Genomic DNA, 115,343 nt, shown 5'->3' with positions numbered 1-115,343 from the left:
AGCGGCAGAGGTTTCAGCGCAACTGCTTGCGTCGCCGGCACGTCCGGTTTCGCGCCCACGGGGAATACCCGGACCAACTGTGATATCTCCGTACACTCGCCCGCGGAGGCGTTGGGACTGGGGGCCGGACTGTTGATGATCTTCTCGATGTAGCGGGGGCTGTCCGGTTCCAGGCTCAGCCCGCTGAAGGTCTCCGATCGATTCCAGAACGGGTTGACGACCCTGAGCGTGAGCGTATCGGCTGTGAGCGTGACCTCGACCTGCGTCCGGTTGTTGTAGGCATAGGGGGTGGAGCGGATGCGGATCGAGGGTCGCCCGTCGGAATCCTTCAACACTCCTTCGGCCACCGTGTAGTTGTAGCCCATCGACCAGGCCTTCCGTACGGTCCCGCTCCAGTCCTTGACGCCGCGCCGGTCGTCGCGATGTGAGAGCATCCGGTCGCCTCGCTGCACCACGGCACGCAGGTACTTCGGGTCGCCGGTCGCCTCGTACATATCCACGATGGCGTTGAGAGTCGCGGCTTCGCCCCAGGCGAGCTGACTGGCATCCCTGTTCGCGAACCAGGGGTCTTTCCCGAGTTGGGCCAGCAGTTCGTCAGCCTTCTCGCGGGTGATGGAGACTGCACCGAACGCGGATGCGGAAATCAGCAGCAGCAGAATCGACAGGAGTGTACGCATGGCCCATTGTAGTACGCGGACCCCGCGGGGTCAACGGCATGATCTCGCGCCTTTCGCTCGACGGGTTGCAGTAGGTGGCATAATCGCCTATACTGTGCGGGGTCAGTTCTGTCATTCTGAGCGAGGCGGAGAGTCCGTCATGCCGGATTCTTCGCTTCGCTCAAAACGACATGTTCGACCATTGCGATCATCCACTCGTATCGTCGCAGGGTGACCATAGACCGAGGAGGTTCACATTGAAGACTTACAAGATAGCCGTTATCGGCGGCGACGGCACCGGACCAGAGGTAGTCCGCGAAGGACTGAAGGTACTGGCGGCGGCATCGAAGGCCACCGGATTCCAGTATGAGACGACGGACTACGACTGGGGCGGCGATCGATATCTCAAGACAGGCAACGTCCTGCCTGACGACGCGGCGGATCAGATGCGCCAGTATGACGCGATCTACCTTGGCGCGATCGGACATCCCGACGTGAAGCCGGGCATCCTGGAGAAGGGCATTCTCCTGAAGCTGAGATTCGATCTCGATCAGTATATCAACCTCCGCCCCGTAAAGCTCTACCCGGGCGTCGAGACCCCGCTCAGGGACAAGGGTCCGGCGGAGATCGACTACGTGGTCGTCCGCGAGAACACCGAGGGGCTCTACACCGGCGCGGGCGGCGTCCTCAAGAAGGGCACGCCGGACGAGGTCGCGGTCCAGGAGTCGATCAACACCCGCAAGGGCGTCGAGCGCTGCCTTCGATACGCGTTCGAGTACTGCCGGAAGCGGAATCGGAAGAAGATGCTCACCCTCTGCGGCAAGACGAACGTCCTCACCTGGGCGTTCGACCTGTGGGAGCGCGCGTTCTACGAGGTCGCGAAGGACTACCCCGACATCAAGACCGACTACGCGCACGTGGACGCTACCACGATGTGGATGGTCAAGAACCCGGAGTGGTTCGACGTCATCGTGACGGACAACATGTTCGGCGACATCATTACCGACCTGGGCGCGATGACTCAGGGCGGCATGGGGATCGCGGCGGGCGGAAACATCAACCCCGAGGGCGTCTCGATGTTCGAGCCGATCGGCGGGTCCGCGCCGAAGTACACGGGCATGAACGTGATCAACCCGATGGCGGCGATCGGCGCGCTCCAGATGATGCTGGAGACGCTCGGCGAGCAGAAGGCCGCCGACATCGTCGACAAGGCGATCGCGAAGATGACCGGCGAGAAGATGAAGTCAATGTCCGCCGGCAAAATGGGCTACTCGACCACCGAGGTCGGCGACATGGTCGCCCAGTTCGTGATGGAGATGGCGTAGTTCGAACCACCGATGAGCGCGGATGGACGCAGACGATACAGAGGCTCTGGGAGTAGATGCTTTCAGGGCCTCTTGTTTGCCATTGAGGAGGGCTCAGGCGAAGAGGAACATGATCGAACTCAGACGGATACGAACCGACGAGTGGGAGGTGTTCAAGTCGCTTCGCCTGGCAGCGTTGGAGCAGGACGGGGAGCAGTTCGGCCAGTCGTGTGCGGAAGTCAGCCTGCTCAGTGACGAGAAGTGGCAGGAATACACCGCCAGGGCCGCCGAGTCGGACGAGTTCTACGTGATACTCGCCTTCGATCAGACGAGACCGGTGGGCATGTCCGCATGTATCCGGCCTGACGACTTCGGGAAGATCATCATGGTGTGGGTCGATCCGCAATACCGAGGGAGCGGCATCGGCCGGCTTCTCGTGGAGAAGACCATGGCGGAGGCGGGCGCCCCGAGTTACAGGCTAACCGTCGTTGAAGGGAACACCCCGGCGATCAGGACGTATGAGCGGCTCGGCTTCACCCCGACGGGTTTTGCCTACAGAAACAGCAAGGGCCTCAGAGAAATGGAGATGGTTCTATGAAACCGATTCGGTATGACGATTACTACTGGCGAACCGAGCTGGTGACCCTTCGCGCTGTCGAAGAGGGCGATTGGGAGCTCGGATACTACAACCGGTTCGATACGCCCGCGCGCCGTCTCCTCCAGCATGAGGTGGAACTGCCGCCGACAGAAGCGGAAGCCAGGGCATTCTCCGAGCGCTTCGCCGCTTTCGCGCCCGAGGATGGCCGCATCATGTTCACACTCCTGAACAACGACGGCGAAGTAATCGGGGGCGTCAACCTCAACAGCATAGACGAGAAGAACGGCACGTTCAGCATAGGGATGCAGATCGACCGGGATCACCGGGGCAAGGGTTACGGTACATCGGCGATGGGGCTACTGCTCAGGTACGCCTTCTTCGAGCGGAGGCTGAACAAGTACTACGGACACGTCCTGGAGGGAAACATCGCATCGGCCAGGATGCTGGAGAAGCTCGGCTGCCGACAGGAGGGCAGACGCACGCAGATGGTCTATACTGATGGGCGGTACTTCGATGAGATCCTGTACGGCCTGACGAGGGATGAGTTCGAAGCTAATGAAGCGGCCGTCGGAGGCGACAACGGATGAGAGGGCGTACAGGATAAACGCGACCTCAGCGCCAACAGGTTCACTATGAAGACACTGATGCTCGTGACGCTCTGGTCGTTGGTGCTGATGCTCCGTGCGGTCGCCGCCCCACCCCCGTTCAGGGTGGGAATCGAGATGCCCGTGCAACTTCCTGTGACGCAAGCGGTCGAGGATGCCCTGCGAGAGATGGGGATCGGCTACGTCAACTACAGCGTCAGTACGTCCGCCCACGCCGGCGACCTCCCCGCAAACCAAATCAACGAGGCGATGCTCGGCCTCTGCCGACGCCTGAACCTCGACTTCTCCATCTCATGCCATGCGATTGACCCGCCGGATGAATGCGTCAGAGCGGCCGTCGAGAGCGGCAAGTCTCGATTCCGCGGGGTCCTCTTCAATGAACTGGAGCACTGCCGCCTGATGTGGAACTACAGCCCCGTTCCGCTGGCCGATTCCGGCAAGTTCGAGACTCTCGACCAAGCATACGTCGAGACCCTGGATGCCTACAAAGCGCTGCGAACCCGTTTCGCCGGGATGGGGTCGCCCGTGACCGCGACGCACGTCTGGCCGGTGATGCATCATCTCGCGGGAGAGGCCGGGTTCACCGTCTGCCCGAAGATCTGCAAGGAGTCATACTCGTCCGTCAGCCTCGCAATAGGGATGGGCGCGGCAAAGCAGTACGGGACGGGGCTTTGGGCAGACTGCGATCTCTGGTTCTGGGGGCTCATCCCGGGGCACGGCCCGGAGGAGCTGAAGAGCAACCTGCTTCAGGCCTACTGGCTCGGCGTCGATCTTCTGTACGTCGAGGGCGCCGGCCACAATCTCAAGCCCGCCGGCAGACAGGGCACACCCTTCTCCCTTGTCAATCAGGTCTCGAACGAAACCTTCCAGCTTACTCAGCACGGGGAATCGCTCCGGTGGTTCTGCAGAGAGTATCTCCCGGCTCACCCCCGGACCTGGACATTTCGCGATGTGAGGCCAAGCATCGCGATCGTGCGTTTCGAGGATACCTGCCACGGCCAGCGGTTCACCGCCGATTTCGAGGACAGGCTATACGGGTCGCCACACCTGAGAAGCACCCCCGACACCGAGGCATGGCTGGCACTATGGAACCTGCTCACATTCGGCAAGACCGGGCGCGATGGTCTCTCGCACTTCAAGTCATATATCGCCCCGTCCGGATACCAGTGGCGGAGCGACAAGGCCGAGTTCCAATCCTACACAACCGCTCCCGTGATGGCAGACCAGCATCGGTTCTTCGTGCCGCTGAACGGCGTCGTGGTCTACGATCACAAGGCCGGGTACGATCTGCTCAAGGGAGTCCCGCTCCTCTTCCTCACAGGAACGCGGGTCAGTGAGCCGACGATGGACGCGATCCGGCGATGCGTGAAGGAGGGCGCGGTGTGCGTAGCTTGGGGTCCGCTCGCGAAGAAGCACGGCTTCCCCGAGTGGGATTCGGGAGTCAGTATCATCCCCAAGGGCAAGGGCAAGTTCGTGCTCACCGACGACTTCCAGGTTCGGGAGGTCTATCAGCAGGTCGTCGGACTCCTCGGCCGTCCCGACGAGATCAGATACCGGTTCGGCGGCTCGGAGGTGATCCTCCGCCGCGTGACGGACAATGAAGTGAAGGTGGAGGTGACCGAGAAATGAGCAGATTCCCCATCGCATGCCAGACGATCACGTGGGGCGACGAGCAGAGCACGTTCTTTCCGAAGGTGTTCGATGAGGTGAAGGCCGCCGGGTACGCCGGAGTCGAGATCGGGTTTCGGCACATCCGGCAGCACCCCCCTGCCGGCGTCAAGAAGATGCTCGACGATCGCGGACTCGTGCTCGCGGCCCTTCACATCGGGGGCAACCTCTTCGATGCGACGCAAGCCGATCAGGAACGCACGGCCCTCGAGCTCGCATTCGAGTATCTCGATGCAATGCAGACGGAGTTCCTCATGTACTCCGGACTGAGGTTTCATGATGAGGAGCAGTTCGCCCGCGACTTCATGGCTCTAAACACAGCAGCCGAGAAGTGCCATGAGACCGGCAGACGGCTACTCTACCACAACCACAACTGGGAGTTCGAGCGCGGCGGAGAGGTAATAGCCGCTCTCACCTCGAAGGGCAACCGACACCTCGGCTTCTGCCCGGACATCGGCTGGGTGATGAAGGGTCGCCGGAGGATCATCGGCTTCATGAACGAGGTCAAGGGGCGCATCGGGGCGATCCACTTCAAGGATTTTGCGACCGACGGCCCGGGTTGCGATACAGTCGTCCTCGGTACAGGAGTCGCTCCGCTCGTCGAGGCAGCCGAATGGGTCAAGCAAAACACGGACGGCATGTGGGTGATCGCCGAACAGGACAACGCCGATCTCCCGGCGGCCGAGGCCGCATCCAGGAACGCGGCGTTCCTCAAGAGCCTGTTCTAGGGGCCGCGGCTCTGTCCCGGCCCGACAAGATGCAGGGGGGGTTCAGGTCGGTGAGACCGCTAGCCCCGACGGTCGAGTACGAGCAGGACCTACAAGTAGGAGCACGAGATGGAACTGAGGGTTTGCATAGTCGGCTGCGGCGATATGGGGGGCAACCATGCCAACTGCTGGAAGCGCAGGGACGATTCGCAGATCGTCGCGGTCTGTGACCTGATCGAGGAGCGCCGCATGAAGATGGCAGAGAACACCGGCGCAACCCCCTACCTCGACTACCGGGACGCGATCATGCACGAGGGAATCAATGCCGTCTCGGTATGCATCCCCGTCTGCGACCACTCCAAGGTCTCCGTCTTCGCCGCAGAAAACGGCCGGCACGTGCTCTGCGAGAAACCGATCGCGCTGACCGTCGAGCAGGCCGACACGATGATCGAGGCGGCTCGGCGGAACAGCGTGGTCCTCTCGACCTCGTTCCAGTGCAGAGGATTTGCCCGGCATGTCAGGACTCGGGAACTGATTCGTGAGGGGTGCTTCGGCGGGCCTCTCATCGCACGGTTCACCGACATCCGGGAGGTCCGGCCCAAGCTGGCCATGCATCGGCAATCGGAGAACGGCGGCCCGGTGATCGACATGGCAGGGCACTACTTCGACCTGATGCGCTGGCTGACCGGCTGCGAACCGGTCAGGGCCTTCGCGCGCGGTCACATCTTCGGTCGAGGGAAGCCGAGCCTTGCGTCGGTAGAGGACTTCGCCATTGACGCCGCGGACATAACGGTCGAGATGACCGGCGGCCACGTGCTGAACGTGCTGGTGAACTGGGGGATGCCCGAGGGGTTCGGCTCGCTGGGCGAGGAACTGATCGTCGGCCCGGCGCTCTCGATCCAGACCGTCGGCGGGAAGGTCATCATGAAGACCCGCTCTGAGACGGAGTCCTGGGAGGCGTCCGAAGGGAACCCGCCGGGATCATCGGTTCGAATCAACGACTTCGCGGAGGCGATCCATGAGGGCCGCCGACCCGAGGTCACTGGCGAAGACGGCCGAATCGCGCTCAGCGTCAGCCTCGCCGCACTCCGATCAATCGAGACCGGCGAGATCGTTTGTCTGTAATCCAGGAGAGTTTCAGCAGTGTCTTCCACCAGCAAGCCAATCACCGCGGCCATCGTCGGGGCTGGGCATCGAAGCGTGTGCTACGGCCGATACGGGCTCGCGCATCCGGACGAACTGAAGGTCGTCGCCGTCGCCGAGCCAAACGAGTTCCGCCGGAAGCAGACGGCCAAGGAGTTCGGCATCCCGGACGGCATGTGCTTCGGGTCGGCCGAAGAACTCGCGAATCGGCCCCGACTCGCTAATGCCGCGATCAACGGCACCATGGACCGGGATCACATCCCGACCTCGCTCCCGCTGCTGGAGAAGGGCTACGACCTGCTCCTCGAAAAGCCGATCGCGCCGAGTGCGGCGGAGGTCCTGCAGCTCAGGGACACGGCTCGGAAGTACGGCAACAAGGTCATGATCTGCCACGTCCTGCGCTACGCCCCGTTCTACGCGGCGGTGAGGCAGAGGGTCGCGGACGGAGAGATCGGCCAACTGCTGAGCGTCCAGACCCAGGAGAACGTCAGCTATCACCACATGGCGGTCGGATTCGTGCGTGGCAAGTGGAGCCGCGAGAGCGAGAGCACGTCGATGCTGATGTCTAAGTGCTGCCACGACATGGACATCCTGACCTGGATGATGAGCGGAGTCGCTCCGAAAGCCGTCAGCAGCTTCGGCAGCCGGATGTACTTCCGCCCGGAGAACGCGCCCGCGGGCTCCGGAACCCGCTGCCTCATGGACTGCGCGATCGAAACGGACTGCCCATACTCGGCCAGGAAGCACTACATCGAGCAGGGACTCTGGGGATTCTACGCCTGGCAGCCGGTCGAGCACCTCGGACTCGATACAGAGGGGAAGCTGCAGTCGCTCGCCGAGGACAACCCCTACGGGCGCTGTGTCTGGGCCTGCGACAACGATGTCGTCGATCATCAGTCGGTGATAGTGGAGTTCGCCGACGGGTGCACGGCCTCGCACAACATGGTCGGCGGTACATCTAGACCGTGCAGAAGCATCCACCTGATTGGCACTGAGGGCGAAATCCAGGGCGTGATGGACGAGGGAACGTTCGTCGTGCGCCACCCCGATGCCCGGGCGGGCCACGAGTACTCCGAGGCGCGGATCGAACTCGATGTCAGGGGCGACGGCCACGGCGGCGGCGATCATCGGCTGGTCGCGGACTTCGTGCGCGCGCTTCGAGGCGAGCCGGCGTCGATCTCGACCACGAGCCTCGAGGATTCGGTCTACGGGCATCTGATCGGGTTCGCCGCCGACCGATCCAGGGTCGAGCATGTAGTGGTGCCGATCGACGGGTAGAGTTACCTGCCGACGAGCAGCACCCAGTCGGCTTCGCTTGGGGTTCGCAGTCTCACGGGCGCGGCAGTGACCCTCCCGACCGGGGCAAACTCCCCGGTGGACGGGTTGAACCATCGGATGACCGTCGTGCGCCTCAGGTACTGAACGTTGAGTTCGATCTCGAGGCCCTGCGGCAGGTAGATGACGGCAAGATCCCCGCTGTCGCTGCGGGCCGAGCCGATGAACCGTCGTGGATCGGAAGGCTTATTGGCGACCAGCGATGGGTCGGGGCGAAGCGTCCACCACTTTATAGAGCCGAAGAGCTTCGCGAGGTGCTTCACCGACTCCGCACCCTCGCTCTTGACCGCCTGTTCCCAGGGGACAGCGACTCCGGTATTGGGGTGAGCCGTCGGCACCTGAGGCTTGTCGGTCCAGAACCAGATGCCGTGGTGACCGTAAGTGACCCCGGCGGTCGGCGATATGAGCAGACTGCGGTAGAGCGCCGTCCGGACCGCACGGGCGTCGAAAGGTTGCTTCGTCCCATACGCAAGTATCGTCTCGTAGTTCGGCTCGAGGTTGATCACCGGGAGCACGGGCGACTTGTCCCAATCGGTCGCGGGAGGACCCTGGACGAGCCACCTGATCGCGCCTTCAGAATCGCCGTGGCCGCTCTGGTAACCGATGAATGAATACCAGGCCTCGCGGCGGAACTCGTCCGCCACCCACGATTGACCACCAGGGTGCATTGTAACCGGACGCGCCGGCTTGTCGCCGAAGACCGCACGGCCGATCCTACGCCATCTCTCCGCCCGATCGCCAGTGTACGGCCCGTCGCCTCCGAGCATCCAGACTACGTTGTACGCGCCCCACCTTGCCACGATGTAGTTCGAGAGGCGGATCGCATCGGCCTCGCTCAGCCTCTGTCCCAGTTCCTCTTTGCTCACCGCCCAGAGGATTACAGGCGCGGCCGCCATGCCGTGTTCGTTGATCGCTGCTACCTTCGCATCGAGGCGCTTGAAGAAATCGGGGTTGATACGGACGTCGCTCGAGCCCGTGAAGGCCGTGTCTCCGTGCTCATCCTTGTCGAACGAACGCCATGGCGTCGAGAGGAACTGCACGGTGGTGAAGCCCTGTTCCTTGCGAATAGAGAGATACTTCTCCCAGTCCTGGGGACGGGCCTTGAGGACCCCGTTCCATGCGGTGTCCGCGAGCCAGAAGAAGGGAGTCCCGTCCGAGTGGACCAGGTATCGTCGGTCGGACGAGAGCTTGAGCGGGCCGTGCTTCAGGAGCGTGCTCTTCCCCCTGTAAAGCGCGCAGTCGAATGTGCCGGTACGGGCGTGAAGGCCCGCATTAGTCACGTCGGAGCAGTTCGACTTCCAACGCCACTTGCCAATCTCCGTCGGGCTGAACCGCACTTTCCAGACGTCACCGCCGTCCCAGAAAGCAGCGACTGAGGAACGCAGTCCGGAGGGCGAGGTGAAATCTATGGAAACCGCGACGTCAGCGGAAGGATTGGAGTACTCGCGACCGCTCTGAAGGGATGTCTCGAAAACACCGTTCAGGGAAACCGCGGCGCTGGAGGCTGCACAAACAGCCCCGCAGAGCACAATGGAGAGCAGGATGTTGTTCATTGCACACCGCCAGAGAGCTGTGACGCCAGTCTTAGGGTTTAGTATGGCACTAGCAGCGTGCATTGTCAAACCCCCGGTCTTTCGCTTGCGCGAGGATATGCGTCGGTCTATAATCGTACAATCTGCTACCGATGGAGACACGTCATGGCGGACGAATCCGACGAGTTCATCAACGTGCTGGAAACGCGCGATGAAGGCAGGGTTGCTCTCGCGAAGTCGCTTCTCTCGGGAGCGGGCATCGAGTTCATGGTCTGCAATGTCTTCCCGCAGGACATCCTCGGCTACGGGCGGATCGGCTATAACCCAGCGCTGGGCCTAATGCAGGTGAAGGTTCGAGCTGAGGATGCGGATGCGGCCCGACACATCATCGGCGATCTCGCGGGGGAACGACCGCGCCCGTACTCACGGACCGTCCGATTGCTCGTCTGGGTGTTCCTGATTATCGTACCGCTAGTCGGTTTCCTTGCGATACTGATCAGCGACATGATCCGCTGAGGACTAATCGAACGAACAGATGTACTCCGTGATATCGTCCACTTCGACGTCGAACGAGGAATCCCCCGGCACAGCAAACTCGCTCCCGGCAGGGTACCGGGTCCACAACTCGTCCCCTGCTATTCGTGCCACGCACTCGCCCGCGATGATCTCCATCCTCTCCGGCGCGGCGGTGTTGAACGTGTATCGGCCCGGATAGATGATCCCGAGGGTCTTTCTGCTTCCGTCATGGAAGACGATCGAATGGCTCACGACACCTCCGTCGAAGTACACGTTCGCCTTGGCCGTCACGGTGACGTTCTCGAACTGGATGTTGTCCATCGAAATGCTCTCCTGGGTGCTTGAGTACAAGTAGTTTCGAGGGGCATGGCCCGCATTCCTGCCGCACTCGCCGCAGGACAAGTGCAGAATACCGTGGTATAATCGTGACAACGGGGGATCACGATATGAACCAAGATGCGGGAGAGCCGATCAAGATCATGGAGACTCGCGATCATGGACTCGTCGCGACGGCAAAGTCGCTGCTCGACGGGGCGGGGATCGAGTACACGGTCACGAACGAGTTCAGCCAGAACGTGATGGTTGCAGGACAACTGAGCGCGATGGAGATTATCGTCAAGCCAAAGGATGCCGGCGCGGCGCAGTTCATCCTCCGAGGCCTGATGCGCACAGATGAGACGAGACAGGATGACGGCGCGCCCCCACAGGACCAGCCGTTCGGCCTCCGCCTGCTCATCGCGCTGGGGATCGTGGCGATCCCGATCATCCTGGCGATCCTCTACGCGCTTCAGAACTAGGCTCTACTGCACGGTCTCGACTCGATAGACTGCGCGGAGGTCATGGATATCGCCGTACAGCGGCTCGACGATGCCGTTGCGGTGGTTAAGACGAGTTCCGCCGCGCTTCAGTTCGATTCCAGAGGGCTCGAGCAGCCGATACCGGATCTTCCCATCCCAGAGTGAGAAAGTGACCGAGTCCCTTGCGAGGGCGATCTTCGTCTCCTCCATGCCGTCGGTGACGAGCATCGGGTAGTACACTCGCATCGCCTTCAGGTCGCCCGCCATCTCATCTTCCACGGTGACGCCGCCGTGCTCAACGGTGATCGTCTCCGTGATGCGGGCCGCACCGTCGAAGTCGCCGGTATAGGTTACGCGGAATCGAACTCTGTCATGGTTTTCATCCAACACCTCTACACTTGGCGGCGTTTCGGTATCGTATTCCGCCAGCCGATGCCAACGACCCGATGCGTCCTGCCAGGCCGGTCCGGTGCAGAGCGGCTCACCCTCGGGCAGAAACTCCTTCTTCTTCGAGTCCCATCTCTGCACCGTGCCGTCGGACGGGCCGAGCTGCGGGTTCGATCCCCTCAGGTGGACGCGGATCAGGCCGGTGGGATTGTAGCGGAGGTCGCCCTGGGTGTTGTATTGCACGTAGTTGCCTCCTGCGTTGGCGAAGATCATGTGGAACTGATCGGTGACCGGGACCACATAGCCGCCGACATCGGCCGGGCACGGCCTCTCGGGGATCGAGTCGTCCGCATAGAGATAGGCCGCGGCGAGGAACCAGCAGGCGAGCAGGTTGTACTGCGACTGGGCAGAGTAGCGCTCGTAGCCGTGGTGCGCCTCAATCGGGAAGCGGTTCTTGACGACGTAACCAGTCCCGTTCGGCTTCAGCCACCGCATGATGCTCATAGTCGCCAGGTGCGCAGCACGCTTGAACGCGCCGGCCTCTTGCATCCGTCCGTTGCGAGCGTACTGGGCGGCGTAGGTCTCGTGGGTCACGACCGCCGACGCCTCGTTCCAGATGTGCTGGGCGCTCCGGCCGCCGGTCGGGATCTCGCCGAACGGTGAGAGCATGAAGAGCGCGGTCCAGGCGCCCCTCCAGAGCGACTCCCTGAACGGGCGGTACGACGCGCCCACGTAGCCCTCCAAGAGGATGCTGGAGAAGTTCTGCCGAGTGAACTCGTCGTAGGCGAGAGGCGGGTCCTCCGAGGCGTCGAGATACATGCCGTGCGGGGTCATGTACTGGACGTGGTGCGCGAGGTGCGTCTCAAAGAACTCGGCATCGGACTTGATCCCCTTCCTGGCGCGCAGGTACTCGCCCGCAAGCGCGACGACGTTGTGGTTGTAGCACTTCGTCTTGCGCTTGAGGTTGTCCGGGTAGAGCTTGTACGGGTCGAGGTCGCCGATCTTGCGCTTCCATTCTCTGACCCGGTCGGATGAGGCGGCATCCTCAAAGAGGTCAAGGGCAAGCATCACCGGTTGTATGAAGAACTCGCCATGGGCGTGGGCCTCGTATCTGTGCATGTCATCCACCGAGTGGTCCATCGCCCTGAGGCCGCTCTCCAGGAGCTTCCGGTCGGTGTTGAAGCCGGTCGCATGGAGGAGCGCCACCGAGAGGGCGTAACACGGCGTCGAGTACTGCCACTCGATCTTCTCGATCGGGTCGACGATCGCGCCGGTTTCGTCTTGGCACTTGCGGAAGAAACCGACCTCGCCGGCGATGATGCGCAGGTAGTCACGGCTGGCGATCCCGCTGTCCTCGAAGCCGGCGAACTCCTTCTGTCGCCGGAGGAAGGCCGATATCTTCGCGTCGAGCGGATGGCCGATGTCACTCCGAAGCGCGCACGGCGGGAGGATGTCGGCTGTCGGGCGACGCACCGAGTCGGCCGACGCGGCGAGACACGTGACGACGATCAGGAAAGCAACAGCCGTGCCGCATCCAGGCATTTTTCTCACTCTCTTTCCCAGGAACCCAGTACTACTGCCCCCGGTTTCTCAGAACAGAGCCTAGAAACGCCGGCAACACGCTCTCCATATCCTCTTGCACGATATGAGCCGGATAGTTCTCCACCTGTTCCCCCAAGGTTTCTGAGTACTGCATCAGTATTGTGGAGATCCTCTCTCGCAATACCCTGTCGGGGTCATTGGGCCATACAACGTCAGCGCAGACAAACAAGTAGAAGGCAACCGAGGGCCAATGGTGCGCCTTCACGGCCTCCATCTCGTGCACGCGCTTGTAGATCGGATGATCGTTGGCACCTATGCTCAGATCGAATGACACGTCATTCTTCCCCCTATGAATGTGTGACTACTTGCCGACTAGGAACGAATACTCTCCAGACCCTACTTCGAACCGCACCCACCCTCCAGCATCGGAAGCCGCATGGATCCCGGGCGTGCCGGGGACGAGCTTGCCCTTCCGCCAGACCGGCGTCCTGCCGATCCGCACCTCGGGATCCGCGATCCCGACCTTCGGGACCCAGACGGAGGCATGGGAGTTTGCCGGGATCGTCACATCGAGCGTCAGGCCGTCCTTCGAGCGCTTCCAGTGGGAGGCTACCGGCCCGCGGACCGTGTTGATCTCCGCCTTCGCCTCATTCAGGTCGCCGACGACGAACGGCTTGATGTCGAACCGCTCGAAACCGCCGACCATATCGTCCGGCTTGATCCCCGCCAAGGCACGGTAGAACCAGCCGTCCACGAAGCCGAACGCCGGGTGGTTGGCCGAGTTCATACCGTTGCCGGTCGCCTTCACCCAGAGTTCCCAGACGGTGGTCGCGCCGTTAGCGATCATGTAGCCCCAGCCGGGATAGTCCTTCTGCGTCACGATCGTGTATGCCACATCGGCGTGCCCCTCCTGGCAGAGGACCTCGAGCAGGTAGCGCGCGCCTAGGAATCCGGTGCTGAGGTGACCCTTGCGGTTGACCTCTATATCGTTCACCAGGTTCTGCACGACCGCATCATGCCTGTCGGCCGGGACGATCCCGAGGTAGAGCGGCCAGGCGTTGGAGTACTGGCTGCCGTTGCCGTAGTTGTTCGTCTCCGCGTTGAAGAACTTCGCATGGAACGCCTCGGCGATGCGCCTGCAGAGACGATCGTAGACCCGGACATCCTCTGGGTGCCCGAGTATCTCCGCCATTCGCGCGGTGAGCCACGAGCAGCGGTAGAAGCCGCCGGTCGAGATCAGGTCCCTCGGCGTCTCGACAACACCGACCCAGTCGCCGTAGTTGTTCCTGCTGATGATATGCCCGTCGCCTGCCTCCCGTTCGAGCATGTCCACGTAACGCTTGAGCCCATCGTAGTGCCTGGCCAGAAGCTGACGGTCCCCCGTGTGGCGGTACATATCCCATGTAACGAAGTGGTACGCGGAAGCCCACATCGGGTCGCCGGGATTCGACCCCCAGACGTGCGGGACGGTATCAGGGATACGGCCGTCGTCGCCCTGGGCGTCCTGCATGTCCTGCAGCCACTTCGTGTACGCCGGCGCGACATCGAAGTTGTACAGACCCATGTCGGCGGTCATGTGTCCGTCAGCCATCCAGCCTTGACGCTCGTCGCGCTGGGGGCAGTCGGTCGGGATGCTGTGCCAGTTGGTGCGGTATCCCCACCACGAATTGCTGTGGATCCGGTTGATCAGCGGATTCGAGCACTCGAAGCCGCCGTGCGCAGTGAAACTCGTGTTCACCACGCGCCCCTTGATCGTGTCGAGGTCCGGCTTGCCCGGGAAGCCCTCGATCTGCACATATCTGAAGCCGTGGTAGGTGAACCTTGGCTCCCAGGTCTCGGTCCCCTGCCCCTTCAGGATGTACTTGTCTGTCGCACGCGCGCTCCGGAGGTTCTCCTGGTTCGCTGTGCCATCGTCATAGAGCCACTCCGCGTGTTTCATCGTGACCTCAGTCCCCGCAGGACCGGATACCTTGAGCCGGCACCAACCCGAGAAGTTCTGGCCGAAGTCGTAGACCCAGGTACCCTCCCTGGGGCTCGTGACGCTCTTCGGCTTCATGGTCTCGGTCACGCGGATCGGCTGGATCATCTGCGCCGACAGGGTGTGTGTCGGCGTGGTTGAGAGCAGAACCTCCTGCCAGCCGGAGTCATCGAAGCCGGGCATATCCCATCCGACCTGCTCCGCGCGCGCATCGTATGTCTCACCGTGGTACAGCGAGTTTTCAAGGATCGGCCCCTCGCTCCGCTTCCAATAGGAGTCCGTTGTTACCCTGGTCCGGGTACCATCCTTGAACTCCACGTTCATCTGCAGGAGTAGCCTCGGCGACTCCTTGAACCATCCACTGCCCAACATCGCCCCGACGGCATTACGCCCGGTCTTGAGCATGTCGGTCACGTCGTATGTGCTGTAGAGCACCCGTTTGCTGAAACCGGTGTAGGCCGGATCGAGCACGTGATCGCCGACCTTCTGCCCGTTGAGATGAAGCTCGTAGTATCCCAGACCGGTCACGTACGCTCTCGCGCGCTTGACCGGCTTACCGAGGTCGAACTCATGGCGAAACATGGGAGCTGACGACAGAGGCTTCACCGAGTGAAGTTGGCCGTCCGTGAGCTGCGTCCTGTTCCAGCCGTGCTCCTCGACGCTGTCGAGCGAACTTACGGCGGCACTGCGGGAGACTGTCCGGCCGGAGCCGTCCAGAACGTCCATCTCGGCGAACGCGAGCAGGAAGTCTCCGTCGAAGCGCCTGTAGAGAGTGGTGGCGGTCAGGCGCACGTACCTGGCATCGACGGCGGGGAAGTCCAGCTTCACCGTCTCTTCCTTAGGATTCGGCTGGTCGCCGTCCGTCCTATCCACCAATACGGTCGGGGTCTTGAACTCCGGATCGTCCGACGCCTCTATCCTGTAGCGAACCGGGAAGCCGAAGCCCGGCGCGTCCTCCTGCCAGTTGTACGGCCTCGCCGGGTAGAGCGATACGCCGGCGATCGTCCGCCGCGCGCCCAGATCGATCTGCACCCACTTGGCAGAGCCGGCGCTCCTGGCAAGACTCGAATGGTAGCCATTGCCGCCCATAGGCACAGTCAGCCACTCGCCCTGCCATTCCCCCGGTTCGAGAAGCGCAGTCTCGAACCAGGCCACGTCGGACCACTTGCTCCCCACGCCTGCCGCATCCCAGACCTTGACTCGCCAGTAGTAGCGCGTGCTGCTCGACAGCCTGATTCCCTGCAGGGGCACGTTCACACTCTCGGAGGAAGATACGCGTCCGCTGGACCAGACGTTCGACTTGCCGAGGGCAGACGGGGTCTCCGCAACCTGGATCTCATAGGCGGTCTGCCGGCAGGCTCGTCCTTCCTGAACGAAGTGCCACGCGACTCGAGGCTCAGGAGTGTCGATGCCGAGGGGGTTCGCCAGATACTCCGTCCTCAGGAGCTCAGCAGAAGGTTTCGACTGTGATCCACAGGCCGAGGACATCAGCATAGATACGCAGAGCAGGATGATGGCTCTATTGGGCATTTCGGGGCTTGTTCTCCTTGTGCATTACCTGGCAAAACGATCTGCGCTCGCCGCATGTAGTGTTCCTGAGAGCAGGTGCGAATCCCTCTGTCAGGCGCCCTGCAATCCAACCCGGTAGTTCTACCAGTTTCCTGGGATCGGCTTGACCCGATCAGCGTCGTATGTTACCATGGATTAGCCTCTTTCCCCCCGAATGGCAGTCCGGCAAAGGAAGTGACAATCAGCAATGCGCAAGACCCTCACCACACTCCTCGTCGTGCTGATCGCTCTGGTTGTACAATCGTTGGTACTCGCGGCCACCGAGATCATCGTTGATAATCCCTCCGCGGTATTCGTCGGAAGCTGGCAGACTGGCACATCGTCCTCGGACAAATACGGCGCTGACTACAGGTTCGCCGGTCAGAACACGACCACCCTCAAGACGGCTACGTACACGCCGGCCATTCCGACCGATGGCGTGTGGGGCGTCTACACGTGGTACCCGCAGGGCTCGGGCAGGCCCATCAACGCTCAGTACATCATACATGCGTCTACCGGCGACACCACCCTCTACGTGAACCAGCAGACTAACGGCGGGAAATGGAGTTTCCTCGCAAACTGCTCATTTGCCGCCGGGACGGACGGCTACGCGAGGATCACCAACTACGGAACGGACACAACAAAGGTCGTCATGGCGGACGCCATTCGGTTCTACTCCGAAGCGGGTTCCGGCGACACCGATCCGCCGGTCATGAGCGGGATAGGCACATCACCCGGCGAAACCTCAGCGATGACGACCTGGACGACAAACGAGCCGGCCACCTCTCAGGTGGAGTACGGCCCGACGACGTCCTACGGCACGCTCAGCAGCTTTGACAATTCGCTCGTTGTCAATCATACCGTCAGTCTCTCGGGGCTGACTCCGCAAACTCTCTACCACTACCGGGTCAGATCGGTGGACGCCGCCGGCAACCCGAGCTTATCGGGCGACCTGACATTCACCACCACGGCCAGCGAGCCGCCAGTGATCTCTCAGCTCTCAGCAGTGCCGGCGTTCAACTCGGCTGCGGTGTCATGGGTCACCAACGAGCCGGCGACCTCGCAGGTAGAATACGGTCTTACAGCATCTTACGGCAATGAGACGGCCAAGAACTCGGGACTCGTTCAGAACCACAGCGTAACGGTGGCAGGACTCTCGCCCTTGACGACGTACCACTACCGGGTGAAGTCGGAAGACGCGCTCGGTAACGCGGTGGTATCCGATGACGGCTCTTTCACTACGACAGCCCCGATCGCCGGGGAGTTCAGAGGAATCTGGGTCGACACCTGGCACCAGGGCATCCTGAGCGCAGCGCAGGTGACGACTCTCGTGAACACGGTCGGCGGCGCCAACTACAACGCGATCATCCCCGAGGTTCGGAAGTGCGGCGACGCATACTACAACTCGGCATACGAGCCGCGCGCGACCAACATCGTCGGCTCGACGTTCGATCCACTCGCGGACCTGATTGCCAAGGCACATGCCGCGGGCGTGGAGGTCCATCCCTGGATCGTCACCTACCGCATCTGGAACACCTCATGGGGAGCCGCACCGGCGAACCATGTCTGGACGCTGCATCCCGAGTGGGCACTGACGAGCAGTTCGGGAGCTACCTCGGAGAGCGGGTACTACAACCTAGATCCAGGGGTTCCCGGCGCGCAGGACTACATCTGCGATCTCGTCATGGACATCGTCGGCAAGTACGACATCGACGGATTCGAGTTCGACTACATCCGCTATCCCGGAACCGAGTGGGGCTATAACCCCATCACGGTACAGCGGTTCACCGACGAATTCGGTTTTGCCCCGCCGACATCGTCGTCAGACCCCAACTGGGACGCCTGGTGCGACTATCGGCGACAGCAGGTGACCGATCTGGTGAAGAAGTGCTATCTGAACATTCTGGCTAGCAAGCCTCACGTCAACGTGGCCATCGACTCCGTAGCCTGGATGGGCGGAGACCCTCATACCGATTATGAGTCCACTCAGCAGTACAGCGGAGTCTTCCAGGACGCAAGGAGATGGATGCAGGAGCACGTTGTGGACTCCAACAGGCTTATGAACTACAAGCGCGAACACGATACGGCGCAGGCACTCGACTACGATCTATTGACGGACTGGCTTGCCATTCAGCAGGATGACACGGGCAGAACGGGCATGGAGGGACAGGCCAACTATCTCAACTCCATAACAAACAGCGTTCACCAGATGCAGGTTGCGCGGGAGGTGGGACTCGGACTCGTCAACTACAGCTATGCAGTCACGAACAAGGATGCCGAGCCGGCTGCCAACTTCTTCAGCGGTATCCAGACAAACTTGTTCACGACCAAGGTGCCGACGCCGGACATGCCCTGGAAGACCGCCCCCACGACCGGCATCATCTTCGGCAATGTGACGGATGCCTCGCACCCGAAGGATCCGATCTATCAGGACTGGATATACAAAGCCGATGTTTCCGTGAACGGCCCAGTGACCCGGAGCACGACGACGGATGCGACCGGCACCTATGGGTTCCTCGATCTCCCCGTCGGGACATACAGCGTAACGGTGTCCAAGTCGCGCTTCGCTCCCCAGGTCATCACGGGTGTGACTATCACTGCCGGACAAGTCGCGAAGAGAGATGCGGCACTCGGTCAAGCGACTACCGTGACCTCACCCGCTGGCGTGGTAGTCGACGGCTGGAGTCTGCTGAGCCTTCCGGTTCAGCCGGAGGACCCCAGCCCTGCCGCGGTATTCAGTGGGATAGATATCGACGGCAAGCTCTACAAGTGGCATAACTCGACCCAGGGACTCGGCATCTACGACTCATGGAGTCCGGAAGCGTTCGGCGATGTGGACATCGAGAACGGCTACTGGCTCGAGTCAGCATCGGCCGGGACGGTCTCGTACCAGGGCATCCCGAGCAGCGCCACGACCCACGACATCGTGCTCCCGACGGGCGGCTGGGCGATCATCGGCTGCCCGTTCACGGTGGACAAGCAGTGGCCGAACACTACGGCAAAGCACGGCGCGGCGACTGCATCGATCTTCGACGCGTCGCACACCTACAGCTGGCTGAGCTCGACCGGCTACTGGTGGGACGCGTCGGTTCAGGGCCTGATGGAGATCGGCCTTCCCGAGGACTTCGCTCCTTGGGAGACCCTCCAACCGTGGCATGGGTACTGGGTCCAGACCTATGTGGACGACGTGACTCTCACCCTGCAGTAGGCCCGGACAATACTCGAGACAACGACATATGCGTCGAGGAGATGACTGCCATGCGGCCACAACTGATTCGGGGATTCATGGTGCTGATCTCTGTGCTATGCGCGTCGAGAGTCGCCGCCGAGTCGGAGATCATCATTGACAACCCGAACGCGGAGGTCGTCGGCGCGTGGACCACAGGCACGGTCACACTGACGAAATACGGCGACGACTACTACTACTGCTCCCAGAGCCTTACCGGCACGAACAGCGCCACGTACCTGCCGTACATCCCGGTTGCGGCGAGTGATTGGAGCATCTACGCCTGGTATCCGGCGGGATCGAACCGGCCGACTCAGGCCCGGTACATCATTCATACGACTTCAGGCGACAACACGGTCTATGTCAACCAGCAGATCAACGGCCAGCAGTGGTTCTGCATCGGCACCTACGCAGTGGACTCAGGTGTGGGGAACTGGGTGCGCATCACCAATCAGGGCCCTGAGACCGACAAGGTCGTAATGGCGGACGCGGTGCGCTTCTACTCCCCGACGACTTCGTCAGAGCCGGACACGAGTCCGCCGATCATCTCCTCCGTCACCTCGAGGCCTGAACCCACCCGCGCGACAGTTACCTGGACCACCGATGAACCGGCGACCTCCCAGGTGGAGTTCGGCGACAGCGTTTCATACGGCAGCGAGACACCGAAGCAGACGGCGCTGGTTCTGGACCACTCTGTGACCATCACGGGGCTGTCTTTCCCGACGACCTACCATTTCCGCGTGAAGTCCGAGGACCTGTACGACAACGCAGCGGCCTCGGCCGATCTCACCTTCACCGCCTCGAGCGAGATCCCACAGACGCCGGCATTCCGCTCGGCGTGGGCCGATGGATGGAGCCCCGGTTTTCGGAGCGCGGCCGAAGTCACTGAGCTGGTAGACACACTCCATCAGGCGAACTACAACGTCGTCATCCCCGAGGTACGCAAGTGCGGGGACGCGTTCTACGACTCGGCGTATGAGAACAGGGCGACCGCGATTACCGATCCCCTTCCTTTCGACCCGCTCGCGGAAATGATCACGAAGGCCCACGCGGTAGGGATGGAAGTCCACGCGTGGCTGGTCGCATATCGAATCGCGAACAGCTCGGCCACAAACGCGCCGCCGGTGTACTACGAGCATCCCGAGTGGCTCACGCGAGACTCGTCGGGCGCGTACCTGAACAAGGACTTCTACCTCCTCGATCAGGGCGTGCCCGGGGTGCAGGACTACGTCTGCAAGATTGTGCTGGACATCGCGAGCAAGTACGACGTGGACGGCGTCAACTTCGACTACATCCGCTACCAGGGCAACACATGGGGCTACAATGAGATCACAAGACAGCGCTTCTACGACGAATACGGTTTCTGGCCGCCGAACTCGAGCAGTGAGACCGGCTGGACCACCTGGTGCGACTACCGCCGCCAACAGGTGACCGACCTCGTGAAGAAATGCTATCTCGAAGTGATGGCGCTCAAACCGCACGTAAAGATGACTGCGGACACGATAACAGGAGGTTCTGTCACGGACTTCACGATCTCATCCCCTTACTCCTCCGTCCTGCAGGACTGGCACAAGTGGATGGAAGACCATATCCTCGACGCGTCGATCCCCATGGACTACAGAGACGATTCGGTACCGGCGGAGGCGAAGGCCTTCCGCGACTGGGCGCAGTTCTCGGTGGACAGCCGATACGGTCGGCACTCTTACGTCGGCATGTCGACCTACAGGAACACGATCGGCAACAGCATCGGGCAGATCTACGCAGCTATGAGCATGGGCGCAGACGGCGTTTCGACGTACAACTACTCCAACGACACCAAGGACGGCCTGCCATCGACGGAACTGTTCAGCGCTGTCGGGTCCAGCATCTACACCTCGCCCGTGCCGACTCCCGACATGCCGTGGAAGACAGCGCCAACGACCGGCATCATCTTCGGCACCGTGACCGACGCGTCGCACCCGAACGATCCCATCTACCGCGACTGGGTCTACAAGGCAACGGTCACTGCCATTGGTCCGGTCACCAGGACTACTCTCACGGATGCCACCGGAACCTACGGGTTCATCGATCTCCCGCCCGGCGCATACGTGATCACCTGCTCGAAGGCCGGCTTCCCGACCCGAACCTACGGCGATCAGCGGATCGAAGCGGGAGACGTGCTGCGAGAGAACTTCGAACTCGGTTACACGACTGCCTCATCGTCCGACGTGGCGGTGAACGGCTGGAGCCTGTTCAGCCTGCCGCTCGAACCCGTGAATCCCGATCCCGCCTCCGTCCTGGACGGCGTCAACATCGACGGTAGGCTCTACCGTTGGGACAATCCGACTCAGGGATTGAGCATATATGACTCGTGGAGTCCGGAGCAGTTCGGCAACCTAGACACGAAGAGCGGCTACTGGCTGCAGTCGAGTTCTGCTGGTACAATAAGCTATCAGGCTCGAGCAGGCGCTCCGGCCACCAGCGATATCCATCTGCAGTCCGCGGGATGGGCGATCATCGGCTGCCCGTTCCCGACCGATAAGCAGTGGCCGAACGTCTTGGTCAGGCATGGATCGGAGACGGTGCCGATCGGCTCGGCGGGATCGAACGCGTGGATGGACACCGGCGGGTATTGGTGGGATGCGGCGAATCAGGGGTTGATGGATATCGGTTTGCCGGAGAACTTCGCTTCATGCGAGACCCTGCAGCCATGGCACGGGTATTGGGTCCGAACATACCTCGACGATCTGACCATGATACTTAGATAACCTAAGGAGAGAGTGCGGTTGCGCATCGAATCGAAGTTCTTTGGCGTGTCACCGAAGGTACTGCCCGTCGGGCGCACGTCGGTGGTGACGTTTCGGCCGCTGTATGACCATGTTCGGTTCACACATGGATCGCAGCACCAAGTGGCGATCATCCCCACCGAGGGCATTGCCGGACAGACGACCTGGGGAGAGATACCCCGGCAGGCAGCAACACCCGTCGGCGGCGCAATATCGGTACCGATCACGCCCTTCAGCGAACAGGAATATACCGTCCTGATCGAGCGGATCGATGACCGCAAACCGAAGCTGATTGCTGAGTTCCGGCTTTGTGCCGTAGACGAAGACCTCTTCCGCTGCAGGCCGTGGAAAGGCGACTTGCACGTTCACACGCACCACTCCGACGGCAAGGAGTCGCCCGCTTATGTTGCTGGCAAGTACCGCAGGGCGGGGTTCGACTTCATGGCGGTCACGGACCATCGCAAGTACGCTCCATCCCTGGATGCAATACAGGCATACGATGGCGTCCCGATTGATTTGGGGATCTACCCCGGCGAGGAGGTCCATCCGCCGGATAATCCGGTCCACATCGTGAACTTCGGCGGACGGTTCAGCATCAACGAGCTGTTCGACACCGACGAGTATCGCTCCGAGGTGGGCGCCATCGAGAAGGAGCGCGGCGTGCCATATCAGTACGCCTCATGCGTCTGGTGCTTCGACAAGATCCGCGAGGCGGACGGACTCGGCATCTTCTGCCACCCGTATTGGATCACGCAGCATCGGTACGATGTGCCGCTCCATCTGACCGACATGATCTTCGCTAGGCAGCCCTACGACGCCTTCGAGATCATCGGCGGGTTCTTCAGAGGCGAGTATGAGTCTAACAAGCTGCAGGTCGCCCGCTATGAGGAGGAACGTGCACAAGGGAAACGCATCCCTATCGTCGGGTCGAGCGACTCCCACGGCACGGAGCAGTCCGACCTCTTCGGCTGGTACTACACGATCGTATTCTCTCCGACACCCGATCTGCCCGACATCATCGGCGGGATCAAGGGACTTAACTCGGTCGCTGTCGAAGCTATTACAGGCGAATCGCCCCGCGCGTTCGGTCCGTTCCGGCTCGTGAAGTGCGTGCAGTACCTGCTGCGCGAGGTCTTTCCCATCCACGACGAACTCTGCGTGGAGGAGGGGCGTTTGATGCTGGCTCACGCCGCCGGAGACTTGGACGCAACCGAGATGCTGGGCAGGCTTCAGGGGCGCGTCCGGCGGCTGTACGATGATATCTGGGGCGTCAAATGACGCTCACCGCCGTCATCATCCTCTGTATCTCAGCCACTGTACACGCCGCGTGGAACTTTGTCGGAAAGAAGGGCAACTGCTCGCCCGCTTCGTTCCTGCTGGCAACGATCCTCGGGTGCGCATGCCTCTCACCGGTAGCGATCCTCAGTCCGGGGATCGTGGCCGCCTTCTCGCCCGAGGTGTGGGCGCTCCTGGTGATCACAGGTTTCTTCCAGGCCATCTACTACGTGGGACTTGCGGGCGCGTATCGGACCGGCGACATGTCCATCGCCTACCCGCTCGCGCGATCGGCCCCGGTGCTGATGGTCGCGGGCATCAACCTCCTCATCGGCCGGGGACACGAGCTGACTCTCCTCTCCGTAGTGGGCATGATGCTCATCGCTACCGGTGGACTGGTTCTTCCCATACGGAGCATGAGCGAGTGGAAGCCGCGGGACCTGCTGCACCTCTCCGGGCTGATGGCGATGGTAGCTGCGATCGGCACATGCGGCTATTCGATGGTGGACGACCATGCTCTCAGGATTCTGCGCTCGATGTCGGATATCTCCGCGGGGAGAACGATGCTTACCCTCAACTACGCGCTCATCGAGGGACTCTCCGCGACGTTCTGGCTTGTAGTCTTCGTCCTGACCACCAGGAGCGGCCGGGCATCATTCGCAGACACGGTCAGATTCCAGGCGCGCGACTCCCTGCTCGCGGGCATCGGCATCTACCTCGCCTACTCGATGGTACTGATCGCGATGGGTTTCGTCGCGAACGTGAGCTACGTGGTCGCGTTCCGGCAGTTGAGCATTCCGTTGGGCGCCATGTTCGGAGTCCTGCTGCTGAAGGAGCCGCACTATCCGGCGAAGATGCTCGGCGTCGCGGCGATGTTCGTCGGCCTGGTGCTAGTGGCGGTCGGCTAGTCGGCTGCTCGGCGGATGAGAGCCTTCACCCGCGGGTACTGCTTGACGAGCGCCCTGCCCTTCTCCTCACCCAGGACGCTCACGGCAGTCGAGAGGCCGTCGGACAGCATGCCGGTCGGGGCGATGATCGTCACCGCGATGCGGTCGGTCAGCCCGAGGCCGGTCCGCGGATCGACGATATGGGAGTACCGCTTTCCACCGATCTCCACGAACTGCTCAGTATCGCCGGATGATGAGACGGCGAGATTCGACAACACTAATCGCCGATCTGAATCAGGTCCTACAATGATCTCCCAGCCAGACTTGCCGGGCGGAGAGCCACTGGCCACAATGTCGCCGCCCATCTCGACGAGCGCGCTCGTGATACCGTGCTCCTTGAGAACGCGGACTGCCTCTTCGCACGCATATCCCTTGGCGATGCCACCGAGATCGAGTTGCATCCCCGGGGTTTCCAGCCGGACCGTTCTGGCCTTCGGATCGATGATCACCTTCCGCCAGCCGACCAGCTCCCGACCGGCGTCGATCTCCGACTGCTCAGGAAGCTTGCCCGACTTGCGTGCCGTCCTCCAGAGCTTGACGAGCAGGCCGACGGTGATGTCGAAAGCACCGTCCGAGCGGCGGGAGAGGTCCTGCGACTTGCGGAGGATGTAGTACAACTCGGGGCTGACTCGAACCGGCTGGGGGGAGAGCCGATTGATCTCACTGTCCAGGCGGTAGTCGCTCATGACTTGTTCGAGGCAGGCGATCCGATCGAACGCGGCCCGTGCGGCATCCAGGGCATGCTGCTCATCAGGCGCATACATGACGATCCGAGCCCGAACGCCCATCGCCATCTCGGAGTACTCGAAGCGTTGAGGGGCGGAGTCAACCGCTGAGGCCAGGATCAGCATCACGAGAAGCGCGCGCGCTATCAACAAGCTATCCCTTGTAGGTTCGTGCCGCCTCCAGCACAACCTGCGGATCGTCCGATGCAAACGAGTCAATCCCCAGGTCCATCAGCCGGTGGTAGACCGCCACATCCGCGACTCTCCACGGGAGCGACTGGAAGACGATCCCCCGTGACTTGATCTCCGCGCAGGCGTCACGCAGGAATGGCGACGACGGGCTGAACGGCTCGTCCGCGCTGAGGTCGTCAATCAGGTTCACGTGTATCTGAAGCTGCGTGATGGACTTGAACTCCACAGCCCTCAGCTCCTGAAGCCGCTCGCGCAGACGTTCCTCTGTGCCACCCATCCAGAGCAGGGTCTCGCTCTCCGGAGCAAGCTCTTTCCACTCGACGTGATGCGCGTAGACAGTGGATGCGAGTATCGTCTGACCGATGATGCCGTGCTGTCGCGCAAGTGACGCCAGATCAGAGAGCGACAGATCCTTGAAGTCGAGAATGAGCTGACAACCTGGACGCTCCCGCAGCGCTTCGAAGACATCTGTGATCTTCGGTATCCGCTGTCCCGCGAACTCCGGTCCCTTGTACGAGCCGACATCGAGTCCGCGAATCTGTTCCCAGGTGAAGTTCCCAATGCTGAGTTCGCGCATCTCCGCGGGGGCTCCAGGCGCTAACCTGGTGAAGTCGTTATCGTGGAAGGCAACCAGCACGCCGTCCTTTGTCACACGGACGTCGGCTTCAGGAATGAATCCCATCTCCCAGCCGAGCTTGAACGACTCCAGCGTGTTTTCCGGGCCCAGGTTGCCCGCTCCCCTGTGCGACTGAATAATCATGTCCCCCCGCCTGTGCTAATGACTCACAGACTGCTGGGGAGGGAGTTGAACTCCCTCCCCAGCATCCACTACTGCTCACTGTCTGCCCTTCACTTCTCGCTACACCCTCTTCCACTGGTCGCGCAGGAATCTAACGCACTTCGGAATCTCGACGTCACGGTCGCCGATGACTCCGCACTCAAAGCTGCAGAAGTCCTGGTAGCCGATCATCTTAAGACCCCTGAAGCCGTTGGTGTAGTCGCGCTCGTCCTGACCGGGAAGGTTGCGCTTGATCGAGGCCAGGTGCACATGATGGAGATAGTTCTCGGCGGAGATGAACGCGCCCATGTCGCTCGTCTCCTCTATGTACATGTGGTAGAAGTCCCCCATAGCGCACACGCCCGGATGGTTCGCATCGCGGCAGATCGAGGCCGCGTCCGCGAGCATTCGGACGAGCCACGTCTCATTGCGATTCAACGGCTCGAGCAGCACCCGCGTACCGCACTTGACGGCGTATTCCCCCAGCTCAGGAAGCTGATCGAGCAGGACCTTGCGCGCGTCAACATGGTTCAGCTTCGTCTGGCCGTTGAACGCCGGGACGAAGATCAGGCCGGTCGAGCCGAGTTCGCCGGCGGCGATCAGGATGTCCTTCATCGAGGACACGCACGTTCGCCGAACGGACTCGTCATCGCTCGAAAGGGCTCCGTCGAACCCGGCGCAGATCGCGCTGACAGTCACCCTCGAGTTCGCGAGCGCGGCCTTGATCTCCGGCACCCGCTCTGCAAGGCCTCGTCCGCCGAGTTCGAGGCCCTCTATCCCCCACTTGTCCATCTTTGCAAGACGCTCGGGCAGGCTTTCGCCGGGGATGATCCGCTCCTGGCTGGATATGCGGAGCTTAGCAGAAGGTTTCCTCTCCTTGGCTGCACCGGCCGGCAGTCCGGACGAGAGCGCAACTCCCCCTAGCGTACCTGTGATAAGCAGTTCGCGACGGCTCATTTTCATGATCTACTCCTTGGAAACGTAGGAGGGATTCTGCGTCGGCGAATGACGGCGCTAATCCCGAAGTCGGGGTTACCGGACGAAAAGCCCGTCCGGCAACCCCCTCCTACACAGACAGAACTAGATGAACGGCGTCTTGCCGGGAACAGCCACCGGCGGCACCGCAATCGGCCCGAACTCCAGGTTCACCGGCATCAGATTCTCCTGTGAGTTCAGCGCCTGCTCCCAGGTGATCTCCTGCCCTGTATACGCCGACATTCGGCCCATGATGGCGGTGAGCACGCTCTCAGCGATCCGCTTGGCCTCGTTCAGCGGCCTGCCGGCGCGAATGCTCGCTATGAGATCTGCGTGCTCCTGGACCCCCGCGCTGGGACTGGGGCCGTCGTACTTCCATTTGGTCTCGCCGTCGATCCACCCGGCGCAGTTCGACGTACCCTTTGTGCCGACAACTCGCTCGGAGACGTTAGTGGCGCATCCGTCGATCTGGCGGCACATGCTCATCAGACGCGCGCCCTTGTCGTAGAAGTACTCGACGGCGAAATGATCAAATATGTGCCCGTAAGCCGGATCGGTTCGAACCTGGCGCCCTCCCATACCTACGCATTTGACCGGATGGTCTCCGACCGCCCAGTTGATAACGTCAATGTTGTGCACGTGCTGCTCACAGATATGATCCCCCGAGAGCCATGTGAAGTACAGCCAGTTGCGAATCTGCCACTCCATGTCCGTCCATTCGGGCTTGCGCCCGTGATTCCACAGCCCGCCCTGGCTCCAGTAGCACTGCGCGGCCACGATATCCCCGATTGCCCCACCATGGATTCGTTTCATCGTCTCGACGTAGGGGAACTGGTGTCGGCGCTGAGTGCCGGCCACGATGCCGAGCTTCTTCGCTCGGGCCAGCATTCCGTACTTGATCACTTTGCGAACACCGGGCGCATCGACCGCGACCGGCTTCTCCATGAAGACGTGCTTGCCGGCCTTGACGGCGGCCTCGAAGTGTGTCGGCCGGAAGCCAGGCGGGGTGGCCAGAATCACCATATCCACGCCGCTGTCGATGACCTTCTGATAGGCACTGAAGCCAGTGAAGCACCGCTCACGGCTGAGATCGACCTTGTCCTTGAGGTTCGCGTCACCGGTGAGACCATTGTAGCAGCCATCAAGCCGATCCTGAAAGAGGTCTCCCAGCGCGTAAATCTTGACGCCTTGGGAGCTTGCAATGCAGTCACGGGCGGCACCCGATCCTCGTCCGCCGCAGCCGATCACCCCGACCTTGATGACGTCCGATCCGGCGGCCCATGCTCCCTGACCGATCGGAAGCGCGCCCGCCGTCAGAAGCGCCGCCGAAGCGACCGACGACTTGAGGAAATCCCTGCGAGATACTACCTTGTCTTGTCTCTCCATCTACCTATCCTTTCGCAAACGGTTTTCAGATCTCGGCTCTCAGTTATCGGTCTGCAGGTCCCGCTCCGCGAACGGACAACCGACGACCGAGTACTCATAGCTAGACAAACGGTGTCTTCCCGGGAATCGCCACCGGCGCCGTTGGAAGTGAACCGAACTCGAGCTTCTCCGGGAGGAGGTTCTCTTGTGAGTTCATCGCCTGATCCCAGGTTATCTCCTGACCGGTATATGCCGACATGCGGCCCATGATGGCGGTCAGGCTGCTCTCCGCGATCTGCCGGGCCTCGTTCAGAGGTCTGCCCTCGCGGATACTGTTGATGAGATCGGTATGCTCCTGAACGTACGGGCTCGGAACGTCGCCATCGAACTTCCATTCGTTGGCACCCTGGATGAGCCCGCAGCAGTTCGAAGAACCCTTCGTGCCGACGACTCGCTCCGACACGTTGTTCGCGCAACCGTCTGTCTGCCTGCACATACTCATCATGCGGATACCTTCAGGGTACTCGTACTCCACCGTGAAGTGATCGTATATGTGCCCGTAAGCCGGGTCTGTGCGGACCTGTCGTCCACCCAGAGCCAGGCACCTCACCGGATGACCCCGCAGCACCCAGTTCATCACATCAAGGTTGTGGACGTGCTGCTCGACGATATGATCGCCGGAGAGCCACGTGAAGTAGAGCCAGTTCCTGCACTGCCACTCCATATCGGTCCACTCCGGCTTCCGACCGTGATTCCACAGCTCACCGGTGTTGTAGTAACACTGCGCGGACAGGATGTCGCCCACGGCTCCCTCGTGAATCCGCTTTACCGTAGCAACGTAGTTCGCTTGGTGGCGCTTGATCGTGCCGGTGACTACTCCGAGCTTCTTCTTCGCAGCCAGCTCGCCGGCTTGCAGGATGGCCCTGACTCCCGGCGCATCGACCGCGACTGGCTTCTCCATGAACACGTGTTTGCCGGCCTCGACAGCAGCCTTGAAGTGCGCGGGTCGGAATCCCGGCGGTGTGGCCAGGATCACCATGTCAACGCCGCTCTCGATCACGCCCTTGTAGTTGTCGAACCCTGTGAAGCAACGGTTCGGGGCAACATCAACATTTGCCTTGAGTTCGTCGTTGCCCTTGAGCCTCTCGAGGCAGCTCTCCAACCGATCGCCAAAGGCATCCCCCAGCGCGACGATCTTGATACCGGGGGCGCTACGTATCGCGTCGCCCGCTGCGCCCGTGCCTCGCCCTCCGCATCCGATCAGTCCGACCTTGATCTCGTCTGAGCCCGCCGCAAAGACCCCACTCACGGACGACAAGCTTGCCGCCCCCAGAACCGCCGCCGATGCAGCGGAGGTCTTCAGGAAGTCCCCGCGCGACAAAATTGAATCATTCTCTGCCATATCAACATCCTTTCGCATTTGCGATCGATACATGACGAACACAGAAGGCTTCCAGCACTTGGGAACCGGCCTTCCGCGCTTCCGGACACATACTGCAGCCGGTTGCACCGGAGAGGCTACTGCTCACAGATCACGCGGAAACCTACGAACTGCGCGTCGGAGAGCCACCATCTGCTCTTGGGGTCCTGCGGGTCATTTGCGGACCAGGAAGGCTCTTGATACCTCCTCTTCGAGGGAACCGTATCCTTCGCGAAGTCTTCGAAACTCCCTCCACACACTACCGGCTTCCCATCGAGTCCGACGCACCACTCGGCGACGTTCCCAAGCATATCGAAGATTCCCCACGCATTCGGTTTCTTCTTCCCCACAGGTTGGGTCTTTTCCTGCCAGAACCAGGCGTACTGGGCGAGTTCCTTCTCACCCGGCAGAGGCTTGCAGGCCGTGCAGGCATACTCCCACTCAGCTTCGGTCGGCAAGCGATACTTCTTGCCCGTCTTGAGCGACAGCCACTTGCAGTACTGTTCAGCGCCGTAGTACGACATGTTGATCGCCGGATACCCCTTGTGACCGTAACCTCGATCCGCCGCGCCGTAGGGTTTGCTGGGATGAGACACCGCATCCGAGCCGCCGGGCGCGGGCGATTGCGGCTCGTCGAACTTGAAGACGAACACATCGTACTCGTCCCAGGTCACCTCGGTCCTGCCGACGTAGAGCGGCTTGATCTTGACCTTCTTCGTCGCGCCTTCCTTCGCAGGGTCCGCCACGGCTATTACACCAGCCGGAATCGGGATCATGTCGAACTTCACGAGGGTGCCGGATATCTGCTCTGAGAACGGAGCGGGTTTCTTCGGCGGGGTCGGCTGGACTGTCTCGGAAGCGGCGGAGAGCGAGGAGATAACAAGAACGGTCAGTGCGGCGATATGGCTCAATCTGAGTGTCATGATGCCTCCAGAGATGCGCGGTCTGAGCGCGTCTGCACACGTATTCATACGCTGGAAACGGTTGGATTGTTGCCTTCCGAATGCTTCCATTATGCCAGAACGAGCTCCCAGAGGCAAGGGGCTCAGGCTTTGATTCCGCTCATCACTATGCCCTTGATGAAGTACCTCTGCGCGGCGATGAACAGGATTATGCACGGAGTGATGTGAATCAGCGATGCGGCCATCAAGAGCTCCAACTGACCACCGTACATGTCCTGGAACATTCGCAGTCCGATCGAGACGGTGTACTTATCCATAGTGTGAAGATAGATCAGCGGCCCCATGAACTCGTCCCAGTGACTGATGAACGAGAAGATCACGACGGTCGTGAGGGCCGGCTTCGAGAGCGGCAGGATGATGCGCCACCATATGCCGAAGTACGAGCAGCCGTCAATCATCGCCGCCTCATCAAGGTCGCGAGGGATTGTCATGAAGAACTGGCGCAGCAGGAAGATGGTGAACGCCCCTCCGCCGAAGTAGGCAGGCACGATGAGCGGGGCGAAGGTATCCACCAGCCGGAACTCACGCCAGATCAGGAACGTCGGGATCATCGTCACCTGGCCGGGAAGCATCATTGTTCCCAGAAGCAAGTAGAACAGTGCCGTCCGGCCCCTGAAGTCGAACCGCGCGAACCCGTATGCGACGAGCGAGGCGGAGAAGAGTTGGCCGACAAGGCACATCAACGTGACGAAGACGGTGTTTCTCAGGAACCGAAAGAACGGCAGGACGGTCCACGCCTGTGCGAAGTTCTCCCACATGATCGGTTTCGGTATCCACTCGACCGGTACGGCATAGACCTGCGCTGGAGCCTTCAGCGCAGTGCTGACGGTCCACAGGAACGGGATGCTGACGATCGCGGCGCCGACGATCAGAAGCACATATGTGAATGCTTTTCCAGCGAGTCTACTTGTCGGCATCTTCTCTCCGCGGTATCGCCAACACTGAGTGCGAGCAGGGGTAGGATTTCACTTGGCATCTCCCTCGTAGTGAACCCATTTCGTCGAGTGCCTGAACTGGATCAGCGTGAACGTAAAGAGAATGACGAACAGCACCCAGGCGAGCGCGGCTGCGTAGCCCATGTGGAACTGCTCGAAAGCGTGCCGGTAGAGATAGAGCACGTAGAACAGCGTGGCATTGTTCGGTCCACCGCCCGTCATGACGTACGCCGCCGTAAAGACCTGGAACGCGCCGATGACGCCGAGCACCATGTTGAAGAAGATCGTCGGCGTCAGGAGCGGAAGCGTCACGTGCCGGAACTGAGCAATGGCCCCAGCCCCGTCGATCCGCGCGGCCTCGTAGAACTCATCCGCGATGCCCTGGAGCCCTGCCAGGAAGATGATCATCCTCCCGCCGCCGATCCCCCAGAGGCTCATTATGATGAACGCCGGAAGCGCCCACTCACTGGACTGAAGCCACCCGGGCGGGTTCGCGATCATCGGACGAAACGCCACGCCGATCCCATCGGCGCCGAACGTGGGCATCGGTACGTTCATCGTCAGGAAGTTGTTCAGGATGCCGCACTCGGGGTGAAAGACCCACATCCAGACCAGAGCCGACGCCACTGCCGGCGTCAACGCCGGGAGGTAGAACAGCGTCCTGAAGATCGCGACTCCTCTCACTTTCTGATTGAGCAGCACGGCCAGGAGCAGGGAGCCCGTCAGTCCCATCGGCACGGAGAACAGGACGTAGAGCGCAGTGTTGGTCAGCGACTTGAAGAAGACCTCCTGCTCGCTGCCGAGGAACATACGGTTATAGTTGCCCAGACCGACGAAGGCCACCCGCTGAAGGTCGTACTTGCAGAAGCTGAGCACCAGCGACGCGAGCATCGGGCCGCCCGTGAAGATGACGAACCCTAGAAGCCAAGGGCAGATGAACAGGAACCCCCAGAAGGAAGCACGATGAGTTAGCGGCTTGCGGTTGATCATGTCGGTGCCAAATCCGAGACTCGAAATCCGAAGCACGGAACATAAGTCAATGAGGCAGAAAGGCAAGCGGCAAACTCGTCTACATCATTTCCGCTTCTTGGACATTCGAATCCGTATCGAACTTCGAGCCTCGAGTTTCGTGCCTTCCCCTCACCAGTCTTCTTCATTCAGCGCCCGCTCAATTCTCGGTTTCATGAAGGCAACCGCTTCCTTGGCGTCGAGTTCGCCGGTCCACATCCGGCTCAGGCCGACATTCAGCTCGGTCGTCCACTGAATGAACTTCTCGTTGATCGGCGGGCGCTTCCCGTAATCCATCTCGCCACGGAAAACGTCGGTGTGGTAAGGCGGCGTGTACGCCTTCAGGTATTCGGGATCGTCGTAGACGCTCCTATGGGTCGTGATCCAGCGGCGGAGCTTTCCGCAGATGAACATCTCTGACTTCGCCGATGTCACGTACTTGATGAACTCGTATGCCTCGCGGGGATGCTTGCACTCGACGTAGGTGGTCATCACATTGCCCTTGAGCGGTGTGAACCGCCCGGCGGGACCCGCGGGGACCGGGGCGATATCCCACCTGAAACCCTTCGCGTTCTTCAGAATGACCGGCGTCTGACCCGACCAGCCGAAGTACATGGCGACGCGGCCGGAGTTGAAGTTGAACGCCGACATCGCACCCTCGGCGGGCGTCGGGTTGACGCGCCACTTCCAGCGGAGGTCCTTCATGAACTGGAGCGCGCGGATAGACTCCGGCGAGTCGAGGACGCAGCGCTTGTAGTCCGGGCTGACCAGTTCGCCGCCGAACGACCAGATGACGGTCCAGTGATGCGGCATCAGAGTGCCGTACTGGATGGTCCGGCCGTTCGCATCCCGCTTCGTGAGCTTCTTCGCGGCGTCGAGGTACTCGGTCCAGGTCCACTTGCCGGACTTGTACTGCTCATAGGGATCGGGGATGCCTGCGTCGTCGAAAAGGGTCTTGTTGTAGTAGAGTATCTGGCCGCCGAACGCGATGTTCAGCCCATAGAGCTTGCCGTCGTAGGAGCACTCGTCAATCGCCTGCGGGAAGAAATCGTTGATGTCAAACGTCGGGTCGTTCTTGTAGAACTCGTCTATCGGCCGGAAGTAGCCTTTGCGGACGAGCGCCGGGAAGTAGTGCAGCTCGACCTTCATGACGTCGGGCGCGGTCCGACTGGCGAGCATGATCTGCTGCTTCTGATGGTAGGCTGAGTCCGGCACAGCGAACAGCTTCACCTTGATGCTCGGGTTCTGCTTCTCGAACTCGTCGATGATCTGCTGCTCGACCTTGAGGTGCTGGGCGTTCCCCCATGCCATGTAGGTGATGGTGACTGGCCCCTTCTCACGGCGCGCGCATCCACTCAGGAGTACGGCTAGAACGACAGCAATCAGAAGATGGATTCGTGCGCGGGTCAACTTACCCTCTGGCGGAAACTGGACGCCGGATACTCGATTCCGGGCGCCGGATTCCGGATTTCGGACTGCCCCTTGCGAGGACGTGAGGAAGTATTACTCACCGCCCGAGCCTTTTCCTTCGTATGTCTCCTGCCGCTGCTCTTTCGAGTTGATCGGCTCGAAGCGCACTGACTCGGGACTCGGCAGCCGGTCCAGCCTGCCGACGCTCGCACTCCGCGATCAGATAGTTGGCTGGCGGTATCTCTGAGAGGACCCCGCCGGCGACTCGTCCTACTCGTAGATGCCGTACTTCCAAGCCGCGTCGTAGCAGGCGACGATGTTCGCGGGCGGGACGTTCGACTGGACGTTGTGGATCTGGTTGAAGACGAACCCGCCGCCGGGCGCGAAGATCTCGATGCGCTCCCTGACGTGCCGGTCGATCTCCTCCGGAGTCGCGTTCGGAAGCACCGACTGGGTGTCGCATCCCCCACCCCAGAACGTCAGCTTGTCGCCGAACTCCTGCTTCAGGCGGCGAGGGTCCATCCCAGCGGCGGAGGTCTGGACCGGGTTGAGAGCCTCGACCCCCTCATCCACCAGGTCGCCCATGATGTCGTAGCACGACCCGCATGCGTGGAGGAAGACGTGCACGTCCGATTGCTCGCGGATGTAGTGGTATTGGACCGCGTGCCGGGGCTTCACGACCCGCCGATAGAGGTCGGGCGAGAGCATGGTCGCAGTCTGCGTGCCGAGATCGTCGCCCATCTGGATGAGCTGGACGTACGGCCCGATCGCCCGCAGGTAGATGCGCAGGTCCTCCATATAGACCTCCACCATCTTGTCGAGCGCGTACTCGACGAGTGGCGTGTTGAGCGCCATCTCCATCATGAACCGCTCCCATCCGAAGGCGTTCTGACCGCCCTCCAGGATGTTTCCGCCGAAGCCGAACATGATCGCATAGTCGGTGTTCTCATAGAGCCACTTCGTCCGCTCGATGAGCGCCGTCAGGCTCTTCGGATCGGCGGGCCGTACATCCAGTAAGCGATCTACGTCCGCGAGAGTCACCGCCTCCGCGAGCGGATTGTGGCACGGCTCGAAGTAGAGGCATCCCTCCGGCATGCGCTGGATCGCGTTGCCCATGGCATTCCGGATCACTAGGCCGCCCTCGACCGGCTCCGGGCTGAACCAGACGGGCACCTTCGCCGGTGAGCCGTCGGGGAGTGTCCAGTCCTTCCACTCCTGCGGGAAGCGCCCGAGCATGTTGAGCGTGTCGAGCACGTCGACGTGGAAACGGTCGAGGACCGGCTGCTCGGGGAGCGCGAGCTGCTGCATGGTATCGTAGACGCGGGTCTCGCCGCCGGTGATGCCGAGGTGTGCCTTCAGCTTGTTGTACGCGATCGCCATGATGCCTGTCGAGCGCATCCCGCCAAAATCAATCGGCACGCGGTCAGGCTCCTTGTGGGCGAGGGTGGTGAGTATGCGTTCACGTGAGGTCATGGGCTATCATCCTTTCCCAAATGGTCGGACGGGTCAGACCTGTCGGACGCCGAAGAACCTCTGCACATCCTCTATCCGCACCGTCACCGGGCACTGGGGGAGGAAGCGGATGAACTCCCGGCCGTAAGGCTTCTTCACCAAGCGCGAGTCGAGGATCGCGACGACACCGCGGTCGGTCTTCGTGCGGATGAGGCGTCCGAAGCCCTGCTTCAACCGGATCTGCGCCTGAGGCATCGAGTAGTCGCGGAACCAATCTCCCCCTGATGCGGTGATAGCGTCGGTGCGCGCCTTGTTTACCGGGCTATCCGGCACGGCGAACGGGAGCTTGTCTATCACGACGATGCTGAGCGCCTCACCCCGGATGTCCACGCCCTCCCAGAAGCTGTGTACGCCAAACAGACAGGCCTGTTCCTGCTCCAGGAACGCCTGAACCAGCGCCTCGTTGGACATGTCACCCTGTTTCATCGTCGTATACGGCAGGCGACCGAAGAGCACGTCGTAGACGGCATTCATCATGCGGTACGAGGTGAAGAGCAGGAACGCCCGCCCGCCGGACGCCTTCACGAGTTCCTCGATCTCACCGGCGACAGCCTCGGTATAGTACGAGTTCTCGGAAGGGAAGTCCAGGTGCCTCGGGACGTAGAGCATGCACTGCGTCTGGAAGTCGAACGGCGAGTCCTGTGCGGCCTCGACGCACTCAGGCACACCGAGACGTCCGCGGAGGTAGCTGAACGTCCCGGAGTTGGTGAGCGTCGCCGAAGTCAGGACGACGCTGTCAATCTCCTTCCACAGGGTCCGGCGCAGGATGTCTGCGACCGATAGCGGGGAGTATCGCAGGAAGCAGAGCTGGGTCTTGCCGTTCGTCCGCTCGCCCCATTTGAAGTACCCTGCCTCGGTGCCGAAGAAGAGCGTGGTCATCTCCTCCTTGAGCCGCATCGCCATCCGGCGCAGGCCTGAGAGCCGGTCCTCGAGTTCGGGCTTGCCCGTCGTGTCCTGCTCCGATAACTCACGGTTGAGTCCGTCGAGCATCGCGCACATCATCTTCACGGTCTCTTCGACCTGCGACGCGGTATTTCCCCGGCAGACCTCGTGCAGAAAGAACTCCTGCTTGGGGCTGTGGGCGAATGTCTCGAATAGCGCGGAGTTCATCTCGTCGAGCATCTGAATCCTGCCGGCATCAAGGCCGATCCCCTTTACGCGACGAATCCTCCTGAGCAGGCTGGGAACCCGGAAACTCCCACACTCGATGCCGAACGCCTTCGTCGCGACATCCTCCAGGTGGTGTGCCTCGTCGAAGATCACGGCATCGTAGCTCGGCAGTACGCCGGAGTTCGGGTCCGAGATCCGAATGGCCAGGTCGGAGAAGAACAGCGAGTGGTTGGTAACGACGATGTCGGCGTCCTGCGCCTCACGTCGCATCCTGTAGTAGAAGCACTTGCCGACGAAGCGGCACTGCTGGTTGTGGCAGGTATCCTGGTTCGAGCAGATGTCCGACCAGTCCGAGAAGCTGAAATCGAGTTCGGCCACATCGCCGGTATCGGTCTCGTTCGCCCACTTCTGAAGCTTCGGCAGATTCGGGTCGCCGATCAGAGATAGCTGGCCCAGTTCGGCGTCGAGGTTGTTCAGACAGAGGTAGTTGCCCCTGCCCTTTGCGACGACAGCCCTGAACTTGCGGTCGGGGAAGACGCTGTGCAGAAACGGAATGTCCTTGGTGAGGAGCTGGCTCTGAAGATAGATCGTATGCGTCGAGACGATCACTTTTTTGCCGGAGAGGGCATACTCGATAGCAGGGAGCAGATAGGCCATGCTCTTGCCGACGCCGGTTCCAGCCTCGGCAAGGCAGTGGCGCTTCGAGCCGAGGGCGCGGGCTATAGCGAGCGCCACCTCGATCTGCTGCGGCCGGAACTCGTACCCCGGCATCTGTTCGGCAATCTGTCCGCGAGGGCCAAGCGCCCGTTCCAGGTCCATCCGACATCCTCGAACAAGTGTTCTGACCGCATCATTATACGGAAACAGGCGATCCGGCGCAAGGAATAAGCCCCGAAGCGAGCGCTCCGGGGCCTGCCATCCAGACGTATTCGGGTCTGCGACCCGGGTTAGTCTCCTGTATTGCCAAACTGCCGATCCACATAGACGGCTCCGTCCATGAACGCCCAAGCTAGGCGACCGCGATCCGGACAGAGCACCCGCATGACATTCTCAGTCTTGCCGGGCCTCAGATTCGCCGGGGTCGGCGGTACGACATGAAGAACGTTCGCTATGACAGCCACGCCATTCCTCTGCGACAGGGACTGAAGACTGGAATACAGGTTCTCGGCAGCAGATTTCGCCGCCGAACCGGTATACAGGCTCATCGCATCGCTCGATCTCCCGTTCGAGTTTTCCGTCGGTATGAAGACGAGTTTCGAAAGCGGCCTATTCTTCACCCGGTAGCGAATCAGCAGAGTAACGGGCGCAGGATAAACGCTGGAACTGCTGATGCCCGGGACTGCGATATGCACCGGGCTCTGCCCGCGAACATCGCCGGCCCAGACCGCCCCGCGAAGATCACCGTCATCCAATCCGAAGTTATCGGGCGGAAGCACGTAGACCGTACAGGCAATCCTATCAACCTTGTTCTCGATCTCGGGCAACGCCTTGTTGTTGATCTCAAGCACCACTTCGTAGTAGACGCTACCCGGGCCGAACTCCCTGGCTTCGAGCGAGACCCACAGTTTGTTGCCCCAAGTCCTTCGAGACAGCCACTCTTCCTTGTCATTGACCCGTTCGGTCCAAGCGAAGTTCAGCTGGCCCAAGACGCTCAGCAACGGATTCTTCCCGTCCACGACACTCGAGATGCTTAGCGCCATGACGGCCAGTACCGCCCCCGCAGCCGCAATCGCGACTGCGCGGACCGGGATGAGGCGACGGAACAGCAAGTCCCTGGCAGCACCGGCGAAGCCGTATCCAGCAGGCTTCCTCTGCTCATGCTGAAGTCGGGCCGCCCTCATCACCACGTCGTGGCGGAAACTCGAGGGAGGCTGGACCTCGGGCAGTGCACCGATCGCATCCCAGGTTTTCAGAAACGACTTGAGATCCGTCCTGCAGGCACGGCACTGATCGATGTGTGATCGCACGGTGACGGTCAAAGCGTAGTCTATACTGCCTTCCACATACTCCGAGAACAACTCTCTTGCTCTTTCACACTTCATGGAAAGCCCACTCCCTACTACCAGGATAGCGCCATCGCAAGCGCGGCACTTGCGCACACATCTGAATCCCTGCAACCGAACATGCGGTGAACTCCAGACAGTCTACATTGTGTTCGACGGCACTGGAGGTCGAGAAGTTCCCGCACCGGTCTCAATCGTTATCATGCACTGGATCTGTTGAGGCCCATACCTGCAACCGATCGCAGTCAGTACTCCGGGCCCGAGTACCTTGTGCAAGTCCATCTGCCATCCTCGAACAAGCGTTCTGAAGCTGCTGTCATGCGGGCGAGCTTAGGGCACGCGCAAGGCTCGGTGGGGCACAAATGCAGGAGCCCCGGAAGCGATTCCGGGGCTCTCTAATATCACACGCAATTCGCCCGATCTGGCGGCTACTCCGCCTCGACTCGAAACTCCTTGTCAACATACACCGCACCGTCTATCACCGCCCACGTCAGGTCGAGCGGGGTCAGCATCGTGCGCAGAACATCCTCAGTGGTCCCAGAGATGATACTCATGGGGGTCGGCTGTTTATGCAGAGTCCCGTTGGCGATGATCGCCAGACCCTTGCTCTGCGATACGCCCTGGAGCACGGCATAGAGATCGTTCTGCATCGGTCTGATCACCGGCCCAGTGAAACTCACGAAGGGGTCAGTGCATCCAGCAGGCGAACTGTCGGTCGGGACGAACACTATCTTCGCAAAGCTGATCTTCTCGAACCGATAGTTGATCAGCAGAGTTACCGGCATCGGATCGCCCTTGGAGTTGCTGATGCCCGGGACCGCAACGTGAACCGGACTGCTGCCCAGCACATTGCCCGACCAGACCGGGGCGCGCTGATCGGCAGACGCCACACCGAACCTGCCGGGAGGAAGAACGTAGACATCAGCCGCTATCCGGTTTGTGACCCGCCGCACAAGAGCTTTGTTGTTGATCTCCAGAACCAGTTCGTAGTAACTTCTGCCTTCGCCCAGATCCGTAGACCTTATGGAAGCCCACAGCGCGTTGCTGAGAATCTTCCGGGACTGCCATTCTTCCTTCGCGTATCTCTGCTCAGCCCCAGCAGGGAGGAGCGGCGAGAACCCGGATATCCTGCGGTTGTTCTCGTCAAGAAGCGGGGCGATGCGCGGGACCAGGTTTATCAGCACGGCTGCCAGAACGGCACCCGCAGCCGCAACCGCCAAGGCCCTGGTGGGAAGGAGCCTGCCGATTGAATAGTTCCAGTCAAGCCCGAACAGGCCGCGCCGCTGCTCCGACCTCCGCTCGTGCTGAAGTCGGGCAGCTCTCATGACTACATCGTGGCGGAAACTCGCGGGGGGTTCGATTTCCGGCAGGGCGGACATTGCGTCCCAGGTGCACTGAAAGGCGCGCAGATCCTCTCTGCACACATCGCACTGGTCCACATGAGTTCGTACGGTGGCAGTCAGAGCGTAGTCTATGCTGCCCTCCAGATACTCCGAAAACAACTCTCTGGCTCTCTCGCACTTCATGGAAATCCCTCTTCCCACCTGACGCATCGCCGTTGAAACCGTGGCAGGAAAAACGCAGCTGCATTCGGACCTGTTGACGGCGGATGCCGCCATCCTACACGTTTTCTTTCCACTTGCTTCGACGGCGCTAAAGGTCGAAAAGTTCCAGCACCGGCCCAAGTTTCTCCCTGAGCGAAAGCCTGGCTCGATTGAGCCGCGACTTGACGGTACCGATAGGCAACCCCATTATCTCGGCGATATCCTCGTACGATCTCCCCTGGGTATGATATAAGAGAACCATGGCCCGTTGATAATCAGGAAGCTGCTGGATCAGGGCATTCAGCGCTTCAGCACGCTCCATCTGCTCCAGTAGCTGCTCCGGGCCCGGCGACGAGTCTTCGATCTGGCGGGTCACCGTGCTTTCTTCCAGATCAATGTACTCGTCCAGGGGAACATTCAAGTGCGCTTTCGACCTTTTCCGCTCGTCCAGGTAGAGATTGGTCACGACGCGGAAGAGCCAAGTTGAAAAGTTGGCATCACCTCTGAATGTGTTTATGGAATTGAAGACCTTGACGAAGGCCTCGGAAGATATGTCGTTCGCATCGTCATAGTTGCCGGTCAGGCGGTAGGCGAAGCTGTACACCTGCTTCTCGTACAAGCGCACGAGTTCGTCGAAGGCGGACAGATCGCCCTGCTTGCACCTCTGGATTATCGCGCTTTCGTCTCGACGCACGTTCCTGACGTCCCCACGCGTCTGCACGAAGCCGCTTCTCAGTTCCTCGGCCCCATCCACGTCCGACCTCGGTTCCCCGACTCGTGGCCCGTGCGATTTGTGCCGGCAAGCGTCCCGACATGATGGGCGCCAACGCCTTACACAGTTTCCGCACGAGGCTTTCGGATTCCTTCCGACTGTGCGGAAGGACCCTCACTCTTCGGAGCCACGGTCAACCAGGTTGTGCCGAACGCCGGACTCGATCTCCGGAACCGGTCTCAGGAACTCATCTATTATTGCATCGAGGCGATTGCGACTCTCGGCCTCAAACCGAAAGGTGATCGCCGGTTCCGTCACGGAAGGTCTTGCGAGCGCCCAGCCTCCATTGAACTCGATTCTGACGCCGTCGAGTTTCGATACTCGCTCGGCGGGGAAGGCCGACGCGATGCGCTTGATCAGATCTTCCCGGTTGCCTGCGAACGACACCCTGATGTCCGGGGTGTTCTCGTAAGCCGGCACCTCATCGGCCAGGTCGGAGAGCGACCTGCCGGTGCGGGCCAGCATATTGGCCATCAGAAGCGCGGAGTAGATGCCGTCATCTCCTCCGCCGAGGTCTCGATAGAAGTAGTGGCCGCTGATCTCTGCGCCGAACAGCGCATTTTCTGAGATCATTCGGGCTCTGATGAAGGTGTGTCCGGACCGCTCGGCGAGAGGGATACCTCCGGCTTCGGCCACTGCTTCGGGAACGATGGATGAACACTTGAGATCGTAGACCACTTTCTCCCCGCGGTGAGCGGTGAGGAGGCTGCGGGCCATTATCACGATGGCCTTGTCGCCAGGAAGGAACCGGCCCCGGTCATCTACGAACGCAACGCGATCGCCGTCTCCGTCGAATGCAACTCCAACATCGGCTTTCGCACTACGAACGGTCCGGATCAAGCCGTCCAGGTTGCCCGGGTCGGCTGAGTTCGGATTCCGATTAGGAAAGATGCCATCAGGAGTGCAGTATAGCTCTTCGATATGGAATCCGAAACGCCGGAACAGATCCGGGGCCAGTTCCGAATTGCAGCCATTGCCACAGTCTATAACGATCTTGACAAGGTGCGCTTGCTGCTCCGCAGGGAGCACAGATGATATGAAACGCCGATATTCAGGTATGATTTCCAGAGCGCGTATGCTGCCCTGACCCTCACGGAACGCTCCCCGTTCGGCAAGGTCCCCCACCCTTCTCAGTTCATCTTCCGTGATCGGAAGCGGCCCCAGGACTATCTTGAGACCGTTGAACTCCGCAGGGTTGTGGGAGGCCGTCACCATCACTCCGGGCTCCAATCCGAGGCACCGCCTCGCGAAATAGAACACTGGAGTTGGGACTATTCCGATGTCAAGGACCTCTGCACCGCTCTCCACAAGGCCTTGCGAAACCTTCGCTTTGAGCGACGGAGTGCTCCTGCGAACGTCTCCACCTACTATGACGGACTTGCCTGCCAGTATTGTTCCCAGCGCGCGGCCAATTCTGTAGACAATCTCATCCGTCAGATCGTTGCCGTATACTCCCCGAATGTCGCAGGCCTTGAAGATGCCCATATCGCTCCCAGCCCATTATAGCATCGCAGGTGTTGCTCCACACCCTGTCCGATGTGCGGGTTTTGACGGCAAGGCGGCCACAGCAGACGGTCTGCGCGCAGGCCGCTGCAGTACCGAGGCGCAGAAGAACACAAAAAGAGAAGCCCCCACCCTTGGTGGAGGCTTCTCTTATACCAGCATCGCTTCGCGAATTATCGTCTGCGTCTGACTGCGAAACCGACCAGACCCAGGCCGCTCATAAGAGCAAGCAGGCTGGACGGCTCAGGGATCGGCGTGTAATCGTAGGTCACGCTGGCAGATGCGGATGCCAGTGTCTGGAACTGCAGAAGCAGGTTCCCGGCACCATAACCCGTCGAGGCGCCCTGTGCCTTGACCGGCAGGTTGATTAACCCCAGGCCGGTAAACAGGGCTTTGTCGGCGGCGGTCGAGGTCGTCGCCGAATCCGAGTCGTTCGCATTCAGGTTGTTGTAGGTCTTTCCTGACGTGCCACCGAAGTCAATCGTCCCGTCGAATGCCGTGACATTGTCGGTGGTTGACGCCAGCGGTATGGTTACAACCAGAGTGCTCAGATCCGGGCGCTGGAGAGTCAGCATTGCCGAGAGGTCCATGCCCACCGTCGCGGGGCTCGCGTCCATGCTCTCGAACTTGGCATTTCCCTCAACATGACCATTCAGGGTGAAACTGATGCTGTTCAGAGTGCCCAGAGAGGGATCGAACATCTGAAGGCCGATGCTGTTCGCCCAGTTAGTCGTGCTCAGTCCGATTGCATACGGACCGTATGACACTGTGGCCGCAGTCGCGCCGGTCGCGACCAATGCCACAAGCGCCAAAGCGATAAGAGCGTACTTCATACTTGTCCCCTTTCCTTTCCTAGATCTGTGCTTCCGGCTCATAACGGCACAGATTCATGGCAGAAGACTGGCGGCTGCTGAGACCATAGGCATACCTCCCGCACAACGGAGAGTACTGCGAGGAACTCGCCGGTCCCTGTCCCCAACTCGCCTCTCAACTTGCGCGAACAAGACATGAGGCGTATTCATGGTCCGATGACCAGGGAGACGAAACCTACCTTTTACGATTATAACACAAGAAGCCCGGATGTCAACCAAAACCGCAAAAACCGGTAATATTACCGGCTTTCCGGACGTGGCCAAGTAGAAGGAGAGGCGACCTCGGCTCGGTCTCAACCGGACAGGAACGTCGTTTCGCCATCCCAGGATTCGCCCGGAAACAGACTCGGCCGAGTCTCGATGGCGCCAGTCTCGACGCAGACCATTCGCAGATACTCGTCGTCGCCGAAGTCGGGCATGCGCCGGGACTTGGCGATCCAGGGATTCCAGACTACCACGTCCGGCATATTCCGCTTCTCGACGACGATCGTCCGGCCGCCGCATTCGTCCTCGACACGGAGGAGATCCGGGGCGTCGATGTACACCCTGTCGGTTTCCTGGTCGAACAGGACGGTATCCCGGTCCTCGACTGCGGACACATCGTCCAGCAACGAATCCGTGTAAGTGACACCACGAAGGCCGACGACGGCAGTCCTGCCGATATCAGCGACGCGGAAGTACGTGTGAAGCGCCGTCTGGAAGTCGAAGGGTTGGTCACCGGTATTTGTCACGCGCACTCCGACTGCGAGCACATTCGCGTCAAGCAGGACATTCATTCTTAGGACATACCGATGCGGCCAGATCGCGAGCGACACGTCGGTCTCGTTCATCTTCAACTCGACGGATACGACGCCGCTATCGAGCAGTTCGGTGCTGAGTAGTTGCCAAGCCGAAGTGCGGGCGAACCCGTGCTGCGGGAGCGGGCCTCTTCCTCCGAACTGCGGGAAGATGACCGGGATGCCTCCGCGGATTGGCTTGTCTTCGGCCCAATGGGACTCACGACTGAGAAACAGGAGTTCCTCGCCAGCGCGGTTCTTCCAGGAAGCGATGTGCGCACCGTGGAGATAGACCTCCGCGCTCGACCCGGATGCGTGGGTCAGCATGACCATCGGCAGACCGCCGTTCCCGGCGGAGATTCGTACGGACCCGGGGATGCCGAGTTCACCATTGAGATGCTTGGTCATTGTGTGATACCTCCGGATCCTGTCAGCCGGACTCCGCTTCTTCCTGTGCCCAGTTTCGAGCGCCTCTGATCGCCTTGTAGAGCCCAAGAACCTTGACAGCGAGTTCCTTGTGCCGCTTGAGGACGCCCTCCTGCTTGGACGCGACGTGGCGCACATCTTCGGCAAGCTGGTTCAGGAGGTCGGCGTACCTCCGCACGTCCTCGGGATGATTGTGCAGGAGCATCTTGATCTCCTCGGCGGCGTTCGATGCCATTTTCCAGGACGGGCCCTGCGGGATCTGCGCGCAGACGGCGATGACATCAACCAGGAACTGCCGGTACTCCTCCTCCCGCTTCTGCATCCGCGAGACCATGTAGAGCGCGTGATCGAGCAGTTGGTCGAACATATGCGGATCTGCCTCGACCGACTCGGGGTGGTCCTTCAGCGTGCCCTTGATGAAATCGACGCACCCACAGACGTCGCGGAACTTGGTGACGCCCTCCTCGGCCGCGGCATCGGACGAGACGAGCTGCATCCCACGGTAGGTCTCCTCGTAGCGCGCCTTGGGAAGCTCGATCACCCCGCCGTCCTCGAACATGATCAGAGGCGGCTCGTGGTGCCCGCGCTTCTCGATGTGCGCGGCGCCTTTGTCGACCATCTCGATGACCTTCTCGACGTGCGGCGACGGCGGAAGCCATCGCTTGTTGACGTCCAGGATCTCTTCGGGCGTTCGATCTGACATGACTGGCCTCCCTAAGGTCGTCTCACCGTGATTTCACGGAGGAGGATCGCTTTTCGAAGCTGACCATCGGACGTCTGATGCTTGAAGTGCGAGTAGGCGATCAGGAAGCTGTCCGGGCCGGTGGCGAGCAGGCTGGTGTAGCCGCATGTGTCGGCGCTGACGTTGTCGGACGTGACCGGCACCAAGTCAAACGGGTCGGTCCATTGCTGACCATTCCCGTCGGTGCAGAAGCGCACTTGGACGCCAGGGCGGCCGGATGCAAGCACAAGTACGCCGTTGTCGAGGCGCAGGAGCTTCGGGAGGACGCCGTTCGGAGCGAACGCTTTGGGCTTCGACCAGGTCTTGCCCATGTCCTTCGAGCGGCTGGAGTACATCGGGCCGATGCCTGCGCCGTCGGTCGTGCGCATGACGCAGAGGAGCGATCCGTCGGCCAGGATCTCGAAAGTCGGCTCCGTGAATCCGCCTCGCTTGTCCCCGACCGGATCGGCCTTCGGGTCCGGCTGGTACAGTATGCGTCCCTGGAGCTTCCAACTGCGCCCATCGTCGGTCGATCGATAGAAGAAGACGTTGCCCTTCGGATCGATCGTGCCGTCGCCGAGCAGACGGTAGCCGGGATAGATGCCGGCGAGAATCGATCCGTCGGATGCCAGGTGCAGATCGCCCCACCAGATGATCGGGAAGACGTCCCGGAGGCTGTATCTAAGCGACTGTGGATCGTCCACAACGGCATGCTCGGTGAACGCGTTCTCCACGCCCTTCTTCAGACGCCGGATGCGGATCGTCTGGAGCTTCGCTGGGAGGTCGGTCACGCGGTACATGACGTGCTTCTGGTTGCCGTAGTTACTGCTCAGCACGCCGACCGGCTCCGGAAGATGGAGATCGGCGACCTTGTACGGCTTCGGGGTCAGGACGCCAATGCGGTCGCCGTTCGGGAGGAGCAGGCCCGATACGCCCCACTTGCCAGTGTGCGGCGTCCAGGTCTTGCCCCGATCGTGCGAGGTCATCATGGGGCGTGGAGTGCCGTAGCTCTCGGCGGCATCGGGGGCGGCACTGTAGGTGAGGCAGAGCGTGCCGTCCGCCCACTCGCCGATGGAGGGAAACTGGTACCATCCCCAGCCGTACTCCTTGTCGGCGACCGCGATGACCTGCGGCTCGGCGAAGTCCGCCTTCACTGAAGGCTTGCCCTTGTACTCGGTCGAAAGTGCGCCGTATGCCTCGATCTTCTTCTCGTTCATAGTCGCCTCCGAGTTGCAGTCGGATTCCATGAGGCCCGCGATGATAACGGCCAATAGCGCGATCGACCACGCACATCGACTGTTGGCGAACAACGGGTGTTCCATAAGGTAAGAATAGCAGTGACGGCTACCGATGGTCAAGCAGGCGTCAATCAGCGGAGGGCTTCGTCATCTGCTGCAAGAGTTCGAGCCAGGCGACCATGACCGTATTGCCCCAGGAACCGGACTTGCGACATTCTTCGATCGTCTTGCCCCAGTAGAAGCCGATCCACCCAGCGGCATGGCCCTCGGACTTGGTGAGAAACTCCTGAAGCTCCATGACTGAGCAGTGCATCGGGAAGGTCTCCTCGATGACCACCGGCTTGCCGATGTCGAACGCCTTCAGGATGTCGAGCGACTCATGAAGCTTGGTGCTCTCGGGATAGATGTGGACGCTGAGGAAGTCGACCTCGGGAGCCACGGTCTTCGGTGCGAAACCGGACTCGGGATCGTCGCCCGGTTTGCAGGGGAGCAGACCGACGGTGATGAGGTGTCGCTTGTCATGCTTGCGGATAGCGGAGACCATGACCTTCAGCCACTCGCGCGAGATGTCGGTCCGCGGCCGATCGCGCCGGTCGAGGGAGATGAACTGGACGTAGTAGTAGACCTCGGCGAATGCCGCTCCGAGCCAGTCCTCACGGCGACCCGATGGAACGACAGGCTCGTTCATTATGTCGTAGCAGAAGACACCGGGGTGATCAGCGCACTTCTTCGCGACGGCCTCCCAGAAGACGGCCTGAGCGCGCCACCGGTCCTTCTCGGAGAGGCCGTCGTACCAGTCGGGGATGTGCTCCTTCTTGTAGCACGCGAGACCGGTGATGTCGAGGTACAGTCCGAGGCTCTCGGCATCAGACACCAAGAGTTCGAGCCGATCGAGCGCCTTCTCATTCGCCTTGTCGGGACTCAGCATGAACCGCCCGAACTGCAGGTGGATGCGGACGACGTTCGCGCCGAGCGTCTTCATCTCGGCGAGGTCTTCATGTACGGTAGGCCACTCGGTGTCCCAGTAGTCCTCCAGCAGCCGGCCGCTATCATCGCGGTCGTAGTTGAAACCGCGCGGGACGAACGGCTTCCCCGAAGATGCCAGAACGAACGACTTCCCGTCTCTGCCGATCTTGATCAACTCCATCTGTTTGCACTCCGCGCCACCGACGAGGAGCACGAAAAACGCTACGACCGCAACTCCGAGTCTCATCAGGTCTTCTCGACCTTCCGGAGTTCCCGAACCGTGCCCTTCTTCGCCGGGCAGTGGATCCGGTAGACGGTCGAGTCATCGTCCTCCCAGGAGGGGACGCCCATCGCGACGCGCCAAGTGTAGAGATCGAGAACGTGGAGCAGCGCGTGGCATACTCCCTCAGGACGCTTGTAGGGATGCTCGTAGTGGAACACGTCGCCGAACTGGTAGTGGCACTTCTCGTTCTTCTCGACCATCCTGATTTCCATGGGGCCGAGGTCGCTCCATGTCATGTCTCCGGGATTCATCCTATGCTCCTGTGGGCGACTGACCGCTGCCGGCCGCCTCGATCTGCTTCCAGAGCGAGACCGCGAACGGCATCATCTGGCCGCGGGGAAAGCGCTTCTGAAGCTGGGCGAGACACGCGCCGGCGTACTCCCTATGCTTGTAGACCGCCCAATAGCAGTAGGCCATCCGATAGAGCGCATTCTCGGCCTCCATCTCTGTCGGGCGCGTGTCCGTTATCAGCTTGTAGACGTTGATGGCCATGTCGTGCTCGCACGACTGCTCGAACTGCCCGGCGAGCCGAAGCAGATGAACGGACTGATAGATGCTCGGATCGCCCCGGAGGTCCATCAGATAGCTGTAGACGAGGTAACGATCCTTCAGGACTAGAGAGGAACCCAATCGGGCGATGGCATCTGCAACGACCTGCTGCTTCCCCTGACGCATCGCCACTACGATGGCCGCCCGCAGCACATCTGTGTTGTCCGGCTCAGCCTCCAGCATGCTCTGAAGCGCGTCGAAGGGCATGTTTGCAAGGTCCTTCATGTCAGCGTGAACGGCTCTCGCCTCGGAAACCTCCTCCGTATCGCGCCTAACGCGCATGAGAGCGCAGAGCAGCACACCCGCGATTCCTCCGCCGACGTGGGCGAAGCTCGCCACTCCGCCGCTCACGTGCTCCACCCCGCCGAGCAAACCGCTCCACAGGTCGAGCAGTATGTAGGCGGTGATGACCCAGTGGGCCGACACCTCGAAGACACCGTGCCAGAACCACCATATCCAGTAGAAGACACAGACTTTGCTCCACGGGAAGGCGAACCAGTAGGCACCCGCGATTCCCATGATGCATGCCGACGCGCCGATGATCGGTTGGTTCTGGCCGTTGAACGCGACATCCAGCAGCGTCTGAGAGAGATCGCCGACGAGACCTGTGGCCGCATAGACCGCGACGAACTTCGCCAAGCCGAGCCGATCCTCGACCGCCGGTCCGAATACCCAGAGGAACCACATGTTTCCGAGCAGATGGAGCAGATCGGCGTGGAGAAACGAACTCGACATGAAGTTGACGAACGGGGCCGCCCATAGATGGAAAGCATACCGCACTACGACCTCCTCGCGGATGACCAGGAAGTACCGGCTGGTCATCGCGAAGACGATGACGTTCGCGGAGATGATGCCAAGCGTGACGTACGGAAAGCGCTTCGGCGGGTTCTTCACGCGGTACGGGAGCAACATTCGGATACCTCGGGACGAACTGCTACCTGCGATACATACGTTCGTCGGCAGATACCGGACTATCCTGCAGAGACTGCGCGCAAGATGAGCACAGGCCGCCTACGGAGGAGTCGCGCTCCATCGAGCCTTGTATATGCGCTCGCCGGGGAGCGTGATGGTGCCGGATGGGTTGAGAAGATGGATGTCATCGGACCACCAGTTGCCACCCTCGGCCTGGACGTACGCCAGTCGGCCGGTGTCGGGACTGAGGTCGAGGCTCTTAATCGAGTAGGCCTTGAGAAGCAGATCGTGCGGCCTGATCCCGTGCGTCTCCGTGTCGAAGAGGAAGCAGCGCGACCAGGCGCTGACGGAGAGCATTGACGTGCCGGGGACCGGGTAGAGATCGTGCCCACCGCCCTCGGGAAGCGGATGTGTGCCGGAGAGCTCGAGCTGTGGAGCATCCGAATACCAGCCCCTGAGCCGGTACGACCTGATCTCCTTGTCCCCCAGCGCCCAGAGCGTGCGACGGGCTCGATCCCACACGACGCCGTGAGCAGATACCAGATCGGCCGTACAAATGATCTTCGCCGGCGACTTGCCGTCGAGCACGACCAGCTCGGAGGACGTCGAGGCGGCGACGACGATCCGCCCGTTGGGAACGATGTCCGCCGAGTGCGCATATGGAACGACCGCGCAGAACTCGCATTTGCCTGAGGCACGATCCACAAGCGCTACGCCGCCGCCGGAACTCGTGATCAGTATCTTCCGCCCGCCGCGGACCGGCTTGCAGTCGGCGGTGCTGCCAAACCGCTTCCGCGCATCCTCAGGAATCTCGGGGTGATCGGCGGCCCTCCACGTCCAGAGCTTCTTCGGCGGCGAGTCGGTGGAGGAGGTGTCGAAGATGTAGACCTCGCTCCCGCCGCAGACGATCAGCTCCGAGGGCGTGGCGTGAGCGATGCCCGCGCCGAGAAGGAGACTAAACAGGACGGTGATGGATGTTCGGATCACGACTCCCCCCAAGTGCGAACGACTAGATCAGTATATCATAGACGAGAACATGGATTGTCACGAGGACGACATGATGGTAAACTCGGATTCAGGTGAGCGACCATGACCGAGTTCCTGGGAGAGAAGATCGAGGTCGAGAAGAGCGAGAGTTCGCCGACGCCGGTGAGCTTCGTCTGGCAGGGCGAAACGTTCCACGTCGTCGAGCTGCTCAAGGAGTGGGCGGACACGGGATACGGCACGGCCCGCGAGAAGAGCCGGACGTGGTTCACGCGCCGACACCGCAGGTACTTCGTCGTCCGATGCGCCGAGGGAGGAGAATTCGAGATGTATCTCGACTACGCGGACCGGCGGACACCTCAGTGGTGGCTCGTATCGAAACGATAGCCGTCCCCGACAGAAGAACGCTACGGCGACTTCCAGATCGTGACGTTGTCCTTGTCCGATGTGCGGACATACGGCGCGCCGTCACCGCCGATCCGCATGCTCGCCGCCGGATTCCCGTTCGGGTGAGCGATCGCCAGCGTCGGGTCCGTACCGTAGAGCAGCAGGCCGATCTGTGTCTTCTGCTGACCGTTCTGGAGTAGCAGCGACAGATCGGTATCGTCGGTGAACCCCAGGAACGCGGCCATCTTGCTCTTGTGATCCTGGAGAATGAGGCTCGGCCGATCGCCGGCCGCGGCCATCTCCGCGAGGGACTTGCCGCCGGCGTCAGTCATCTGCAGAAGCGCACCGCCCTCCGTCAGCGAGTAGGATGCGCGCGGCTTACCGGCTGTGTCCCAGAGCGAGAGCACGGGAAGCGAGTCCTCCATATCCAGGGCCATACGCGCCCCTTCATCCTTGGCATCCTTGAGGATCAGAAGCGGCTCGTCATCGGACATCGCGAGCGTGCCGCGCATCTTGCCAGCCGCGTCCCTCACAGTCACCGACGGGGCGTTGCCGGAATCCACGCGCAGGTCTGCCCGGATCGTGCCTTTGGAGTCGAGAAGGCCGATCCCATAGCCATCGCCCATAGCCCCGACGGTCACTCGCGCCTTGCCCTCGGCATCGAGAACCTCGATCAGGCCGTCAGAGTCCACGAGCACTTTGGTCTTGCCTTCTCCGTCCAGGAGCTTCAGCACGGTCGCACCGTCGTCGGAAACGCCGAGCCAAGCACGTGTCTTTCCGGCAGCGTCGGTCAGTTCGAAGGCCTGCGCCCGGACTACCTTCGGGATCGCCGCAGCGGGCGGGGGTGTCGGCTTGGCTGCCGAGAAAGATGCGCTCGCAAGGAGCGTGAGCGCGACGAGTGAAAGGTATCTGAGTCGTGACATCGGGTCCCTCCCCATCGGACGTGAACTACGTGTTCTCACCAATCATCGTCGGGAGGAAGACGCGCATGCTGGAGTCGGGGTCGGGATGTATATCAAGGCAGGCTGCGGAAACACACACTTCAGAGCGCCGATGTCGCGACATGCAGCAGCACTCCAGTACTGCACCGTCTCGACCTCGTGGGCGAGTACTATGCCCTCCGATCCCTGGAGGTCCGCGATCGTGCCGGCGCGTCAGTTGCCTGTGATGCAAAAGTATCAGGCGGCAACGTCCATACGTTCGGCGTCGGCCTTCGGTTCAGGGATGGGGAGGCCGTCTGCACGCATTCCTTCGATATGGAACTCGATCGCTTCACGGATGAGAGAGGACACCTTTCCCCTCGAGTCAGCAGCAGCGACGCATCCCGGCAGGTCCGGGACGTAGGCACTCCAACTATCGCCCTCATGCTCATAGACGACCAGGTAGTTCCTCATTCGTCAATCTCCTATCTGAGCCTGTCGCCAGACACTGCGCAGGGTTTCAGGATGCATGTCCTTGTTCGGATGACCGGCAATGGTAACCACTCCGGGCTTCGCGGGGTGTCTGAACTGCCGATGACTCCCCCGCATTCTAACCCGATACCAACCGTCATCCTCGATTCGCTTGATCACAGCACGCACTTTCATTATAGCACGTCCTAGCCCCAGAGCTTCCTATCGAGACTCCGGTACTGGACCGCTTCGGCGACGTGGGCGAGCGTGATATCCTCGACACCCTCAAGATCCGCAATCGTGCGCGCGAGCTTGAGGATGCGATCATAGGCGCGGGCGGAGAGGTTGAGCTGATTGATTGCCGTCTTGAGCAGGTCTTTGACGTCATCCTTCGCAACGCAGTACTGCCGGATCTGCTTGGCGCCCATGTGCGCGTTGCAGTAGATTCCGGCGCCGTTCGAGCCGAACCGAACCCGCTGGGTCTCCCGAGCGCGCTCGACCCTCGTGCGGATCGCGGTCGAGGTCTCGCCGGTCGGGACGTTCACGAGTTCCTGGTCTCGGAGGCGCGGGACCTCGATGTGTATGTCAATCCGATCGAGCAGCGGGCCGGAGATGCGCTGCAGATACTTGTTGATCAGCCCGGGGTGGCAGGTGCAGGGGCGCGTCGGGTCGCTGAAGAAGCCGCAGGGACAGGGGTTCATCGCCCCCACGAGCATGAACCGGGCGGGATACGTGAGCGACCCGGCGACGCGGCTGATCGTCACGTGCCCATCTTCGAGCGGCTGGCGGAGGATCTCGAGCACATCGCGCCGGAACTCGGGAAGCTCGTCGAGAAACAACACGCCGTGGTGCGCCAGGCTGACCTCCCCCGGCTGGGGATATGTTCCTCCGCCGCTGAGTCCGGCGTTCGAGATCGTGTGATGGGGCGAGCGGAACGGGCGCGTAGTGACGAGCGATGTGCTCGAGTCCAGCCGGCCGCTCACGCTGAAGAGCTTGGTCGTCTCGAGCGCCTCGTCGAGGTTCATCGGCGGGAGTATGCCGGGAATCCGCCGGGCGAGCATTGTCTTGCCGCTTCCGGGCGGGCCGATCATGAGGATGTTGTGTCCACCGGCGGCGGCGACTTCGAGCGCGCGCTTGACGTGCTCCTGCCCCTTGACATCGGCGAAATCGAGGTCGTAGTGCGGCCGGTTTAGATCGAAAGTGCCGAGGTCCACATGAGCGGGCGCCTTGCTGCCGACGTCCTCCATCAGTTCCATAACCTCGGTGAGGGACCCAACCGGGTAGACACCTATCCCGTCCACGACGGCCGCCTCGCGGGTGTTATCCTGGGGAACGACAAGGTACTTCTTGCCGGAATCCCTCGCGGCGAGGGCCATCGGGAGGACGCCATGCACCGAACGGACGGCGCCGTCGAGTGACAGTTCGCCGACGACCATCATTTCGTCCAGGAACTCCCGGGAGACTTGCCCGCTGGCCCCGAGGATGCCGACTGCGATGGGAAGGTCGTAGATCGGGCCGACCTTCTTGATATCGGCGGGCGCCAGGTTGACGGTGATGCGCTTGTTGTAGGGAAACTCGCAGCCGGTATTACGGATGGCTGCTCTGACACGCTCCCCAGACTCCTTGACCGCGGCGTCCGGCAGACCGACGATCGTGAAGGAGGACATACCCATGGCGACGTCTACCTCGACCTCGACCACGTAGGCGTCTACGCCCAGGATTGCGCTGGAGTCCACTCGAACGAGCACGGCGTCGTCTCCTGTCATAGGATGGCACGTTCCCTGAGGTGCCGGGAAGAATGCCATTTGACGTGGGAGATTATAGCAGGGAACTACTCTGCGGGCAAGCGGCAGGATAGGCTTACGGCCGCGATGCGCTGACCATCTCGACTTTAAGCCTCCCCGAAACAAGTCGCACACGCAGACTGCTGACTACGTAGGAGGAGGAGGCGGGACGTCGTCATCGGCGGGCACGACTGTCATCGTCCTCTCGGCGGTTACGACCTGACCGTTTGACAGTCGCACCATGGCCCTCAGACGCACAGTCGTGCCGACGGGTCCCGGCGTGAGCATGAAGTATTCCCCATCCACGACGTGACCGGTGGCACCGGTGACCGTCCAGACTGCATAGACCGTTGACGAGTTGGAATCGAGCACGACCCTGTAACTCGGGTTGGTGGTCGCCCAGATCTGAGAATCCGCAGGCAGGATGCTGATCGTTGAGCCAACGGAAGGCGCGTAAGACGTTACCACTATGTCCATAGGGGTCGTCGGACCGCTCAATGGGGGATTGACGCGCACGCCGCCGTACTGGTAGGTATTGCCGGAGTTGTGGACGATCAGGGTTAGATCAGCGTTGACGGGAACACCCGGAAGGGTATAGTAGCCACCACCAGAGGTGGCGGACGATATGGGCGCCGCAGCCCCGGTGTCGACTTCAACAGTCGCCCCGTCAATACCGTTGCCGGCGATGTCCACCGCTCTTCCGGTGATGTTGGTGGTGACCAGAGTCGTGCCACCGCCACCTCCACCGCAGCCTGCAAGCGCCAATGCCAGCGCTAAGATCGCGAGCGCGACCAGATATCTTGCTCTCATGTCGTCTATTCCTTTCGCGAGAAGCAGCCCTCAGCAGTCAGTGGTCAGTCGCCACTCCAGACTCCAGCCGGATTACTGAGAACTCAAAACTCTATGGGGTACCTGCCGAACTCGAGCGTGGCCTCGACCATCGCCTTGTAGTTGCCAGCGGGAACATAGTACGGCACCGTATTGCTCGACCCGACGCAATAGCCTCCACCCGGCGCCACGTCGCGGATGAGTCCCTTCGTCTCCTCGACGACCTCCTCCGGCGTCCCACGGGTGAGCGTATAGCCCAGATCAAGATTCCCAATCAGACACACGCGGTCACCGATCTTCTGCTTCAACTCGCGGATATCCATCGCTTTCGGCTCGATGGGCTGGAGAGCGTTGAACCCGATATCGTCGAGCAGATCGGGCATGACCTGCCAGAGATCGCCGTCGGAATGGTACAAGTATGGGACGCCTAAGCCCCGCGCAAGGTTCCCGATGCGCTTGAACCACGGGAAGACGTGCTCTCGCAGAAAGATCGGTGATACCATCAGCCCTTCCGTATACGCGATGTCGTCCGAGATCCAGAGCGCTCCGATGTTCTCCTGCTCGGCGATCACCTCGAAAATGCTGTAGATGATCTCGCCGGTCTTGTTCATGACGGCCTCGACGAGTTCTGGCTCGTCCATCATCTTCCACGAAAGTGTCTCGAACCCCATGAGCGTCCAGCCCTGGGTGAATATGTCGCCCTGGTGGCCGATGATCCTCATGCCATCAGGGAGCAGGTCGTTCGCCTTCTGATAGACCGAGTAGTCCACGTCCTCGACGTCCATCCAAGGGTAGGTCTCGAACTCGTCCATCGAGGTGATGACACCCGCACCCTCGGAGGCATATCGGATCTGAATCTCATCCTCAGTGTTCGCGCTGAACTGGCCGGTGGCCGAGCGCACTCCCTCCTTCGGAACGCGCCTCTCGGGGTTCCAGTCGTAGAGAGGCGTCACCTTGAGGTAGTCATAGCCCGCCTTCTCAAAGAACCTGACGGCCTCTTCGAAGCACGTTACAGGCGCACCCATGAAACCGGACATCACCTCGTAGCTTATGCCGAGTTCGGCCAACGGTACACGGTCCGGTTCACCGGAGCAGGTCAGCGCGGTGAGCAGGCGCTCGAAATCGGGTTTTGGTTCGATCATTTATTTCTCCAGAGTCGCTCAAAATCGTCCACGAGTCCAGCCAGGACATCCACTCCGGCCTGCCAGAAGGCACGGTCGCCGATGTCAATCCCCACGCGGCTGAGCATATCCGCCGGGGTCATCGAGCCGCCGGCCTTGAGTAGTTCAGTATACTTCGAGACGAAGACCTCCCCCTCCCTCTTGTACATCGCATAGAGCGACATCACCAGCAGTTCGCCGAACGTGTACGCGTAGACGTAGAATGGCGAATTGATGAAGTGCGGTACGTACATCCACCAGAGACCGTGCTCGTCCCCGAGTTCCACGGAGTCGCCGAACATCTCCCGCTGGAAATGTTGCCAAAGCTCACCGTAACGCTCCGCAGTCAACTCGCCCCTCTCCCGACGTTCCGCATGGATCGCCTGCTCGAAGCGGTACATCGCGGCCTGGCGGAAGATCGTCGCGAAAGCGCCCTCGATCTTCTCGGCGTAGAGCGCGAGCTTATCGTCGAGAACCGCCTGCGACTGGAGCGTTTCGAATACAAGCATCTCGCCGAAAGTGCTGGCCAGCTCGGCAACGGGCAGGACCGAGGCGAAGTTGAAGTAGCTCTGACTGCCAGCCAGCGAGGAGTGTACACCGTGGCCCAACTCGTGCCCGAGCGTCATCACGTCGTCCATGCGGTCGAGGTAGTTCACGAAGACGTACGGATGCAGGTCGGGGGTGACGTAGGAGCAGAACGCTCCGCCTCGCTTGCCCTTCCGAGGCTCGGCGTCAATCCAGTTGCGATCGAAGAACTCCTTCGCCGCGCCGCCGATCATTGGGCTGAAACGATCGAACGATGAAAGGACGATCTCCCGGGCGCGGGCGAACGGGACGCACTCCCTGGTCTGGAAGAGCGGAGCGTAGCGGTCATAGTGCATCAACTTGTCGAGACCCAGAATCTCGCGCTTGAGCCCATAGTACCTGCCAACCAGAGGGTAGTTCGCCACCGCAGTCTCGACGACCAACTCAACAGTATCGGATTCGAGCTCGTTGGACAGATGCCGGGCCTGCTCGGGTGATCGGTAGCTCCTGAGCCGGTCGTCCGTCGCTTTGTCCTGAATCAACGTGTTGAAGATGTAGGTCAGCGTCGCGGAGTTGTCCCGCAGTCCAGACGTGAGGGATTCCGCGGCCGCCCGACGCAGTTCGCGGTCGGGGTCGCGGATGAGTGCCAGGATCTCCGGCAGGGTTCGCGTCCCGCCGTCTACATCGAACGCGATATTTGAAGTCGTCTGCTCGAACAGGCGGGTGAAAGCCCGCCGCCCGGTGTTCGCCTTCTCTTCCAGGATTCTCTCCTCAGGCTCAGTCAGCCGGTGCTGGCGAAAAAGGCGCTCGGCCCAGATGTAGTGCCGGTACTCGTCAAGCACGTCATTGCTCACCAGTCCAGCCATCTGATCCTCGGGAATCTGCGTCAACTCGAGCTCGAAGAACATCATACGGATGGTAATCTCGGAGTGGCGCTCACGCATGCTCTGCAGGAAAGCCCCGCGCACGGGATCACTCGTGTCGGCGGCGAATAGGAGAGAAGCGTAGGTTAGCGGCTTGTCGAGTTCCTGCAGGATCGTCTCATACTCGACGATCGCGCCCCAGAGCGCGTCGGCCGTGACATCCGGCAGGTTGATCCGACCCCTATACCTGCGCGCAAACACGTCCGCCCGCCGAAGCTGCCCGACAAGCGTCTCCTCGATGCGCGGATCGTCAACTGCTCCGTACAGGTCCGACAAATCCCAGGTCGGAGGGCTATCTGATGCCATGGAAACCACCTCCGCAATTCAGCCTACGTCTTCAGAACGAGTCGAGCAAGATCGAGCGCGTCCGACACGACCCCGATCGCCTGCTCCTCGGTCGTGTGATAGCCTCTGCCGACGGTCACCTGGCGGATCACTACGACATCCACGTCGGTCTGCGACTCGGTCTCCACGATCGAATCGGCGAACTTCTGGTGCGCCATTTCCTTGCGGTCGTTCTCCGACTTGAACAGGCCGAGCAGCCCCGTCTGGTCGCCGTCCTTGAGATACTCTTGAGCGCGGCGCACGAGACCGAACTCCTTCTTCGCAAGAATCACGGCGTAGCAGTAAGGGTAGTTGGTACCCTGCACGCTGTTCAGCGATATCTGGACCTGGACGCCGAGGAACTCCTTCGGCGCGCCCCTGAACTTGATCATCAGCCGGGCGTCGGTCGGAATGGCGCGATCGTCTTTCTTCTGCACATGGAGGCTCGGGGCGAACTCCAGCTCCGGCTCCAACTTGTAGCTCCTGTGGATATCCAGCAGGTACTTCGCCTTGCGCGGGAGTTCGGGCGGCTCCCAGGCAGAGATGCCGCCCGCGAACCAGATGGGCACAAAAACCGTAAGCACATCCATCACCCAGACCGAAGCGATCAACCCCCCATTGACCGCAGGCAGGAACATCCTGGCGAACATTTCGTATCCGTCCGCGACCCGGTCAACGTACTTCCCGATCAGGAAGGTCGAGATGAAAAGAGCGAGCAATCCGATGAGGGTCATGACGCAGCCGCCGCAGGAAGTCGCGCGGAAGGCGTCCGTCCGCTCGCGCCAACTGCGGATCCTGATGGAGAGCTTCTCGATCTGCTCCAGTTCCTCAATCGTCGTGTTCGCCCACTCGCCCTTTCCCTGAATCTTCGGAGCGTTGCTCCTGCCTCGGATGATACCGAGCAGACAGCCCGCGAGGAACGAGAGCCATCCCAGCAAGACCGAGACGGTGAGCTGAATCGCGAAGCCGGCGAACATCAGGCATGCGATCAACACCGTCCTCGGCCCGAGGGGCATCCCTGATGCTATGGCAAACTCAAGTCTCTCTTTCTTCGCAGCCATCTCCACCCCGATCAGAACACGGAGTCGCGATCTTCATTCGATCGCTTCCGTGCTCGCGCCCACCAGTTCTTCGCAGCCAAAGGCGCCCCAGTAGATCGGACACGCCCCGCTGCAGAGTTTGAGGCGCCCGCACGAGCGACACTCCGCCGGCACGTACTCCCTGTTTCGATAGTAGAGCGCGCGATCCGAGTTCCAGACGCCGTCAAAACTCCGATCGAGCAGATTACCCACCGGATCGGCGAGGCTGGAGCAAGGAAGCACATCGCCGTTCGAGGCGACGCTCAGCAGGCCGTCGCACGCAGCACAAGCTTTTCCGCCGAGGCCGGCGGCGATCGGGTTGAACACACAGTACGGGGTCGGCGAATACCACATGAACTCGACGCCGGCGTCCCTTGCGCGACGTTTCACCAGCCGTACGAGATCCCCGACATCACCGTATCGAAGCGCGGTCTCGCCGGTTCCAGCCGTTCCGCAAGGCATCACCATGTTCATCGAGAGCCTCTGCAGACCGAGTGATTTCGCCAGCGCGGGCATATCTCCCACATGCCGGGCGTTCACGCGGTTGATGGTCGTGTGCGTGTGGACGTAGATACCCCGGCCCTTCAATGCCTCGATCCCACAGACCGTGCGCTCGAACGAACCCGGGACGCCGGTGAGTCCATCGTGGACCTCAGCGGTCGGGGCCTCGATGCTGACCTGAGCACTCCTAAGCCCCGCACGCTTCAATTCTCGCGCTAGCGAATCCGTCAAGAGCGTGCCGTTCGTGATCAGGTTGACCCTGAGTCCGATGCGTACAGCCGAGCGAATCAGCCTCGGCAGGTCGTCTCGGATCGTCGGCTCCCCACCAGTGAAGCTGACACTGGGGACCTCAGCCTCGTTGCGTATCCTTCGCAGTACCACCTCGACCTCGGCGGCCGTCATCTCGGCCGAATCGGGCTTCTTCGCGCAACTGCACCCGGCATAGCAGAATCGGCACTCGAGGTTGCACCGATAGGTCACCGCTATCTCGCTCAACACCGGCAGGATACTCCCGCTACGGCGGAACGGCACCTGTTCGACGGCCCGCCTACCCTGCCCCTCGCACAGGCATCCCATCACGAGCGCTCGGACGTCGCAGAAGAAGTCGTTGACCTCTTGCACTCGCTCATCAGTCTGGTCCTGCTTCGCGATCGCCCGACCAAGCACGCGGCTGATCGGCTCTCCGGCGAGGGTCCGGCTGAGCAGGTAGACGCCGGTACGGTTCAGATGATAGGCCTGGTTCGGCATCAGGATGAGCAGGCTGTCTCGCCTGCGGACGAAGACGTGCGGCCGGATGTTCCTGACGAAACCGTCAATCCAGGCCAGACCACGAATCGACCTCGCGCTCTTCATCGCGCGCCCCCGCTCACGCACGCGGAATGGCATGCGGAATGGCAGGCCGAATGGCACGCTGAATGGCAGGCCGAGTGACAGGCATCGTGGCAGGCGTCGTGGCAGGCGGTGTGAACGTAGCAGGCAGAGTGACAGGCGTCCGCGCGAATTGCCGCCGCCGAGACCATCCCCTGTGAAGGCAGTTCCTTCTGCATACCCCGACTCACGTCTGTTTCCTTGCCCTGAGAGTACTGATGGAACTGATATGCATAGTACCGCGACCAGGAGTGCCCCCATGAATCATACGTCCCGTCCGTGCCGCTCTTCTCGGCGATCTCGAACTGCTCCCTGATCTGCTTGCGGTAGAACTCCTTCGTGGCCTCAAGGTCGCAATCCCAGCACTTCGTCTGCACATTGTCCGCGATGTGCTCGATCACCGCCTTCAGCTCGCCGTCGTCGAGCTTACCGTCATCACGGACAGCGTTCCACATCATGTCCTCGTAGAGCTTGTCGGGAAGCGCTCCGATGGGGTACAGGCGCTCGACGCGAAGGGGATCGGGCGACAGAACCTTGAACAGACCCCTCCGCTCCAACTCGAGCACGATCGCGGCGAGAATCATGTTCGCAGGGATATCGAGCAGGAACGCAGCCTCGATCGGGTGCAGATCCGCCACCTTTCCGGCCTGGCGGAAGCTGCTGACCTTTATCTTCGGCGGCACCCAGTCGGTCCGATCCCAGCGAATGGCATCCATCTCGGCGGCGGCGGCTGAATAGGCCATGTACTTCTTACGAACCATCGCCACCGCGATGCCCACCAGGCCGACCGCCAACAGGATCGCGATAGTGATACGTCCGGGCCAGGACTTCGGGACGAGAGACGAAGGACCGGTCCCTCCGGTCGAGTCAGGAATCCGCAAGTTCGGGAAGAACTTCGAGTACACATAGGCCTGCACGCGCATGTTGTAACGCGCCTGCAGGTCTTTCCTGTGGAAGCGGACAGTCAGCCAGTAGGTACCCTCGTACTTCTGTCCATAGTAGCTGATGAGGTATCGCTCGTTTACGAACTTCTCCGTGCGGAAACCGACCTCCGCGAGGCGCTCGGGCGTCACCTGCTCACCCTCCACCTGGATGGGATAGTGAAGGTAGATCGTCTCGTGCTCGAGCGGCTGATCCCATTCCACGGGCGACCAGTTGAAAACCACGAGTTCGCCGAACTCGCTCTTAGTGAGGTCGAGCATCCCCGCGCCGGCGAGGTCCGTGGCATAGGGAAGGATGAAGGTGACCTCACCCGATCCGGCGCCCGCGCCGTCAGCCAGAACAATGTCGTACTTGCCGCCCCCGAGGTTCGCTATATCGAGCCCGTATCGCCGACCGCCGGAATCGATCGCGTAGCACTGCTCTCGCGAGAAGGTCGGCTCAGCGCCGCCGAAGCCCATGAAGTAGAATGCGTGCATCTCCCCGCTGACGACGTTCCACCGGATCTTGTAGACGACATCGGCGAAACCGTTCGCGTGCGGCGAGACATCAACCTCGACCCACTTCATCCGGGCGTCGAGGGCATACCCCGTCGTCAAGGCGACGAGCAACAGCAAGACTGTCAGGTATGGTACGAGTCTGCGCATGTAGATGCTACGAGCGACCACCGGAAAACCGACTGACCCCAATCAGCGAAGCCGCGCGATCTGCGATAGGCAATGCCCGGAGGTCGCACGGCCGGACCGCCATTCGATGCTGCCTCTCGCCTCATTCGCAGCCGGGTCGGGTTCTCTCCTCTGATCCTGGACGTCTGAACTCCTTACTCCCTGGCTCCTTCGGTCCGTGCCCTGAGCAGATCCGCCTGCGACAGGATGTATCCGGCGAAAGCACCTTTCGCTTCCGCCCATTCGCTCTCGTCGGGGAAGGTGTTGACCACTCCCTGCCAGACGACCTCGTAGGCTCGCTCGAGACATCCCTTGCCGTCGCCCGAGCCGGCGTACTCGAAGACGGCCTTGATGTCCGTGGGCCGGAACACCGGCGTAGGCCCGGCATACACCTCGGTCGCCGCACCGAGGAACTTCACGCCCATCTCCTGCAGCAGGTCCAGATGCTCCCTCACAGCGGTCAGCACCGTCGCGATGGAGTAGTCTGCCGATGAAAAACGCATCTCGAGCATCTTGTTCTTGATCTCTCCGAACGGCATGTTCATTTCGTCCTCCTGCTCATTCACTTACCTCCGGTCGTTGCAGTCGCTACCGGGTAGATTCGGCCCGCCAGGCAGACAATCCTCCCAACCGCATCTTGCCGAGTATCCCGTGGTTGGGGTAGAATATGCGAGCATCGACCGCAGACCATCCGCCGGACGGGGAGCAGCATGAAAACAGGCTCAGAGAGCATTACCTATGGAAGCGGGAACGGCGCGTTTTCCGCGAATCTCGGGCAGTATCAGGAGATCGTCGACGCCGCGCTGGAGTCGTGGGACCGCCAGCAGCTCACCAGGCTGATCTGGGCGAAGGACGCCGCACCGTGGAAGCAGCCCGCAGGGACGAAGGAACTCGTTGATCGCCTGGGATGGCTCGACGTCCCGTCCACGATGCTCAACCGCGTCGAGGAGTTGATGGGTTTCGCGCAGGAGATCAAGGACGCGGGAATCACGTCGGTCATCGTGCTCGGCATGGGAGGGAGCAGCCTCAGCCCTGAGGTCTCCTACCTCACGTTCGGCAGCAAGCAGGGCTTCCCCAAGCTGCTCGTCCTCGACAGCACCGTCCCCCAGGCCGTGCTGGACGTTGAAGCGCAGATTGACCTCGCGAACGCACTCTTCGTCGTTTCGAGCAAGTCCGGAGGAACGATCGAGACGAAGTCGGCATATCGGTACTTCCTCGACAAGCTCGGCGACGGACGGAACTTCGCCGCGATTACCGACCCCGGCAGTTGGCTGCAACACGAAGCCGGGGACAGGGGATTCCGCCGGGTGTTCATCAACATGCCGGACATCGGCGGGCGGTACTCCGCTCTCTCGTACTTCGGGCTCGTTCCCGCGGCACTGATCGGCGTTGACGTGAAGGGCATGCTGGAGAGCGCCCGGGAGATGATGGAGGAGTGCAGCGACCAGCGCCCCGGGCCGAACAACCCCGGCGTGGCGCTCGGCGCGATCATGGCGGAATGCGCGATGCGAGGCCGCGACAAGATGACGCTTCTCTTCTCGCCCGAAATCGAGAGCCTGGGCTGCTGGGTGGAGCAGCTCGTCGCCGAGAGCACCGGGAAGAACGGGCGCGGCGTCTTGCCGGTCGAGGGCGAGCCCGTCGGCCCATCCGAAATGTATGGAGCCGACCGCCTCTTCGTCTACACGAAACTCAAAGGCGCCAAGGACGACAGCTTGGACGTGAAGGCAGATGCACTGGCCGACGCAGGCCATCCACTGGTGACCATAGATATAGAGAACCCCACTCACATCGGCCAGGAGTATTTTCGGTGGGAGATGGCGACAGCGGTAGCGAGCGCGCTCCTTGCCGTCAATGCGTTCGACCAGAAGAACGTGGGCAGCAGCAAGAAGATCACCGGCGAACTCATCAAGGAGTATGAGCAGAAGAACGCCCTGCCCGCCCAGACCAAGCTCGCCGACAACGGAATCCTGGCCGCCTACGCCGACGACGAGACCGGCTTTATCCTGGATGAGATTCGACAGAACGGCTCGTACGAGAATGCATCGGTCGAGGCGGTGCTCGACGCCCACCTCAGGCGATTCGAGCCGGGCAACTATGTGGCGCTGATGGCCTTCACGCGCCGCACGGCCGAGGCCGAGGTTGCCCTGAAGACGATCAGGTCCGCCCTCGCCGACCACCTCAAGGCCGCGGTGACCGTCGGATACGGCCCGAGATTCCTGCACAGCACCGGCCAGTTCCACAAGGGCGGGCCGAACACGGGCCTGTTCATCCAGATCACGGCCGACGACCTGAAGGATGTCCCCATCCCCGGCGAGGTCTACTCGTTCGGGGCGCTGAAGGACGCGCAGGCGATGGGGGACTTCATCTCGCTGCGAGAGAAGGGCTGCCGGGTGCTCCGAATCCACCTCGGCGCGGATCTCAAGAAAGGCATGAACGCACTGGTCGGAATCATCCTCAGCCTGACGGCTAAGTAGCCCATTCGAGTTGCCTTCGGGAGGGTTCCCAAACGAATTGGGAACCTTCCCGGCACAGACGGGATGCTTCCCATTCGGAGCGGGATCGGTTGTATCGCCGTGGCGGCCGGGTCAGTATTCGATCCGGACCTTCAGAGTCCCCGGGATCTTGCCGCGGATGACGACCTCGGACTCGGGTTCGCGGAAGTAGGGCTTGTCCATCCCCGGCACGCTCACCGACTTCGGGGTCTTGCCCTCGGGATGGCGGATCCGGAGGTGGACGGCCAGGACACCGCGCGCGGCGGAGAGGTCTATCGTGGCCTCGATGAAGCCGTCTGCTACGTGCGACTCGATCCGGTAGCCAACCTTCCCCAGCCGGGTAGGCGCGTTCCGTATTTCGACGACCTTGCCGTCCTCCAGCCAGCGGTCGGTCACGAACGGCGCGAGCCACAACTCATCGGAGCGCTCGCGCACGAACATCCATGCCGTCTGCTGGAGGAAGTAGCCGGTCTCGTGCGTCTTGTTCCATGCGCCGGCGTTGCGGAAATGCTCCCAGAGCGAGAGATTCTCGGTGTTGAGCAGGCTCGCGAGCGTGTTGAAGTACGAGCGGATGAACGGCTTCACGTCGTCGGTCATCGCGTAGATCTCCGCGTTGCGCGTGTAGTAGGGCTGGACCTTCGAGAAGCCGCCGAGATCGAACCAGTCCGCCTCGTTCTTCTCCGCGGGGTAGTCGAACCAGCCGTCGGCGAGGAACTGCACGTCCTCCATGTGGTCGAGAATGGACGCCACCTGCTTCCGGGTCGGCTCGATCACTCCCTGCGGCACGAGGTGGTGCGCTCCAAGCTCGACGTCGTAGCACCAACTCCGGTTGCCGTCCTCGCCGGGGAAGAAGATGCCGGTCGGGCCGGGGCAGTGGAGCTGCCCGGGGTAGTAACTCACCCACGTGCCGTCCCGCAGAGGAACGACGGGCGCGCGGTTGGTGGTCCAGGCGTACGCGTCGAGGATGTCCTGCCTGAACTCGGCGGCGTCGGCGAGGAAGCCCTGTGCCCACGAGTTTCGGACGGCCGCCAGTGCCTCCGAGGCCTCCTTCAGGCCGGCGTAGTAGTAGCCGTCAAGCGCGAAGTGATAGGCAAAGGCGTTCCAGTCGGCCTGTACCCCCGGCGGCATGAGTCCGTATTCGGGCCGCTTCGTCCCATCGGGTCCGAGGACCTTTGTCTTCGCACGCTGATCCACAATCCACTTGCACGCGCGCTCGACGTCGCCCGCAACCTGGTCCATCCACGGCTTGTCCTGGGTGAGATCGAAGTACTCGCCCAGCGTTTGGAGGTGCCAGCCCGTTCCCATCAGCGTGTAGCCCGTCGTCAGGAATCCCTCGGGGCTGTAGCGCTTGATGAAGAAGTCGAGCGACTTGCGGGCAAAGTCGGTCTGGCCCATGAGCATCATCCCGCGGACGATCGAGTTCGCCTCCGATTCGAGGGGGCCGTATCGGTCGGAGGATATCCACGGGGCGATGCGCTTTCCGTTCTCCTCGTTCCGGGCGGCGATGAGGCAGTGGACCTGCGAAGCGCGGATCACGTTCTCGAGCAGTGGATCGGGGATCGTCACATTCATCGCCGGCTTCAGCACGTCGCTCCAATGCTTGGCGAATCTCTCGTGCAGCGAATCGCTGACCCTGATCTGGGAGTGCTGCTCCGGCGTCAGTTCCCATGAAGGGATGCAGACGTGGCACTTCACGAGTTCCTTCGGCTTCAGCATCGCCTGGAAGGCGACCGACCCGTTGTGGCGGAGCCACTGCACCGAGTCCGGCCATGATCCGTCCACTACAGCGAGGATCTTTCCACCTGAATGGACGATGGTTCGCCGACCTTCCGTCGTCAGTTCGGCTGTTTGACCGCTCGCAGCGTCGGCGAGGAAAGTAAGGCTCATGCGGACATCAGCCGGCGCCGAGCCGGCGTTGCGGATCGCGATGATGGAGTGAAGCATTGGCGTCGCGTTGATGTAAGGCCACTCGCCGGATGAGGCGGACGCATCATAGGGCGTGACGTAACACTTCTCGAGGTAGCTCACGTCTGCGTCATGCCAGGTCATCAGGGGATTGGGAAGCCAGTCATCGTCGAGCACTCGCTCCGGCCGGCCGAGGTCCTTCGTGCCGAAGCCGGGTCGGAGAACGCATGTCAGCTCGCGGAGGTCGCCACCGGCGGGATTGGAAGCCGCTCCGGGGACGGCGAACCGGATGGAGCCATCCTGCTCGACCACGAACTTGTGGTTGTCGCAGGCGAGCGAGAGCATCGTCGGGCCGTTGTCCTGGATCGGGTTGTGCGCCTTGGCCATCGCCTGCTCGAACGTCTGGTCGGGCATCTTGCGAACGCGTTCCAGTATCGTCTCCTTGCCCTCAATCTGCTTCAGGTAGTTCAGAAACGATGGGCCATCGGGCTCTACGGTTGCAAACAGGTAGTGATCCTGCATCCAGACGGCCTTTCGGCAAAGCAGGTCATCCACCGCTATGCCGTATGCGAAGCCCTCGTCGCTGAACCGGATCACCGTGCGGTCGGACTCCCATGATCGGGACTTGAGATAGCGGATCGTGAGGTGGATCGGCTTCGACTTGTCCCACGTGCAGGACAGCCCGGGTCCGGGGGAGACGATCTCGCCGTTGTACATCTCGATGCAGGCGCTCCCCGAGGGTGACACGTCAGCTATCTCGAGGCGGATATCGGCGGTACTCCACCGCGCGCCGGTCGATGCGATCAGGCGTCTGACGGTCGCGGGCTTATCAGACTGCGGCCAGATCCAGCGGATTTTCCACGTGCCTCCGCCGATCTCGGGGCTGTTAATGCGATCGATCTTCATGCTGAGTAGCGTTCCGTCCCGGGCAAGCTTCCCCTCGATCGGATGCCATCCGCCCTGCCAGGGAGACTCGCCGACCCATGCCTGGATCTGCACGCTCTCCGTCGAGGGCACGGCCTGGCCGTCCGCGAACTCGACGCCGACCTCCCGCAGGATTCGTCGTTCGAGCCACTGGAGTCCGATGCACGACTGGCCGTCCTTCAATGGGACGACATACTTGCCGGCATCGTTCGGGAGCAGGTCGGTGTCGAGAAAGAGGTCGCCGGTCTGGAACTCCTGGACACGGTTCGCGTTCGAGCCGGTCATGCGCTTCGGGTCGAAGGTAACGACGCGGGCGAATGGAGCGACATCTGCGAACTCCCGGGCGGCGACCGGCTTTGGGTTAGCGGAGAGAGTCAGGCGAGCCTCCGCCCAGTTCGCGCAGTCGCACGTGATGCCATCGCCGGCATCGAGCGCCACCAGCCGGAGCTCGGAGGCGCAGTCGAGCGGGATACTGATCGGTTTCGCGGCGTCCGACTCTCGCATGACACCGCTGTCGAACCGCTTCGCATCATCCACATAGACCTGGAAAACGACGCTGCCGGTATTCGACGCCTGCTTCTGGACGCCGACCTCGGCCTCGAAGCGATCGTACAGGCCTTCGAGGTCGATGACGATCTCGCCGGACGCGTGATGTCCGAGTCCCTTGGCATAGATCTTGTCACGGATCTGCATCGGGAGCGGCGTGATGCCCGGTGCATGGGCGCAGGTATCCATCCCGAGCGCCCCCCACCCCTGCGCGTTATGGACGACCACGTGCGGAATATCGGTGACGTACTCGAAACCCGGCTGAGCGGTGCCGGTAGAAGTACCGATTGCCATAAGAATCACCCCCGTAACGACGGCAGAAAGCGCTGCCTTCACTTCTTTGCCCTTCCAGTGCGATCGGCTCGATGCCTCCACTTGCTCAATACTCCGCGACTATCTCGATCTTGTCGGGGAACGGACACTCGACGACAACCAGTTCGCCGGAAGACGCATGCGGCGAACCGTTGACCGTCGCCCCTCTCATGGGCACTCCCTCCGGGTGCCGAATGTGCAGCAGGAGCCGCGCCGGCGGATTCCGCTTCGGAGGGACGATCTCGGCATGGATCCGCCCGCTATTCACCCTAGACGCGATTCGCAGACTCACCGGTCCGAAGTACGTCGGCATCTCCTCCGCAAGAATCTCCTTGCCGTCCCCCAGCCACGACCTGGGAGTTCCGGGCGCGAGAATCAGATCGCTGCCCCGTTCCATCAGCAGCAGGTAGCGGAGCCAGGTGATGAAAGCCGATTCGTCAGGCGTCTTGTAGAACGGCCCGACGCCGAGGCCGTATGCGGCCACGGGATGCTCGGTGAAGCAGCGCACGTCGGCATAGAGATTGGCGGCCATGCTGTTGTAGAAGGCCCTGAGCGCATGCTCGACCTGCCCACGCGCCAGGTATACCAAAGTATTCGGCAGCAAGTTGGACTGGATTGTAAGCCCACCCTGGCTGAACCAGAAGCGTTCGAGGTCAACCTGCCGTCCGACTCGACGGGAAACGGAGATGTTGTCCTCGAAGTCCTTGAGTATCCATGTGGCCTCCGCGGAGTCGTACTCGATGAGACCGCAGTCCATGTTGAAGACCGCGCCGAACAGCGACTCGCGAATCCATCCGATATCTCGCCCCCTCAGCAGACACCTCACGGGCGTCTGCGGGATGTAGCTGCCGTCCGCGAGGCCCACTACAGGCGCCAGTTCGATGGATCTCGCGAGCGAGCGGCGGATATCGTCACCGTATGCCTTCGCATCGGCAGCGATGCGCGAGGCGTCCGCGTGACCGATCTCTGCGAGCACTTCTCCTGCAACGGTCATCCCTCGATAGGCGAGTGCGTTCACAACGTACCAGTACTGCCACTCCGGGTTGTCGTCCAGGTGGGCAGGCGGCAGGAGCCCGAACTGCCGGACTCTCTGGCCGGATGCGTCGGTCTCCATTGTGGCCTGACGCTCGAACGTAACGTAATCGCACGCGGCGATGATGTTCGGAGCGACGCTCCCAAGCCACTCAACGTCACGCGTCAGCTTGTAATGCTCACACAGCCACCACAGCACCGTCCCATGGTCCACGCTGTAATCACCGACCTGGTAATCGTAGGAATCGTTGACACGGACCCCGTGGAAGGCTCCCGCCTGAGTCTTGAAGCGGCCGTCCATCCGGCGTGTGCCCTGCAGTTCCACAAACGGCGTGATGTACTTACGCGCTCTGTCGTGGTAGCCGCGGAGATCTAGCGCGCGGCACTGCTCAACCGTCTCAGTGCCGAAGACCTGATATCTCCAGGTGCCCGCGCCGACAATGTAGAGCCCGGTGTCTGTGTCCTTGTCGGCGGTGATGGCAATGTGGGCGACGTTCGCCTTGTTGAAGTCAGTCAGGAGTTCCTCAGGGACCTGGATCCTGGCCCCCGCGCCGATCTGGGCCTCCCAGAAGGCGGTCATCTCCGCCAGTTTGGCGTCATAGTCGAGGGACGCAACGGCATCACGGCCTTCGTCACCAGAAAAGGTTATGAAGGGAATGAACAGCTCGATTTCGTGGCTCTGCCGGGGCTCGAGTTCGATATCATATGCGACTGCGTTGGCAAAGCTGGTCACTTCATGAGGCTGATAACAGCACGGGGTGGCAGAAACCTTGCCGACGCCGTTCGTCCGCATCTGAGCTCGAAGCCTGCGAGCGGAATAGCCTTCCACGACCCAGCGCTTGCCACTCGCGGAGTCGGGGACGTGGTCGTCGCGAAGGCGCCCCTCCGCATATACGAAACCCTGATCATCTATGCTAAGCTTTTCGGGCTGTTCTATGACTATCCAGAACCTTGTACGCCGCTTCTCGTCGGTCGTGTTGCGTATCCCGACGCGGGACAGCGCGACCATCGGCTCATCACCCCGCTTCTTGTCCTCCTCCCATGGAGATTCGTGAAGCAGTGCGGAGAAGACGGTCATCTCATGGATGAACTCGCGATCCCTCCAAACACTCGTGTAGATCGGAAGGCAGCCGTTCCGCGCCGACTGCTGAGTCCCGTCCTCCCGCTCGCGGAAATCGGGGGGATCGCCGGTCGGGAACTTGAACCACAGGCTGTTCCCGGGCCAGAGAAGCTTCGCGGGATCTCGCCCTACGAGTTTCAACTCGTACTTGTCGGCAAAGACGTCGCCATTGAAGCGAACGGCGAACTCCTGGCGGTTGGCGTCGCAGCCTATCGGTACGTACCTGCCGAACTTGTCCTGCCTCGTCTTGATCAGTTGTGGGATCTCCCTGCTTGCGCGCAAGTAGTCTTGCTCCGGCTCGTCAAGAACCCTGTCGTAGATAGGGACCGGCGCGTCGTCGGGCCGCGACTCATTCCACGCCTCGTAGCCGCCCCTTCCTGCCTCGCCGACGAAGACACCGAAATCCGGAATGCAGACCCCCGCCCGGAGCGCATCAGTCACCAGGAACGAGAAGTCCCTCTCGACCCCCGAGACGGTTACGACCGTGCGATCGGGGGCATAGGCGATGCTCAGTCCCTCGCCGTAGTTGCGCGTGTCGGCATACAGCACGCGCAGGGCGACCGATCGCGGATCGCTCTCGTCGGCGGAGAGGACGCAGCCGTTGTGAACTCCCACCGGTCCGGCGTAGGTCACCCCCTGCTCGCACAGACCAAACTCGACACGAAGCGCAGCCTCGCGCCAAACGGAATCAGAGAACACCATCAGCTCGGCGACTGCCGGGCTGAGACCGTCCGGGAAGAGCAGGCGCACCCGAAGGGACTGCCTGTAATGCACTGCGAAATCCTGCGCGCGGTGAATCTCGGTAATATCGAGCGGATCGAACACGAAACTCCAGGTATCGCCCTCGATAGCGGCCTCTCCGTTCGCTGTGACCCAACGCCCGTGGAAGAGGTCGTCAACGGCCGTCCAACCGCCGTCGAGATCGGGGGGCCAGTTGTGCGCCCAGTACTGGAGTCGCACGTCGCAGATTCTGGAAAAGGCTTCCGCGAACCGAGCCTCGACCCTGGAGAACTGCCTGGCGTTCTCCCACTCTACGCCGATGTGCGATCCCTCCTGCCCTTCTCCGTCCACCGGCAGATGACAGCCGCCGAGTTCGGGAGCATCTTGTCTGCTCAGCGTCAGCGGGCCGTCACCGGTCCAATAGCTGAACCGGCCAAACTGAGCTATCTCAACCCTCTGCCCAACAAGTTCATTCATATTCCCTCCGAGAGGCCGAGCGTTCGCAGCCGAATCGCCTGACTCTTTCCAGGCAGATTCCACGGAACGGTCGTGGAGTCCTTCGACGGCTCATGGGGCCAGGGCGTTCGAGACACTCGCTTGACGTAGACGGAAGTCCGGCATACAATCCGAATGAGATTGCCTCAGAGGAGATCGCCATGTCGAAACTGCTCACGGCCAGACAGCGCGCTGTGCTGGAGTTCGTCGTCAGATTCACAAACGAAAAGGGCTACCCCCCATCGATACGCGAGATCGGCGCGGAGTTCGGGATCAAGAGCCTCAGGGGAGTCACGGTCCATCTAGACGCGCTCGAACGGAAGGGCTTCATCCGGAGGGAGAGCCTCTCCAGAGGCATCAAGGTGCTGCGTCCGTCAGTCGAGCCGGCTGCCGAGGGTCTCGCCCGGGTGCCGATACTCGGCACGATCGCCGCCGGCGCGCCTCTGCTGGCAATCGACAACATGGAGGGCGAGCTCTCCGTACCGAGATCCATGCTGCACAATGCCGACACGGTCTTCGCACTGCGCGTCAGGGGCGACAGCATGGTGGGCGCTCACATCCTGGAAGGCGATTTCGTCATCATCCGCGCGCAACAGACGGCGGATGACGGGGACCTTGTTGCGGCGCTACTCGGAGATGAAGCGACGGTCAAGCGGTTGAGGCTGCACGACGGGAGCGCGGTGCTCGCGCCGGAGAACCCCGCTTACTGCCCGATTGCGATGGGTGAGCGGGACTGCAGGCTGATAGGACGGGTCATCGCGCTGGTGCGAGGATACTAGCCGTTAGAACGCGCCCCTCTTCCCAAGGATGATCAGTACGTCGAATGTAAACGCCGCCGCCCAATGGACGACGAAGCACGGCAGGAAGGACTTCGATCTCAGCGCCAGAAAGCCGAGGATGATCCCCGCACCGAATGAAGCAAGCACCTCCTGGGGAGGCTTGCCCAGGTGCAGCAAGCCGAACCCGGCCGCCTGCGCGAGAACAGCAATCAACCCTCCTAGCGACCTGGAGAGGCCGAACAGCGTGAAGCCCCGGAAGAAGAACTCCCAGCAGAAGAGATACATGCCGTAGGTGAGTTCGAAGTAAGCGAACAAATAGAGACTGTCTCCGGCCCATTTCTGAATCGGGTAGTACTGACGGAAGTCACTGCGCGTGGAGGCGTAGATGAGGAACGGCAGCACGGCGAAATAGAGAACCGCCGCCAGACGCATTCCGTGCCGCATGTCTCCAAGGCCGAACCCGAACGAGTCGGGCTCCCGCCGCAGGATCAGCATCACGGACAGCATCGGCACCCATAGCAGAGCAGCGACATTCGTCACCAGGTAGTCGTGGTACTCGTGGTATTCGGCTTGGAACCTGTACAGTCCAAAGATGACAGCCCCGGCGACCAGCGCGGTCACGAGCGATGTCACGCGATCCTTGCCCATGGGAATCGGATTCCTCTCCGGTCCTCGGCACCCAGGTCGAGGACCGTCATTCGAGACGCACGTCATTCTACAACACCGGAAGGCTCCTGTACAACGGTTTTGACATGCCCCATGCGCCCTGATATGATGATCCTGCCTCAGCAACAGATCATGATGACACCGAAGCAGAGAGTCCTGGCGGCGATGAATCAAGAGCCGGTGGACCGCGTACCCGTCTTCCCAGTGGTGACCGCGTACTTCGGGTCGAGAGTCCTGGGCAGGAAGCTCCGGGATATGGCTATGCACCAGGAACTGATCCACGAGGGGTTGAGCGCTCTCCACCGCAGATTCGGCTTCGACGGCTTCGAGATTGGATTCGGCCCTCCGAGAGGCGCCCAACAGCCCAGAACGTCGGTTTGCGACGGGATTACCTATCTGCTCGACGCAAGAGGCGTTCCGACGGCGCGGCTCCCCGAGGACGACATGCCTGTGGCTCTGGCCGCGAAGCCACTCCTCGAGAACAAGCGCGATCTCGACAGGATACCCGTCAAGCAGGCATCCTCATACGTCGAGGAAGGATACACCGACTCCGTGACGCGGATGGTAGAAACCGTCGGGCAGGATGCGTTCGTGGCGGGAGTCGCCGCCGGGCAGACAATGAACTCGCTCGCAGCGTGGCGCGGGTCGGATCAGGCACTCGTAGACCTAACCGACGATCCCATCTTCGTGCGGGAAGCGATGGAACGCGCCACCGACATCTCCATAGAGGCAGGCAAGGCCCTGATTCAGGCAGGTGTTGACGGCATCTACATCGGAGACGCCTGGGCATCCCCCAGCATCATTTCGCCGGCAATGTACGAACGCTTCTGCCTACCCTGTCACCATCGAGCCGCGCGGGCGTTTCAGTCGCTCGGCGTCAAGGTCTACCTCCACATTTGCGGGAACTCGGAGCCGATTCTCGGCCTGATGGCTGACACCGGGGTGGACGCAGTGGAGCCGCTTGACGTGGACGGAGGGGTGAGGCTCGAGAGAGTAAGGCGCGCCGTGGGAGACCGGGTCTGCCTCAAGGGCGGAGTCAGCACCCTGCTGCTGCTTAGAGGAACTCCGGAGGAGGTCTACGCCGAGTCAACACGATGCATCGAAGTCCTGGGGCCGACGGGGTACATTCTGGGGAGCGCGGATGACATACCGAGAGACGCGCCGTTTGAAAACATAGAGGCATTAGTAAAGGCCGGCCGAGACGCCTTCCGGGAATCCTGAGCGTTCGGCCGGCCTCGTTGGTCAACCGTTGCCGTCAACGCTGTTCGGGATCAACCCCAACAACGCGGCGCGACGCATCGCCTGCACCCTGTTCGAAACCTGCAGTTTCTCGTACACTCGCGCCAGGTGGAAATCAACGGTCCGTTTGCTGCAACACAGGCCCGTGGCTACTTCCTTGCTGGACTTGCCCTCGAGCACGAGTTTCAGGACCTCGATCTCCCTTTTTGTGAGCCTGATCAACGTCTCTTCTTGATGCTCGGACGAGTCGATAGTGTCCATTTGTGTGACTCCCGCGCGTACTTCCCCGGAAGCAACGTACAACTCCATATTCGCCCTGCGGCTCTGAGAACTCCGCCGCCGAGATGAATGGTACAGGGCGAAAGCACAGACTATTCTGCGATTGTGACGGAAACACGCCAGACCGGTAAACCAGCATCATGGCCGCATCGCCTTCACGCCATAAGTTTACCATAATCTTCACAGTTTGTCAACCGCGACCGCCCTGCACAGGAATGATTCGGCCGCGCGTCGAACAGAGGAATCGGCGGTTGCGGCCCACCCGTTACCGGCTGGAAGTGGCGATTGAGAGCGCAAGTGGAGGAGCTGATGTCCCGCACAATGCACGTCGTTTCGCATACTCATTGGGACCGCGAGTGGTATCTTACATTTCAGCAGTTCAGGCTTAGGCTGGTAGATCTGATCGACCACCTGCTCGAGATACTCGACACCGACCCCGGCTTCAAGTACTGGAACTTCGACGGCCAGACGATCGTTCTGGAGGACTACCTGCAGATTCGGCCCCAGAACGAGGAGAAGCTCCGCGCGTACATCCGCGATGGACGGATACTCGTCGGGCCCTGGTACCAGCTCAACGACGAATACCTCGTCAGCGGCGAATCCACAATCCGAAGTCTCCTCATCGGACACAGGGCCGCCCAGAAGTACGGCAAACCTATGAAGGTCGGCTATATCCCCGACCAGTTCGGCAATATCTCGCAGATGCCGCAGATCTTTCGCGGGTTCGGAATCGACAACGCCATCTTCGGGCGCGGCTACCAACTTGCGGACGATCGGAAGATGGAGTTCCACTGGGAATCGCCGGACGGCAGCGAGGTTCTCGCTTCACTGATGGCATTCTGGTACAACAACGCGCAGCGGTTTCCGTCGGACACGGAGAAGGCGGTCGAGTACACTGAGGCCATCAGGGAGCGGATGGCTCCTCATGCCGCGGTACCCGAGCTTCTACTGATGAACGGCGTCGACCATCTGGAGGCGCAGAGAGGACTGCCGGACATCCTCAGGCGCGTCAATGAGCGCCTCGACGGCGACCGACTGGTGCACAGCACTCTACCCGCCTACATGGGTGCCGTGAAGGCGGACGTCGATAGGCTCGGTGTACCGCTGCAGACGTTCAGGGGCGAGTTGCGCGAGGACCGGGGTGGATCGGTACTGGCGGGCACCCTGTCAAGCCGTATGTACCTGAAGCAAGCGAACCACGCGACCGAGAACTGGCTCGAGGAGTACATGGAACCGACGTCCACGTTCGCATGGCTGCTCGGCAGCGAGTACCCGGCGGACTACCTTACCTACGCATGGAAGCTCCTCATGCAGAACCATCCGCACGACTCGATCTGCGGCTGCAGCCTCGACCAGGTGCACGACGAGATGGTCCCGAGATTCCAGCAGGTCCAACAGCTCGCGGAGGAGTTCACGAATCGGGGCCTCGGATACGTCTCGTCCCGGGTCAAGACCGACTCCGACGCCCTGCTCGTCTTCAACCCGCTCAACTGGGCGAGGACCGACAGGATACGCGCGACGATCGACATCCCAGCGGGCGATCCCGTCCGCGACAAGCCGGAAACCGATCCGGCCCGGTACGTCGAGGCGATCGAGCTTCGGGATGACCGAGGAGACTTAGTCCCATACTACGAGGTCGGTTCATCACTGCAGGTGAAGCAGGTGCTTTCGCCGATAGAGCTTCCGCTCGCCATGATGGTCCGGCGCTTCGAGATCGAGTTCGTCGCGAGAGACGTGCCAGCATGTGGGTACAAAACGTACACGATCCACCCGGCAGCCGATCATGAGGACGGCATTCAGTCGGACTTCGTTCTCGGCGTAGACAGCATCTCGAACGGCCTGGTGGAGATCAGAGCCGACGGCGGGGGCATCACCGTCCGCAGTCTCGTTGCCCCTCAGATCGGGGATTTCCGAGAGGTAGGCGTTCTCGAGGACGGCGGGGACGTCGGCGACGAGTACCTCTACCGCAAGCCTGCCGAAGACAGAATCGTCACGACCGCCGGTACGAGCCCGGAGGTCACGCTCATGACAGGAGATCCGGTGACCGCCGTCCTGAGGATACGGGGGATGATGCGATTGCCCGCGTCCGCGACCCCCGACGGAAAGGGGCGCTCGGACGAGATGGCCGACTGCCCGTACACGAGCTACTTCACAGTCACCGCCGGCTCGCCGAGGATCGACGCCGTCACGGAGTTCGATAACCGCGTGAAGGACCACCGGTTGCGAGTGCTGTTCGCCAGCGGGATTGACACCGACGTTTCGCATGCGGAGGGGCAGTTCGACGTCGTGACGCGGCCCGTTCGTCCGCCGGCGGACTGGGCTAACGCCGCGCCGTACTATCCTCAGCGCGTGTGGGTCGATGTAAACGACGGTACTCGCGGCTTGACGATTGTCAACAGGGGCATGCCGGAGTACGAGGTCTACGACGACTCGGAGCGAACGGTCGCCCTAACGCTTCAGCGGAGCGTTGGACGGTTGAGCGGCGGATCGGACGCACCGGGAGCGAAGCTGACTCCCGGCGCGCAGTGGCCCGGTCTTCATCGCTTCGAATATTCCATCGTGCCTCACGCCGACAGTTGGGAAGAAGCCAGGGTCTGGGTCCAGGCACACCAGCATGATGTGCCGATGTACTGCATCCAGACCGACGCACATGACGGCGACCTTCCGATGGCGCACAGCTTCCTAGATGTCACGCCGTCAGAACTGCTGGTAACCGCCGTCAAGAAGGCGGAGGACAGGGATACGGTGATCGTTCGGTTCTTCAACATCCTTGACAAGCAGATTCACGGTGCCACCGTCCGAATGGATCGCGCTGCGTCCGCCAGGGCGACCAACCTGAACGAGGAGCCGGAGCGTGAATTAATCATGGGCGCGGACGGCGTCGTCAAGTTCGACGTGCCGGCGAAGAAGATCGTCACGGTGGAGTTCACATTGGAGGACAAGTAGACATGCACATCAAGATACTCGGCACCGCCGCCGCTGAAGGGATTCCCTCGATATACTGCGGATGCCCGACATGCACCAAGGCTAGAGTGCTGGGCGGCAAGGAATATCGCAGCCGTTCGTCGGCAGTGTTCGGCGGCAGGCATCTGATCGATCTATCGCCGGACATCTGGTATCACACTACGATCCTGGGACTGAACACGGTCGACCTCGAGAACCTGTTCATCACGCATCCGCACTTCGACCATTTCTCCTTCCGGGAGCTGCACTGGCTCGTACCCGGGTTTGCCAAGTGCCACCCAAATCCGCTCAGCATCCACGGGAACAAGACGGTAGTGACGCGCGCGGCCGAGGTGCTCGGCAGCCACGCGGACACCACGGCCACTCTGCACGAACTCGAGCCGTACAAGCCGGTCGAGGTCGAAGGCTACACTTTCACGCCGGTCGTTGCCCTGCACATGCCCGACGATCTCTGTTTCAACTACGTGGTGCAGTCCGGCGGATGGACGGCCCTCTACGCGTGCGACTTCGGCGAATACCCGGAGGAGACATGGGATTTCTTCAGGAAACACGCGTTCGACGTGGTGATCTCCGAATGTACGAGTGGGCCCGGCTCGGGAGGAAAGGGGCATATGGGGTTCGAAAAGGTATTTGCGATGAAGCACCGCCTGGAGGAGATCGGCAGTTTCGCCGACGGCATCTACGTCCTGACGCACTTCTCGCACAATGCCGGAGTGTTACACGAAGAGATCGCCGATTGCGTGGCCGCGGAAGGGATCCAGGTGGCCTACGACGGGATGGAGATCACTATCTAGGAGGGCTCTCTGATGAGAGACCTGCACTGGGAACTGTCCACTCTATACGAGATCGGGCGCATGCTCTCCGCCAGCCCTGAGCTTCACGACCTCGCGCAGACCGTCGTCGAGGCGACGGTCAACCTCGCCAATGCTGATGCGAGCTGGATAGCCCTTCACGACAAGCAGAGGAAGGTCTATTTCTACGGCGCGAGCTACAACCTGCCGACAGACGTCGCAAGAGGCCTGGTAGACTCCCTCGGGGGCCAGTTCCCCGCCGAGTCGGCGACCGCTCTCGAGCCTCTGATCCTGACTGAGATTGCAGAGCACCCGGGACTTCGCACATTGGCACGCAAGAAGTCGCTCGGGGCGGCGGTCATCGTCCCGATAGTCCACAAAGGCTCTCCCGCCGGGATTCTCGCGGCGTTCTGGAACAAGTCGGGCAGGATACTTTCCGAAAGGCTCGAGCCGGTGTTCCTTCTGGCGAATCAGGCGGGGGCGGCCATCGAGACCGCCCGACTGCTGGAAGAGGCGCGGCACCGTTCCGACGCGCTCGACGCGATCTCGAAGGTGGCGCAGACAATCGGCGCATCCACGAACACCCGCTGGGCGCTGAACGTAGTCATGGACGAGGCTAATCGGCTTCTCGGCACGGACATAAGCAGCGTCAGGCTGATCGAGCCGAGCACCGGCGACATGGTCATCCGCGCTTCGCAGGGGCTCGGCAAGCAGACCATGAAGCGAATCCGGCTCAAAGTAGGCCAGGGGGTGCCCGGCTGGGTGGCAGAGCACGGAACGCCGCTCATAGTGAACGACTGCCGGTCCGAGCCGCGCATGGACTATTTCCCGAACGATGCTGAACCGATTTCCTCGATGGTCTCAGTCCCGCTGCTCCTCGAATCCAAGACAATAGGAGTCCTCACGGTCGCGTGCACTGAGCCGAAATGGTTCACGGAGGAAGACCAGCACCTACTGCTCTCCCTCGCCGGACAGGCGGCGGTTGCGATAGAGAACGCCCGGCTGTACGAACAGGCGAAGAGGCGTCTATCGGAGCAGAAGATACTCTACCGTCTCGCGCAGGAACTGGCGTCCGCCCTCGACGTTCCGAGCGCCCTCACGTTCGTCGTATCGCACATGTGCCTGTCGTTCGGCGCGAAGTTCGGGTCCATCAGGCTGCTCGACGAGACGGGAATGTACCTGCAGACAGGCGCGATCTACGGCCTGTCCGACGAGTACACCCGGGTTGCCAACGAGAACGTGCAGGTATCCATAGCGCCCGACACGCCGAACGGGCAGAGTCCGGCCGCGCTCGCCATCCGCAACAAGAAGATTTATGCGATCAGCAACGTGTTCAAGGACCGCCGATTCGCGGCCTGGCGAGAGATGGCGCGCATGGAGAGCTACACGTCCGTGATCGCCGTGCCGCTCATTCCGGCCGATGAGCCGATCGGGGTGTTCAGCCTCTACTTCAGGGATGCGAAGAAACTCCAGCCCTCCGAACACGAACTGCTGCAGACGGCGTCGCGCACGTCCGCAATCGCACTGCAGCGAGCGCTGCTCGACGAGAGACTGCTCAAGGAAGAGGTTACGCGGCGCGCACTTGAGGAGATCAGCCATCTCAAGACCGAGTTCGTCTCGCTCGTATCCCATGAACTGAGGACGCCGCTGACCTCGATCCAGGGTTACGTTAAGACCATACTGGCGGGACACTCGGGCGAACTGAATGAGGTGCAGACTGAGTTTCTCACAACTGTGAGCCGGAACACGGACCGGCTGGTGGCGCTCGTGAACGATCTGCTCGACATATCCAAGATCCAGTCCGGGCGACTCGACCTGGTGCTGACGCCGGTGGACCTCACCGAGGTGTGCGAGCACGAACTAGAATCGCTGAAGGCCCTTGCGGACGAGAAGAGCATCTCGATAGTGACCGACGTGGAGGCTGACCTGCCGCCCGTGCGGGCGGACGCGAACAGGCTCGGACAAATCCTCGCGAATCTCGTCTCGAACGCGGTCAAGTACAGCGCCGATTCTACTACCATCAAACTGACCGCTTACCGCGTGGACAAGAACGTGTTGATCAAGGTGATAGACACCGGCATGGGAATCGCACCTGAGGAGCGCGGCAAGCTCTTCCAGATGTTCTACCGCGGAGAGAGCGATTCCGTCAGACAGATCCGAGGGACCGGACTCGGGCTGGCGATCACGAAGCATCTGGTCGAGATGCACGGAGGAAAGATCTGGGTCGAAAGCGAAAAGGGTCACGGCAGCACCTTCAGCTTTACGATACCGATCGCCGCAGTCGGATAGTGACGAGCCTCGCGGTCGGCACGCCGAACGCATACGAGGGAGGTGGAGACATGGCCAGGGTGTTGATAGTGGATGACGAAGCGGATGTAGTCCGCCTGCTCCAGTTCAGGTTTGAGAAGGAAGGTTTCGACACGATCACCGCCGCGGACGGGCAGAGCGGGCTCGCGCTCGTTGAGGCGGAGATGCCTGATCTCGTGATACTCGACATAATGATGCCTCTGATGGACGGCATGGAGGTTCTGCGGCAGATCCGCTCCCGCAGGAAGACCTCCAAGGTACCCGTCATCATGCTTACCGCGAAGACCGCGAGCATCTCCGTGGACGAGGCGAGGCAGCTCTGGGTATCCGACTACATTATGAAGCCGTTCGACCCAGAGGTGCTCGTCAAGAAGGCAAAGAAGGCGCTGAAGATGCCGACCGAGTGACCCGGCGGCCGACGTAGAGACGGCCTGTCACTCCGAGTATCCCATACGCACTCCAGGAGCATGCAGTGGCCCGTTCTGAAGCAGCAAGGTTCAGTTTCAGACAGTATGGCAGCGCTTCTCAGCAGTTCGAGAACGAGTTGGTCGCACAGCTCCCGGGGCTGTTGATAACTCAGTTCACCGTGCCGCAAGCGCCCCGGAACGGCCATCACGGCTCGACAGGTCTCAGGTTCGACTTCATGGACGACTGGTACAGCGTCGTCGCGTACCTGGACGACGAGAAGAGGCCGACGGGGTACTACCGCATCTCGTGCCAGTCCCCCCTGCACCAGGCCGACGGGACGTGGAAGGGAGTCGGACTCGTGCTCGAGGCAGACGTGGAGCCCGACTGGCAGTACTCGATCCTGCACGAGGAGGAGTTCATCCAGGCGGTGGAAGACGGATGGATGCGTGTGTACTCGGCCGCCAAAGCGCGCCAGGCTCTGCGGGACATCTGCAAACTGCTCGACGCTCACAGCCTTCCTCAGGAAGTCATGGATGCCCTCGGAGTCGAAACCGGGAATTCTGACAGGTAAGCGCCTATTCCCCCTGACCCGATACTCTGTCTGACAGCAAGATCACGGCAAGGCCGGTCAGTATCAGGGGGGATCACCTGTTGGAGAAGAGCATTTCCTTCACTCACGAGGAAGCGACCGCGCTGCTCGAGATGTCACTCTGCGCCTCAGGTCCGGGTTCCAGCGAGGCCGCGGACAGCGCGCTCAGAAAGCTGGGCGACCTTTGCAGGCAATTCGCGCTCGACGAGGACAGCCGGGGGTTGTGTCCCCTCCGAGCGGCGCCGTAGAGTTGACGACGCGTTCACACCGTGTTCCCAAAACTGGTAAAATTACCTATAGCAGATGAGCCGAACCTGTGTTAGCATAGTTGTACCGCGCAAGGGGCAGGCGGTAGACTCGATAGCCTCCCTCAGGCTAACGCAAACAATCCCGTCTCTACGGGACGCACGGCCGGATGCCACCAGAGTCTGCCATCTGCCCTCCTTATTTCATCGCCCTACGACAGCTCTAGTTGAGTTTCCGCACGTCATCCGCCTTTCGCACCCGGATCACCGGCAGACGAACCCCCGTGCCTTCGGGGGACTCGACCGAGCTGATTCCGGTCACGGACAGATAGTCACCAACAGCCGGTTTGGGCGCGCTTCCCACGAACACCTTGAGTCCCTGGAATCCCGATCCGTCTATCAGCCCGGAACCATCCTCGAGGTAGAAATAGTTCCAGCCGACGGACTTGACGCGACCCCAGACACGCACCAGCAGCCCGCAGTTGTAGAGACCGACGCCGGGCGTTTCGCCGCCGTACGCCGCGAGAGCGCCGCCAACCGCCCGAGCCGGCATCCCCAGAGGACGGGGCAGCGTACCGGTCCCGTCAGGCGTCACGGAAGGGGTTATCAGCGCGCGCTCGCCGTTCACCGACGACAGCTTGCCGTTGACTCTCACCCGGTCGCCGATCGCCGCCGCGACGGTTGTGCCGGGTCCGCAGTAGACCATGACACCCGCTGACCGATCGGCCTCCTCGATGTAGAAACGATCGCCGAAATCAGTGATTCCAGCGGTGACCACCCTGCCGGGAAGACTCACATTCGCCCCGTCCGACTGACCGAGCACCTCGCCGATGCTTGCATAGACGGTCGGGCTCTCCGATAGGGACCTGAATGCGTTGATCCTTCCCCACCCCGAGAATCGGTCCCATCCGGTCGCGCCTATGTCGTCGCAGGTGCGCTCGATCTGATCGCGGACCTGCCGGTTATCCCAGGTCGGGTTGTGCGCCCAGATCAGGCCCGCCAGTCCGGAGACAAAGGGAGCGGCCGCGGATGTTCCCGACATGGCCTCGTACTCGGTCCACTCCTCAAACCACGGATCGTAGTAGCCGGGGACCGCGCCGTAGATGTTGTTGCCGGGCGCCAACACGTCGAGCGAATCCCCGTAGTTGCTGCCGCCGAGTATCCAGTCCGCAGAGGTGCACCGGCGGTCATACTCGTTGGACGCGCCGACAGAGATGCAGACCGGATAGTACGACGGGTAGTGACGATCGGTTGCGTCGTCCAGGTCGTCATTGCCACTCGCCGCGACTACTAAGCATCCCGCGTTCCATGCATAGTTCACGGCGTCCTCGAGCGCCTGCACGTGATCGTAGGTCCCGAAGCTCATGTTGATGATCCTGGCACCGTGATCCACGGCCCAGATGATTCCCTCCGCGGCGCCGGCCTCGTCGCCCTCACCGGTCGAGTCGAGCACCTTGATCGGCATGAGGAGCGCGTTCCAATCCACCCCCGCAACCCCTTCTGCATTGTTCGTATTGGCAGCCGCCACGCTGGCGACGAAGGTGCCGTGCATGTGGTCGTCATCGGTATCCGACGAGCCATCAAGGGCATTGTACCCGTCTATCACTTTGCCGCCGAGGTCCCAATGGTAGGACTGGATGCCGGTGTCCACGATTGCGATAATAGTTGAATCCGAGCCCTGCTCGATGTCCCATGCCTCCGGCGCGTGGATGTCGTACCGACCGTCGGGGTTGTAGAGGCCCCACTGACCCCCGCTGGGGATGCATATCTCCAACTCGGGGATGCACCATTCCTGGCCCTCGAACCACTCGTCGTCGGGCATGGTGGCGTCAAGGCGCAATACATGGTTCGGAGCGGCCCATACGACATTGGGGTTCTTGCGGAACTTCGCAACGGAGTCCTCTACGGAGCGGCCGGGTTTGAGCTTAAGATGATGCACGCCGATGCGCGGCAGGGACCGGCGAACCGTCGCCCCCAAGGCGGCCGACACGAGGTTCGCCCTGGCACCGGGTTTGAACTTGACTAGTATCTCGCCGTCTCTGTACCTCTCGCGGCCGGCAGCCGCAAACGAGACGGACAGACCGAAGAGGGCTATCATCAGGAAAAGGATGCTTCTCTTTGCGCGGAACATCGGGGATACCTCCTGGCAGGACGCACAGGTCTTCCTACATGATATTATACCATGTCGAGCGGCTTTCGCCGTCAGTCCGAGACGAACCCGGTGAATACGGGATTTGCCATGCGCCAGTTGGTTTGACTCGGAATCCGACGCATCTGTTCCAACTACATCGGGTTGCCAGGGGTATATCCATCTGATAGAATGGCCGAGACCGATTTCAACCTCATGGGGACTTATCATGGCAAAGGCAACAGCGCTCGCGGACAGCGCCGCTAGGATGGAGAAGAACACTCCCGCGATAGGGGTCTTCTGCGCGGGCGACCCCCGCATTGACAAAGACAGCCGCCAGCGATGCCGGAACATCGTCAGGATGGCCGCGGACGCACTTGCCGGCGGGGTCAAGATGCCCGACGGCTCGCCCGCCCGGGTCGTCTACACACCGATACTGGTTGATGGAGAAAAGCAGGCTGATGCGGTCGCCGCACAGTTTCAGGACGCAGGCGTCCGGGTGCTCGTCTGCACGCCCGACACATGGGCATTTCCTCAACTCAGCGTGATATCACTCCTCCAGCAGTTTCCGAAGGACACGCCGATAAACTTCACCTGCGGGAACAGCGGGCCGAAACCGGGAGTCGTTTTCGCGCACGCGGTGAACGGCGCGCTCGCCCAGTACGGCAGGCTCTCCCACCTGAACGTCGGCACATGGCCTGATTCCGGCCTCAAGCCCGTCATGACCGACCAGACCGCGCAGGCGCTCACGGACTGGGCTTCGGCGGCCGTAGCAACCCAGGCGTTGAAGGGCAGCCGCGTGGTGGTCTTCGGACACGACTCGATGGGCATGGAGACGGCGCTGGCGCACATTCTTCCCACTCGCAGGCAGTTCGGCATCGAGATCACAAGGCTCGACATGAAGCTCCTGGCTGACATGCTTCAGAAGGAGGGCTACGATCCGAAGGAACTGAAGGCGTTTCGCGCGTTCATTGACCGGCATGTCGGGGAGAGGCTGGAACTCCGCGACCAAGCCGACTCGGAGCGATTCGATCGGAGCCTCGCGCTCTACCTCATCACCCGCGACCTGATGCGCGACCTGAACGCGGTCGGCGGCGGTTTCATGAGCCAGCTGGAGTGGGGATCGGACGCGCGGGGCATCCCCCTGCCCGTAGCCGACGCAATGGAGTCGTTCTTCAACTCGACGTTCGATCACAACGGACGGAAGGTCCCGATTCCGTTCGCGACGGAGGCCGACGTACAGGGCCTGCTCACGATGCTCTTCATGAGCGCCCTCACCGGCGGGAATCCGCCCCTCTTCATGGACTTCCGCAAGGTCTGGGAGCGCTGGGAACTGGAGGCATTGGCGGCGAAGTCGGGCGTGAAACTGCCGAAGAATCAGGTGTGGGCCGAGAAGGGACTGGTGGACGGAGACAACTCCGGCAGCGCGTCGCTCGACTGGGCGGCGAAGCCCGGCGCCTCCGTGAAGGAGATACTGTCGGGGGTGAGCATGCCGCTGGCGGATGAGGGGTACTTCCCCGGGCTCGGGAACTCGGTGACATTCGTCTCTCCGGGAGGACTCGAGGGCATCGCCGGCAGGATCACTTACAGCAGCCTCTCCGACATGTTCGGCCTGAGTTGGGACGAGGCGACGACGGCCGACGTGCCTGAGAAGCTGGCGACCGCGCTCGGTCAGAGTACCACTCCCACTTGGCCGCACACCTTCGTCGTGCCGAAGTACGCGAGCATGAACGAGTACAAGCACTACCCGCCGGCGAACCACCTGCACATGATCCAGGGACTCAGCGTCGCCCGGCTGCAGTACTGGATGGACCTCAACAACGTGTTCTCCCAGGCGAAGTGGGCCGCGAGACCGGCGTTCGTCGAGGGAGTGGACCGCCCGACGCCGCTCCTATACCTGGTGAACGGCGGCGAGGACAACGCGAAGCTGATGCTCGGCAGGAAAACCTAGTCGGCCGGAGACATGCCGTCAGCGCCGGAGTGACCCTCCGGCGCTGACGATCCTCGAATCCGATCTACCACTTGGTCCGGGCGGTGTAGGTAACCTTGACCTCGCCGTCCTTGGGCACCTCGACCAGGAACTCGGCCGTGGAGGCATCCTTCTTCTCGTACTTGTGGCTCGACTGAAGGATTCTCCAGTCGCCGAAGAGATGCTCGACGACGGTGATCGTCACCGGTGCATCCTTGTGGTTGCGCAGGCTGATCTCGAAACTCTCCTCGACCTCGATGTTGCTGATCCGGCGGAAGTTGGCCCGCGTGTGCTCGCCGACGATGTCGAACGCGTCGCCGAGGTAGAGGCGGATCTTCTCGTCCTTCGGGGTGTGATCTATCTCATCCTCGCCGACGAAATGCTGGTTCGCGCCGGCTTCCTGCTTGTAGACGCGAACGCGCCCCTTCGGGAGCGGGATACCGAGGTTGTTCTCCCTGGTGTTGGCGATCTCGACCAGCACGTTTACCTTCTTGTTCGCCGACACATCGTAGCTCTCGCCGGGCCGGTAGTTGCCGTAGCGGTAGGACCACCACCACTGCTTGCGCCCATCGTAGATGTAGATTTTCTTCGACGGCACCTGCGCGGCGGTCATCAGCGTGATCTGCTTGGTCTCCTTGTCTCGGACGGTCGTCTTCCCCTGAAGCGTGTAGAGATGGTACTCGAAGAACGACTTCTCCTCGAACTGGGGAGCTGCGGCAACTCGAGCCATCTCGAGTCCGCCGAACCCGCCCTCGTAGTCCTTGTACTGCGGCTGAATCCTCCGCACGTCGCCTGCCATGAGATTGAGCGATGCGTTCTCGTAAGTCGCGCCGCTTCCGTTGTTCAGCGTAACCCACCCGGTGATGTCCACGAACTTGTCGAGCGGATCCACGACCGCCACGTAGTCCGCCATCCAACCCACGCCGTTCGTCAGGTAGGAGACCTGCGTGTTGTGCGCGCCCGCCTTGTCCGCCTCGAGCTTCCACATGAGCGTCGGCGTGGACACCAGTCCGCCCGGAAGCTCCTGAACCTCGATCTCGCCCGACGGGTCGAGGAGTATGCCGGTCGCGGTCTGGATGACCCGACCGTTCTGTGCGGAACTAAGAAGGACCCCATCCTGCTCGACGACTCTGCCCTCGACAATCCGGCGAATCTTCACCTTCTTGCCGATCGACTTGTTCAGGATCGTGTCGGGGCTGACCAGATCGTACTGGTAGTTCTGCTCGCGGACGACGACACCCTCGGGATCGGTGAGCGACTTGAAGGCGACGGACGTCGGCTCGATCTGAGACGCGACATCCAGCACGGAGACGTAGTTGATCCCCTGTGTCAGGGTCATCTCCCTCTGCTCCTTGACGAGGGCGAAGTTCTGATTGTAGACGGTAAGCTCGACATCCTTCGGCTCACCGGCAGTCCCGGCCGCGAACACCGGGGTGAAGGCGATCAATGAAACGATGAACAGCAGAAGCACTTTCTTCATGGCACTCTCCTCTCGGATACGAGACTGGATACAATCATTAGACTCACTTTCCAACGGATGCTTCACTTCGGAACAGGCGCCGCAGTTTCCTCCTGACCCGCCGCGCGGCCTCGACGAAACTCCTGAGCGGGCTCATCGCGAGTCTGATCGCCTGCTCGGGGCACACTTCCTGGCAGCAGTAACACCGAATACACGCCGCGTAGTCAACCCGCAGGTTCTTACCCTTCCCGGCTATGGCCTCAACCGCGCAGGTCTTCACACAGCTCCGGCAGCCGGAGCACCTCTTCCGAATGAAGACAGGCTTGCGCACCAACTGGTTGCGGAGCATCCGATATAGAGGTTTCGGCAGGCGGCTCACGATATCCCCTCTGGGAGGCATGAGGAAGTCCTCGATGCGCACTTCGCTCACCGCAGCACCGACGACCTGTATCTGCGAGAGATCGGCGACACCGACCCCCTGCTCATGCGCGAGCCTGAGAGTAGGAATCTCCATCGGATCGACGCCAGCGGCCGCGCAGGCGACCGCATCGAGCGCGACCGGATCGGACGATGCGATGATCACGCCGAAGGTGCGCCTCCGACCGGCAGCCGGACCCTGCCCGTCCATGCCGACGATGCCGTCCATGATCGAGAGAGTCGGCCGGACCGCTCGAAGCAGGTCCACGAGTATCTGAGCGAACATCTCGGGATTGCTGCCCGCCTGAAGGTGGTACTGCAACTTGCGACGCCCCGGAATCAGGCCGAAGAGGTTCTTGACCGCTCCCGAGAGAAGCGTCAGCTCGTGAGTCTTGAACTTGCAGACACTGATCAGAGCCTCTCCACCATTGAGAGCCTCGGTCAGCGTTATGCTGCGAAAGACTCGGGCATCGGGTACCTCGCGCTCCATTCGGCGTTCGTCCAAGCGGAGCGAGGTCGCCCCGGTTCGCTGCAGAACGTCGGCCATGCCGGTGACTCTCAGGAGATGCTCGTAGCCCACCGGAGTGTCGGCGCGGATCGAGGGGCAGTCGCCGATCACGCACCTGGCTCCGGACGCGGCCGCGAGGCCTACGACCGCTTCGACGACAGCGGGATGCGTAGTGACGGCGTGTTCCGGCGGATGAGGGGACAGCAGGTTGGGCTTGATGAGCACCTTCTCGCCGAACGTGACGAACCGCTCGATGCCGCCTATAAGGTCAACCGCTTCCCTAACGGCCCGGAGGACGTTCGACGGCGTGTAGTCTTCGCACTTGACGATGGATACAGCAGTTCTCACCGGCGCCGCCTTTCCAGACTGATGCCAGTGAACTGTTCGGCGCGGGACGATCTTCGACCTGCCTCTGCAAGAGACACGCCGGTCTCACGAGCGCGGTTGTCACAAGGATGGAGTCTGGCGGGCAGCAGCACGGCGCCTGCCGTTCATCCGCCCGGCAAGATGGTATCGGATATTCGACGTGACGATACCGTCCTTGAACAGGAGCGCGAACTTGAGCATGAGTCCGGACTGGTTGTGGAGAATGCGGTGCCACCACTTGCCGGTCACGAACTCGGGGAGTACGACAGTGACCATCTGGTTGCCGCTCTCCTCCTTGACTTCGTCGAGGTACTCCATCAGCGGACCGACCAGCGACCTGTATGGAGATTCGAGGATGATAAGAGGGATTCCACCACTCCACTTGTCCCAGCGTTCCACAAGAAGTTCGGTATCGAGCGGATCGGTCTCCACGTGTATCGCACGCACCTGTGCGGACAGGGACTTCGCGTATTCCAGTGCGGGCAGTACACCCTTGTGCAGCGACGGAGTCAGAACGAGTACCACGTTGTCGATCGGAACAAAGCTGTCCTCCGGGGTAAGTCGGAGTTCGTTGCCGAGAGCAACGTAGTGCTTGTTGATCCTCGAGAACACGTATACGAGTGTCGGTATGAGAATGAGAACGATCCACGCCCCCTCCGAGGCCTTGGTGACCGCCTGCACGATGCAGACGATCGCGGTCGCGACGGCCCCCACTCCGCTGATGATCACGCCGCGACGCCACCCCCGCTGTCTGAGGCGGATGAAATGCCTGACCATTCCCGACTGCGACAGCGTGAACGAGAGAAACACACCAATCGCGTACAACGGTATCAGGGCATTCACTACCCCCCGGAACACTACGATCAGGGTGACCGCAAGGAGCGACAGCACGACGATTCCGTTTGAGTAGACGAGTTTGTCGCCGAGATTGTAGAGTTGTCTAGGCAGGAAACGGTCACGCGCCATGATGGAACCGAGGCGCGGGAAGTCGGCGAAACTCGTGTTGGCGGCCAGTATCAGTATCAGAGCAGTGGAGACCTGGAAGAGATAGTAGAACCAGTTCCTCCCAAAGACCGCTGCCGCGATCTGCGACGGCACGGTCTGGTACCCTGCTGCTGTCTGCTCCATCGGAATCACGTGCCCTTTCCACGCGACGAAAGAGATCCCTATGAACAGTGTCGCCAGCAGTGATATCATGATCACCAGAGTCGCTGCAGCGTTCTTGGACTCCGGGGGGCGGAACGCGGGTATCCCATTGCTCACCGCTTCCGTCCCGGTCATGGCCGCGCAGCCACTGGCAAATGCCCTCAGGATAAGAAAACCCAGCAGGAGACCTGACGCGCCGAGGTGCACCGGTTCGGGCACGGAGCCTGCAGGCGGAGGAGGGACAGCAAAGCCGGCATCGGTGAATATCCGGTACACACCCATCGCCACGAGCGTCAGCGCGCTCCCGACGAAGACGTAAGTCGGCAGGGCGAACAGCGCTCCGGACTCCCGAACACCGCGCAGGTTCGCGAGGGCTATGAATATCACCACGCAGACGGCAAGCTCGACGTGATAGTGCTGGTAGTGGGGCAGAAAGGATAGAACGGCCGCAACACCGGACGATACGCTTACCGCCACGGTCAGGACGTAGTCGATCATCAGGGCGGCTCCTGCAAAGAGGCCCGGAGTCGTGCCGAGATTGTCCTTCGCCACAATGTATGCCCCGCCGCCGGAAGGATACGAGAAGATCGTCTGGCGATACGAGGTGGCCACTATCGTCATCAGGGTAACGATCGCGACGGCGATATAGATTAGCGCGTTGGAGTGCGTGATCAGCAGCGGGCCGATGAGGATCAGTGCGAGCAGAATTTCCTCAGTAGCGTAGGCGACCGATGAGATCGGGTCCGATCCGAAGACGGGCAGCGCGATGAACTTCGACAACCTCTCATGTATCGCTCTCGAGGAGGGTATGGGATTCCCGATCAGCAGTCGCCTGATCCAATAGAGCATTTCATCCTCCGGGATCCGACGGGCTTGCCGGTCGATGCCGGATCACCCGTCGACTCAGCCTCGTCCGGCATGCGCACGCACCATCCGCGTCGGGGATGAGTGACACCGCAGTTGGCCTTTTGCTCGACCTTCACGCAGCAGTGCAGGCGGGTTGCATGCCGGGGACATGCGCACATCGCCGCGAAGGAAAGTCCAGGAGTCGCTGCGGTAGTTGTCACTGCGTTCCCCTCGCATCCGCACAGTTCGAGTACTGCCAGTGTAGCAGATGCTGTGTGAAGCAGGCGTGAACTCAGGCTGGACAGACATTAAGATTCCGTTCATTCTTCCTCTTCGGTGTGAGCGATCACTAGGATGTCCACATTCTTTATCTCGCGCATGATCCGGTTGACGATCGAGCCTCGCACGATCTCGTTCCATCGCCTGCGTGCGGACTGCCCCATCACGATAAGCGTGGTCCCGGATTCGCGCACGTACTTGATCAGTTCCTCGGCGATGGAGTCACCCTGGAGTTCCGCCCACTCGCCGCCGAGGTTTCGAGTGAGGTCGCGGACTTCCTCGAGGATGTGCAGTTCCCTCCTGCCGGGCGTCGAGCCCGGCACGCGCACGTATACGCAGACGAAGTCGCCCTGAGTGCGCCGCGCTAGCCTGTAGCCCCTGCGAACGAGCTTCAGCGAGAGCAGACGAGGAGCGACCGCCACGACGATATGCTCGCGCGCGAGCTTGGCCTGCTCCATGTGGTGGTTCTGCATGTACTGATGCAGCTGTACGTCCACCTCATCGGCGGTCATTCGCAGAGCAAGCTCCCGAAGCGCCACGATGTTCCCCTTCTTGAAGAAATTGGCGAGCGCCTGGGAGATCTTCTCTTCGCGGTATATATCCCCGCGCCTCAGCCGATTGATTACGGCATCCGGGGTCAGGTCCACCAACTCCACCTCGTCCGCTTCCATGACGACGGAATCCGGAATGGTCTCCCTCACTCGAACGCCGGTCAGCTCCAAAACCGTGTCGTTAAGGCTATCCAAGTGCTGGATGTTGAGCGTCGAGATCACGTTGATGCCGGCGTTGCGTATCTCATCGATGCTCTGCCATCGTTTGGCGTGGACTGTGCCGGGGACGTTGGTGTGAGCCATCTCATCCACGAGGACCCATTCGGGTTTGCGCTCTATCACGGCGGCCGTGTCCAGCTCGTGAAATGTCTTGCCGCGATATTCGATCTGCTTCAGAGGGATCTGCTCGAGACCCTCGATCAGTTCCGCTGTCGCGGGGCGTCCGTGGGTCTCGATGAGGCCGATCACCACGTCTTCCCCGCGCGCGAAACGTCGGTGGGCCTCCGAGAGCATCCTGAACGTCTTGCCCACTCCGGGCACTGCGCCGAGGAAGATCTTCAGACGGCCGCGACTATCGGCGACATGCGATCGCAGTTCGGATTGTTCTTCGGTCACTATGGAACCTCGAGAACGGATAGGACGAATGGGATCATGGCAACCCCTGGAGAGCCATATTGAGCCGGAGCACGTTCACCCTCGGCTCTCCGAGAATGCCGAACTGCCGGGGCGTCGTGTTCTCGCGGATGAGATTTCGCATCTCGGCGAGCGTCATCCCCCGTACGGCGGCGACCCGCGCGGCCTGGGAGTATGCGTTCGCAGGAGAGATGTCCGGATCCAGCCCGCTCGCTGACGCGGTCACCATGTCCACCGGGATCGCGCCGCGCCTCAGCCCCGGGTTCTCCCTGATCAGTCTACGAACGTCCGCGCTTACGCGGTCTCTGAGCACCCTGCTAGTCGGCCCCAGATTCGAGCCGGCCGATGCCGATGCATCATAGCCTTCTCCCGCGGCAGACGGTCGAGGATGAAAGTACTCGGGCCGCGAGAAGGCCTGTCCGATCAGCATCGAACCCACGATGCAGCCGTTCCGTTCCACCAAGCTCCCATTCGCCCGGTCGGGCCACACTACCTGGGCGATGCCTGTGATCGCCCAGGGATAGAACAGACCGAGCAGGACCGTACTGAGCAGGATCAGTTTCGTAGATATCACGACGTGCCGTAACATGGTTGAGACACCTTATCTAACCGGCCAGACCGAGAGCCACCAGAAGCAGATCCAGCAACTTCAGGCCGATGAATGGAGCGATCAACCCTCCCAAGCCGTACACAAGCAGGTTGTTCCTGAGAAGCGCCCCTGCCCCGAGCGGCCGGTATCGCACACCCCTGAGCGCGAGCGGGATCAGAGCGACGATGATCAGCGCATTGAAGATCACCGCGGACAAGACCGCACTGTGCGGGGAGTTCAGATGCGTGATGTTGAGCTTGTTAAGCACCGGGTACGTCCCAGCAAATATCGCGGGGATGATCGCGAAATACTTCGCGACATCGTTAGCGATGCTGAAGGTCGTCAACGCCCCTCGGGTCATCAGCAACTGCTTTCCGATCTCAACAATCTCAATGAGCTTTGTCGGATTGGAGTCCAGATCGACCATGTTCCCGGCCTCCTTGGCGGCGGTCGTGCCTGTGTTCATCGCGACCCCGACGTCGGCCTGTGCAAGCGCGGGAGCATCGTTTGTGCCGTCCCCGGTCATCGCCACGAGCTTGCCCCGCGCCTGCTCCTTCCGGATCAGTTCCAGCTTGTTTTCCGGGCTGGCCTGCGCCAGGAAGTCGTCAACCCCGGCCTCCCGAGCAATCCAAGATGCGGTTATCGGGTTGTCTCCGGTAACCATGACGGTGCGAATCCCCATCGCCCTCAGTTGGCCGAATCGCTCCTGTATGCCCCCCTTGACGACATCCTTGAGGTGGACCACGCCGAGTATCCGATCACCCTCGGCGACTGCAAGGGGAGTCCCTCCCGAACTGCAGATTCGTTTCACGACTACGTCCAACTCAGGCGGCGACTCTCCTCCCTGCTGCCTCACCCAGCAGACCACGGAGTCGACCGCACCCTTCCGGATGTGCCGACCGTTCAGATCAATGCCGCTCATCCTCGTCTCCGCCGTGAACGGTACGAACCGCGCCTCGGCCTCGTTGATGTGCCGCCCTCGGAGCCCGAAGCTGTTCTTCGCGAGCACCACGATGCTCCGCCCCTCGGGTGTCTCGTCGCTGAGAGAAGACAACTGCGCAGCGTCGGCGACCTCGCTCAGTTCGACGCCGGGCATGGGAACGAACTCGCCGGCCTGCCGATTGCCCAGGGTGATCGTACCGGTCTTGTCCAACAATAGGGTGTCGATATCTCCGGCAGCCTCGACGGCGCGGCCGGACATGGCGAGGACGTTGTGTCGGATCAGCCTGTCCATCCCCGCGATGCCGATCGCGGAAAGGAGGCCACCGATGGTGGTTGGTATCAGACAGACGAGCAGAGCGACGAGCACGGAGATCGGCACTGCGCCGCCCGAGTAGATCGCAAACGCCTGGAGGGTCACCGCGACGAGAAGGAAGATGATCGTCAGCCCGGCGAGCAGGATATCCAGAGCCATCTCGTTGGGCGTCTTCCGCCTCGATGCCCCTTCCACCAAAGAGATCATGCAGTCGAGGAAGGTTTCGCCCGGCTCGGAAGTGATTCGCACGACAATCTGGTCTGAGAGTACCTTCGTCCCGCCGGTGACCGCACTCCTGTCCCCGCCGCTCTCGCGGATGACCGGAGCGGATTCACCTGTAATGGCGGACTCATCGACCGATGCGATGCCTTCGATAACATCGCCATCGCCGGGTATGGTCTCGCCCGCGGAGATCACCACGGTGTCGCCTTTCCGGAGCTCCGTGGCCGGTACCCGCCGGATCTCGCCGTCAGCGCGCAGATTCGCCATCGTGTCGGTCTTCATCTTGCGCAGACTATCGGCCTGTGCCTTTCCACGACCCTCGGCCATGGCTTCGGCGAAGTTGGCGAAAAGAACGGTGAACCAGAGCCAAGCCGCTATGCCGCCCAGGAAGGCGATATCGCCCGAGGCCCGCACCAGGGCCAGGAAGACGTAGCCTGTACAGACGGCGCTTCCGACCTCGGTCACGAAAATCACCGGATTGCGGGCGAGGCTTCTCGGGTCGAGCTTCGCGAACGACCGGATCACCGCCTGTTTGATCAACTCGCTCTGCGGCACTCTCCGATTCTTGCCACGGCCTGCACCAAACTCACTTCGCGCGACATCGGTCATGCCTGTTACGTCCACCTCTCGCACCCCTCCAGCTAGAACGTTTGTCCCGCGTGCATCAGGAAATGCTCGACAATCGGGCCGAGCGCATACGCCGGGAAGAAGGTCAACGCCCCAATGATCAGTATAACCGCGACGACCAGGCAGACGAACAGGCCGCCAGTCGTCGGGAATGTGCCACTAGTCTCCGGGACGGTCCTCTTGGCGACCATCGATCCGGCGATCGCCATCGTCGGGATGATGAAGAGAAACCGTCCGATAAGCATGGCCAGACCCAGAATGAGATCGTAGAACGGTGTGCCAGACGTCAGTCCGGCGAACGCGCTTCCGTTGTTACCGCTTGCCGATGTGGCGGAATAGAGTATCTCGGAAAGGCCGTGAGGACCCGCGTTCAGCCGCCCGACAAGCCCCGGCGCGACGCTAGATGCGAGCGCGCCGACACAGAGCACGCTTGCCGCGACGACCAACACTGCCAGCATCGCCATCTTCATCTCCTTCGGCTCGATCTTCTTCCCAAGGTATTCGGGAGTGCGCCCGACCATTAGTCCGGCGATGAAAACCGCGAGAACGGCAAAGACGATAATGCCCAGCATCCCCGCTCCCACGCCGCCGAAGATCACCTCGCCTAGCGCGATGTTCAGCATCAGCATCCCTCCCCCGAGCGGGGTATAGCTGTCGTGCATGCTGTTCACCGCGCCGCAGGACGCATCAGTTGTCATGGTTGCGAAGAGCACCGAGTTGGCAATCCCGAATCGGACCTCCTTGCCCTCCATGTTGCCGCCGCTCTGAGCGGTGCCGGCTGCCTGGTCAACCCCGAGTGAGGCAAGGTTTGGGTTCGCGGCGGACTCCGCCCAGTACGTCACACCAAGTCCGGCAAGAAAGAGAATCATCATCGCGGAAAAGAACACCCATCCCTGACGCTGGTTGCCGGCGAACCGGCCAAAGGTGTACGTGAGCCCCGCGGGGATGGCGAAGATCGAAAGCATCTCGATCAGGTTCGTCAGAGGAGTTGAGTTCTCATAAGGATGGGCGGAGTTCGCGTTGAGGAATCCGCCGCCATTCGTGCCGATCATCTTGATCGCCTCCTGAGATGCGACAGGCCCCTGGGCGATCATCTGGTGTCGGCCCTCCATTGTGGTCGCAACCATGTGCGGGGAGAGGTTCTGTATGACCCCCTGCGACACGAGCGCTAGAGCGCACACGATAGACATCGGTAGCAGGACCCACAGGATGCATCGTGTGATATCCACCCAGAAATTGCCGATCTCGTTAGCTCCGCGGCGCGTGAGTCCCCGGAAGAGTGCTATCGCCAACACGACACCCGTCGCCGCCGAGAGGAAGTTCTGGACGGTCAGCCCTGCCATCTGGGTCAGGTAGCTGGCCGTAGTTTCGCCCGCATAGGCCTGCCAGTTGGTGTTGGAGACGAAGCTCACTGCGGTGTTGAACGCCAGATCCGGGCGGAATCCCCCGAACTGCTGCGGATTGAGCGGATGGACACACTGGAGGCGCAGCACGAGGTAGAGGAAGATCATGCCGACGAAGTTGAAGACGAGCATCGTCGCGGTGTAGGTCGTCCAGCGCATCTCGTCGTTCGGGTCGATTCCGCACGTCCGGTAGATTACGCGCTCGATCGGGCAGAGCGCCGGGTCGAGTAGTGTTCGACCCCCGCTGAACACCCGCGCCATGTACGCGCCGAGCGGTCTCGCAACCATGATGACCAAGGCGACGACGATTCCTATCTGCGCAAGATCGACAGTTCTCATCGGAAGCATCCATTCTCACTCAGAGTCGATCAGGTCTGAGAAGCGCCCAGACGAGGTAGACCAGAAGCCCCACCGCGATCATGCCGACTACCAAGTATTCGATGTTCATCGCGGCTCCCGTATCACAGGCTGTCCGCGCCACGGACGTACCAGAGGCACAGACCGAGAAAGGACATCATGACGACAAGGTACAGGAGATCCGCCATCATCTGAGTCTCCGCCGTCTGCAGGCCTCGCCCCAGCAGGCCAACTGCCAGGAAACATACAGCCGGCAGAGTCCCAGGAAGGCCAGCAGTGCGAGCATTTGAAGGAGTTGTGTAATCATCCGCACCATCTCCATTTCCTCCGCAATGGTATTGTACCAACATGGGGGTAAAATCGAGGTTAAGCAGGGTCGGGCAGGTGTAAAGATTCCATAAATAATGGTCAGGAGATGGAGAATCGGAAGCCGACGCCCGGTTCGGTGAGGATGTAGCGGGGGACCGAGGAATGGGACTCAATCTTCTTGCGAAGATGGCTGATGTGCACCCGCAGCGTCTGAGTGTCCTCGCCGTATTCGGGACCCCAGACCTGCTCCAGGATCATCCTAGAGGTCACGACCCGGTCGGCATTCTGCGCAAGATAGGCGAGAATGTCAAACTCGGTCCGGGTCAACTCGATGTCAGCGCCGGACCGCGTAACGCGGCGGGTTGCGATATCTATCTCCAAGTCCCCGGCGGATATGACCGGAGGGGCCGCCGGGATTCCGGATGCACGTCGAAGGAGGGCCCTGATCCGCGCCAGCAGTTCTCCGGCGGAAAAAGGCTTCGTCAGATAGTCGTCGGCGCCCAGGTCAAGCGCGCTGATCTTGTCCGCATCCCCCGAGCGGACGGATAGCACGAGGATCGGCCCATTGTACCATGCGCGCAGATCCCGGCAGACGTCGAGGCCGCTCGTGCCCGGCATCGAGAGATCCAGTATCACCAGATCAGGACTGTGGTCCACTGCCAGGTCGAGCCCCTCGTCCCCGTCGGCGGCCAGGATGACCTCGTAATGGCGCACGGCCAGGATGGTCTTGAGCGCCCGACGAATCTGCTCTTCGTCGTCAATCACCAGAATCCTGGCGCGTCTCTCAGGTATGCTCATCGCGCTGCGCTCCAACTAAGAATCAGGAAGTAGAATGGCGAACCGAGCGCCGTGCGGCTGCACGTCTTCGACAAAAATACTACCGCCGTGGGACTGAACGATCTCTTTGGCGATGGCAAGACCAAGACCCGTGCCCGAGGCCACGTTCCGGGCAGCGTCGCCTCGATAGAACTTCTCGAAGACACGTGTCCGTTCCTGCGGGCCAATACCCGGCCCGAGATCCTCTACCCAGATCCTGGTCCCAGCCGCGTCGTGGGACGCCCCGACGCACACGGACTTGTCGGGATCGCTGTACGCGAGCGCATTCTCGATGATGTTCTCCAGCGCTCGCGCCCATTGATGGAAATCGACCGAGATCAGCGGCAGATCGTCCGGCACCGAGAAGTCTATTCGCTCCTTGTGCTTGCCCCGGACCCTGGAGACCGCCAGACCGATGATATCGCCGACCTCACAGGGTTCAATCCGCGGCACCCAGGCATTCGACTCCAGCCTCGACAGATCGAGGAGAGAACCTATGCTGTCGTTCAGGCGGTCCAAATCCTCACTGACTGCGCGGAGTTCAGCCCTCATGGCATCGGGGTCCCAGGCGACATCCTCTTCGATCAGACTGGTGATCGTGGCGGTCAGCGCCGCAAGCGGCGTCTTCAGCTCGTGGGAGATCGAGGACATGAACGCGGACTTCAGCCTGTCGGCCTCCTTCAGAGCAGCCGCCTGGTTGGCGGCGTGCTGGAGGCGGCGTCTCTCGCGAAAAGCGGCGGCCTGGTTGACGATGGATACCAGCAGTCTGGCATCGTGCAGGGCGTAGCCCGACCCGTCGGTCTTCTCTCCCACGTAGAGCACCCCCTCAACCCGCGACGCGGTCTGAAGGGGGAGGAACAGGTCTCTGCGAGTACTCCCCGGCACAATGTCGTTGTGGTTGACGGAGATCGGCCACACGCCGAGGTCGCTCCCCGCTGAACCCCTGCCGGCGGGAAGTCCGATCGCCTCTGCATGATCAAAGACCCAGGCGGCCAGCCTGCCGATGTCGTCGGCTGAGTCGGCGGGAAGAGACGGCGATCGTCCGGCACAGGAGAACTGCCCTTCGTCGTCCGAGAGATAGAGCGCAGCGGCGTTCGCGCCCATAGACTGCGCGATCTCCGTCAGCAGCATATCCGTCATCCCGGCAGTGTTCATTTCCGTGACCAGGTGCGAACTGAATCTATTGAGTAACATGGCCTCTCTCTCGCCCAGCAGCGCCTGCAACTCCCTGCGCCTTATGCGGACAGTCTGCATACCCATGGTGATCCCCACCAACAGGAAGACCAGGAGAGAAAGCCAGTCCATCGGATCTGCGACGACCAGTGTGTGATACGGCGGGATAAAGAAGTAGTTCCATGCGAGAAACGACAGCACCGCAGCGACCAGCGCGGGTCGGCTGCCGCTCGTGCCTGCCACAAGGACGATCACCGGAAGATAGAGCAGCGCCCACTGCTGTCTTGCGAAGTAATCACGGCCGGGGTAGAAAACCGCCGTGGCGCTCGCGATACAGAGAACCGCAAACAGATACCCGCGTTTCTGCACCCACGACCGGACCATGTCCATGAATATACCCTTCCCCATAGCAGCCTCGGACGCCTGCATTCTACTCCGATGTTCAATGCTTCGCAACCGCGAAAGACAGTTCTTGCGAGGAGGATGAGAAGCCGTCGAGACGTAATATCCCATGTAGTTGCCATAGAGAGTTCTCCACGGCGTTTGCACTTCATAACGAGGCGGTGGATGGTATGGATGCGTTGAAGATCTGCGTGATCGGTGCGGGAAGCACATATACCCCGGAGCTGATCGAGGGGTTCATCAAGCGGAGGAGGGAACTGCCGGCCACGAGCATCGCTCTGATGGACATTGACAAGGCGAAGCTCAAGATCGTCGGCGGCCTTGCGGCGCGGATGGTCGAGAAGGCCGGAACCGGAGCCAGAGTGCAGCTCGTCACCGACCGCCGCAAGGCCCTGGAGGGCGCGGACTTCGTCGTGACACAGATCAGGGTCGGCGGCATACCCGCCCGCATCAGGGACGAGCACATACCGCTCGAATTCGGAATCCTCGGTCAGGAGACCACCGGTCCGGGCGGGTTCGCGAAGGCGCTCCGGACGGTCCCGGTCATGCTCGACATCGCCCGTGACATCGAGAAGCTCGCGCCGGATGCATGGTGGATCAACTTCACCAATCCGAGCGGCATCATGACCGAGGCGCTTCTCAAGCACACGAAGACCAAGGTGATCGGCCTCTGCAACGTCCCGATCGGTATGACGAAGAGCCTCGCTACGAAGCTCGCAGCTCGGCCGGAGGACCTGCTCCTCGCGTATGTCGGGCTGAACCACCTCAGCTGGGTCACGAAGGTCACGGTCAAGGGCAAGGACGTTACCAAGGAAGCCGTCAGGAAGTCGCTCGCGGGCCGGCCGAAGGAGGACCGCGCGTGGATGAGAACGTACGGTATGATCCCGAACGGATACCTGCATTACTACTACGCGAGGGACAAGGTGTTCGAAGCGCTCATGAAGACCGGGAAGACCCGCGGGGACATCGTGTCGGAAGTCGAGGCCGCTCTGATCGAGAAGTACAAGGATCCGAACTTGAAGAAGAAGCCGAAGGAGCTCGAGAAACGCGGCGGCGCCCATTACTCGACCGCCGCAGTATCCCTGGCCAGCGCGATCTACAACGACAAGAAGGAACTGCACATAGTCAACACACGGAACGGGAGCACGATTCCCTGCCTGCCGTCCGAGTGCGCGATCGAGACGAACTGCGTGGTGGACGGCTCGGGGGCGCATCCCCTGGCGATAGGAGATGTTCCACTGGAGATTCGCGGGCTGCTGCAGGCAGTGAAATCGTACGAGGAACTAGCGGTTCGGGCGGCTGTAACCGGGTCGCGGCGGACCGCCCTGCAGGCGCTGGTGTCGCACCCGCTGGTCCCGTCCTACACGACGGCGAAGTCCCTGCTGGACAGGATACTCGAGGCTAACGCTGAGTATCTGCCGCAGTTCAGGACGGCTGGAAGGTGATCCGGAGGTTTACGTGAGTTACGTCATCGGCGTTGATGCGGGAGGCAGCAAGTCGTTCTGCCTTGCGGCCGACATGGACGGCACGATCGTCGGGTTCGGAAAGGCCGGACCGGGCAGCTACGAAGTCGTCGGCCTGCAGACCGCGAAGGTGAACATACTGAAGTGCGTCGAGCGGGCCCTCCGTCAGGGCGGGCCTGAGAAATCCGATGTCCGGCACGGAGTGTTCGCCCTTGCGGGAGCGGACTTCTACCCCGAGGACTTTGAGATGCTCACCGAGGCGATGGAGGACCTTCACGTCGCCCGAGAATGCACTGTAAAGAACGACTCAATCGCGGGCCTGCGGGCGGGCGTCACTCGCCCGTACGGGGTCTGCGTGATAATGGGCAGCGGTTTCAACGGGGCGGGGATAGGCCTTGACGGCCGAGAGGTACGGTACATATCGGAGGGCTTTCTGTACGGCGACGTCGGCGGAGGGCACACCATAGCCCGGGAGGTGCTGCATCATGCCTACCGATCGTGGGACGGCCGCGGCAGGAAGACCGTTCTGGAGCAGAAGGTGCTTGAGTTCTTCGGCTACGAAGACCTGTACGAGCTTGCGCGATACCTCTACTACAACCGCGAACCGCATCAGAGGATTCCCGGACTCTGCCCGATATGCTTCGAGGCGGCCTTCGATGGAGACGAGGTCGCGAGGGAACTTATCGTGCGGTTCGGCAGAGAGGCCGGCGTCTCCGCAAACGCCCTCATCAGGAAACTGGACCTCTGCGAAGAGGAACTCGAGGTGGTTCTCGCCGGAAGCGTCTTCAAGGGCAAGGGGCCTCTGCTGATCGAGACGGTCAAGCAGACGATCTTGCCCGTCGCACCGAAGGCACGGGTGATCACGCCGAGGTACGAGCCAGTCGTCGGCGCGCTGCTGCTGGCGCTCGACGCAGCAGGGGTCGAGATCACGGGTCAGATCGAGGCGCGGCTCGATGCGACGCTGCCTGCAGAGTGCCTGCGCGAAAGACCGCCCTCGGCGGCCTGAACTGCCAGGCCGGCGTCGCTCACGGCATCGCCTCTACCACCCGTCGGGATCGGCGAGCGCCCGCTCCAGAGCCTCTACGGCGGCTCTCTCCTTCACCAGCGCGTTACGGAGTGCTTCCGCCTGGCACGCGCGCGTCTCAACGGACCACTTCGGGCCCGACGCCACGTTCTGCGGGTATCTGACGCAGGCGCGCGCCTCCTTCAGGACGTCCACTTCCTGCCCGTATAGAGACGCCGCCTCAGCGCAGGAGGCTCTTGCGTCACCCTTGGCCACGGTAGCCACCCAGTTGAGATAGGTCACCGCCGCGTATCTGGCGTCTATGAGGCTGTTGAACAGCCACGCGTTGACGGTCGCTGTGGACTCGAGATCCTTCCCCGACATCGAGCGCAGCCTCCGTGATCTCAAGGCTTCGATCCAGGCGTCCATCGCGGCAAAACCGGCGGCGTACCCTGCGTCCTTCGGCTCAGTATCGCCTCGGGCAAACCCGACGGCCCGCGCGACGGAGTCACGGGCGCCGCGGACGATAGAGGGTGCTTCGCGCCTCCGAAGAAGGACCAACGCGTTGGAGGGGACCTTGTCGCTGGCCGAGTAGTCGTCGGACTCGTCTCCGTACCGCCGGCAGAGAAACGACTCCCCGTCGAACCTGTAGCCCGTCACCAAGCCCCAGTGGTTCGACCGGGAGAGCCCGGCTGCAACCACCGGCACTCCGGCGTCTATACCGCGCACCACGGCCTCACGGCCGCCGTCCGACCAGGAGTACGAGTAACCGACGGCCGCCAGCGCGAAAGAGGCGTGCCGATCGTCAAGCGCGGCGTCGGCGGAGGAAGCGGACCATGCCGGATGGAAGCGAGTGGCAAACGCCGCCCCAGAGACACCCATCAGATAAGGATATGTCGTCTTCTCCCCAACATAGTTCAGGCAGGCGTTCAGCGATCCGATGAACGTGCACATTCCGTCGGTCCACTTCAGCTTCCCGACGCCCTCCAGCCGGCGTCCGGTGGTCGCCAGTTCGGCCGCCGAGTTGCCTTGGTCTTCGGCACTCGCTCCCGGAACAAAGAGCAGGACGAGAGAGAACAGCAGGAACCCCCGCGACAGAGTGAACGGCAATTTGGACGCACCTCCTTCGTGCGGACCCGCCGACAGATTACACCGCGAGGTCTGATCTGTCAATGCGGTCGGACGGGTAACCGAACGCCTTCATGCGAGCGACCGAAAAAAACTGCTGCGGGCACTTGACATTTTGGAGAGTATGGTAGAAAATGTTTCACAGGGATAGTGCGCTGACTGGCCGAGTCCTGTGCGGGTGAGCTCGAACGAGAGCATGAACCGCGCGGGCCCGGCGGAACATCCAGCGCGCTTCGGAAGATCGCGCCCGGAGACACAAGGACCCGGGAAGGGCTCATTCGACCAGCCGCGTTTCTTTCGCCATGCAAGACCAAGCACGACTGATCCTCAACACCGGCGTCCGTGCAGAGTTTGCGCGCGGAGGCCCGATCCAACATCTCTCACAAGCATCTTCCGCACCGCGCCGTTCGTGTCTCCCGGCAGGCCCACGCCCGAATCTCGCCGGTTTGCGCCGCGGCGGGTGCAACACACCAGTCTCTCCACTATCAGCTTCGCTATCGGGAGCGAGATGGGCTCCCCCGACCATCGAAAGGAGTGCTATCAGATGTCGGACACGAAATGGGCAGTGATTCTTCTGCTCGCGCTGGCTCTCGCGTGCGCTGCCGCACCCGCAGGAGCCGCCGAGCACCGGGCGTTCTGGGTAGACGCCTGGGGGTCGGGCTATGAAAACCCGACGGCGACCACCGCCATGCTCGACTACGCAGCGGCGTGCAACGCCAACACCGTCATCGTCGAGATGCGCAAGCGAGGTGACGCTTACTACACCTCGTCGTACGAGCCGACGGGGATCAACGTCACGCCGCAAGCAGGTTACGACTGCCTGGCGGACATCGTGGCGAAGGCCCATGCGCGGGGGTTGGAGGTCCACGCATGGGTGGTGGTCGGACGCGTATGGACCAGCCAGACTCCTCCCGCGACCACAGTACCCAACCACGTCTTCAACACGCACCCGGAGTGGTTCTCCCTCACCGACACCGGCGCGATGTTCGACGGGAGCAACATGAGCTACCTGGACTTCGGGCACCCGGAAGTCGAGAACTGGCACACCAACGTGTTCATGGAGATCATCAACAACTACGACATTGACGGTTTCTGCCTTGACTACATCCGCTACCCGGGCACGACTTGGGGCTACAACCCCACCTCCGTGGCTCGATACAACGCGGAGTACGGTCTCTCGGGACAGCCTTCGAGCGGCGACGCTCAGTGGTCCAACTGGAGGCGCGACCAGGTGACAAACCTGGTCAAGAGAATGTACCTTGAGGCCAAGGCGGTCAAGCCGACCATCAAGATGGGCGCCGCGATATGGAACTCCTCGACCACGGGCAGCAACACCTACTTCCAGAACTGGGACCTCTGGATGCAGAAGCACTACCTGGACTACGGAAGCCCGATGGCCTACACGGCCACAAACAGCACCTTCAACGGCTGGGTCGACACGTACGCCAACCAGCAGTACGGCCATCACATCTACGTTGCCCAGGGGTCGTACCTGAACACGGTCTCCAACTCCATGACGCAGATCGCCTACGCGCAGGCCAAGCCGCTGCCGGGCGTACAGGCTTACAGCTACAGGGTGACGAACAGCGGCACCGTAGACAGGGACGCCTTCAAGGCCGCGCTGCTGGCGGGCCCGTTTGCGACTCCGCAGGCAGTGCCGACCATGAGCTGGATAGCCAGCCCGACCCTCGGGTTCCTGAAGGGGACGGTCAAGAACTCCTCCGGCGCGGTCGTCTACCCGGCGACCGTGACGGTGTCCACCCAGTCCGCGAAGAACAGCGGCACGGGGTTCTACGGCTTCGTGGACCTTGCCCCCGGAACGTATACCGTGACGGCTTCGGCGGCAGGCTATACGAACGGCACCGGTCAAGTCACGATCACGGCCGGGCAGGTTGCGACTCTCAACCTCGTTGTCGGAACGGACGCCGCGCCCCCGATGATCTCGGGTGTAGGGGCGACTGACGTGCAGGCGACGAACGCCAAGATTCAGTGGGCGACCGACGAGGCCGCGACAAGCCAGGTGGAGTATGGGCCGACCACATCTTACGGCAGTCTGACCACCGAGAATCCCGCGCTAGTCACTTCTCACACGGTACAGCTAACCGGCCTGACCGCGAGCACGCTCTATCACTATCGCGTCAAGTCGAAGGACGGCGCCGGCAACCAGGCCGTGTCGGGCGACTACACGTTCACGACCGCCGCCGGCGACACCGTCGCCGACATCATCATAGACAACCCGGCCTGCACGCTCTCCGGGGCGTGGACCACGGGTACTGCCGCAACTGACAAGTACGGCAGCGACTACTATTACTGCACCACGGCCACCAGCGAGACGAAGTGGGCGAGATGGACGCCGAGCATCCTCACGGCGGGCAGCTACGACACGTACTGCTGGTACCCGCAGGGGAGCAACCGCTCGACCAAGGCCCCATACACGGTCTACTGGAACGGCGGCAGCCAAACTGTGAACGTGAACCAGCAGACAGGAGGCGGGCAGTGGAATCTCCTCGCCGCCGCCAAGCCGTTTGCAGTCGGCACCGCAGGATACATAAAACTCGGAAACGGGACCAACGAGACGTCGCTGAACGTCATGGCCGACGCGGTGAAGTTCGTCTACTGCGCGCCCGACACGCAGGCCCCTACGGTTCCGACCGGCCTCACGGCCACTGCGGTCTCGCAGACCCAGATCAACCTGACCTGGAACGCTTCGACCGACAACGTCGGAGTGGCGGGGTACAAGGTCTTCCGCGGAGGGTCGCAGATCGGCACGAGTGGGACCACCAGCTACTCCGACACCACTTGTTCGCCGAGCACGACCTACACCTACACGGTGAGCGCGTACGATGCGGCGGCTAACGAATCTGCACAGAGCGGCCCGGCCCAGGCGACGACTCCAGGCGGCGTGCAGGTGAAGAACTATGCCCCGACATCCATCACGAGAACCAGGGGTACCGTGGTGTCCGGAGGAGTCGGCAATCTCGCGGCCAACGACTCGTCGTACTACGTCCTCAACGCGGCCAGGGTCAGCAAGAACTACCTGGTCGACTGGTACGCCGCGGTGACGATATCGGAGGCCCCGGCGAGTGTCAGCAAGCTGACGCTGACCTTCGACGGCAAGCTCTCCGCTTCGCTCAATCAGAAGCTCTACGCGTACAACTGGACCACGTCTTCGTGGGTGCAGATAGACAGCCGCACGGTGGGCACGACCGACACTACCGTGAACTGGACCACCACCTCGCCCGCGGCCTACATCTCTTCGACCGGAGGAATCAGGCTGAGACAGTACGTGACGAGGACCTCGAGCTACTCGAGCTCGAGCGACTTCGTCCGATTCACAGTGGAGTACCAATAGCGACAGGGACCGTCGGCGTCCGTTTCGACGCCGATTCCGACACTACAGGGAGGTGGTGCGAAGGAGAACTGGCAAGTAGGAGTGCATATCTGCTTGGTTTGCTGGGTAAGCGAAAAGGAGGATTCAACAGATGAAGAAGGTACTCACAATCGCTCTGATGACGGCGTTTGTTCTGTCCGCCGGCTTCGCCTTCGGCGGGGTGGCGGGGCAGAAGATCTGCATCGACCCGGGCCACGGCGGGTCCGATCCGGGCGCGGTTGGCAACGGCCTTCAGGAGAAGACGATCAACCTCGACATCGGCAACAGAATGAACAGCCTCTTCGTTCTGGACGGCGCCAGCACGAAGAGGACCCGTTCGACCGACGTGTACGTCTCGCTCCAGGGACGCTGCGACATTTCGAACAACTTCGGCGCTAACAGATTCATATGCACCCACTGCAACGCGGGCGGCGGCTACGGCACGGAGACGTTCTCGTACTCGTCGTCCGGGACTGCAGCGGATCTGCGAAACAGGGTCAATCCCGAGATCGTCTCGCACATGGGGACCTACAACCGCGGCGTCAAGACCGCCAACTTCTACGTGCTGGTCAACACCGTCGCGCCGGCGATCCTGGGAGAGGTGGCATTCATAGACAATGCCGGGGACGCAGCGAAACTGGGCAACGCCAGCTACCGTCAGGAGGCTGCACGCGCCTACCTTCACGGCACTCAGAGCCACTACGGCGAGACCCCGCACGACCCGGCCACGGTTGCTGACATCATCATTGACAACACCAGCGGGTCGTTCTCGTGCAGCGCCAACTGGTCGACCGGCACCTCCTCGACCGACAAGTACGGTACGAGTTACAGGTTCCGCAGCACCGCGGCCGTCTCCGACGCAGCGTCGTTCACGCCGAACATCACAGCGTCGGGCTCCTGGACGGTCTACGCATGGTGGCCGCAGGGGACGAACCGCTCGCCGTCCGCGCCTTACCTGGTGACCAACACCGGCGGAACGACTACCGTCTCGGTCAACCAGCAGGTGAACGGCGGGAAGTGGAACAGCCTCGGCGCGTTCAACCTCGGGACCGGGACCGGCTACCCGACGAAGCTCTCCTGCTGGACAGGAAGCGGATACGTCGTGGTCGCCGACGCGGTCAAGTGGCACAAGAACTGACATCTCGCGATCGTCGTCCGGGGAGGCTCGGAGCCTCCCCGGACCGTCCGCCCGAGCCCCTGGAGAGAGGTTCCGGCGGACGCCGGAGGACGCGAAACCCGGTATTGTTGCCTGTTCTGGGCTGTCCGGGTGGAAATGTGTGCCATGACGGCTAGAGTGGAGTAGTGGCGCTCAGGTCATCCCCGCGCCGCCGCTCCGCGCCAGGGGCTGCGAACGAATCCCCAAGTTCCGTGACGCGTCGGCGAGACCCCGTGATCGCTACGCAAGTTATCTAGAGAGGTGCTGAAACATGAGAATGACCACTCTGCTTGTCAGCCTGTTGCTCTGCGCAACGTGCTGCCTGCCGCTATCAGCCACGCTTTCCGGGGCAAAGATATGCATAGACCCGGGGCACGGCGGGTCGGACCCCGGCGCGGTCGGCAACGGACTCAGGGAATCCGACATCAACCTGGACATAGGCCTTCGAACCAGGGATATGTTCCAGCTCGATGCCGCAACCGTCGTGATGACCAGAACGACGGACACCTACGTGTCGCTGCAGGGCCGATGCGACATCGCGAATAACTTCGGCGCGCACAGGTTCCTCTGCACGCACTGCAACTCCTTCAGCGACCCCTCGGCGAACGGGACCGAGACCTTCTGCCACCCAGACGACAGCTCGACGGCGTACGACCTCAGGAACAGGACGAACGCCGAGTTGGTGTCGCACATGGGCACTTACAACCGCGGGAACAAGACGGCTACCTTCTACGTTCTCTCGTACACGAACATGGCGGCGATACTCGCCGAGGTGGCATTCATCAGCAATCCGACCGACGCCTCAAAGCTCGGCAACCCCGCCTATCGGCATGAGGCCGCGAGAGCCTACCTGCACGCGATGCAGGCCCACTACGGGCAGCCGGTCTACGACGTGGGCGGCGTGGCACTCGATTCGTCCTACAACAACCAGTCGTACCAGGCGACGATGATGGCCGGCAGCACCGCCATCGTCTGGGTGGAGTACAAGAACACCGGCACGGAGACATGGTACACCGGCGGAAGCAACCCGGTGCGGCTCGGGACCTGGAACCCGCAGGACAGGAGCAGCCCGTTCTACACCGCCGGCAACTGGATAGGACCGAACCGACCGACCAGCCTCGACCAGAGCTCCGTGGGGCCGAACGGAATAGGACGCTTCAGCTTCATCATGACGGCGCCGCAGACCCCGGGCGTCTACACCGAGTACTGGCGGCTCGTTAAGGAAGGCACCGCATGGTTCGGATACGGCGGCGTCTATTTCCAGATCACCGTTACCCCGGCAAAGGGGACTATCACCGGCACGGTGCGTAACGCGGCCAACGGCCAAGTCATCTCGGGAGCCGACGTCTCCGTCAGCGGCGGGGCATCCACCACAACCAACAGTTCCGGGGTATATACATTCAGCAACCTCGACGCCGCGACCTACACGCTTACGGTCTCGAAAGCCGGCTTCGCTTCCGCCTCCGGGACGGCTGCGGTAACTGCGGGCCAGACGACGACCAAGGACTTCAGCCTTACCCCGACGGATACCACCGCGCCGACAAACCCGTCGGGGCTGACCGCGGTCGGCGCGTCCCCGTCACAGATCAACCTGTCGTGGAGCGCATCTACCGACACCGGCGGCTCGGGGCTGGCGGGCTACATAGTCTACCGCAACAGCGCCGAGGTCGGCAGGACGTCCTCGACGATTTACCAGGACAACGGGCTGACCCAGAACACGAGTTACAGCTACTTCGTGAAGGCATACGACGTCGCCGGCAACGTGTCAGGGGCCTCGAACACGGCGACGGGAGGCACGCATCCCAGCACGGTGCCGATTTTCCAGGACGGCTTCGGCTCCATAGACGGCAACCTCTGGCAAGCCATCGTACAAAGTCCCATGACCTCCCCGAATCCACCGGTCTGGGACGGCGGGGTGAACCACGGAACGTTTGCCGGAAGCGGGTCGATCAGAACTGTTGACTCCGGCATCTCGACTCTGGGATGTCTGCTCGGCCATACCTTCACGCCCGCTTTCGCGGCGGCGAAGTTCGAGAGCTGGTTCTACGACCCTGCGTCGTACGACAGCAGCCGGCAGGGACTCCAGGTCAGGTGCCTCGACGGATCCGGCGCGGTCAAGGCGATATACTATCTCGGCACTTACTCCGTGGCGCCGGGATCGTTCAGCACCTACAGCGGCGGGTACTACAAGGTGTGCGGTGCGGGGTGCACCGGATGGTACTGGCCGGGAGCGGCGGCCAGGGCTCGGGCCGTCGGATGGCACAAGCTGACGATAGACGTCCAGCCATACACCGGGTCCGGAAACGAGGTGGCGTTCTACATTGATGACTCGCTTGTGTGCACGGCGGAGAGAACCATCGACACCCAGACTTTCGGGATGAGTATGGTAGCCTACGGGTTTCACTATCGGGTGAACCAGACCGCATGGTTCGACGACTGCGCGATGTACGCGACGGCGCCGACCCCTCCCACCATGGGCGCGCCGGTCGCCCTCTCCACGAGCAGCATCCGCTGGACCCTTACCGACACCTCCAACAGGGAGATGGGGTTCAGGCTGCTCGACGCAGGCCAGACCGTGAAGGGGACGGCTAACGTTCAGAACGGGACAGGCACGGTCTTCAGCCTTGACGAGTCCGGCCTCGCGCCGAACACGGCCTACACCCGTTACGCGAAGGCGTACAACGGCACGCTGAACAGCCTGTCTTCGGCCGCGGCGACCAGGTGGACGCTCTCGGTGCCGCCGAGTTCATCGAACGTCGCCTGCAACCGGTCGGTCTCCACCTGGTACGGAACACCCGACTTCGCGTTTGCCGCGGTGGGCGGGTTCGGCGACGGCCGCGTGGACTCGTACCGCTACGCGTGGAACCAAAGCGGCACGCATTCCTTCACCGGCTCGGAGTCCGTCTGGTCGAGCGGCGACCTTCCATTGGCCGCCACTTCAGGAGGAAGCTGGTACCTTCACCTCCAGGGATTGAACGCCGACGGCGTGCCGAACGGGACGGCTGATCTCGGCCCGTATCAGTATGACATTACACCGCCGACTGCACCGGTCGTACTGGACGAAGGGAAGTACAGCGCCTCCAAGACCCGGCTCGGGGCTTCATGGTGGGGAGCGGACGACTCGGAGTCCGGGATCACTAAGTATTGGTATGCGATCGGCACGAACCCGGGCGCGACGGATGTGCTCGGCTGGACGCAGGCCGCGTCGCAGTCGGCCGAGGAGAACGGCCTCTCCCTGAGCGTTGGACAGACGTATTACTTCTCCGTCAAGGCAGAGAACGGTCTCGGGCTTCAGGGGGCCATCGGCATGTCCGACGGCATTCAGGTCGTGCAGGCCGTTGCGAATATAGCGGAGGCCAAGGGCTTCCCCGACGGTACGCTTCTCGCCATACTCACGGGTGTGGCCGCAGCCGACTTCTCGGGTGAGTTCTACATCGAGGAGAGCGACAGATCATCCGGAATGCGGGTGGAAGGCGTCGGCCCGGGCGAAGGATACGCGCTGACCGTCGCGGGAACAATGGCGACCGTCGGGGGCGAGCGGACCATGCAGGACGCGTCAATCTACTCCGGCGGCGCGGCGGGAGTTCCCGCCTCGATCCTCCTCGGCAACCGCTATCTCGGAGGCGGATCGCTCAACACCTATACGCCCGGACTCGCCGGCGCGCAGGGCCCGAACAACGTCGGGCTTCTGGTCTCCACCGCAGGACGCGTCACGCACTCGGAGCCCGGATTCTGCTACATTGACGACGGATCCAACCTCGACGACGGGTCCGGCTTCATCGGGGTGAAAGTAGATACGACAACGCTGGCATCTCCGCCGGCAGTCAACCAGTACGTCAGGATCACCGGCGTGAGCAGCGTCGAAACCGCGGGAGCCGACCTTATCAGGCTGCTTCGACCGCGACGCGATTCGGACGTCGTAACGTATCAGTAGAGTTCGCCGAGAGGGATACCCCACGGCACGGGGCACTCGGGTATCCCTCTCCAATCCATACCCGTTCCAGCACAACCCGTCTCGCGCGCTCCGGAGAGGAACGTGCACAGGAGTGATCATGCCAAGCATCCGCCGTTCTCTTACAGTGGTCTCAGCCTTCCTGCTCCTCTCGTCCGCAGCGCTGGCGGTTGACGCCCAGACTTCGGCGGACGAAGGCGGAGCAGTAGCATCACCTCCCGAGAGCCTGCGACTCGAGTACAAGTTCAAACCCGGTGAGTACCAACGGTACGACATGACCATCATCGGCAAGGGTTCCTTCCGCCTCGCGGGCCAGACCGAGAAGTCCAAACTCGAGACCAGGAGCGAACTCACGTTCCTCCAGCGCGCCAAGACCGAGTCACCGGAGGGCGGCCCATGGACGATGGAATGGCACATGATAAGGGGAGCGCTCACCCTGCCCGACTTCGGCGAGATCACACTCACGATACCGTCCCTGCGATTCGAGATGGACAAGGCCGGAAAAGTCAGCAAGCTGAGCGGCCTGGAGGAGCTCGCCGTGTCCGCCGACTCCCAAGGTCAGCAGGAGATGTCGAAGACACTGACGCAACTCATTTCGACCGGTTTCCCTGATAAGGAACTCAAAGCCGGAGACACGTGGGAACACGAGTACAAGATAGAACTGCCCGGGCAGGACCCGATCACGGCAAAGGCAACGTCCCGGCTCGAAGGCTTCGAGGTTCTGGATTCGGCGGACTGCGCCAAGATCACAACGAGCTACGAGACGCCGTTCAAACTGAAACCCGGCAACTCGCCGGAGGGAGAGCCGAATGCCGCGGCTACCGCCGAAGTGGATGCTCGAGTCCTGTCCGGCACCGAGAGGGGCGAGTTCTACATGCACTTCGCATACGAGGAGGGAAGGATAGCGCGGGTTTCCGGTACGGTCGAGATAACCGCGGACCTGGGTGCGAATAGGATTGATGCCTCAGAGGCGGCGGCACCGGCTGACACGCATCCCGAAGTCGCGGAGCAGTTCAAGAAGGAACAGGAACTGCTGGCTCACGACGTCGGCATGAGGTTCACGATGACATCGGTCTACAACCCGAAGCTTCCCGGTTCGGCGCTCCAGGAGGAAAAGTGATGAGAGCGTGCAGGCGATTGACTTGGCTCTCGGCGGCCGCCTTTCTGGCCGCCCTGCCGAGCACGGCAGCGGCATTCACCCTCGGCGACAGCGTGAAGCTCGGCCTGCAGGGAGTATACGCCTCGCCGAAGTGGGCTCCGGACGGACAGGGCATCGCGCTCGCCGGCGACAAGTACGGCGGGCTGTACATCGCAGACGTCTACGGCAATCTGCGCCAGATATCCGACGCGCCTCTCGCAGGCTGGAAGTTCGCCTGGTCGCCCGACGGCCGGAACATCGCATACCGCACGAGGGACGAGGAGGGAATGGGCATGCGCCTGAACGTCGCCGGGCGCGACGGGGAGAGTCGGGAGATCACCCCGACCCTGAACGATCTGCTCCCTCCGACGTGGGACAAGGACGGCATCACCTATCGTTCGGGAGACGAACTGGTCACCGTTGACAAGGACGGCAAGGTACTGCGCTCGCGGAGCCTGTCCGGGGGCAACGGCACTCTCTCAAAGGCCGCCGCGGTCACCGGAGCGATGCTGATGGGCCGGATCACCGGGGCCACGTTCACCGCGCTCGGCCTGCTGGTCTCGCAGCCTCGAAAGTCCGATGCCGCGCTCTCCGCGGGAAGCCTGTACACCGACCCGGACAACCTGCTCTGGGTCGTGGACGAGAACGGCAACCGCAGGAAACTCCTCGACGTAGAAGGTGAACCCGGGTATTTCAACCCCGTCGGCGATGGAAGAGGCGACTATGCGGTCAGCGGGTTGAGCGGCAACCTCTACATCGCGAGCAGCGACACCACGAACGTGATAGAACTCGGCAACGGCTCCAACCCGGCCTGGTCGCCGGACGGGGCCTACATCGTTTTCGAGAGGACGACGGACGACGGGCACGAGATCACATCATCAGACCTGTGGATCGCCAGCGACGACGGCACGGTCGTGCAGAGGCTGACCGACACCCCCGAAATCGAGGGCCAGCCGTCCTGGTCACCCGACGGCAAGTGGATAGCATACATCGTGGACGGCGTCGTTCACCTGGCCCCTATCGGGCAGTAGAACAAGAGCCTGACGGGCCGGAGCGCCGAGCCGTCGCGTTTCGACCGGGCAAGAACGGCGCGCCGGGCCGCGTCACGCGCCGTACAACCTGAGCTTCCATGCTAGGTAGGCCAGAACGTGGACCAGCGCCGCAAGGCCGACGAGGGCATACACGACCCGGGACAGCACGCTCTTCTTGCCGAAGATCGCCTCCACCAGATCGAACCCGAAGAATCCCACCAGACCCCAGTTGAGCGCCCCTATGACTATGAGCGCCTTGCAGACCTGAAGCACATAATAGAACATGCTCGCACCTCCCGTGCGGAATGCAGGCCGCGCACGCAGGAACCGCCCCAGACGGCAGGTTCCACTGCACGACGGCCTCTGTCACGTCAACAGGTTCGCCCACGGAACGCGGTGTTCCTGCCGTGAGTCTGCATGAGTATCCGCCGGCGTCTCACACCGCTAAATCCGTCATCACGGAGAGACAGAAGTTGGGGCGAGAGTGTGAGTCCCGCCCCAAGCCCACGAACCGATATCGGATTCCTCAGTTCTTCTTCTGTACTCCGCTCGCACTCGCCACGCGGATCAGCGCCTTGCGACCCGAACCGTCGTACTCGAGAGACGAGATACCCGTGACGATCACGGTGTCTCCCGCTGAGAGACCAGAGAGGTCAACCCCGTATGCGATGACCTTGATCGGCCCTCCAGACGACCCGTCTTCCACGAAGAACTGATAATCCTCGAGACCAGACACCCTGCCGATGACCTTCACCAGCAGGCCGACGTTGTTCGGCCCGATTCCGCCCGTGACGCCGAAGGTCCAGGCGTTGAGATCGCCGCCACCGACGTTCCTGGACAGCATCAGTACGCCGTCCGGCCCAGAGCCGGACTCCGGAATCGAGAGGATGGAGGTGACCGGTTCCATTATGGCGCGTTCACCCATGGCGTTCGCGCCCATGACACCGCCGATGGTCACCAGCGATCCGGCCTTCGGTCCGGCTCCCATAACCAGAATTCCGGAAGACCGGTCGAGTTCCTGGATATAGTAGCTGTTCATGAAGTCAGCGGAAATGGTCTTGCCGGCCAGAGTGACCGGTGTCCCGTCCGCCAGGGCCTTCGCCGCCGAGATAGTCATTGACGCTCCGGAGAGCTGGATGCCGTCGGATGACCCGACGTCACCCCAGGCGCCGGCCCCGTTCTTTGCCATCACTGAGACGTAGTACGTGAGCCCCTCCTGCAGTCCGGGCTCCGGGATGCTGATCGCAGCTTCCTCGGCCGTTCCGGCAGAGGTCCAGGCGACTACGTCATCGCCCCCGACCGCAGTGCCGACCGCGTACCGGTATTCCACGATGCCTGTCTCCGCATCGGATGCGTACCAGATCACGTGCAGGCGATCCTTATCGGCAGTGTAAGGCCCATCGTCAATCACTGTCGTGACCGGCGCGGTGCCGTCGTATTTGAAGGTGAAGAGTGTCACCCAGTCGGGCGACCGGTTGCCTGCGCCGTCCACCGCGCAGACCCTCAGGTAGTAAGTCCCGGTGTCTGCCGCTGGGGGATCGTACGCCGCCGCGGTCACCTGATTCTCCGACGTGCCGTCGTCGGCCTCGCCGAAGTACACGTAGTACCCGCCGATTCCCGAGAGCGCGTCCGATGCGCCGCTCCACGTGAACGACGGGTCGGATACCAGCGACTGCCACTCGCCGTCCGCGGCCCCGCCGACCTCGACCGCCGACGTCGGGTTCTCCGGCGGAGTCCCGTCGAAGTTGTACGGCCCGAGCGCGAGCGTCCCGTTCGCATCGCCCTGCGCATTCAGCCCCTGTACGTGCAGATACCATCCGCCGTCGGCCGACGCCGCCGCGACCAGATCACTCGTGTTCCATATCGGCTCGGCGCCGGTGAACGTGTATCCCGCGCTCTGCACCCACGCGTATCGGTATCCGGCAACCGTCCCGGCCCCGAACCCGCCGACCGCCGTGAACGTGAACTCAGGCGTGCCGTACCATGTCCCG

The 115,343-nt window shown here is 61.7% G+C and carries 88 protein-coding genes and 1 pseudogene (1 of these 89 running past the window's edge); 31 read left to right on the top strand and 58 right to left on the bottom strand.

Annotated features, from left to right (window positions below):
* Window positions 1–677, bottom strand: the start of a protein-coding gene (locus KBC96_04215) for a hypothetical protein (protein ID MBP6963594.1). It extends 811 nt beyond the left edge of the window; the window shows 677 of its 1,488 coding nt (coding positions 1–677); its start codon is at window positions 675–677; its stop codon lies beyond the left edge, outside the window.
* A 170-nt stretch (window positions 678–847) separates the two neighbouring features.
* Between KBC96_04215 and KBC96_04210 the strand changes: the two genes are divergently transcribed.
* From KBC96_04210 to KBC96_04180, 7 genes are all read left to right on the top strand, one after another.
* The gene (locus KBC96_04210; protein MBP6963593.1) at window positions 848–1,981 is read left to right on the top strand and encodes a 3-isopropylmalate dehydrogenase; all 1,134 of its coding nucleotides are present in this window, start codon (window positions 848–850) and stop codon (window positions 1,979–1,981) included.
* 109 nt (window positions 1,982–2,090) lie between these two features.
* Window positions 2,091–2,558, top strand: a complete 468-nt coding sequence (locus KBC96_04205; GenBank protein MBP6963592.1) for a GNAT family N-acetyltransferase — start codon at window positions 2,091–2,093, stop codon at window positions 2,556–2,558.
* Window positions 2,555–3,145 (top strand): GNAT family N-acetyltransferase, encoded by a 591-nt coding sequence (locus tag KBC96_04200; protein ID MBP6963591.1) that lies wholly within the window; start codon window positions 2,555–2,557, stop codon window positions 3,143–3,145. Before KBC96_04205 ends, KBC96_04200 begins: the two co-directional genes overlap by 4 nt.
* A 45-nt stretch (window positions 3,146–3,190) precedes the next feature.
* Window positions 3,191–4,792, top strand: coding sequence for a hypothetical protein (locus KBC96_04195; protein MBP6963590.1), 1,602 nt, complete (start codon window positions 3,191–3,193; stop codon window positions 4,790–4,792).
* On the top strand, window positions 4,789–5,559 hold the full coding sequence (locus KBC96_04190) for a sugar phosphate isomerase/epimerase (GenBank protein MBP6963589.1): 771 nt from the start codon (window positions 4,789–4,791) through the stop codon (window positions 5,557–5,559). Before KBC96_04195 ends, KBC96_04190 begins: the two co-directional genes overlap by 4 nt.
* A gap of 108 nt (window positions 5,560–5,667) precedes the next feature.
* Entirely contained in the window at window positions 5,668–6,663 is a 996-nt protein-coding gene (locus KBC96_04185; GenBank protein ID MBP6963588.1) for a Gfo/Idh/MocA family oxidoreductase, read from the top strand.
* Window positions 6,664–6,681: 18 nt separating this feature from the next.
* Window positions 6,682–7,959 carry a Gfo/Idh/MocA family oxidoreductase gene (locus tag KBC96_04180; protein MBP6963587.1) on the top strand — a complete coding sequence of 426 codons (1,278 nt, stop codon included), beginning with the start codon at window positions 6,682–6,684 and terminating at the stop codon, window positions 7,957–7,959.
* A gap of 2 nt (window positions 7,960–7,961) precedes the next feature.
* On the opposite strand, the gene KBC96_04175 is transcribed toward KBC96_04180, so the two are convergent.
* A complete protein-coding gene (locus tag KBC96_04175; GenBank protein ID MBP6963586.1) occupies window positions 7,962–9,569 on the bottom strand; it encodes a DUF4038 domain-containing protein in 1,608 nt (535 codons plus the stop codon).
* A gap of 144 nt (window positions 9,570–9,713) precedes the next feature.
* Here KBC96_04175 and KBC96_04170 point away from each other — a divergent pair, with 144 nt between their 5' ends.
* Window positions 9,714–10,064 (top strand): DUF2007 domain-containing protein, encoded by a 351-nt coding sequence (locus tag KBC96_04170; GenBank protein MBP6963585.1) that lies wholly within the window; start codon window positions 9,714–9,716, stop codon window positions 10,062–10,064.
* A gap of 3 nt (window positions 10,065–10,067) precedes the next feature.
* On the opposite strand, the gene KBC96_04165 is transcribed toward KBC96_04170, so the two are convergent.
* On the bottom strand, window positions 10,068–10,385 hold the full coding sequence (locus tag KBC96_04165; protein MBP6963584.1) for a pyrimidine/purine nucleoside phosphorylase: 318 nt from the start codon (window positions 10,383–10,385) through the stop codon (window positions 10,068–10,070).
* A 125-nt stretch (window positions 10,386–10,510) separates the two neighbouring features.
* On the opposite strand from KBC96_04165, the gene KBC96_04160 reads away from it, so the two are divergent.
* The gene (locus tag KBC96_04160; protein ID MBP6963583.1) at window positions 10,511–10,861 is read left to right on the top strand and encodes a DUF2007 domain-containing protein; all 351 of its coding nucleotides are present in this window, start codon (window positions 10,511–10,513) and stop codon (window positions 10,859–10,861) included.
* Window positions 10,862–10,864: 3 nt separating this feature from the next.
* Here KBC96_04160 and KBC96_04155 read toward each other — a convergent pair whose 3' ends face one another.
* From KBC96_04155 to KBC96_04145, 3 genes are read right to left on the bottom strand one after another with little or no spacing between them, the layout of a single operon-like run.
* Window positions 10,865–12,799 carry a hypothetical protein gene (locus tag KBC96_04155; protein ID MBP6963582.1) on the bottom strand — a complete coding sequence of 645 codons (1,935 nt, stop codon included), beginning with the start codon at window positions 12,797–12,799 and terminating at the stop codon, window positions 10,865–10,867.
* A 22-nt stretch (window positions 12,800–12,821) separates the two neighbouring features.
* The gene (locus KBC96_04150) at window positions 12,822–13,124 is read right to left on the bottom strand and encodes a hypothetical protein (protein MBP6963581.1); all 303 of its coding nucleotides are present in this window, start codon (window positions 13,122–13,124) and stop codon (window positions 12,822–12,824) included.
* 27 nt (window positions 13,125–13,151) lie between these two features.
* Window positions 13,152–16,298, bottom strand: coding sequence for a family 78 glycoside hydrolase catalytic domain (locus KBC96_04145; protein ID MBP6963580.1), 3,147 nt, complete (start codon window positions 16,296–16,298; stop codon window positions 13,152–13,154).
* Between the two features lie 226 nt (window positions 16,299–16,524).
* On the opposite strand from KBC96_04145, the gene KBC96_04140 reads away from it, so the two are divergent.
* The 4 genes from KBC96_04140 to KBC96_04125 are packed head-to-tail and all read left to right on the top strand — an operon-like array spanning window position 16,525 to window position 24,490.
* Complete coding sequence (locus KBC96_04140) at window positions 16,525–19,524, top strand: family 10 glycosylhydrolase (GenBank protein MBP6963579.1); 3,000 nt, start codon at window positions 16,525–16,527, stop codon at window positions 19,522–19,524.
* 50 nt (window positions 19,525–19,574) lie between these two features.
* On the top strand, window positions 19,575–22,289 hold the full coding sequence (locus KBC96_04135; protein ID MBP6963578.1) for a family 10 glycosylhydrolase: 2,715 nt from the start codon (window positions 19,575–19,577) through the stop codon (window positions 22,287–22,289).
* 18 nt (window positions 22,290–22,307) lie between these two features.
* On the top strand, window positions 22,308–23,585 hold the full coding sequence (locus KBC96_04130; protein MBP6963577.1) for a PHP domain-containing protein: 1,278 nt from the start codon (window positions 22,308–22,310) through the stop codon (window positions 23,583–23,585).
* A complete protein-coding gene (locus KBC96_04125) occupies window positions 23,582–24,490 on the top strand; it encodes a multidrug DMT transporter permease (protein ID MBP6963576.1) in 909 nt (302 codons plus the stop codon). Before KBC96_04130 ends, KBC96_04125 begins: the two co-directional genes overlap by 4 nt.
* Here the strand turns inward: KBC96_04125 and KBC96_04120 are convergent.
* The 23 genes from KBC96_04120 to KBC96_04010 all read right to left on the bottom strand — a co-directional run bounded on the left by KBC96_04120 (window position 24,487) and on the right by KBC96_04010 (window position 50,473).
* Entirely contained in the window at window positions 24,487–25,380 is an 894-nt protein-coding gene (locus tag KBC96_04120; GenBank protein MBP6963575.1) for an FAD:protein FMN transferase, read from the bottom strand. The genes KBC96_04125 and KBC96_04120 overlap by 4 nt on opposite strands.
* A gap of 28 nt (window positions 25,381–25,408) precedes the next feature.
* On the bottom strand, window positions 25,409–26,206 hold the full coding sequence (locus tag KBC96_04115; GenBank protein MBP6963574.1) for a glycerophosphodiester phosphodiesterase family protein: 798 nt from the start codon (window positions 26,204–26,206) through the stop codon (window positions 25,409–25,411).
* Window positions 26,207–26,305: 99 nt separating this feature from the next.
* Window positions 26,306–27,187, bottom strand: coding sequence for a sugar phosphate isomerase/epimerase (locus tag KBC96_04110; GenBank protein MBP6963573.1), 882 nt, complete (start codon window positions 27,185–27,187; stop codon window positions 26,306–26,308).
* Window positions 27,188–27,304: 117 nt separating this feature from the next.
* Complete coding sequence (locus KBC96_04105) at window positions 27,305–28,585, bottom strand: Gfo/Idh/MocA family oxidoreductase (GenBank protein ID MBP6963572.1); 1,281 nt, start codon at window positions 28,583–28,585, stop codon at window positions 27,305–27,307.
* 100 nt (window positions 28,586–28,685) lie between these two features.
* The gene (locus tag KBC96_04100) at window positions 28,686–29,966 is read right to left on the bottom strand and encodes a Gfo/Idh/MocA family oxidoreductase (GenBank protein MBP6963571.1); all 1,281 of its coding nucleotides are present in this window, start codon (window positions 29,964–29,966) and stop codon (window positions 28,686–28,688) included.
* A 116-nt stretch (window positions 29,967–30,082) separates the two neighbouring features.
* Window positions 30,083–30,886, bottom strand: a complete 804-nt coding sequence (locus KBC96_04095) for an SUMF1/EgtB/PvdO family nonheme iron enzyme (GenBank protein ID MBP6963570.1) — start codon at window positions 30,884–30,886, stop codon at window positions 30,083–30,085.
* Window positions 30,887–31,029: 143 nt separating this feature from the next.
* The gene (locus KBC96_04090; GenBank protein MBP6963569.1) at window positions 31,030–31,863 is read right to left on the bottom strand and encodes a carbohydrate ABC transporter permease; all 834 of its coding nucleotides are present in this window, start codon (window positions 31,861–31,863) and stop codon (window positions 31,030–31,032) included.
* 48 nt (window positions 31,864–31,911) lie between these two features.
* The gene (locus KBC96_04085) at window positions 31,912–32,871 is read right to left on the bottom strand and encodes a sugar ABC transporter permease (GenBank protein ID MBP6963568.1); all 960 of its coding nucleotides are present in this window, start codon (window positions 32,869–32,871) and stop codon (window positions 31,912–31,914) included.
* 150 nt (window positions 32,872–33,021) lie between these two features.
* Entirely contained in the window at window positions 33,022–34,299 is a 1,278-nt protein-coding gene (locus tag KBC96_04080) for a sugar ABC transporter substrate-binding protein (GenBank protein ID MBP6963567.1), read from the bottom strand.
* Between the two features lie 270 nt (window positions 34,300–34,569).
* Entirely contained in the window at window positions 34,570–35,772 is a 1,203-nt protein-coding gene (locus KBC96_04075; protein MBP6963566.1) for a methyltransferase, read from the bottom strand.
* Between the two features lie 33 nt (window positions 35,773–35,805).
* Complete coding sequence (locus KBC96_04070; protein ID MBP6963565.1) at window positions 35,806–37,740, bottom strand: DEAD/DEAH box helicase family protein; 1,935 nt, start codon at window positions 37,738–37,740, stop codon at window positions 35,806–35,808.
* 128 nt (window positions 37,741–37,868) lie between these two features.
* The gene (locus KBC96_04065; GenBank protein MBP6963564.1) at window positions 37,869–38,963 is read right to left on the bottom strand and encodes a zf-HC2 domain-containing protein; all 1,095 of its coding nucleotides are present in this window, start codon (window positions 38,961–38,963) and stop codon (window positions 37,869–37,871) included.
* Window positions 38,964–39,352: 389 nt separating this feature from the next.
* On the bottom strand, window positions 39,353–40,450 hold the full coding sequence (locus tag KBC96_04060; GenBank protein MBP6963563.1) for a zf-HC2 domain-containing protein: 1,098 nt from the start codon (window positions 40,448–40,450) through the stop codon (window positions 39,353–39,355).
* 127 nt (window positions 40,451–40,577) lie between these two features.
* A complete protein-coding gene (locus tag KBC96_04055) occupies window positions 40,578–41,162 on the bottom strand; it encodes a sigma-70 family RNA polymerase sigma factor (protein ID MBP6963562.1) in 585 nt (194 codons plus the stop codon).
* 192 nt (window positions 41,163–41,354) lie between these two features.
* A complete protein-coding gene (locus KBC96_04050) occupies window positions 41,355–42,725 on the bottom strand; it encodes a phosphomannomutase/phosphoglucomutase (protein ID MBP6963561.1) in 1,371 nt (456 codons plus the stop codon).
* Between the two features lie 191 nt (window positions 42,726–42,916).
* The gene (locus tag KBC96_04045) at window positions 42,917–43,576 is read right to left on the bottom strand and encodes a PEP-CTERM sorting domain-containing protein (GenBank protein MBP6963560.1); all 660 of its coding nucleotides are present in this window, start codon (window positions 43,574–43,576) and stop codon (window positions 42,917–42,919) included.
* Window positions 43,577–43,908: 332 nt separating this feature from the next.
* Window positions 43,909–44,799 (bottom strand): D-hexose-6-phosphate mutarotase, encoded by an 891-nt coding sequence (locus tag KBC96_04040; GenBank protein ID MBP6963559.1) that lies wholly within the window; start codon window positions 44,797–44,799, stop codon window positions 43,909–43,911.
* Window positions 44,800–44,821: 22 nt separating this feature from the next.
* Window positions 44,822–45,520 (bottom strand): hypothetical protein, encoded by a 699-nt coding sequence (locus tag KBC96_04035; protein MBP6963558.1) that lies wholly within the window; start codon window positions 45,518–45,520, stop codon window positions 44,822–44,824.
* 11 nt (window positions 45,521–45,531) lie between these two features.
* Window positions 45,532–46,755: an exo-alpha-sialidase gene (locus tag KBC96_04030; protein MBP6963557.1), complete on the bottom strand. Its 1,224-nt coding sequence runs from the start codon at window positions 46,753–46,755 to the stop codon at window positions 45,532–45,534.
* A 148-nt stretch (window positions 46,756–46,903) separates the two neighbouring features.
* Window positions 46,904–47,989, bottom strand: coding sequence for a cellulase family glycosylhydrolase (locus KBC96_04025; protein MBP6963556.1), 1,086 nt, complete (start codon window positions 47,987–47,989; stop codon window positions 46,904–46,906).
* Window positions 47,989–48,276 carry a hypothetical protein gene (locus KBC96_04020; protein ID MBP6963555.1) on the bottom strand — a complete coding sequence of 96 codons (288 nt, stop codon included), beginning with the start codon at window positions 48,274–48,276 and terminating at the stop codon, window positions 47,989–47,991. The genes KBC96_04025 and KBC96_04020 overlap by 1 nt, the downstream gene beginning before the upstream one ends.
* 1 nt (window position 48,277) lies before the next feature.
* Complete coding sequence (locus KBC96_04015; GenBank protein ID MBP6963554.1) at window positions 48,278–49,486, bottom strand: rhomboid family intramembrane serine protease; 1,209 nt, start codon at window positions 49,484–49,486, stop codon at window positions 48,278–48,280.
* A gap of 99 nt (window positions 49,487–49,585) precedes the next feature.
* The gene (locus tag KBC96_04010) at window positions 49,586–50,473 is read right to left on the bottom strand and encodes a hypothetical protein (protein ID MBP6963553.1); all 888 of its coding nucleotides are present in this window, start codon (window positions 50,471–50,473) and stop codon (window positions 49,586–49,588) included.
* Window positions 50,474–50,575: 102 nt separating this feature from the next.
* On the opposite strand from KBC96_04010, the gene KBC96_04005 reads away from it, so the two are divergent.
* Window positions 50,576–50,857 carry a hypothetical protein gene (locus KBC96_04005; GenBank protein ID MBP6963552.1) on the top strand — a complete coding sequence of 94 codons (282 nt, stop codon included), beginning with the start codon at window positions 50,576–50,578 and terminating at the stop codon, window positions 50,855–50,857.
* A 20-nt stretch (window positions 50,858–50,877) separates the two neighbouring features.
* On the opposite strand, the gene KBC96_04000 is transcribed toward KBC96_04005, so the two are convergent.
* From KBC96_04000 to KBC96_03950, 11 genes are all read right to left on the bottom strand, one after another.
* Complete coding sequence (locus tag KBC96_04000; protein ID MBP6963551.1) at window positions 50,878–51,780, bottom strand: hypothetical protein; 903 nt, start codon at window positions 51,778–51,780, stop codon at window positions 50,878–50,880.
* 255 nt (window positions 51,781–52,035) lie between these two features.
* On the bottom strand, window positions 52,036–52,251 hold the full coding sequence (locus KBC96_03995) for a type II toxin-antitoxin system HicB family antitoxin (GenBank protein MBP6963550.1): 216 nt from the start codon (window positions 52,249–52,251) through the stop codon (window positions 52,036–52,038).
* A 3-nt stretch (window positions 52,252–52,254) separates the two neighbouring features.
* Window positions 52,255–52,443: a type II toxin-antitoxin system HicA family toxin gene (locus KBC96_03990; GenBank protein MBP6963549.1), complete on the bottom strand. Its 189-nt coding sequence runs from the start codon at window positions 52,441–52,443 to the stop codon at window positions 52,255–52,257.
* 11 nt (window positions 52,444–52,454) lie between these two features.
* Complete coding sequence (locus tag KBC96_03985) at window positions 52,455–53,996, bottom strand: YifB family Mg chelatase-like AAA ATPase (GenBank protein MBP6963548.1); 1,542 nt, start codon at window positions 53,994–53,996, stop codon at window positions 52,455–52,457.
* A 183-nt stretch (window positions 53,997–54,179) separates the two neighbouring features.
* Window positions 54,180–54,842 (bottom strand): hypothetical protein, encoded by a 663-nt coding sequence (locus tag KBC96_03980; protein ID MBP6963547.1) that lies wholly within the window; start codon window positions 54,840–54,842, stop codon window positions 54,180–54,182.
* Between the two features lie 83 nt (window positions 54,843–54,925).
* A complete protein-coding gene (locus tag KBC96_03975; GenBank protein ID MBP6963546.1) occupies window positions 54,926–56,002 on the bottom strand; it encodes a nucleoside 2-deoxyribosyltransferase in 1,077 nt (358 codons plus the stop codon).
* Complete coding sequence (locus KBC96_03970) at window positions 55,999–57,774, bottom strand: M3 family oligoendopeptidase (protein ID MBP6963545.1); 1,776 nt, start codon at window positions 57,772–57,774, stop codon at window positions 55,999–56,001. Before KBC96_03970 ends, KBC96_03975 begins: the two co-directional genes overlap by 4 nt.
* 23 nt (window positions 57,775–57,797) lie before the next feature.
* Window positions 57,798–58,853 carry a hypothetical protein gene (locus KBC96_03965; GenBank protein MBP6963544.1) on the bottom strand — a complete coding sequence of 352 codons (1,056 nt, stop codon included), beginning with the start codon at window positions 58,851–58,853 and terminating at the stop codon, window positions 57,798–57,800.
* Between the two features lie 33 nt (window positions 58,854–58,886).
* Window positions 58,887–60,224 carry a radical SAM protein gene (locus KBC96_03960; protein ID MBP6963543.1) on the bottom strand — a complete coding sequence of 446 codons (1,338 nt, stop codon included), beginning with the start codon at window positions 60,222–60,224 and terminating at the stop codon, window positions 58,887–58,889.
* Window positions 60,221–61,825 (bottom strand): hypothetical protein, encoded by a 1,605-nt coding sequence (locus KBC96_03955; GenBank protein MBP6963542.1) that lies wholly within the window; start codon window positions 61,823–61,825, stop codon window positions 60,221–60,223. The genes KBC96_03960 and KBC96_03955 overlap by 4 nt, the downstream gene beginning before the upstream one ends.
* A gap of 173 nt (window positions 61,826–61,998) precedes the next feature.
* On the bottom strand, window positions 61,999–62,388 hold the full coding sequence (locus KBC96_03950; protein MBP6963541.1) for a hypothetical protein: 390 nt from the start codon (window positions 62,386–62,388) through the stop codon (window positions 61,999–62,001).
* 165 nt (window positions 62,389–62,553) lie between these two features.
* Between KBC96_03950 and KBC96_03945 the strand changes: the two genes are divergently transcribed.
* Entirely contained in the window at window positions 62,554–64,317 is a 1,764-nt protein-coding gene (locus KBC96_03945; protein ID MBP6963540.1) for a transaldolase, read from the top strand.
* 111 nt (window positions 64,318–64,428) lie between these two features.
* Here the strand turns inward: KBC96_03945 and KBC96_03940 are convergent, their stop codons facing one another.
* Both KBC96_03940 and KBC96_03935 read right to left on the bottom strand, forming a co-directional pair.
* A complete protein-coding gene (locus tag KBC96_03940) occupies window positions 64,429–68,004 on the bottom strand; it encodes an NPCBM/NEW2 domain-containing protein (GenBank protein MBP6963539.1) in 3,576 nt (1,191 codons plus the stop codon).
* Window positions 68,005–68,089: 85 nt separating this feature from the next.
* The gene (locus KBC96_03935) at window positions 68,090–71,371 is read right to left on the bottom strand and encodes a hypothetical protein (protein ID MBP6963538.1); all 3,282 of its coding nucleotides are present in this window, start codon (window positions 71,369–71,371) and stop codon (window positions 68,090–68,092) included.
* A 179-nt stretch (window positions 71,372–71,550) separates the two neighbouring features.
* On the opposite strand from KBC96_03935, the gene lexA reads away from it, so the two are divergent.
* Window positions 71,551–72,168, top strand: coding sequence for a transcriptional repressor LexA (gene lexA, locus KBC96_03930; GenBank protein ID MBP6963537.1), 618 nt, complete (start codon window positions 71,551–71,553; stop codon window positions 72,166–72,168).
* 3 nt (window positions 72,169–72,171) lie between these two features.
* Here lexA and KBC96_03925 read toward each other — a convergent pair whose 3' ends face one another.
* Window positions 72,172–72,816 carry a CPBP family intramembrane metalloprotease gene (locus KBC96_03925; GenBank protein ID MBP6963536.1) on the bottom strand — a complete coding sequence of 215 codons (645 nt, stop codon included), beginning with the start codon at window positions 72,814–72,816 and terminating at the stop codon, window positions 72,172–72,174.
* Between the two features lie 150 nt (window positions 72,817–72,966).
* On the opposite strand from KBC96_03925, the gene KBC96_03920 reads away from it, so the two are divergent.
* Window positions 72,967–74,055, top strand: a complete 1,089-nt coding sequence (locus tag KBC96_03920; protein ID MBP6963535.1) for a uroporphyrinogen decarboxylase family protein — start codon at window positions 72,967–72,969, stop codon at window positions 74,053–74,055.
* Window positions 74,056–74,076: 21 nt separating this feature from the next.
* Here KBC96_03920 and KBC96_03915 read toward each other — a convergent pair whose 3' ends face one another.
* Entirely contained in the window at window positions 74,077–74,475 is a 399-nt protein-coding gene (locus KBC96_03915) for a helix-turn-helix transcriptional regulator (protein ID MBP6963534.1), read from the bottom strand.
* Between the two features lie 186 nt (window positions 74,476–74,661).
* Between KBC96_03915 and KBC96_03910 the strand changes: the two genes are divergently transcribed.
* The 6 genes from KBC96_03910 (at window position 74,662) to KBC96_03885 (ending at window position 81,659) form a co-directional block, all read left to right on the top strand.
* A complete protein-coding gene (locus tag KBC96_03910; GenBank protein ID MBP6963533.1) occupies window positions 74,662–77,298 on the top strand; it encodes a hypothetical protein in 2,637 nt (878 codons plus the stop codon).
* A gap of 2 nt (window positions 77,299–77,300) precedes the next feature.
* Window positions 77,301–78,110 (top strand): hypothetical protein, encoded by an 810-nt coding sequence (locus tag KBC96_03905; GenBank protein ID MBP6963532.1) that lies wholly within the window; start codon window positions 77,301–77,303, stop codon window positions 78,108–78,110.
* Between the two features lie 12 nt (window positions 78,111–78,122).
* The gene (locus KBC96_03900; protein ID MBP6963531.1) at window positions 78,123–80,396 is read left to right on the top strand and encodes a GAF domain-containing protein; all 2,274 of its coding nucleotides are present in this window, start codon (window positions 78,123–78,125) and stop codon (window positions 80,394–80,396) included.
* The gene (locus KBC96_03895) at window positions 80,396–80,821 is read left to right on the top strand and encodes a response regulator (protein ID MBP6963530.1); all 426 of its coding nucleotides are present in this window, start codon (window positions 80,396–80,398) and stop codon (window positions 80,819–80,821) included. The genes KBC96_03900 and KBC96_03895 overlap by 1 nt, the downstream gene beginning before the upstream one ends.
* Before the next feature lie 65 nt (window positions 80,822–80,886).
* Window positions 80,887–81,393, top strand: a complete 507-nt coding sequence (locus tag KBC96_03890; protein MBP6963529.1) for a DUF402 domain-containing protein — start codon at window positions 80,887–80,889, stop codon at window positions 81,391–81,393.
* Window positions 81,394–81,473: 80 nt separating this feature from the next.
* On the top strand, window positions 81,474–81,659 hold the full coding sequence (locus KBC96_03885) for a hypothetical protein (GenBank protein MBP6963528.1): 186 nt from the start codon (window positions 81,474–81,476) through the stop codon (window positions 81,657–81,659).
* A gap of 220 nt (window positions 81,660–81,879) precedes the next feature.
* Here KBC96_03885 and KBC96_03880 read toward each other — a convergent pair whose 3' ends face one another.
* A complete protein-coding gene (locus tag KBC96_03880; GenBank protein MBP6963527.1) occupies window positions 81,880–83,787 on the bottom strand; it encodes a S8 family serine peptidase in 1,908 nt (635 codons plus the stop codon).
* Window positions 83,788–84,013: 226 nt separating this feature from the next.
* Here KBC96_03880 and KBC96_03875 point away from each other — a divergent pair, with 226 nt between their 5' ends.
* Window positions 84,014–85,735 carry a hypothetical protein gene (locus KBC96_03875; protein ID MBP6963526.1) on the top strand — a complete coding sequence of 574 codons (1,722 nt, stop codon included), beginning with the start codon at window positions 84,014–84,016 and terminating at the stop codon, window positions 85,733–85,735.
* A 64-nt stretch (window positions 85,736–85,799) separates the two neighbouring features.
* Here KBC96_03875 and KBC96_03870 read toward each other — a convergent pair whose 3' ends face one another.
* From KBC96_03870 to KBC96_03825, 10 genes and pseudogenes are all read right to left on the bottom strand, one after another.
* Window positions 85,800–87,182, bottom strand: coding sequence for a DUF4139 domain-containing protein (locus tag KBC96_03870; protein ID MBP6963525.1), 1,383 nt, complete (start codon window positions 87,180–87,182; stop codon window positions 85,800–85,802).
* 94 nt (window positions 87,183–87,276) lie between these two features.
* On the bottom strand, window positions 87,277–88,485 hold the full coding sequence (locus KBC96_03865) for a DUF362 domain-containing protein (GenBank protein ID MBP6963524.1): 1,209 nt from the start codon (window positions 88,483–88,485) through the stop codon (window positions 87,277–87,279).
* A 99-nt stretch (window positions 88,486–88,584) separates the two neighbouring features.
* Window positions 88,585–90,498 (bottom strand): APC family permease, encoded by a 1,914-nt coding sequence (locus tag KBC96_03860; GenBank protein MBP6963523.1) that lies wholly within the window; start codon window positions 90,496–90,498, stop codon window positions 88,585–88,587.
* A gap of 317 nt (window positions 90,499–90,815) precedes the next feature.
* Window positions 90,816–91,901, bottom strand: a pseudogene (locus KBC96_03855) (universal stress protein).
* 73 nt (window positions 91,902–91,974) lie between these two features.
* Window positions 91,975–92,547 (bottom strand): potassium-transporting ATPase subunit KdpC, encoded by a 573-nt coding sequence (gene kdpC, locus KBC96_03850; protein MBP6963522.1) that lies wholly within the window; start codon window positions 92,545–92,547, stop codon window positions 91,975–91,977.
* Between the two features lie 16 nt (window positions 92,548–92,563).
* The gene (kdpB, locus tag KBC96_03845; protein MBP6963521.1) at window positions 92,564–94,633 is read right to left on the bottom strand and encodes a potassium-transporting ATPase subunit KdpB; all 2,070 of its coding nucleotides are present in this window, start codon (window positions 94,631–94,633) and stop codon (window positions 92,564–92,566) included.
* Between the two features lie 32 nt (window positions 94,634–94,665).
* Window positions 94,666–96,393, bottom strand: a complete 1,728-nt coding sequence (kdpA, locus tag KBC96_03840) for a potassium-transporting ATPase subunit KdpA (protein ID MBP6963520.1) — start codon at window positions 96,391–96,393, stop codon at window positions 94,666–94,668.
* A gap of 19 nt (window positions 96,394–96,412) precedes the next feature.
* Window positions 96,413–96,502: a K(+)-transporting ATPase subunit F gene (gene kdpF, locus KBC96_03835; protein MBP6963519.1), complete on the bottom strand. Its 90-nt coding sequence runs from the start codon at window positions 96,500–96,502 to the stop codon at window positions 96,413–96,415.
* 317 nt (window positions 96,503–96,819) lie between these two features.
* Window positions 96,820–97,518 (bottom strand): response regulator transcription factor, encoded by a 699-nt coding sequence (locus KBC96_03830; GenBank protein ID MBP6963518.1) that lies wholly within the window; start codon window positions 97,516–97,518, stop codon window positions 96,820–96,822.
* 15 nt (window positions 97,519–97,533) lie between these two features.
* On the bottom strand, window positions 97,534–99,117 hold the full coding sequence (locus KBC96_03825) for a DUF4118 domain-containing protein (protein MBP6963517.1): 1,584 nt from the start codon (window positions 99,115–99,117) through the stop codon (window positions 97,534–97,536).
* 164 nt (window positions 99,118–99,281) lie between these two features.
* Between KBC96_03825 and KBC96_03820 the strand changes: the two genes are divergently transcribed.
* The gene (locus KBC96_03820) at window positions 99,282–100,556 is read left to right on the top strand and encodes a 6-phospho-beta-glucosidase (protein ID MBP6963516.1); all 1,275 of its coding nucleotides are present in this window, start codon (window positions 99,282–99,284) and stop codon (window positions 100,554–100,556) included.
* A gap of 13 nt (window positions 100,557–100,569) precedes the next feature.
* Window positions 100,570–101,580 carry a kinase gene (locus tag KBC96_03815; GenBank protein MBP6963515.1) on the top strand — a complete coding sequence of 337 codons (1,011 nt, stop codon included), beginning with the start codon at window positions 100,570–100,572 and terminating at the stop codon, window positions 101,578–101,580.
* Window positions 101,581–101,613: 33 nt separating this feature from the next.
* On the opposite strand, the gene KBC96_03810 is transcribed toward KBC96_03815, so the two are convergent.
* Entirely contained in the window at window positions 101,614–102,687 is a 1,074-nt protein-coding gene (locus KBC96_03810) for a hypothetical protein (protein ID MBP6963514.1), read from the bottom strand.
* Between the two features lie 562 nt (window positions 102,688–103,249).
* Between KBC96_03810 and KBC96_03805 the strand changes: the two genes are divergently transcribed.
* The 5 genes from KBC96_03805 to KBC96_03785 all read left to right on the top strand — a co-directional run bounded on the left by KBC96_03805 (window position 103,250) and on the right by KBC96_03785 (window position 113,352).
* Window positions 103,250–106,057, top strand: coding sequence for a family 10 glycosylhydrolase (locus KBC96_03805; GenBank protein MBP6963513.1), 2,808 nt, complete (start codon window positions 103,250–103,252; stop codon window positions 106,055–106,057).
* Between the two features lie 130 nt (window positions 106,058–106,187).
* The gene (locus tag KBC96_03800; protein MBP6963512.1) at window positions 106,188–107,213 is read left to right on the top strand and encodes an N-acetylmuramoyl-L-alanine amidase; all 1,026 of its coding nucleotides are present in this window, start codon (window positions 106,188–106,190) and stop codon (window positions 107,211–107,213) included.
* A 289-nt stretch (window positions 107,214–107,502) separates the two neighbouring features.
* Window positions 107,503–111,165, top strand: a complete 3,663-nt coding sequence (locus KBC96_03795; GenBank protein ID MBP6963511.1) for an N-acetylmuramoyl-L-alanine amidase — start codon at window positions 107,503–107,505, stop codon at window positions 111,163–111,165.
* 118 nt (window positions 111,166–111,283) lie between these two features.
* Window positions 111,284–112,303, top strand: coding sequence for a hypothetical protein (locus tag KBC96_03790; protein ID MBP6963510.1), 1,020 nt, complete (start codon window positions 111,284–111,286; stop codon window positions 112,301–112,303).
* Entirely contained in the window at window positions 112,303–113,352 is a 1,050-nt protein-coding gene (locus KBC96_03785; protein MBP6963509.1) for a PD40 domain-containing protein, read from the top strand. The genes KBC96_03790 and KBC96_03785 overlap by 1 nt, the downstream gene beginning before the upstream one ends.
* A 72-nt stretch (window positions 113,353–113,424) precedes the next feature.
* Here KBC96_03785 and KBC96_03780 read toward each other — a convergent pair whose 3' ends face one another.
* Together KBC96_03780 and KBC96_03775 are read right to left on the bottom strand one after the other, a co-directional pair.
* Window positions 113,425–113,637 (bottom strand): DUF378 domain-containing protein, encoded by a 213-nt coding sequence (locus KBC96_03780; protein MBP6963508.1) that lies wholly within the window; start codon window positions 113,635–113,637, stop codon window positions 113,425–113,427.
* Between the two features lie 241 nt (window positions 113,638–113,878).
* Window positions 113,879–115,343, bottom strand: a 1,465-nt coding sequence (locus KBC96_03775) for a hypothetical protein (protein MBP6963507.1), incomplete at its 5' end; no start/stop codon positions are given.

The organism is Armatimonadota bacterium, assembly GCA_017993055.1.
GTDB lineage: Bacteria > Armatimonadota > UBA5829 > DTJY01 > DTJY01 > JAGONM01.
Note: the sequence above shows the minus strand (reverse complement) of the source record. Positions and strands in the feature narration are given on the sequence as shown.

Bases quoted from the DNA above. Each gene is read 5' to 3' on its own strand.
- KBC96_03955 (MBP6963542.1), bottom strand. From the start codon at position 61,825: ATGCGCAGACTCGTACCATACCTGACAGTCTTGCTGTTGCTCGTCGCC.
- KBC96_03940 (MBP6963539.1), bottom strand. From the start codon at position 68,004: ATGGCAATCGGTACTTCTACCGGCACCGCTCAGCCGGGTTTCGAGTAC.
- KBC96_04115 (MBP6963574.1), bottom strand. From the start codon at position 26,206: ATGATTATTCAGTCGCACAGGGGAGCGGGCAACCTGGGCCCGGAAAAC.
- KBC96_04070 (MBP6963565.1), bottom strand. From the start codon at position 37,740: ATGGACCTGGAACGGGCGCTTGGCCCTCGCGGACAGATTGCCGAACAG.
- KBC96_03935 (MBP6963538.1), bottom strand. From the start codon at position 71,371: ATGAATGAACTTGTTGGGCAGAGGGTTGAGATAGCTCAGTTTGGCCGG.
- KBC96_03970 (MBP6963545.1), bottom strand. From the start codon at position 57,774: ATGGCATCAGATAGCCCTCCGACCTGGGATTTGTCGGACCTGTACGGA.
- kdpC (MBP6963522.1), bottom strand. From the start codon at position 92,547: ATGTTACGGCACGTCGTGATATCTACGAAACTGATCCTGCTCAGTACG.
- KBC96_04100 (MBP6963571.1), bottom strand. From the start codon at position 29,966: ATGGCAGAGAATGATTCAATTTTGTCGCGCGGGGACTTCCTGAAGACC.
- KBC96_03860 (MBP6963523.1), bottom strand. From the start codon at position 90,498: ATGCTCTATTGGATCAGGCGACTGCTGATCGGGAATCCCATACCCTCC.
- KBC96_04205 (MBP6963592.1), top strand. From the start codon at position 2,091: ATGATCGAACTCAGACGGATACGAACCGACGAGTGGGAGGTGTTCAAG.
- KBC96_03785 (MBP6963509.1), top strand. From the start codon at position 112,303: ATGAGAGCGTGCAGGCGATTGACTTGGCTCTCGGCGGCCGCCTTTCTG.
- KBC96_03825 (MBP6963517.1), bottom strand. From the start codon at position 99,117: ATGGGGAAGGGTATATTCATGGACATGGTCCGGTCGTGGGTGCAGAAA.
- lexA (MBP6963537.1), top strand. From the start codon at position 71,551: ATGTCGAAACTGCTCACGGCCAGACAGCGCGCTGTGCTGGAGTTCGTC.
- KBC96_04005 (MBP6963552.1), top strand. From the start codon at position 50,576: ATGACCGAGTTCCTGGGAGAGAAGATCGAGGTCGAGAAGAGCGAGAGT.
- KBC96_03975 (MBP6963546.1), bottom strand. From the start codon at position 56,002: ATGATCGAACCAAAACCCGATTTCGAGCGCCTGCTCACCGCGCTGACC.
- KBC96_04015 (MBP6963554.1), bottom strand. From the start codon at position 49,486: ATGTTGCTCCCGTACCGCGTGAAGAACCCGCCGAAGCGCTTTCCGTAC.
- KBC96_04090 (MBP6963569.1), bottom strand. From the start codon at position 31,863: ATGCCGACAAGTAGACTCGCTGGAAAAGCATTCACATATGTGCTTCTG.
- KBC96_04195 (MBP6963590.1), top strand. From the start codon at position 3,191: ATGAAGACACTGATGCTCGTGACGCTCTGGTCGTTGGTGCTGATGCTC.
- KBC96_04050 (MBP6963561.1), bottom strand. From the start codon at position 42,725: ATGGGCATCTTCAAGGCCTGCGACATTCGGGGAGTATACGGCAACGAT.
- KBC96_04185 (MBP6963588.1), top strand. From the start codon at position 5,668: ATGGAACTGAGGGTTTGCATAGTCGGCTGCGGCGATATGGGGGGCAAC.
- KBC96_03920 (MBP6963535.1), top strand. From the start codon at position 72,967: ATGATGACACCGAAGCAGAGAGTCCTGGCGGCGATGAATCAAGAGCCG.
- KBC96_03945 (MBP6963540.1), top strand. From the start codon at position 62,554: ATGAAAACAGGCTCAGAGAGCATTACCTATGGAAGCGGGAACGGCGCG.
- KBC96_04030 (MBP6963557.1), bottom strand. From the start codon at position 46,755: ATGAACGAGAAGAAGATCGAGGCATACGGCGCACTTTCGACCGAGTAC.
- KBC96_03980 (MBP6963547.1), bottom strand. From the start codon at position 54,842: ATGAGAGCAAGATATCTGGTCGCGCTCGCGATCTTAGCGCTGGCATTG.
- KBC96_03820 (MBP6963516.1), top strand. From the start codon at position 99,282: ATGGATGCGTTGAAGATCTGCGTGATCGGTGCGGGAAGCACATATACC.
- KBC96_03965 (MBP6963544.1), bottom strand. From the start codon at position 58,853: ATGGCTGCGAAGAAAGAGAGACTTGAGTTTGCCATAGCATCAGGGATG.
- KBC96_04000 (MBP6963551.1), bottom strand. From the start codon at position 51,780: ATGTCACGACTCAGATACCTTTCACTCGTCGCGCTCACGCTCCTTGCG.
- kdpA (MBP6963520.1), bottom strand. From the start codon at position 96,393: ATGAGAACTGTCGATCTTGCGCAGATAGGAATCGTCGTCGCCTTGGTC.
- KBC96_04165 (MBP6963584.1), bottom strand. From the start codon at position 10,385: ATGGACAACATCCAGTTCGAGAACGTCACCGTGACGGCCAAGGCGAAC.
- KBC96_04085 (MBP6963568.1), bottom strand. From the start codon at position 32,871: ATGATCAACCGCAAGCCGCTAACTCATCGTGCTTCCTTCTGGGGGTTC.
- KBC96_04210 (MBP6963593.1), top strand. From the start codon at position 848: ATGTTCGACCATTGCGATCATCCACTCGTATCGTCGCAGGGTGACCAT.
- KBC96_03880 (MBP6963527.1), bottom strand. From the start codon at position 83,787: ATGTTCCGCGCAAAGAGAAGCATCCTTTTCCTGATGATAGCCCTCTTC.
- kdpB (MBP6963521.1), bottom strand. From the start codon at position 94,633: ATGACCGATGTCGCGCGAAGTGAGTTTGGTGCAGGCCGTGGCAAGAAT.
- KBC96_04175 (MBP6963586.1), bottom strand. From the start codon at position 9,569: ATGAACAACATCCTGCTCTCCATTGTGCTCTGCGGGGCTGTTTGTGCA.
- KBC96_03805 (MBP6963513.1), top strand. From the start codon at position 103,250: ATGTCGGACACGAAATGGGCAGTGATTCTTCTGCTCGCGCTGGCTCTC.
- KBC96_04170 (MBP6963585.1), top strand. From the start codon at position 9,714: ATGGCGGACGAATCCGACGAGTTCATCAACGTGCTGGAAACGCGCGAT.
- KBC96_04105 (MBP6963572.1), bottom strand. From the start codon at position 28,585: ATGGAGAGACAAGACAAGGTAGTATCTCGCAGGGATTTCCTCAAGTCG.
- KBC96_04025 (MBP6963556.1), bottom strand. From the start codon at position 47,989: ATGAGACTCGGAGTTGCGGTCGTAGCGTTTTTCGTGCTCCTCGTCGGT.
- KBC96_03830 (MBP6963518.1), bottom strand. From the start codon at position 97,518: ATGAGCATACCTGAGAGACGCGCCAGGATTCTGGTGATTGACGACGAA.
- KBC96_03925 (MBP6963536.1), bottom strand. From the start codon at position 72,816: ATGGGCAAGGATCGCGTGACATCGCTCGTGACCGCGCTGGTCGCCGGG.
- KBC96_04065 (MBP6963564.1), bottom strand. From the start codon at position 38,963: ATGAAGTGTGAAAGAGCAAGAGAGTTGTTCTCGGAGTATGTGGAAGGC.
- KBC96_04145 (MBP6963580.1), bottom strand. From the start codon at position 16,298: ATGCCCAATAGAGCCATCATCCTGCTCTGCGTATCTATGCTGATGTCC.
- KBC96_03875 (MBP6963526.1), top strand. From the start codon at position 84,014: ATGGCAAAGGCAACAGCGCTCGCGGACAGCGCCGCTAGGATGGAGAAG.
- KBC96_03995 (MBP6963550.1), bottom strand. From the start codon at position 52,251: ATGAGGAACTACCTGGTCGTCTATGAGCATGAGGGCGATAGTTGGAGT.
- kdpF (MBP6963519.1), bottom strand. From the start codon at position 96,502: ATGAACATCGAATACTTGGTAGTCGGCATGATCGCGGTGGGGCTTCTG.
- KBC96_03795 (MBP6963511.1), top strand. From the start codon at position 107,503: ATGAGAATGACCACTCTGCTTGTCAGCCTGTTGCTCTGCGCAACGTGC.
- KBC96_04200 (MBP6963591.1), top strand. From the start codon at position 2,555: ATGAAACCGATTCGGTATGACGATTACTACTGGCGAACCGAGCTGGTG.
- KBC96_04125 (MBP6963576.1), top strand. From the start codon at position 23,582: ATGACGCTCACCGCCGTCATCATCCTCTGTATCTCAGCCACTGTACAC.
- KBC96_04120 (MBP6963575.1), bottom strand. From the start codon at position 25,380: ATGCTGATCCTGGCCTCAGCGGTTGACTCCGCCCCTCAACGCTTCGAG.
- KBC96_04045 (MBP6963560.1), bottom strand. From the start codon at position 43,576: ATGAAGTACGCTCTTATCGCTTTGGCGCTTGTGGCATTGGTCGCGACC.
- KBC96_04110 (MBP6963573.1), bottom strand. From the start codon at position 27,187: ATGAAAATGAGCCGTCGCGAACTGCTTATCACAGGTACGCTAGGGGGA.
- KBC96_03910 (MBP6963533.1), top strand. From the start codon at position 74,662: ATGTCCCGCACAATGCACGTCGTTTCGCATACTCATTGGGACCGCGAG.
- KBC96_03900 (MBP6963531.1), top strand. From the start codon at position 78,123: ATGAGAGACCTGCACTGGGAACTGTCCACTCTATACGAGATCGGGCGC.
- KBC96_03960 (MBP6963543.1), bottom strand. From the start codon at position 60,224: ATGAAGAGCGCGAGGTCGATTCGTGGTCTGGCCTGGATTGACGGTTTC.
- KBC96_03790 (MBP6963510.1), top strand. From the start codon at position 111,284: ATGCCAAGCATCCGCCGTTCTCTTACAGTGGTCTCAGCCTTCCTGCTC.
- KBC96_04040 (MBP6963559.1), bottom strand. From the start codon at position 44,799: ATGACCAAGCATCTCAATGGTGAACTCGGCATCCCCGGGTCCGTACGA.
- KBC96_03905 (MBP6963532.1), top strand. From the start codon at position 77,301: ATGCACATCAAGATACTCGGCACCGCCGCCGCTGAAGGGATTCCCTCG.
- KBC96_04075 (MBP6963566.1), bottom strand. From the start codon at position 35,772: ATGACCTCACGTGAACGCATACTCACCACCCTCGCCCACAAGGAGCCT.
- KBC96_04140 (MBP6963579.1), top strand. From the start codon at position 16,525: ATGCGCAAGACCCTCACCACACTCCTCGTCGTGCTGATCGCTCTGGTT.
- KBC96_03780 (MBP6963508.1), bottom strand. From the start codon at position 113,637: ATGTTCTATTATGTGCTTCAGGTCTGCAAGGCGCTCATAGTCATAGGG.
- KBC96_04060 (MBP6963563.1), bottom strand. From the start codon at position 40,450: ATGAAGTGCGAGAGAGCCAGAGAGTTGTTTTCGGAGTATCTGGAGGGC.
- KBC96_03950 (MBP6963541.1), bottom strand. From the start codon at position 62,388: ATGAACATGCCGTTCGGAGAGATCAAGAACAAGATGCTCGAGATGCGT.
- KBC96_04135 (MBP6963578.1), top strand. From the start codon at position 19,575: ATGCGGCCACAACTGATTCGGGGATTCATGGTGCTGATCTCTGTGCTA.
- KBC96_04020 (MBP6963555.1), bottom strand. From the start codon at position 48,276: ATGAATCCCGGAGACATGACATGGAGCGACCTCGGCCCCATGGAAATC.
- KBC96_04190 (MBP6963589.1), top strand. From the start codon at position 4,789: ATGAGCAGATTCCCCATCGCATGCCAGACGATCACGTGGGGCGACGAG.
- KBC96_04035 (MBP6963558.1), bottom strand. From the start codon at position 45,520: ATGTCAGATCGAACGCCCGAAGAGATCCTGGACGTCAACAAGCGATGG.
- KBC96_04160 (MBP6963583.1), top strand. From the start codon at position 10,511: ATGAACCAAGATGCGGGAGAGCCGATCAAGATCATGGAGACTCGCGAT.
- KBC96_03990 (MBP6963549.1), bottom strand. From the start codon at position 52,443: ATGAAAGTGCGTGCTGTGATCAAGCGAATCGAGGATGACGGTTGGTAT.
- KBC96_03800 (MBP6963512.1), top strand. From the start codon at position 106,188: ATGAAGAAGGTACTCACAATCGCTCTGATGACGGCGTTTGTTCTGTCC.